The sequence below is a fragment of the Pseudomonas poae genome (genome assembly GCF_001439785.1).
GTDB classification, from domain to species: domain Bacteria; phylum Pseudomonadota; class Gammaproteobacteria; order Pseudomonadales; family Pseudomonadaceae; genus Aquipseudomonas; species Aquipseudomonas poae.
Genome location: NZ_JYLI01000015.1, coordinates 57001 through 149953 on the forward strand (window position 1 = coordinate 57001; position 92953 = coordinate 149953).

Below are 92953 nucleotides of genomic sequence, written 5' to 3' on the forward strand. Positions count from 1 at the left end.
AGTTGAGTGATCGCGTTGATCAGGACAGTGATGTCTTCAGCGCAGGTCACCACCCCCGGCGTCACCCGAATACACGTGCCAAACGCCGTACCTACGCGGGTCGTGGTAAACAGGCCGTGCTCCTTGAGCAGACGCTCCACCATCACCTGTTGATCTCGCCCGATAAACTTGAACGCGGTGATACCGCAATACAGACGCGGATCGTCCGGCGTGAGCACCTCGATTCCGGGCAGCGACCGCACCTGACTCACCCACATGTCCCTCAGGTAATTGACCCGCGCACCTTTGGCCGCCGCGCCACCCAGCCCGTGATGTTCTTCCAGCACCAGCGGCAGGGTCATCAGCGCAGGAAAGTTGGGTGTGCTGTAGGGCGTGCGTGCACGCACGTCAGTGGCGGGGTAGTGACACTCGCCCATGTCCGGGTCGATATCGGCCAGGCGCTCGGGGGCGATATAGAGGAAGCCCAGGGTCAGTGGCGCGCCGATCCACTTGTGCAGGTTGAAGCCGGCAAAGCTGATGCCCAGTTCGGCGAGGTTGAAGTCGATCTGGCCCAGTGCGTGGGCACCGTCCAGGATTACATCCACGCCGTGCGCCTGCGCGGCCCTGGCGATGGTTTCGACGGGCATCACCAGGCCGGTACGGTGGGTGACATGGGTCAACGCCATGAGCTTTACGCGCGGATACTGCACAAATGCCTCGCCATAGGTGTGCACCAAACTGTCGAAACTGGCCGGATGAAAGTGGGTGATTTCGATCACCTCCACGCCCCGGTAGCCCGCCAGCCAGCGCATCGCACCCTTGACCGTGTCGTATTCAAGGTCGCTGATCAGCACCTGATCGCCCGGTTGCAGGCGGTTGTAATTGCGGATCAGAGATTGCAGCGCTTCGGTGGCGTTGCGGGTAAACGCTATCGCCTGCGGGTCGGCGTTGATCGAGTCGGCCAATTGGCGGCGGATGGCGTCGTTGTCACCGCGCTCGAAGCGTTGGCGCACATGCAGCGAGTTGCTGCGGTTGATGAACGCCACATGCTCCAGATACTGCGCCTGCACTGCGCGGCTCATGCGCCCGAAGTAGCCGTTCTCCAGATTGATGGGGCCGGGCTCCTGCTCATAGCGCTGAGCGATGCTGTGCCAGTAGTGTTCGTTGTTTGCATTCCCTGGCATGGCGAAACTCCTAATGGCGAGGGGCGGGTTTGCCGTGTTTGGCGCGTAGCGGTTCCAGCAGGTCGGCCAGGCCGTTGCTGTCGATTTCCTGCATCAATGCCAGCAGGCCGCCCAGCTCGCCATGGGGGAAGCCTTCGCGGGCGAACCAGTTGAGATAGGGGCCAGGGAGGTCGGCGATGATCCGGCCCTTGTATTTGCCGAAGGGCATTTGACGGGTGATCAGCAGTTCGAGTTTTTCCGGGTTCATGGCGATCTTGGACGGTCCAGACAATGACAGTGAAAATACAGGCATTCTGCATGAAGGCCAAAGGACAGATCATGCAAATAACATAGACACAGATGGTTCAATAATTCATAACGCCTTGATTTTAAAGTGAAATATATTTTTCAAAAAGCTGGCACGGACACTGCAATTACCCTTGCATCCTTTTAAACCTGCCATAAGGAATTGAAAAATGACTGACATCAATAAAGAATCCATCTCCGTACTGAACGACCTGATCGAGACCAGCATTGACGGTCAGAAAGGTTTTAAAGAGTGCGCTGAAGACATCAAGCACCCGGAGCTGAAGGCGCTGTTCGCCAAGCGTTCCGCTGATTGCGCCACCTCTGCCGCAGAGCTGAAAACCGCCGTACGTGCTCTGGGCGGTGATCCGGAAGATTCCGGCAGCGTCGCTGGCGCTCTGCACCGTGGCTGGGTCGACGTGAAGTCGATGGTCACTGGTAAAGACGAAGAAGCGGTACTGAACGAAGCCGAGCGCGGTGAAGACCACGCCCTGAAGGCCTACCGCGAAGCGATCGAGAAGATCAACAAGCACAACCTGCTGGGCATTCGTGACCTGGTTGAGCGTCAGTACCACGGCGTGCAACGCAACCACGACCAGGTGAAAGCCCTGCGTAACCAGGCTCGCGCCCAGTCGTAAGCACTGCGCTGTAACCCGATGCGGGAGGGGCTTGCCCCCTCCCGCATTTTTTTGCGTTGGATTTGCACTCAGCCAATGCTGATCGGCGGCAATGGGGTCAGTGTTAATTCAAGCTGCTTGCGGGGCGCGATGATCTCCGCTTCGCCATCCACCACCAGTTCGTCGTGCTGGTTGAATACGCGGGTGGCTATGCGTACGCGAAACTTCGGCAGTTTCTCCAGAATCTCCAGGCGCACCGTCAGCGTGTCGCCGATCTTTACCGGCTTTTGAAAACTCATTTGCTGGCCCACATAGATGGTGCCCGGCCCAGGCAACTCGCAGGCCACGGCCGCGCTGATCAGTGCGCCGCTGAACATGCCGTGGGCGATGCGCTCCTTGAACATGGTGGTCTTGGCGTATTCGGCATCCAGGTGCACCGGGTTGTGGTCACCGGACATGGCGGCGAACAGCTGGATATCGCGCTCTTCGACGGTCTTGCTGTAGCTGGCGGTCTGGCCGACTTCGAGGGCTTCGTAAGGAGTGTTGGTTACCTGGGTCATCTAAAAATGCATCCTGTGGCTGGTCGGTAATTTAATGGCCGGTTCTGCAAGCGTTATTCGCAGTGCGCCGGCCTGCGCAGGGTCAGGGCCTGGTCGAGCCAGTGCAGTAGATCCGCCGTCACATCGTCACGGTTGGTTTCGTTGAACACTTCATGCCGCGCCTGCGGGTAGACAGTCAGTTGAACGTGTTGGCAGCCGGCCTCGCGTATAGCCTGGGCCAGGCTGTTGAGACGCTTGCCGTCGCTTACCGGATCACATTCGCCGCCCACCACCAGAATCGGCAGTCCGGGATCGATCTGCGCGAGATTGGACGCCTTGCTGATGTGCTGCAAGCCGCCCAGCAGGTCGATCCACAGCTGGTTGGTGCAACGAAAACCACACAGCGGGTCGTTGATGTAGCGGTCGACTTCGTCGGGGTCGCGGCTGAGCCAGTCAAACGCCGTGCGCGTCGGTTTGAACGCCTTGTTGAATGAGCCGAACGACAGCCACTCGATCAACGCGCTGAGCCCGCGCAGGCCCTGTCGAGCGCGTTCGACACGCGCTATCACCCGTGCGGCGCGATACAGGGCCACCGGCTGGAAGTTCGAACCGCTGAGAATCGCCCCATGCAGGCTGGCGCTGTGGTGCAGCAGGTAGGCCTGAGCAATGTAGCTGCCCATGCTGTGACCCAGCAGAATGATCGGTAACCCCGGCTGATGCTGGCCGATGTGTTGGTGGAGGCTGGCGAGGTCGCCTACCACCTTGTTCCAGCCGTCTTGCTCGGCGTACAGGCCCAGGGTGCCTGAATCGGCGGTACGGCCGTGGCCACGCTGGTCCAGCGCATACACGCCATAGCCGCCGGCACACAAGGCTGCGGCCAGGCGCCCATAGCGCCCGCTGTGCTCGGCCATGCCATGGGACAGCATCACCACGGCCCTGGCGGGGCCCTCCGGCAGCCATTGATTGACGTACAGGCGGCTGTGGTCGGTCGCGGTCAGCCAGAAGGTGCTGTGGTTCATGGCGCTTCCTTTGCTCGGGATGGGTGCAGTGTATCGCGCACCAGGTATCTGCCGACGCCTCAGCGGCAAGATTCATACAATCAATGACACGATTTAGCGTATTTGCCAGTTTGGCCATAGCTGCTAACGTCCCCCAAGCTCCGCTTTTTACAGCAGCGGCCGGACACACTCAGGTAAGAGGACAAGAATAATGCAACCTGATTTCTGGAATGACAAACGCGCGCCCGGCGTTCCCAACACCATCGACCTCACCACCTACAGCTCGGTGATCGAAGTATTCGAGCGCTCGTGCAAGACTTTCGCCGACCGTCCGGCATTCAGCAACATGGGGATCACCCTGACCTACGCCGAGCTTGAGCGCCAAAGTGCGGCGTTCGCCGGTTACCTGCAGCAGCACACCGACCTCAAGCCCGGCGAGCGCATCGCGGTGCAGATGCCCAATGTGCTGCATTACCCGATCGCCGTGTTCGGCGCCCTGCGCGCCGGGCTCATCGTGGTCAACACCAACCCCCTTTATACCCCGCGCGAAATGCGCCACCAGTTCAAGGATGCCGGCGTGCGTGCGCTGGTCTACCTCAACCTGTTCGGGTCGCGTGTGCAGGAAGTGTGCACCGACACGGCCATCGACTACCTGATCGAAGCCCGAATGGGCGACTTCATGCCCGCCGCCAAGGGCTGGCTGGTCAATACCCTGGTCGACAAGGTGAAGAAAATGGTGCCGGCCTACCATCTGCCACGCGCGGTGCCATTCAAGCGCGCCCTGCGCATGGGGGCAGGGCTGGGGGTGACACGCCATCCCGTGAGCCTGGATGATATCGCTGTGTTGCAATATACCGGCGGCACTACCGGGCTGGCCAAGGGCGCGATGCTCACCCACCGCAACCTGGTGGCGAACATGCAGCAGGTGCGCGCCTGCATGTCGCAGACCGGCGACGACGGCCAGCCGCTGATCAAGGAAGGGCAAGAGGTGATGATCGCGCCGCTGCCGCTGTACCACATCTATGCCTTCACCGCGAACTGCATGTGCATGATGGTCTCGGGCAACCACAACGTGCTGATCACCAACCCACGGGACATTGGCGGCTTCATCAAGGAGCTGAAAAAGTGGCGCTTCACCGGGTTGTTGGGGCTCAACACGCTGTTTGTCGCGCTGATGGATCATCCGGAGTTCAAGCAGCTGGATTTCTCTCACCTCAAAACCACCAACTCGGGCGGCACCGCGCTGATCAAGGCCACCGCGGAACGCTGGCAGCAGCTCACCGGCTGCGCGATCGGCGAGGGGTACGGCCTGACCGAAACCTCTCCGGTTGCCAGTGCAAACCCATACGGCGATAAGTCGCGGCTGGGTACGGTGGGCATTCCCGTGCCAGCCACGGCAATGAAGGTGATCGACGACGAAGGTGTCGAGCTGCCGCTGGGCGAGCGTGGCGAGCTGTGCATCAAGGGCCCGCAGGTGATGAAGGGCTACTGGCAGCAACCGGCAGCCACTGCCGAAGCGCTGGACACCGAAGGCTGGTTCAAGACCGGCGATATCGCCGTGATCGACGAGGACGGTTTCATACGCATTGTCGATCGCAAGAAAGACCTGATCATCGTCTCGGGTTTCAACGTGTACCCCAACGAGATCGAAGACGTGGTGATGGCGCACCCGGCCGTGGCCAATTGCGCAGTCATCGGCGTGCCGGACGAGCGCACGGGGGAGGCGGTGAAGCTGTTCGTGGTGGCGCGTGCCCAGGGCGTGAGCGTTGAGGAACTGAAGGCGTACTGCAAGGCCAACTTCACCGGGTACAAGGTGCCCAAGCAGATCGTGCTGCGCGACTCGTTGCCGATGACGCCGGTAGGGAAAATCCTGCGACGGGAGCTGCGCGACATCGCCTGACCCTTGAATTGCCAGCTACTAAAAGTGTGGGAGGGGGCTTGCTCCCGATGGCAGCGGTTCAGTCACTTATCCGGTGACTGATACACCGCCATCGGGAGCAGGCCCCCTCCCACATTTGTCTCGTGTTGCGCTGGAGAGCCTGTTCCAGAGCGCTTTGCTGGGGTATTCGACAAGCGTTTAAAGTGTGACCAGATATTGTAGGACAGTCGTGATTATGACTGTGGGGCCCTCGTTTGGCTCTAGGCGGCCCTTGGCAAAGCTGCTACTCTCGGCGCGCTTTGTGACGTCTCGGCATGCTTTGAAGCGCCGGATTCACCGTACAAAAGACATACACCAATAATAATCGCATCAAATGCGATGATGAATTCGCGTCGCTGAGGAGTGGGCTTCCATGAATGAAGACTTTTGGAAGGATAAGTACCCCGCCGGGATTGCTGCACAAATCAATCCAGACGAGTATCCGAATATTCAGGCGGTATTGAAGCAGTCCTGCCAGCGCTTCGCCAACAAGCCGGCTTTCAGCAACCTGGGCAAGACCCTCACCTACGGTGAGCTGTACGAATTGTCCGGCGCCTTCGCCGCCTACCTTCAGCAGCACACCGACCTGCAGCCCGGCGACCGCATTGCGGTGCAACTGCCCAACGTCCTGCAATACCCGGTCGCCGTGTTCGGCGCCATCCGTGCCGGGCTGATAGTGGTCAACACCAACCCGCTGTACACCGCGCGGGAAATGGAACACCAATTCAACGACTCCGGGGCCAAGGCCCTGGTGTGCCTGGCCAACATGGCCCATCTGGCGGAAAAGGTCGTGCCCAAGACCGCCATCAAGCACGTGATCGTCACCGAAGTGGCCGACCTGCTGCCGCCGCTCAAGCGTCTGCTGATCAACAGCGTCATCAAGTACGTCAAGAAAATGGTCCCGGCCTACCACCTGCCCAAGGCGATCAAGTTCAACGACGTGCTTGCCAGGGGCCATGGCCGGACCGTCAACGAAGTGAGCCCGGCCAGCGATGATGTGGCGGTGCTGCAATACACCGGCGGCACCACTGGCGTGGCCAAGGGCGCGATGCTCACCCACCGCAACCTCGTCGCCAACATGCTGCAGTGCAAGGCGCTGATGGGCTCCAACCTAAATGAAGGCTGCGAGATCCTCATCACGCCGTTGCCGCTTTACCACATCTACGCGTTCACCTTTCATTGCATGGCGATGATGCTGATCGGCAACCACAACATCCTGATCAGCAACCCGCGCGACTTGCCGGCGATGGTCAAGGAACTGTCGAAGTGGAAGTTCAGCGGTTTTGTCGGCCTCAACACCCTGTTCGTGGCGCTGTGCAATAACGAGGGTTTCCGCAAGCTGGACTTCTCGGCGCTCAAGGTCACCCTGTCCGGTGGCATGGCCCTGCAACTGGCAGCGGCCGAGCGTTGGAAGGCCGTGACCGGTTGTGGCATCTGTGAAGGTTACGGCATGACCGAGACCAGCCCGGTGGCCACGGTCAACCCGATCCAGCACATCCAGATTGGCACCATCGGCATCCCGGTGCCGTCCACGGTGTGCAAGGTCATCGCCGACGACGGCACCGAACTGGCGCTGGGCGAGACCGGCGAGCTGTGCGTGAAAGGCCCGCAAGTAATGAAGGGCTACTGGCAGCGCGAGGACGCCACCGCCGAGATGCTCGACAGCGAAGGCTGGTTGAAGACCGGTGACATCGCGATCATCCAGCCTGACGGCTACCTGCGCATTGTCGACCGCAAGAAGGACATGATTCTGGTGTCCGGCTTCAACGTCTATCCCAACGAACTGGAAGACGTGCTGGCCGGCCTGCCGGGTGTGCTGCAGTGCGCCGCCATCGGCGTACCGGACGAAAAATCCGGGGAAATCATCAAGCTGTTCATCGTGGTCAAGCCAGGCGCAACCCTGACCAAGGATCAGGTGATGGAGCACATGCGCGCCAACGTCACCGCCTACAAAGTGCCCAAGGCGGTGGAGTTCCGCGATGTGTTGCCCACCACCAATGTAGGCAAGATCCTGCGGCGTGAATTGCGCGATGAAGAACTGAAGAAGCTGGGCCTGAAAAAGTAACTCAATAAAAAACCCCGCCAATGCGGGGTTTTTTATGGCCTGCACATTTTTTACAGGGCGAATTGCGCGAAGCTGATCCCAGCACCCGCCGGGCGCACATCCTTGAGGTACGAATCCTTGTCCGCACTCAACTCCAGGGTGATCTCGGGCTTGCGCTTGCCCGCATTGCGCACCACCAGCCCTTCGAGGTTCTCACGCAGGAACAGCGTGGGCACCTTCAGGTGCAGCAACTGGTCGGTCTCGGCGTTGTGCATCAACAAGTGGATCCACTCGTACTGGCCCACGCCAATGCGCACCAGCGGCAGGTCGAACCACCAGATGTTGCGCTTGCGGTCCAGGTCGGTGAAGTGGCAGTTGTTGACGCCGAGTACGGCGCCGCCCAAGGCCTGGTTTCTGCGGGCGATGGCCTGTGTCTTATCGAGTTTCATAAACTTCCTACGGGATCTGTTATTCAGCATTTGAGCCTGAATCTGCCCGGCATTCTCGTGGGTTGGCTGCAAAACATAAAGCCAAACCTTTATAGGGCGATCAAATGCCGGCTGAAAATAATTGAAACTCTACGGAACGGCCCCGGGTCAATCTTTACGTCGTCATTAAAAACCATTTGATTGTTATCAGGAGTAATACCATGGGCAGCACTTCCGATAAGGTAAAAGGCATGGCTAACGAAGCCGTCGGCAACGTCAAGCAAGGCGTCGGCAAAGCCACGGATAACGACAAACTGCGTGCTGAAGGCAAGGCTCAGGAACTGAAGGGTGAAGCCCAGCAAGCGGTTGGCAAAACCAAGGACGCGGTCAAGAATACCGTCGACAAAGCCTGACCCGGCATTGCGTTTGCGCAGACCTGCGGCCATCCACGGATGGCCGTTTTTGTGTCAGCTGTTGCAACTAAACTTTGGAAATTGTTTCAAAGTCGCCAAATGGGCTACTTTGATGTAGAAAACGGCCCCTGAGTCGCCCATGAATATGACCTTATTGCGGCGAAAGGAGACGCTATGATCTTTCCGGTACTACAAGGCCTCAAGCTGCATAAGGTGCTGATGCGCACCGTCACCGAGTTCATCGATGATGAGATGCCCACCTACGCCTCGGCACTGGCCTATCAGATGCTGTTTTCGCTGTTTCCCTTCCTGCTGTTCCTCATTGCCCTGATCGGTTTCCTGCACCTGCCGGACTTCTTCAGCTGGTTGCGCCTGCAATCCGAGCTGGTGTTGCCGCCTCAGGCGCTGGAACAGGTCAACCCGGTGATCGACCAGTTGCAGCAATCCAAGGGCGGGCTGCTTTCGGTCGGTATCGTCATCGCGCTGTGGACGGCCTCGGCCGGCGTGCGTTTGATGATGAGTGCGATGAATGCCGCCTACGACGTGGTGGAAGGCCGGCCGATCTGGAAGCGTTTCCCGCTGTCGATTTTCTACACCATCGGCATCGCCGGCATGCTGCTGGCGGCCGCGGCACTGATGGTGCTGGGCCCGCAAGTGATGGAGTGGCTGGCGGGGCAGATCGGCATGCAGGAATTCGTCGTTACGCTGTGGACCATCGTGCGCTGGCCATTGATCGTCATCCTGCTGATGTTTGCCGTGGCCCTCATGTATTACGTGATGCCGGACGTGGAACAGAAGTTTCGCTTCATCACCCCGGGCTCCGTGCTGGCCGTGGTGGTGTGGATCGTCGCGTCCCTGGGCTTTGGTTACTACGTTAAAACCTTCGCCGACTACAACGCCATGTATGGCAGTATCGGTGCGATCATCGTGCTGCTTCTGTATTTCTATATTTCTGCCGCCGTGCTGCTGCTCGGTGCGGAGATGAACGCCGTGATCGAACACATGTCTGCCGAGGGCAAGGACGCGGGCGCAAAGGAGTTTGATGAGCCCGGCCACACTGATGAGAAACAGCATGTCTCAGGCTTAGGCCGAGACCATTCCAAGCCCACTCCCGTAGAGCCTGATCGATGATCCGTGACATCCTGAAAATGGGCGACGAGCGCCTGCTGCGCATCGCCGCGCCCGTACCGCCGGAAATGTTCGACAGCCCCGAGCTGTGGCAATTGATCGATGACATGTTCCAGACCATGGAACACGTCGGCGGTGTCGGCCTGGCCGCGCCGCAGATAGGCGTCGACCTGCAACTGGTGATCTTCGGTTTCGAGGCCAGCGAACGCTACCCGGACGCACCGCCGGTGCCGCAGACCATCCTGATCAACCCGCTCATCACGCCACTCAGCCCGGTGGTGGAAGAGGACTACGAAGGCTGCCTGTCGGTGCCCGGCCTGCGCGGGGCGGTCAACCGTTACCAGCAGATTCGCTACGAGGGTTTCGACCCCAAGGGCGAACCGATTGTGCGTTTTGCCGACGGCTTCCATGCGCGGGTGGTGCAGCATGAGTGCGATCACCTGATTGGCCGGCTGTACCCATCGCGCATTACCGACTTCAGCAAATTCGGGTTTACCGATGTGCTGTTCCCTGCGCTGGATCCGGCGGTAGAAGAATAGCCCTCTGACAACACACCGCTTGAAACGATGGGAGGGGGCTTGCTCCCTGCCACATAGGCCTGCATTTCAAATTTCCAAGCCCATCGCGATCAGCGGCTTGTTGCGTTTATAGCGCACCAGCCGCTCGCTGAGTGACTGCGGCAAGTGCGTTTCCTGCGTGAAGCCCATCCGTTCATACAAGCCTTGCAGGTCCGGGTGGCAAAACAGCCAAACGGTGCCCTCAACCTGTTGCACTCCACAGGACACCAACCGCGCCGCCAATCCTTGCCCACGATAGGCCGGGTCGACGAACAGCCCCGTCAGCCACTGCCCGCCCAGTACCGGTGTCAAACACAGCCCGGCCACGATCTCGGCGTCACGCGCCACCCACAAACGACCGCCCTTGAGTGCTTTCATCGAGGAACCGTGGGCGCGGTAAAACTTGTTCAGCAGCGGCCAGAGCGGCTCGCTCAGCAATTGGATGGATAATTCGGGCATGGTGTTCAGGTGCATGTGACCAGGGGGCGAGGATTATAAGCACGCTTGGTGACTGATTAATCAGCCGGGGCTTATATATTCTTTTTTATCATATATCGGTTAGTTTTAAATATTATTAAAGAATAAGCCTGCTTGTTAGGATCGCTTCAACGGATCATCAAGAGGCTACCCATGAAACCACTCAAATACCTGCTGGCGGGCTCGTTGCTGGCGCTGACGTTGCTGGCCCGGACGGCGCTGGCTGGCGAACCCGAGACCTTGCGTGTCGGCTATCAAAAAGGCTCGGTGAGCATGGTGCTGGCCCGCGAGCACAGGCTTTTTGAGGCGGCGCTGCCGGGCACCCAGGTGCAATGGGTCGAATTCCTCGGTGGCCCGCCACTGATGGAAGCGCTCAATGCCGGCAGCCTGGATATTGGCAATATCGGCGACATCCCGCCGATCTTCGCCCAGGCCGCCGGCATCGACCTGCAATACATCGCGGTCGAGCCCAATGACGGCAAGACCGAAGCGATTCTGGTGCCCAAGGCCAGCACGCTGCACAGCGTGGCCGAGCTCAAGGGCAAGCGCGTTGCATTGCTCAAGGGCTCCAGTGCCCACAACCTGTTCCTCAAGAGTATCTTGCGGGCCGGGTTGCAATGGCAGGACGTGAACGTTGTGTACCTGTCGCCGTCAGACGGACGTGCGGCGTTTGAACAAGGCAAGGTGGATGCCTGGGTGGTGTGGGACCCGTACTACTCGGCCGCCGTGGTCGACGGTTCTGCCCGAGTACTGGGCGACGGGCAGGGGCTCAACCCGGCGGGCAGTTTCTTCGTGGTCAGCAGCCGGTTCGCCAAACAGCACCCGCACGCCATTGCCACGATCATTCAGACGCTGGGTAAAGCGCAGCGCCTGTCCCTGGACCAGCCCCAGGAGAGTATCGCGCTGATGGCCAAGACTCTGGGCCTGCCGCCTGCCGTGGTGAAAAGTTACTTCGAACACCGCTCACCCACGCCGATCCGTGCGCTGACAGCCGCCGACATTGCCACTCAGCAAGGCACTGCCGATCTGTTTTTCGCCAACCGACTGATTCCGAAAAAGGTCGACGTTCAGCAGGCAGTCTTCAAAGCGCCCTGAGAGCTCCTCCCGGCACTGTCGCCTTGCATAGCGCCGCGCCGTGGCTATGCTCATGCGAATGGAATGCGCGCTCAGCGCCGGGCATCAGGGAGATCCGACCATGTTCAGCCTCCATCACAAAGCCGACCTGCTCGAGATCCAGCGTTTCTCCTGCGCCCTCACCGAATCCAACGCCAAACTCGCCGCTATCGGTCGCTCCATGGCCATGATCGAGTTCGATCCTGCGGGGGTGATCCTCGATGCCAATGACAACTTCTGCAAAGTCATGGGCTACAGCGTGGAAGATATTCGCGGCCAGCATCACCGGCTGTTCTGCGAGGAGGCCTACACCCACACCGAGGCCTATGCCACGCTCTGGCGCGACCTGGCGCGGGGCGAATCCATCAGCGGCACCTTCATGCGCCTGAACAAACGCGGCGAGGAGGTTTGGCTGGAGGCCAGCTACATGCCGGTGCTGGACGAGGAGCAGCGGGTGCTCAGCGTGATCAAAGTGGCGTCGGATATTTCCGCGCGAGTCCACCACGAACACGAAAACCAGAGCCTGATCGATGCGATTGGCCGCTCCATGGCGGTAATCGAGTTCACGCCCCAAGGGCAGATCCTCAACGCCAATGCGAACTTCCTGCGAACGGTGCAGTACTCGCTGGATGAAATCGTCGGCCAGCACCACAGCCTGTTTTGTCACCGCGAGGAGGTCGAGTCGCCGGCCTACAAGGCGTTCTGGGCTTCGCTCAACCGTGGCGAATATCACTCGCACCGTTTTGAGCGCAAAAACAAGTACGGCAAGACGCTGTTTCTGGAGGCCTCCTATAACCCGATCTTCGACACCAGCGGCCGGCTGTACAAAGTGGTGAAATTCGCCAGCGATATTACCGACCAGGTCACCAGCCTGCGCACCGCTGCCGATTCGGCTCACGCCACCTCGGTGCAAAACGACGTCTGCGCGCGCAAGGGCTCGCAGGTGGTGCAGCAAACGGTGCAGATCATCGAAGACATTTCCCACGACCTGAACCAGGCCGCCGTGAGCATCGACGCGGTGAACAAGCAGTCGGAGATCATCGGCACCATCGTGCAGACCATCCGCAGCATCGCCGAGCAAACCAACATGCTGGCGCTCAACGCTGCCATCGAGGCCGCCCGCGCCGGTGAGCATGGACGCGGTTTTGCGGTGGTGGCCGACGAAGTGCGCAGCCTCGCCGCGCGCACCAGCCAGGCGACGCTGGAAATTGTCGAGGTGGTGCGCAAGAACCACGACCTGTCGGCGAGCGCGGTATCGAGCATGCAGTCGAGCTTGAGCCGCACGGGGCTCGGGGTGGAACTGGCCAACGAAGCGGGGCAGGTGATCCTGGAAATCCAGGAAGGCTCACGGCATGTGGTGGACGCAATCAGTCAGTTCAACTCGACGTTGCAACTGCAGTAACTCACTCACACATGAAAACCTGTGTGAACGGCGATCCTGTGTGAAACAGACTCCAATGTGGGAGGGGGCTGCTCCCGGTAGCGGTGTGTCAGTCACCGATCAATTGACTGACACACTGCAATCGGCAGCAAGCCCCCTCCCACAGTTGAATCGCGTCAAGGCCTGGTTAGATGGCCGCCAGCGCCTGTTGTACCGGTTCAGCCTTCGGCGCGGTCGTCGCCGCCACCTGCTGCTGTTCCTTCAACCTTGCAGCCACTTCCCTGGCAATCGCATCCTGTTTTTCCTGCGGCAGCGCCTGCGCCTGCTCCTCGGTCAAACCCTGCTCCTTGAGTAACTGCTCACGAATGCGCTCGCCCGGGGATTTGCTCATGTACTCGGTGAGCTCCGCACGCGTGCCAGAGGCGGGCGCGGAGGCCTGAAGTTGCACGCGGGTCTTGGCGAACGCCTCGTCAATACGCCCGCTCGCCTTGTCCAGATCCTTCTGCGCGGCCGGCAGGGTCAGGGTAGGTTGTGCTGCCGCCAGCACGCCGCTGTAGAGCGTACTGGCGGCAGCATTGGCCGGGTCCATGTCGGGCCGGTTGACCTGTTGGACGTTCGATACGGCCTGGGTGTTGTTGTTAACCAGCATGATCGGTCACCTGCGCAAATGTTCAGTGCAAGCACTGGAGCAAATAGCGTGCCGCGTGCGCCGTGCCCGGTTTTATTGGGCCACGGGTCGCCGTCGCGGCAACCGATGGCCAGTCGACGGCCAACCCTTGCCGTCAATGGGCGATGTTTTCCAGTGCCAGGTTGCGGGTACGCGGCCCGAACCAGCTGATGGTGATCATCACGATCAGCATGCTGCTGGCGATAAATGCCAGCACTCCCGGCGTGCCCAGCTGTTCAAGGATAAAACCGATCAACAGGCTGCTGAACACCGTCGACAAACGGCTGAACGAATAGCAGAAGCCGACCGCCCGCGCGCGAATATTGGTCGGGAACAGTTCGGCCTGATAGGAGTGATAGCTGTAGCTCAGCCAGGCGTTGCAGAAGGTGATCATCACGCCGCAAAAGATCAGCCCCACCGCGGTGGTCTGCAAAGCGAACAGGCTGCCGAAGATCATCGCGCCCATGGCCGATCCGACGATCTGCCACTTGTTTTCAAAGCGGTTGGCCACCTTCACGAACAGCAGCGGCGCCAGCGGGTAGGCGAGGGTGATGACGAACGCGTACAGCAAACTGTGGGTCACACTGACGCCCTGGCCCGACAGCAGCGCCGGCAGCCAGTTGCCAAAACCGAAGAACCCGATGGCCTGGAACACATGAAACACGATCAGCATCAGCGCGCGGCGGCGATAGGGCGGTTGCCAGATATCGGCGAACCGGCCATTGCCCTGCACACTGACCGCCTCCGGTTGCGGTTCATCCAGCGGTTTACCGTGATCCTTGCGGCAGCGTGCTTCAAGGGTGTCCATGATGGCGCCGGCTTCGTCGAAACGACCTTGCTGCGCCAGCCAGCGCGGCGACTCCGGCAAGCGCTTGCGCAGTTGCCAGATAAACAGCGCAAACACCGCACTACTCAGCACCACCCAGCGCCACCCGGCAATGCCGAACGGCGCCTGGGGCACCAGCCACCACGACATCAGCGCCACGGTCGGCACCGACAGGAACTGGATGAAAAACGCAAAGGCAAACGCCGAGCTGCGCATGCGCTTGGGCACCAGCTCCGAGAGGTAGGCGTCGATGGTCACCAGCTCGATTCCCAGGCCGATGCCCACCAGAAAGCGCATGCAGATGATGCCCAGAGCGGAGGTCTGCAGGCCCATCAACACCGTGGCGACGGTGTACCAGACCAGCGCGAAGGTAAAGATCGCGCGGCGCCCGAAGCGGTCGGCGATGGGGCTGAGCAGGCTGGCGCCGAAAAACAGGCCGAGAAAGGTCGCCGCAGCGAAGGCGGCCTGGTCGGAGAAACCGAACACGCCTTCACTGCCGATGTGGAACAGCCCGGCGCTGATCAGGCCCGGGCTGATGTAGGCGGTCTGGAACAGGTCATACAACTCGAAAAAGCCGCCAATCGACAGCAACGCCACCAGGCGCCAGATAGTCGCAACGGGAGGAAGGCGGTCGATGCGCGCACTGATATGGGCGGCCCGGACCGGATCGATGCTATCGGTAGCAGAGGCGGTGAGTGTCGACATGAGAGACCTTCTGGTCAGCAGTAAGGAATAGCGTTCAGCGTCAAGCTAAACACATTTGCTTACAGCTTAACGCGTGCCGCTCTGTTTTTTCAGTTGTGACCTTCCAGAGCAAAGGTGTGGAAGCCCGCGTGCTGGGACAGCCTCTCCCACAGCACGCCGTGGTCGTCGATCATCACCGGTACCTGCGCATTGGAATTCCGGGCTCGCCCCGTCGGTAATTTGTGGCGAGCGGGCTTGCCCCGCGTTGGGGTGCGAAGCGCCCCCACTCCAGCAAAACGCGGTGTACCTGATACGGCTCAGCGCCTGGTTTTGGGGCTGCTGCGCAGCCCAACGCAGGACAAGCCTGCTCGCCACAGGGAGTCTGCGCCTAACTGAACGGCGTTAGGGCTCGCCACAATAAGCATGAGTTGGGGCCGGCTTTTCAAGTGCGGGGCGTGTGTTGGTCCATCGCTTTGCCTACCAGCAAGACGCTCAGCTCACTTAATTGATGAATGGCGAGCGCTACATCGCGGTGTTTGCCGGTGAGGTTATCGGACAGGTCGAGCAGCAGGGTGCTGACGGAGCAAACGGTTTCGTAACTGTTGGTCAGCAGGGATTCAAGGGGAGTATCGGGTACAACGGTGAAGAGGGTGGTTGGCGTTTTTTCTATTGCTTTGATCATTTGAGCATCCTGCAAATGAGCCGCCGTATCGCTAGTAAACAAGGGTGGCAGCTGTACGCAGGTTAGTAGACCGGTGGACACTCAACGCCGGCGCACCCGAAGATGCCCTGCGCACAACCGCCATCGAACACAGATGAGGCTCATGCACTAGGAGTGGCCAGAAGTCAGGCTACTAAACCCGATCACCGAGAAATTCGGCGACCGACAAACCTTAGAGAGACCGACCTTGGCGCACAAGCCGGCGGATTCTGACGTAAGCGTAGGCAACGGAGCAAGACGCTTACCGCAATGTCAGTCTCTTCCTACGGACCTCCTACGTACTCTCCCTCACCTGCAACTCAAACCCCATATCCACCACCGGTTTGGCAATCCGGTTACCCGCCATGATCGTCAACAAATGCTCCGCTGCCCTTCGGCCAATGGCTTCGCGTGGCGTGCTGATGCTGCTCAGGCGCGGCACCATGAACGAGGACGCAGGCAAATCGTTGAACCCCAGCACCGCCACTCGCTCCGGCACCTGGATGCCGTGGCGCATGGCTTCGAGCAGTGCGCCGTGGGCCAGGTCGTCGTTGCCGAAGAACACCGCGTCCACGTCGGGGTGCGCTGCCAGCAACTGCAGGAACAGTTCGCCACCCAGGCCCACGGAAGAGGGGCGCGGTGTCAGCACTTCCAGCGCCGGGTCGTACAGGCCAGCCTGTTGCAGGGCGCGGCGAAAACCTTCGCCGCGCAGCAGGGTGCGCTGGTCCAGCTGTGCGCCGATATAGGCCAGGCGTTTGCGCCCACGAGAGAGCAGGTGTGCGGCAGCCGTCTCGCCCGCCGCCAGTTGCGAGAACCCCACGCAGTTCACCCCCGCGTTGGGGTCCAAGTCCATCATGTATACGCAAGGCACGTTGCTCGACTCGACCATTCTTCGCGCGCTTTCGGTGCGGTCAAAACCTGTCAGCAGCAGGCCACGCGGCTGGTAGGCCATGTAGTTGCGCAGCAGGTTTTCTTCTTCGTCGCGCGAGTAGTGGGAGTTGCCGATCAGCACTTCGAAGCCCTTGGGCCGCAGCACCTGGTGGATAGCCTCGAGGGTTTCGATAAACAGAAGGTTGGACAACGACGGCACCAGCACCACCACTGAGTGGCTCTGGGCCGACGCCAGTGCGCGGGCGGCAGGGTTGACCACGTAGTTGAGCTCGGCGGCGGCCTGCCGCACTTTTTCGGCCAGTTCTGCGGCCACGCTGCTGATGCCGCGCAAGGCACGCGAGGCGGTGATCGGGCTGACGCCGGCCAGGCGGGCGACTTCGTTGAGGGTCGGGCGACCCGTGGTGCGCGTATTCTTATCGTTCTTGGAGGTCATCAGGCGGCTTGCCAAACAAAAATCGAGGCACTAAGGTAGCGCTGTCTCCAAAGGGCTGCAAATGAAGAACTTAGGGTTGCCTGATCCGGTTCAGTTCGTGAAGCAAGCCAGTTGGAACGGATGCACGCGTCACTCCATAAAAGAAGACAAGACGGCGCGGGAAAAGCCTGTTTTTGCACTAACCTTACGGCGTGCAAAGGTAGCGCTATCTGCGTCCTGAGGTGTTTCATGAGTCAACCTGTTACCGCCCTGGTCATCATGGGTGTTTCCGGCTGTGGCAAGTCCAGTGTCAGCGAGGCCCTGTGCCGCCTGAACGGCGCCACCGCCATCGAAGGCGACAGCTTTCACCCTGCCGCGAACATCGAAAAGATGAGCGCCGGCCACCCCCTCAACGACGACGACCGCGCCGGCTGGCTCGACATCCTCTGTGATGAACTGCGCCGTTCGCTCGAGGCCGGCGAGCATCCCGTGCTCACCTGTTCGGCCCTCAAGAAAAAATACCGCGACCACCTGCGCGAAGCCGCGCCGGGCCTGGGTTTCGTGTTTCTGGAGCTGACCCGTGCAGTGGCCGCCGACCGCGTGTCCCATCGCCCCGGTCATTTCATGCCGGCCAGCCTGATCGACAGCCAGTTCGCCACCCTTGAATCGCCCAAAGGCGAGCCGCTGACCCTGGCCCTCAACGCCAGCGAAGACAGCGTCGAGGACTTGGCCGAGCAAACCAATGCCTGGTGGCTCAAGCACGGTTTTGAACCTACTCAGTGATTTTTTGCCGGAAGAGATAGCGCTATCCCCGGCAGAAAATTAAACACCCGCTTCAATAACAACAACAAACAGGAGAGACCCCCCCATGTTTGGCATGTCCCACGAGTCCTACCTGCTGCTCGATGCAGTGGTCACTATCATCGGGTTGATCGTGCTGATCACCCAATTCAAGGTGCACCCGTTCATTGCACTGATCATTGCGGCCGGCTTTCTCGGCCTGACCTCGGGCATGCCCGTGGACAAGATCATCAAGGCCTTCCAGGACGGTTTCGGCGGGGTGCTCGGCTTTGTCGGCATCATCCTTGCGCTGGGCACCATGCTCGGCAAGATGATGGCCGAATCCGGCGGCGCCGATCAGATCGCCCAGACCCTGATCCGCGCCTTCGGCAAGGAGAAGGTGCAATGGGCAATGATGTTCGCCGCGTTCCTGGTGGGCATCCCGCTGTTTTTCGAGATCGGCTTTGTGCTGCTGATCCCGCTGGTCTTCATTGTCGCGCGGCGCACCGGTGTGTCGCTGATCAAGATCGGTATCCCGCTGCTCGCCGGCCTCTCGGCGGTGCACGGCCTGGTGCCTCCGCACCCCGGCCCGCTGCTGGCCATTGGCGTGTTCGGTGCGGACATCGGCAAGACCATCCTGTACGGCCTGATCGTCGCGCTGCCAACGGCCATCATCGCCGGGCCGATCTTCGGTACGTTCATTTCCAAATACATTCCGGGCAACCCGTCCCAGGAACTGGTGGACCAACTGGCCCGCGAGCCGGAAGCGAAAGCCCTGCCGAGCTTTGGCATCACGCTGGTCACTGTACTGCTGCCGGTGTTCCTGATGCTGCTCAAGACCTTCGCCGACATTGGCTTGCCGGACGGCCACGTGGTGCGCAACTGGATGGACATGATCGGTCACCCGATCACCGCGCTGTTGCTGGCGTTGCTGCTGTCGCTGTACACCTTTGGCCATCGCCAGGGCATCCACGCCAAACAGATCCTCAAGCTGCTCGACGCCAGCCTTGCACCGACCGCCGCGATCATCCTGATCATCGGCGCCGGCGGCGGCTTCAAACAGATGCTGGTGACCAGCGGCGTGGGCGATGTGATCGGTCATATGGCGGTGAGCGCGCAGATCAACCCGATCCTGCTGGCGTGGCTAGTGGCGGCGGTGATTCGTGTGGCCACAGGTTCTGCGACCGTGGCGACCATTACTGGCGCGGGCATCGTGGTGCCGGTGGTGGGCATGATCCCCGGGGTCAACCGTGAACTGCTGGTGTTGGCAACGGGGGCGGGTTCGTTGATTTTGTCTCACGTCAACGATGCGGGGTTCTGGCTGGTCAAGCAGTACTTCAACATGACCGTGGTCGAGACGTTCAAGACCTGGACGGCGATGGAGACCATCCTCTCGGTGGTGGCGTTGATCTTCATCATGTTGCTGTCGCTGGTGGTGTAAGCCACACCGCAAAACAACGGTGTGAACCCAATCCAATGTGGGAGGGGGCTTGCTCCCGATGTCAGAGTGTCAGTCACTGCATCTGGTGACTGACCCATCGCCATCGGGAGCAAGCCCCCTTCCACAGTTGTTACAGCATTGAATTCAGGCCTTGGTAACCAACCCCTCCGCCCGGAACATCCCGCGAATCCCGCGCACCGCCTGACGGATCCGGTCCTGGTTCTCGATCAGCGCAAAGCGCACATGGTCATCGCCATACTCGCCAAAGCCGATGCCCGGCGAAACGCACACCTTGGCCTCCAGCAGCAGTTTCTTGGCAAATTCCAGCGAGCCCATGGCGGCGTACGCTTCGGGGATCTTCGCCCACACGTACATCGATGCCTTGGGATTCTCGACCATCCAGCCCAGTTCGTGCAGGCCCTTGACCAGCACATTGCGGCGCTGGCGGTACTGCTCGGCGATGTCCTTCACGCACTGCTGGTCGCCTTCGAGCGCGGCAATCGCCGCCACTTGCAGCGGGGTGAAGGTGCCGTAGTCGTGGTAACTCTTGATCCGCGCCAGGGCGTTGACCAGTTCCGGATTGCCCACCATGAAACCGATGCGCCAGCCGGCCATGTTGTAGCTCTTGGACAGGGTGAAAAACTCCACCGCAATGTCCTTGGCGCCGGGCACCTGCATGATCGACGGGGCTTTCCAGCCGTCGTAGACGATATCGGCGTAGGCCAGGTCATGCACCACCAGCACGTCGTATTGCTTGGCCAGGGCGATCACCCGTTCGAAGAAGTCCAGCTCCACGCATTGCGCGGTCGGGTTGGACGGAAAGCCGAGGATCATCATTTTCGGCTTGGGGATCGAGCCACGGATTGCCCGCTCCAGCTCGTCGAAAAAATCCACGCCCGGAATCAGTGGCACCGAACGCACCTGGGCGCCGGCAATCACGGCACCGTAGATGTGAATCGGGTAGCTCGGGTTGGGCACCAGTACGGTGTCGCCCTGATCCAGGGTGGCCAGCATCAGGTGCGCCAGCCCCTCCTTGGAGCCGATGGTGACGATGGCTTCCGACTCGGGGTCGATGTCCACTTCATAGCGGTCTTTGTACCAGCGCGAAATCGCCCGGCGCAGGCGCGGAATACCTTTGGAAGTGGAGTAGCCGTGGGTGTCTTCACGCTGGGCGACGGTGACCATTTTTTCCACGATGTGCGGTGGAGTGGGGCCGTCGGGATTACCCATGCTCAAGTCGATGATGTCTTCGCCGCGCCGACGCGCAGCCATCTTCAGCTCGGCAGTGATATTGAACACGTAAGGGGGGAGTCGATCGATGCGCGCAAAGCGGCGCGGCAAACCTTGGTCGGCCATTGTTGCCTCGAAGTACGTAAGCGCCCGGAACCGTCCGAGCGACGTTGGCCACTGCGGTGGCCTGCGACAGACGATACGGTCGATGATGGCCAGTTGTCCATACGCGTGGGAAAAAATTCTGCATGGAGTAGGGCGCCGATATGCCCCTATACTCGACGCGGGTTTGTTCCCTCATAAGAAGGAGACTGTTCGTATGGATCAGCAGACAAGACAACCGTTGGAGCCACGCATGGAGGCGGGCAGGGCCATGGTGATTGCAGGCGTCAAGGGCCGTTATTCAAAAGCTACCGTCGGCGATATTCCCCGCCTGTGGGAGTTGTTCGACACCTGCATCAAGGACATCAAACAGCGCGTCGGTGGGGTGACCTATGGGGTTTGCCATAACCCCAAACAGGATGAGTTCGACTACCTGGCGGGCGTCGAAGTCCCGTCCCGAAGCGACGTGCCGGGCAACTTCGAATCCATCGACATCGCCCCGCTCAACTACGCCGTGTTCACCCATCACGGGCCGGTGCAGGCGATGGAGCAGACCTTCGAGCGCATCATGTTCGAATGGCTGCCGCACTCGGGCTACAAGGTTGTGGGGGCCAATTTCGAGCGCTACAGCGCGGACTTTGACGGGCGCAAGGGCACCGGCACGGTGGAGATCTGGTTGCCGGTTGGGCAGAAGGCCTGAGCCAGCAGCCGACGTCACGTAAACATGACATTCGTCTCTGAACGTCATGTTTACGTGACATTTACCGTCATCAATCAAACGCTCGGCGCAACCTGCGCTCATACCCGATCCGCCCTTTGTACGCCTCCCCGCTGTCGACCCAACCCGCCCGCAGGTACAGGCCCATTGCGGCCGCGTTGTCACTGTCCACCGATAATTCAAGCGCCTTTATCTGCGGCCAGGTTTCAATGGCCACGGCGGGCAGCGCCAGCAGGCAAGCCTTGCCAAACCCTCGCCCTTGCTGGCGCCGGTCCACCTGCAACGCGTGCAGGGTCGCGCTGTGCTCGTCAGCCCAGTGGGGCAGGCAGGGCGGGCGCTTGAGCAGCAGGAAGGCGACCGGAATCTCATCGGCCAGCAGGGCAAAGCCCTTCACGCCAGGGCTGGGTTTGGCGAGCAGTGTATTGAGGGCGCAGTACATGTCGCCGGAAAACGGCAGTTGCTCGGGGTGAACTTCGATGGCGCTCAGTTGCTGTTGTTGAACAGCGCTCAGCGCTTCGTAGGAAACAAGGCGGGTTTGCATAGGGAAAACCGAACGGCGCAGTGGAGAAAGCAGTTTAACGCCTTCCCTGATCACCCAGACAACGAAGATCGCTTCAGGCATCCCACGCCCTGTGGCAAGTGGGCTTGTTGTGGCGAGCGGGCTTGCCCCGCGTTGGGGTGCGAAGCACCCCCAACCCAGCAAAACGCGGTATACCTGATACGGCTCAGCGCCTGGTTTTGAGGCTGCTGCGCAGCCCAACGCAGGACAAGCCTGCTCGCCACAGGGAATCTGCGCTTTAACTGAACGGCATTAGGACAAACCTGCTCGCCACAACCACAACAAGCCTGCTGGTCACACGCAAGCGCTCAGTCAAGCATCTGCCCCAGTAACCAGCTCCCCGCCGGCCCCGGTGGTCGTTGTCGCGACCACAACGCATCCATCGCCACCGAACGTGGCCAGCCGCGCGCCTTGAGTTCAATCAGGCTGGCATTGCCGAAGCGCTCCACCAGCCAACGGGGCAGGGGCGCCCAGCCGAAGCTCAGTTGCGCCATTTCCATCAGCATCAGGTAACTGGCGGCCGACCATACGCGCCCGGCCGCGCGGTTGTCGTAGGGTTTGACGATGCTCGCCAGGCGCAATTCGCGGTGTAGTTTCAAGTGCTGTGGGTCTACCTGCGCAAGGCTTGCCAAGGCATGCTGCGGTGATACGAACAACGCGGTTTCGGTGCGCTCCTGCACCGGCGAACTGGTGAGGTCGGGCGGGTAGACGTCCTGCTGCTCGATAAACGCCATGTGCGCCCGGCCGCTTTGCACCAGGTCGACCAGGTCATCGCATTCGGCAATCAGCCATTCCAGCTCCAGGTCCGGGTAACGTTGGGAAAAGGCGAGGATCGCGGTTTCGAAGCGCGGCGACTGGTAGGTGTCCGACATGGCAATTGTCACCCTTGGCTCCAGGCCCTGTGCCAACTGGCTCGCCGCCAGTTCCAGGCGGCTGCTGGCCTCCAGTACCTGTTCTGCCCGTTGCAGCAGCACATGCCCAGCAGGGGTCAGCGTCGGCTTGCGGCTACTGCGGTCGAACAGCACCACATCCAGGTCAATCTCAAGGCTTGCCACCGCCGCACTGATGGTCGACTGGCTTTTGCCCAGCTTGCGCGCCGCCGCCGAGAACGAGCCTTGGGTGGCGGCCTGGACAAATGCCTGCAGCACTTCGTGAGACGCCATAAGTATCGCTCTGGTCGATGGTTATTGATTATGAAGTATCGGTGTGACGGGTGAGCATGGCAACCGTCGCCATCACGGAGCCAGGGCATGAACCCTACCAAGTCGATCTCTGAACGCGTTTGCCAGGCCCTCGGTTTCGAGGGCCTGGCCTTGTTGATCTGCACGCCGTTACTGGTGTGGATCACCGGCAGGCCGGCCCTGGAAATGGGCGCGGTGACCCTGGGCATGAGCCTGCTGGCGCTGACCTGGAACGTCATTTTCAACAGCCTGTTCGACCGTCTCACGGTGCGCCTGCAACTCTGCGGCGGCGCCTGGACACGGGTGCTCCACGCGCTGATGTTCGAAGGCGGGCTGATCATCGTGGCCGTGCCTTTGATTGCCGCGTGGATGCAGATCAGCCTGCTGCAGGCCCTGATGCTCGACATTGGCGTGCTGCTGTTTTTTCTGCCGTATACCTATGTCTATCACTGGGGCTACGACGTGCTGCGCGACAGGTTTCTACAAAAACATGCCGCCCGACGCCTCGATACGTTGCCCGGTGATCCATGCGCTGCCGTCGGCCAGCAGGCTGGCGATGGCGCCGCCGATATCATCCGGTAAGCCGACGCGGCCCAGGGCGGTGTTGCTGGCGACCATGGCGTTGAGGTCGGCGTTGTCGCGCACGGCGCCGCCGCCGAAGTCGGTCTCAATGGCACCGGGGGCAAGGATGTTGACGCTGATGCCACGGGCGCCGAGTTCCTTGGCCTGGTAGCGCGTGAGCACTTCCATCGCGCCTTTCATCGCTGCGTAGGCGGCGTAACCGGGCAGGCTGAAGCGCGCCAGTCCGCTGGACACGTTGAGAATGCGTCCGCCGTCGCGGATCAATTGCAACAGCTTCTGGGTCAGAAAAAATGGCCCCTTGAATTGAATCGCCAGCAACTGATCGAACTGCGCTTCGGTGGTCTCGGTAAAGCTTGCGTGAATGCCGATCCCTGCGTTGTTGACCAGAAAATCGAAGTGATCCTGTGCGAAAACATCCTTGAGCACGCGGGCAACGTCGCTAGCGAACGCGTCGAAGGTGGCGCTCTGGCCCACATCCAGCTGCAGCATCGCCGCGCGGCCGCCCAGTTGCTCAACCTGCGTCACCAAGGCCTGCGCCTCGTCGGCCTTGCTGTGATAGGTGCCGATGATGTCGACGCCCTGCGCAGCCAGGTGCAGGGCGGCGTTTTTGCCCAGGCCACGGCTGGTGCCGGTGATCAATGCGATTTTACGAGTCATGGTGAGTACCTCTGCGTGTGGGTGTGGAATGAGTGTATTTGTCCGACCGTAACGTGATAAACAGCGCTATACCGGAATCACTGGCCGGGTAAGGCGAACAATCCATGAACAAGCTTGAACTGCTGCGCACCTTTGTACGGGTCACTGAGCTGTCGAGTTTTACCCAGGCGGGCGAACGCCTTGGCCTGCCGCGCTCCACCGTGTCCGAGCACGTGCAGGCGCTGGAGGAACTGCTCGGCGCGCATTTGTTGCAGCGCACCACGCGCAAGGTGCAAGCGACCCAGGACGGCCTTGTGCTGTATGAGCGCAGCAAGGATCTGCTGGCGCACATGGAAGAACTCGAAGGGCTGTTTCGTCAGGACGAAGCGCAACTGGCGGGACGCATTCGGGTGGACATGCCCAACGTGATGGCGCGGGACCTGATCCTGCCGCGCCTGCCCGACTTCATGCACGCGCACCCGCTGATCGAGCTGGAAATCAGCACCACCGACCGCCAGGTCGACCTGCTCGCCGAAGGGTTCGACTGCGTGCTGCGTGTGGGCGCGCAGCCGGACCAGAGCGTGGTTGCCCGCTGGCTGTGCAGCCTGCCGATGCTTAACTGCGTGAGCGCCACCTACCTGCAACGCTTTGGCACGCCGCATACACTCGGCGATTTGGCCAACCACCATCTGGTGCATTACGTGCGTCCACTGGGCTCACGCTCGGCGGGCTTCGAATACTTGCAGGGCAACAAGGTGCAGCGCCTGCCCATGGCCGGGCGGGTCACGGTCAACAGCACCGATGCGTACAAGTCGGCATGCCTGGGCGGTTTCGGGATTATCCAGGTGCCGGCCCTGGGCCTCAGCGCTGAACTGGCCAGCGGTGAACTGGTGGCGGTTTTGCCGGACTACCCGGCACCGCCGTTGGACGTGTCGCTGCTGTACGCCGGGCAGCGGCATTTGCCGTTGCGCGTGCGGGTGTTCATGGACTGGCTGGCCGGTGTGCTGCAAGCGCAGCTCTAACGCCGCGCCGACAACTGCTGCGGCGCCAGGAACGCGTCGTGGAAGTAATCCCGGAATGCCTGCATCGCCGGGGTGAACGCGCGCTCGCGGTGCCAGGCCAGGCCCACGCTCATGGGCGTTACCGGGTCGGTGACGGTCAGGGTTTCGATGCGCTTGCCTTCCAGGGACCAGGGCCGGTGCACCAGGTCGGACAGGATCGCCACGCCGCTGCCATTGGCGACCATGCTGCGCACTGCTTCCACCGAACTGGTGCGCAGTCGCACGTTGGGGGTCTGCCCGGCCTGTTCCCAGTAGCGCATTGCGCTGTGTTCGGCCTCGTCGACGGTGAGCAGGATGTACGGCTCCTGCGCCACGTCCGCCAGGCTCACCGCACCCCGTTCGCACAGTGGGTGATGGCTGGGCAGCCACAGGCGGCGTTCGGAATTGAACAGGATTTCCGAGACGATGGCCGGGTGTGTGAGGTTGGCGGTGAGCACCACGGCCATGTCGAAGCCGCCGTCGAGCAGGCCCTGTTCGATGGCTTGGCGCTCCTGTTCGAAGACCTCGATGGTCACGTCCGGGTGCCAGTGCTCCATGCGCTGCAGGTGGTGCGGTAAAAAATAGCCCAGCACGGTGTAGCTGGCGGCCACGCGCAGCACGCCGCTGGCGCGGTGGTCCGGCAAGGGGCTGTTCAGCGCGTCGTCGACACTGCGCACGATCACGTAGGCGCGGTTGAGAAAGTGTCGACCTGCGTCGGTGAGGTTCATGCCCTGAGCCGAGCGCATGAACAACTGCACGCCGAGCATGGCTTCGAGTTCCTTGATCGCGGTGGTGACCGCCGATTGGGAGATGTTCAAGTGAATCGCCGCCTGGGAAATCTGACCGATTTCGGCGGTGGCGACGAAGTAGCGAACCTGGCGCAAGGTAAGGGACATGGCTTTATCTGATTTTCAGAAGATGCCTCATCTGATAATAGATCTTCCCAAGGGGTCAAGGGGCAGCCTACTTTCCCTGCATCCCCTTTGACGGAGCGCACGCGATGCAGGCAGTGGATTTCAATTCAGACATGGGCGAAGGCTTCGGTCCCTGGACCATCGGCGATGGCGTCGACGCGGAGTTGATGGCCTATATCAGCTCGGCCAATATCGCCACCGGCTTTCACGCTGGCGACCCGGGCACCATGCGCCGTACCGTGGCGCGTGCCAAACAGCTGGGCGTCGCCATCGGCGCGCATCCGGGCTTTCGCGACCTGGTCGGTTTCGGCCGCCGCCACATCAACGCGCCGGCCCAGGAACTGGTGGACGACATGCTCTACCAACTCGGCGCCCTGCGCGAAATCGCCCGTGCTCAGGGCGTGACCCTGCAACACATCAAGCCCCATGGCGCGCTGTACATGCACCTGGCCCGCGATGAAGAAGCCGCGCGCCTGCTGGTACAAAACCTGCAAATCATCGAGCCGACACTGTGGCTGTACTGCATGCCCAACTCGGTGATCTGGCACGTCGCCAGGGAGCTGGGGCAGCCCGTGGTGCGCGAGTTTTACGCCGATCGTGAGTACGATCTGAGCGGCTCCATCGTGTTCACCCGCAACGTGCGCGCACTCGACCCGGCCACCGTGGCGGCGCGGGTGCTGCGTGCGTGCCAGAGCGGGTTGGTGCGCACGGTGGAAGGCGAAGACCTGTCCATCGAATTCGATTCCATCTGTCTGCACAGCGACACCCCCGGCGCCCTGGAACTGGTGGAAGCCACCCGTGAAGCCCTGGACCGCGCCGGTATCGACGTCAGGACCCCTCAATAAGATCGACCCCTTACTTTTTTGCCTGCCTTTCTACAATGATTCCAAGAGGAACAGACATGGCTGAAACGTCGCCCATCCGCTACAGCTTCGGCGCTGATGAACACCTGTTCGCCGAGGTCAGCGACAGCATGTCGCTGGAAGCCTTCTTCACAGGCATGGCCGTGACCCGCGCGGTGGAGCGCCTGGCGTTGGACGGCGTGCTGGATATCTGCCTGGCCAACGCCTCGTTCCAGATCCGCTTCGACCCCGATCGTATCGCGCCCCACGTATTGCTCGATGCCGTGCAAAGCGCTGAGGCCCAGGCGGTGGCCGAGCGCACACTGCACACGCGCATCATCGAAATTCCGGTGCTCTACAACGACCCCTGGACCCATGAAACCCTGATGCGTTTTCGCGACCGTCACCAGGACCCCGGCGGCACCGACCTGGAATACGCCGCGCGCATCAACGGCCTGGCCGATGTGGACGCGTTCATCGACGCCCACAGCGGTGCGCCGTGGTTTGTGTCGATGGTCGGCTTTGTGGCGGGCTTGCCGTTCATGTTCCAGATGGTCGAGCGTGCGCGGCAGTTGCAGGTGCCCAAGTACCTGCGCCCGCGCACCGATACGCCCAAACTGACCCTCGGTCATGGCGGCTGCTTCGGCTGCATCTACTCGGTGCGCGGCGCCGGCGGTTACCAGATGTTCGGCGTGACCCCGGCACCGATCTACGACCCGGCGCAGCAGCTGGCCTACCTCAAGGAACACATGGTGTTCTTTCGGCCCGGCGACATCGTGCAGTTCAAGCCGATTGACCGTGACGCCTATGACCTGGCGGTGGCTGAAGTGGACGCCGGGCGCTTCGATCTGCGCATCCGCCCGGTGGAATTTTCCCTCGACGCGTTTCTCGCCGACCCCGTCGGCTATCCGAAAACCCTGCAGGAGGCGCTGGCATGATCAAGGTGCTCAAACCTGGCCTGGCCACCTCTGTGCAGGACCTGGGCCGCGAAGGCTATTACCACCTGGGCATTCCACCGTCGGGTGCGCTGGACCAATACGCGCTGAGCGCGGCCAACCATCTGGTGGGTAACCCGCTGGGGGCGGCGGGGCTGGAATGCACGCTGGTCGGGCCTGAGCTTGAGTTTACGCAGGACGCGTTGGTGGCACTCAGCGGTGCATTGATGTCACCGCGCCTGGACGGCGAAGTGGTGCACCAGGACACCGCCTTCGCGGTGCGTGCCGGGCAGGTGCTGCGCTTCGCGTTTCCGGTGGCCGGCGCGCGCACGTACCTGGCCGTGGCGGGTGGCATTGATGTGCCGGTGGTGCTCGGCAGTCGCTCCACTTACACCCTGGGCGCACTGGGCGGGTTCCAGGGTCGGCGCTTGCAGGAGGGTGATGTGTTGTCGATCGGCGAGCCCAGCGGCGCGGGCCGTGCCGGCAACAGCCTGCCGATGGCCCTGCGCCGTTCGGTGGGCGGCGACGTGACCCTGCGCGTGGTGCCGGGGCTGTATTACGACCGTTTGACCACGGGCGCGAAAAGCAGCTTTTTTGCCGAACCCTGGACGGTAGGCTCCGAGGCCGACCGCATCGGCTATCGCTTCAAGGGCGGCAGCGCGTTGAGCTTTCAACCACGCGAGCAGCCGTTTGGCGCCGGTTCCGATCCGTCGAACATTGTCGACAGCTGCTACCCGATCGGCTCGATCCAGGTACCGGCGGGGCTGGAGCCGATTGTGCTGCACCGCGACGCGGTGTCGGGCGGCGGCTACGCCATGATCGGCACCGTGATCAGTGCCGATCTGGATTTGATCGGGCAGATGCAGCCGAACCAGCGGGCGGGGTTTGTGGCGGTCAGCCTGGAAGAGGCGCTGGAGGCGCGGCGAGTCTACAAGAAGCGCCGCAAAATAATGGCCGCGTTATTCACGTCCTGAAAAAAACAGCAGACCCCTGTGGGAGGGAGCAAGCCCCCTCCCACAGTTTCAACAGTGTCGGGTCAGAACAATTGGGTGAACAGCCAGTACAGGCTGCCCGACAGCAGAATCGCCGCCGGTAATGTCAGCACCCAGGCCATCAGCAGGTTACGGATGGTGCGCATCTGCAACCCGCCGCCGTTGGCCACCATCGTACCGGCCACGCCCGATGACAGCACATGGGTGGTCGACACCGGCAACCCGTACATATCCGCCGCGCCGATGGTCAGCATCGCCACCATTTCGGCCGACGCACCCTGGGCGTAAGTCAGGTGGGTCTTGCCGATCTTCTCGCCCACTGTCACCACGATGCGCTTCCAGCCGACCATGGTGCCCAGCCCCAGCGCGATGGCCACGGCGATTTTCACCCACAGCGGGATAAAGCGCGTGGAGTTATCGAGTTGCTGCTTGAACAGTTGCAGCTTGCCCTGGGTGTCGGCGTCGAAGTGGCCGACCTTGTCCTTGTCCATCAGGCGAATGGTTTCGCTGGTCAGGTACATGTCGTTACGCACGTTGCCGACCGCTTCGGCGGGGACTTTGGCGAGGGAACCGTAACCTTTTACTTCGTCGCCGATGTGGCCGGTGAGGGCGGCCAGTGCCGGCACGAGGTCTGCGGTGGGCTCCTTGGTGCGCACGTAGGTGGAGAGGATCGGGCGCGGGTCGCCGGGCAATGTCTGCGGCGCGCTTTTCATCAGCGCCACCTGGGTCACCTCGGCCACCGCTGCGAACTGCAACGACTGTTCGACGGGCATGGCGCGGTTGAGGGCATAGGCCATCGGCAGGGTACCGACCAGGATCAACATGATCAGGCCCATGCCTTTCTGCCCGTCGTTGGAGCCGTGGGCAAACGACACGCCGGTGCAGGTGACGATCAGCAGGCCGCGAATCCACCACGGCGGCGGGGCGTCGCCCTTGGGCGCCTTGTACAGCGCGCGATTCTTGACGAAGGCGCGCAGGGCCAGCAACAGCAGGGCGGCAAAGCCGAAGCCGATCAGTGGCGAAAGCAGCAGCGCGTAACCGATCTTGATCGCCTGGCCCCAATCCACGCCGCTGCTGCCGTCACGCCCGTGCATCAAGGCATTCGCCACGCCGACGCCGATGATCGAGCCAATCAGGGTGTGGGAAGAGGACGCCGGCAAACCCAGCCACCAAGTGCCGAGGTTCCACAGGATGGCGGCGATCAGCAGGGCGAAGATCATCGCAAAGCCGGCCGAGGAACCCACCTGCAGAATCAGCTCGACCGGCAGCAGGGCAATGATGCCGAACGCTACCGCGCCGCTGGAAAGCAACACGCCGAGAAAGTTGAAGAAACCCGACCACACCACCGCAAAGTGCGGCGGCAGCGAGTTGGTGTAAATCACCGTTGCGACCGCGTTGGCGGTGTCGTGGAAGCCGTTGACGAACTCGAAACCCAGCGCGATCAACAACGCCACGCCCAGCAGCAGGAACGGCGTCCAGGTGGTAACGACGGCGCCCATCTCCTTCATGTCGTGCATCAGGCTGTAGGCAGTGAACAACAGGCCCATGGCAAGGACGGCGAAGAACATGATCACGGTGATCAGGCCGGGTTTCTTGTCCAGTCGGGGTTTGGGGTCGGTGTGTGCGGCGGTGCTAGGGGCTGTCAGTGAAGGGGTGGCCATGCCGGAGCATCCTGTGTGGGGAAGGATGTCGCCCATGATCATTACAAAATGTTACAGAGAGACTGCAACAGCTCAGTGTTCACGCGAATGAAAGTGCCACTTGTCCAGAACTCACCGCCAAACCCATGCGGGAGGGAGCAAGCCCCCTCCCACAGTCGATTGCAGTGCAATCAGTAGTCTTTGCGTTTGCGGAAGGCCCAGCGCCCGGCGATCAAGGTGAAGGTGGCCACCAGCGCCACCAGGATCCAGAAGCCTTCCGGGTCCTGGGAGAGCGGTACGCCGCCCACGTTCATGCCGAAGAAACCGGCGATAATGTTGATCGGCAGCGCCAGCACCGTGACCACGGTGAGGGTGAACAGCGTGCGGTTGCTCTGCTCGTTGAGGTTGGCGGCGATTTCTTCCTGCAACAACTTGATGCGTTCGCCCAGCGCCGTGAGGTCGTTGATGATCAGCGCGAACTCCTCGGTGGATTTGCGCAACTCCTTCACGTCTTCTTTTTGCAGCCATTGCGGTGGGCGGTTGAGCAGGCGCAGCAGCGAGCCCGGTTCCAGCGCCAGCAAGCGTTGCAGGCGTACCAGCACACGGCGCGCGGCACCGAGTTCGGCGCGGTTGGTGGCCAGTTGCGAGGACAGTAGCTGGTCTTCGATATGGTCGACGCTGATGCTGGTCTTGCGCACGATCTGCGTCAGCACTTCGCCCTGGTCGCGCAGCAAATGCACCAGCAGCGCCAGCGGCGAGCGAAAGCCCTCACCGGCCTTTACCGATGAGCGCAACTTGTCCACCGAGTGCAGCGGTTGCAGGCGCGCGCTCACCAGCAGGCGGCTGCGGGCGCACACCCACAAGGTAGAAATGTCCGACGACACCAGGCTGCTGAAGTTGAACACCACGTCGTTGACCACCGCCAGCAAGGCCGAGTCCACATGTTCGATACGCGTGGAGCGCGAGCCTTCGTGCAGGGCTTCGAAAAATTCCTCGGGCAAATCCAGGTGCGTTTGCATCCAGCGTTCGCACGCGGCATGAGCCAGGTTCAGGTGCAGCCACAAGAACTCGTCCGGGTCGGCCGGTTGTTGCAGAGCCTGCAGGGCGGTGGCGGAGTCGATCTGCTCGCCCTTTTCACCGGGGCGAAAACGGAAACCGTAAAGCAGGCCAAACAGATCGGGATCCTGGTGGCTGTGGTCAATGCTGTGGTTCATGGAGTCTCGCAGGGAAAGCGCCTGTAGGACGTTTCACAGGTTCGCATGCGCGAATCATTGCAAGGCGGGATGACGATTTTGTGACACTTTGAACGCTTGCTCAGCGCGTTTTCAGCATAAAGGTAAAGCGCGTCCCCGAATGCTCGCAGGTCGATACCTCCAGATCCCCGCCGTGTGCGTCGGCAATCTGCTTGACGATATACAACCCCAGGCCCAAGCCGGCTTGTGGGGTGTCGGTGACAGGGCGCGCATACGGCTCGAACAGGCGAGGCACTGCCTCCCGACTGATCTGCCCGGGATTTTTCACCGTGAGCATGAAGAGGCCATGCTCGATCTTCGCCGTGACCTCCACCGGGCCATCATGAAGACCATGATGGATGGCGTTGGCCACCAGGTTCGACAGCAACTGCGCCAAACGCTCGCTGTCGCCGTATACGCCCCGCAAATCGCCGATATCGGCGCGAATCACCCGCGTGGGGTTCACGCTCTGCACCTCGGACACCACGTGGTGCAGGGCGCTCTGCAATCCTTCGCAATCGCTCAGGTGCAGCGGAATGCCACTGCCCATGCGGCCACGGGCGAAATCCAGCACGTCTTCGACCAACTGCGCGGCACGCTGGCCGCTGCTGAGAATGTGCCGCACCAGCGGGTCGGTGGCCGGTGCCGAATGCTTGCGCAGCAGGCGTTCGGCACTGAAATTGATGGCGAACAAGGGGTTGCGCAGGTCATGGCCCAGCACGGCGATAAACTGCTCGCGCAATTCTGCTGTGCCGCGTTCTTCGTACAGTTGCGCTTCGGTATGTTGCAGGGTTTCTTCGGCTTCGATCTGCAGCGCCAGCACCCGCGCGAACGACTCCATGGTGGATTGGATCGCGCTGCTGCGCAGGTTGGCGGGGTTGGGGTCGAGGGCGCAGATCGTGCCGAAAAAACGCCCGTCGGTGCGGAACACCGGCACCGAAATATAGCTTTCGAACTGGTAGATACGCGGCGTGTGGTGGTCGTGATAAAGCGGGTCTTCGCTGGCCTTGTCGATCACCACGGACACATGGGAGCCGCGGATCTCATGGCAGATGGTGGTGGTCAGGTCCAGCTCGCCGCCGACCCCGAGGCCGAATTCCAGCTCATCGCGCACCGCGCAGGCGGTCCAGGTGTCATCGGTCACCCTGGCCACGGCAGCGAAGCGCAGGCCGGTGATGTCGCTGATCACCTGAAGCATCGCAGGCACGGCGCTGATCCGGCCAATGGTGGCGATGTCGGCAGCTTTTTGGTCCATGCAGCAGCCTCTGTGCGCAACGTGGTGGGCGAAGTTCGCCGCCCGATGTAGGGAATTTTAACGACCTTAAGTGCTGCAGCGGTAATTTATGTACGAATTTTCCTGCACTCATAAAAAAACCGCGCCACCCGAAGGTGGCGCGGCTTTTTGGGGTTCAACTCAGGTGTCTTGCTTGTTTTCCAGCACTGCGCCGGTCTTGGCATCGAGCTTGACTTCAAAGCGCTTGCCGGCGGTATCGGTCAGGTCGACTTCATAGACATACTGGTCGGCGACGCCGTGTTTGTTGTCCAGCTCCGTGTCGGTAATCGAAGCACCAGGGTGAGTTGCCACGGCCGCTGCGTTGAGTTTGTCGAAAGGCATCACGGCGCCGGACTTGACCAGGCCTTCAATATGATCCGGACGAACATCCGCCTGAGCCAAACCGGCAGTCAGGGTCAGAGCGGTGGCAGCGAACAGGGCAGTCAAAGTTTTCATGGTGTGTCCTCTTGGATGAACTGTTTAAGTGGCGCCAGATTAACCAGCGCAACTTAATTCATCCTTAAGGGCTCACTGACACCAATGCTTCAGTATTTATAGTCGTTGAGCAGGTCCTGCACGCTGGACGACGGCCAGCGCTTGTAGAACTTCAGCAGTTCGGCCGCGCGGTTGGTGAAGATGCCATCGACGCCGGCGTTCATCACTTTTTCGAAATCCACCGGCTCATCGACGGTGTAGACGTGCACCAGCAGGCCTTTGTCGTGGGTCAGCTTGTTCATTTCCGGTTTGACCAGGTCGGTGTAGCTCTGGTCACCGTGATGGGTCAGCTCGGCCGAAGGGCCGGTGCCGATGGCGCCAAGGTCCTTGGCCTGGTCGACCCATTTTTCGAACTCGGCGGCGTCTTTCGGTTCTTGCTTGGCGTAGTAGGCGGCCTTGGTCGACTCGCCGGACTCGGCGAAGGTCTGTTTGGATTTTGGCTCGATACTGCCTTCACCCACCCACAGCAGCAGGATCTTCGGCGTGTTGGGCATCTCCTTTTGCAGCTCTTTCAGGCTGGCCACCTCGAAGGTTTGCAGCACCACGCGGCCCTTGCCCTGGCCGACGCCGGTGTTGCTCTTGCCCAGCTTGGAACCGGCGGAACTCAGCCAGCCCTTGTCCAGCAGTTTGGTTTTGAGGTCGGCTTCGATGCCCGGGAATTGCTTGGGCTCCTTGGTCTCGATGTACAGGCCGGGTTTGTGCTGCGGGTTGCCTTCGGCGATCTTGATGATGTCGTCCAGGCTCTGGATCTTCAGGCCGACGAAGCCCGGGCGGGCGCGGTCCGGGTAGGCGGCGTTGAACCAGCTGCCGGCGTCGAGGGTTTGCAGTTCTTTCCAGGTGAACTCGTTGGCCGGCGCGTCTTTGCGCTCGGGGAACTTGGTAGCCACGTCGGTGGTGCGCTGCAGGTTGTTGTCGTGCAGAGCGAACAGCACACCGTCCTTGCTGCGCTGCAGGTCCATTTCCAGGTAGTCGGCGCCCAGGTCGCGCGCGACCTTGTAGGCTGCGGCGGTGGATTCGGGAGCATCGTAGGACGCACCGCGGTGGGCGATGACGGCCGGGTAGGGGATGCCTTCGTTGGTCGCCAACTCGGCCGGGCTGATCGAGTCGGCTGCCTGCGCCTGGCCAAGACCGAGCATCAGTGCGAGCAGCAGAGCGCTCTTGGTAAACGTGACAGGCATAAGCGAAGTCCTTTCGTGGAGGGAACTTGAGAAGGCTTCCTTTTTAACAAGTGATTGTGAACGGCGCTATAACCAAACCGACATTAACGTGCGCGGGGGGTGTTTTAGGGGCCTTTTCAGTCAGGTGAAGATCAAATTGTGGGAGGGAGCAAGCCCCCTCCCACAAAGATATGCGTTTCAGATTGGAAAGGCGTAGGCCCTTTCGACCTTGCACACGCGGGTATGAAACGCCGAGTACCAGCTGGCGCGTCCTTGCTCGCGTACCTGTGTGTGCTCGGCATTGTGCTTCCACGCCAGAATTGCCGCTTCGCTGCGCCAATATGAAACCGTAATCCCCAGCCCGTCCTCCCGCGCTGATTCCACGCCCAGGAACCCCGGTTGTTCGCGGGCCAGTTCCAGCATGCGCAGGGCTGCCTGGCCGTAACCCAGGTCCCCATCGCTGCGCAGCGAGCTGAAGATCACCGCGTAGTAAGGCGGCGCGGGCGTGTTGGCGATCATGCCGAAAGCGCCTGGCAGGCCTTGAGCAGCGCCAGCGCCAGGGGCGGCGTCGTGCCCTTGAGCGCCGCGCGCTCGGGCTGGAACAGCGTGGCGACGAAGAACGGGTGGTTCAGCAGTTCGACGGCGCGTGGCTCGCCGGCGGCGTCGTGGCCGCTGGCAATCAGGTCGCCTTCCAGCAGAGCGCTTTCGAAGGCGGGGTTGATGCCGTAGCGGCAGCGGTAGCCTTCTTCGAGATCCAGCTGGCCGTAGGCATCGGCGATGCGGGTGCCGGGGACTAAACGTATCGTGTCGATCGCCTCCACCAACGCGCAGCCAAGCGGGGTGATCACCGCACGCTGGGCATCCGGCACCAGTTCGCCGTGTTCGGCATCGGCCCAGCCCATTGCATGGCGGGCATATTCGAGCACGGCGTGCTGAAAACCGCCGCAGGTGCCGAGGAAAGGGCGCCGCTGTTCGCGGGCAAAACGCACCGCGCGCAAGGCGCCCTGAGTGTCGCGGTAGGGGCTGGCCGGGACGCACCAGAACCCGTCGAAACCCTGCAACAGCGTCGTGGAGGTGAGCGTGTCGGTGGCGAGCCATTTGACGTGCACCGTCAGGCCCAGGGTTTGCGCGGCCTGTTGCAGCGCGAGCGGGATCGCCTGGTGCGCGATCACATCCGGGTTGTAGTCGCCGATCAGGGCGATGTGCAGAGCGGTGGTTTTCATCAGAGGCATCCCATGGCTTGTTGTGTCCTGATGCCCACTATAGATTGGCGCTCACGCAATCAATATTGGCATTTGCCCACATGCTCAATGCAGTCACGCACTATCAAATCGATTACACCGACCTGTCTCTGATCCTGGCCCTGGTGCGCGGCGGCAGCCTGGCGCGGGCGGCAGCGTTGTTGCGGGTGGATGTGTCCACGGTGTTCCGCGCGGTGCGGCGGCTGGAGGCGGCCCTGGGGCAGACCCTGTTTGAAAAAAGCCGCGCCGGTTACCTGCCCACCAGCCTGGCGAGCCACCTGGCGCAACAGGCCGAGTGTGCCGAACAGGCCCTGGAAGCCGCGCGCATCGGCGTGGAGCAGGGCGGCGAGGTGATCAGCGGCACGGTGCGCCTGACCTGCACCGACTCCGTGCTGCAAAGCTTGCTGCTGCCGGCGCTGGCGCAGTTCATGCCGGCTTACCCGGCGCTGACGCTGGAGCTGAGCACGTCGAATGATTTTGCCAACCTCAGCCGCCGCGATGCCGACATTGCCCTGCGCCTGACCCGCACGCCGCCGCAGCACCTTGTAGGACGCAACCTGGGCAGCGTGGCGTATCGGGTATGTGCCAGTGTCGATTATGCGCGCCGGCACGCGGGCCGCGCGTTGGCTGAGCTGGACTGGATCGCGCCGGATGATTTCCTGCCCGATCACCCCACCGTGGTTTGGCGTCGTGAGCACCTGCCAGGCGTGCGCCTCAGTTACCGCTGCAACAGCATGCTTTCGGTGACCGAACTGGTGCGGGCTGGGTTGGGGGTGGCGGCCTTGCCAGACTTTTTACTGGACGCGCACCTGCAACCGCTGGGCCCTGCGCTGGCAGGGCACGATACCGCGCTGTGGCTGCTGACGCGCCCGGATTGCCGGGCGTTGCGTTCGGTGGTGACGTTGTTCGAGCAGTTGGGACTGCATGTGCCCGGAGCGAGGCCCAGTTGAGGTATGCAGTGCAGCAATTCCCAATGTGAGAGCAAGCTCAAATGTGGGAGCAAGCCCCCTCCCACATCAGCCACCCTTTGGCAGATGGGGGTCAGTGGCTGACCCGTTCACCGGCAAACGCGCTCACCGCCTGCACCGCCTCGCTGGTGCCCTGGCGAATCTGCAGGATCACCGTGCCGGCCCGGTTGGCCAGGTCCACGCCGACGGCTGCGCGGTCGCGGGTGCCGTCCATGCTGTCGATGGCCTGACGGGTCTCTTCCTGGATCATGGCGATCATGCTGGAAATTTCCGTGGTCGAGCCGCTGGTGCGGGACGCCAGTTGTCGCACTTCATCGGCCACCACCGCAAAGCCGCGACCCTGTTCGCCGGCCCGTGCTGCTTCGATGGCCGCATTGAGCGCCAGCAGATTGGTCTGGTCGGCAATCGCGCGAATGGTGTTGACGATGGCCGTGATCTGCTGCGAACGCTCGCCCAGTTTGGCGATCAATTGCGACGAGCCGTCGATGTTCGCGGCAATTTCGCGCATGCCAGTGGCCGATTGTTGAATCACTTCGGCGCCTTTTTCCGCGATGTCGCGCGTACTCAGGGAGATGTGATACGCCTGCGTCGCACTTGCGGCGTCGGTGGCATGTTGTTGCACGCGGGCGGTGATGTCGGAGGCGAATTTCACCACCTTGCACAGGCGCCCGCCGGCGTCGTACACCGGGTTGTAGTTGGCTTCGAGCCACACGGCCTGGCCGTTCCTGTCGATGCGCTCGAACTGGCCGCTGAACAGTTCGCCCTGGTTCAGGCGCTTCCAGAAGTCGGCATAGGCCGCACTGTTGGCCGATTCCGGCGTGCAGAACAGGCGGTGATGCTTGCCCTGAATCTGCGCCAGGCTGTAGCCCATGCGCGAGAGGAAGTTTTCGTTGGCGGTGATGATGGTGCCGTCGAGGTTGAACTCGATCACTGCCATGGCGCGGCCGATGGCTTCCAGTTTGGCATTGGCCTCGCTTTCAGCCTGCAAGCGCGGGGTCACGTCCAGGGCGTACTTCACCACCTTGATCACCGTGCCCGTGTCGTCGCGCACCGGGTTGTAGCTGGCTTCCAGCCATACCGACTGGCCATTGCTGCCCAGCCGCTCGACGGTGCCAGACTGAAACTGGCCATTGCGCAGTTGGGTCCACAGCTGGCTGTATTGCGCGCTGCGGGCAAATTCGGGGGCGCAAAACAGGCGGTGCGACTGGCCGATGACTTGCTCGGCGCGATAGCCCATGGTGTGCAGAAAATTGTCATTGGCCCGCAGTACGGTGCCTTGCAGGTCGAATTCGATCACGGCCATTGAGCGCTCGATGGCGTCGAGCAGACTGGCTTGCTGGGCGACAGTGTGTTGCAGGGCGTTGATGGTTTTTTTGTAGGCGTTGAATAGCATGTGCAGTGCTCGGACAAGCAACGTCGGGAGTTATCCATGGATTGGCGCTTGCCCCGTTTGGCGCTTGGCCTACGGCGGACGTGCTCATTGTCGACTTCCTGATGCCGACAGAAGGTGGAACGGGTCTATGAGTGATCAGCCTGACAACAAGTTCGCCTCAGGGGCAGGACCTTTTTTGGGCAGGTGACCGGTGGTGGCATTATGCTTTCACTGTGGTGGGGTGGAAGAAAATTCTGACGAGGTGTTGTACGACAACTTCAGGCGAAATGGGCAATCACCTGATCGCTGACCTTGACCCGGTTGCGTCCGGTGTCCTTGGCGTCGTACAGCGCCCGGTCCGCCGCGTTCAGCCATAGGGAGGCGTCGGTGAAGAAGGGCTGAAAAGTCGCCAGGCCGATGCTCAGGCTGACCCTTAATTCGGGGATCTGCGGGTGACGGTAATCGCTGAAGGTCTCGCGCATGTGCTCCATGATCCGCGCGGCTTCGGCCAACGGCATTTGCGGAAGAATCACACAGAACTCATCGCCACCGTAGCGCCCGGCCAGGTCGTTTTCCCGCAGCTTGCGTCGCAGCTCCAGGCTCAGCTCGCGCAGCACCGTATCGCCGACGATATGGCCGTGGGTGTCATTGATCTGCTTGAAGTGGTCGATATCGATCAGCGCAATGGTGGCGTGGCTGCTCTGCTGCTGGCACTCGTGGAACTTGAGGTGCAGCAGATCTTTCCAGGAGCCGTGGTTGAGCAGGCCCGTGAGGCTGTCGGTGCGGCTCAGGGCGCCGAGGGCGCGTTTGTGCTCCGACAGTTTGATCGCCAATTGGTAACAGACCATGCCGATGGCCATGGGGTAAAGCGTCAGCATCGGCAGGCAGGTGTAGACCTGGAGGAGGCTGACATCGGGGTTAAAGCGTATGCCGAACAGTGCCCACGCCACGACGATGCCGACGCCCTGAGCCAGCAGGCCACGCAGGAACAGGCGTGTGCCACCAGCGGCGACGTTGTTCATGGTGACCATCGACAGCAGGGTCGCGGTGGTCAGCGGCGTGAATTGCGCGGCGGCGACCCAGAAGCCAGCGAACACCGAGTCATACAGGAAGTTGCGCTGTTCGGCCTGGTAGGGAAATGGCGAGCGGGTCGACAACAGGTACGCGGCGTGCGCCCAGATGAATCCGTTGAGCAGCAGAAACGCCCACACCCAACCCGGCATAACCAACGGATACAAGGCGCCAGTGACACTGATGCTGCCAACACCCAGGCCGATAATCCTTGGCTGGTAGATACGCCTGGCAAATGAAAGTCCTTTGCCTCGTCTGTTTTCCATAAATTTCTGGCCCAGCTGATTTTTTACAGGTACGGCGATGCGCGGTCACTGGATCAACCGTTGATCGGATAATGCCGGGAATATTGTCAGTTATTCGTAAAGGAATAATCAGTGGCCTTGGAGGCCATTTGCGCAAATCGGGTGCCAAATGCGCCAAAAGCGACTTTCCATGTCGCTTATGCGATAGCGCCTGCGGGGTCAGCGGGGCGGACTTCGTAGCCTGCGAGGAACAGGTCGATGGCCGACTCGATCACGCGGGCCTGTTCGGCCGCGTCCAGGGTGGGCTGGCCGAGGGTGATCTGTGGCCAGAACGCGAAGGCCTTGAGCAGGCTCTGGATCTGGTGCGCGGCGAAGGCCGGGTCGGTGCAACTGAGCCGGCCATCGTCGCGTGCGGCGCGCACCCATTGGGTGAAGCCTTCTTCGCGCTTGCTCAGGCGGTTGACCATGTCCTGCGCGCGCTCCGGCGAATGAATGGTGGCAGCGATGGCCACGCGTGCCAGGTCGAGGAAGTTGGCGTCCGCCATCATCTGCATCTTGGCGGCGAGCAAACCGCGCAATTGCTCACGCAGCGGGCGCTCGCTGGCATAGCTGATGTCGAGTTGCGCGACGCTGCTGGCCCAGAGTTGATGGAGAATCTCGGCGAACAACTCCTCCTTGCTGGGGAAGTGGTTGTACACCGTGCGCTTGGAGACGCCGGCGGTGGCGGCGATCCTGTCCATGCTGGTGACCTCGAACCCATTGGCGCGAAACTCGGCGATGGCCGCCGCCACGATGGCTTCGCGCTTGCGGTCGGTGAGGCGTTGGGGGGCAGTCATGGCGGGCGATCGGCTCCGAGAGAAATTACACTCGGCAGTTTACTTGCTCCGGATTTTGTTGCAATCTTGAAACTACACTGTGCAGTGTAATTTTCCCGCAGTTCGCAGGAGCTTTGTTGTAATGGCCACCACCCCATCCCAAGACACCGCGTCTGCTGCGCTCAAGCCTGCCGAGCAGGCACAGCGGCAATTCAGCAACGGCACTCGGGTGCCGCACGGCGGATTTGGTAAAACCCTGGGCATCTTCTGGAAGATGTTGTTCCACAAACCGCGCAACACCCGGCCGGTGGGGGAGGTTCCGGTACAGTCCCTGACGCGTGAGCAACTGCTGGCCGCACCCGATCACAGCGTGTTTCGTCTGGGGCATTCCACCGTGTTGCTGAAGATGCGCGGCAAGTTCTGGCTCACCGACCCGGTGTTTGCCGAGCGCGCATCACCTTTCAGTTGGGCCGGGCCCAAGCGGTTTCACCAGCCGCCCATCAGCCTTGCAGCGCTGCCGCCGCTGGAGGCGGTGGTTCTGTCCCATAACCATTACGACCATCTGGACCGCAAGGCGGTCATCCAGTTGGCCGGCAAGACCCGCTTCTTTCTGGCCCCGCTGGGTGTGGGCGACACCTTGATTAAATGGGGAGTGGAGGCCAGCAAAGTGCGGCAGTTGGACTGGTGGGAAGATACCGAAGTGGAAGGCATTCGTTTCGTTGCTACGCCCGCCCAGCACTTTTCCGGACGCGGGCTGTTTGATGGCAACCAGACCCTGTGGTGTTCCTGGGTGATGATCGACGCGGCGCGGCGCATTTTCTTCAGCGGCGACACCGGCTATTTCGATAGCTTCAAACGTATCGGCGAGCAGTACGGCCCGTTCGACTTGACGCTGATGGAAACCGGCGCCTACAACGTCGACTGGCCCCATGTGCACATGCAACCGGAGCAAACCCTGCAGGCCCACATCGACCTCAAGGGCCGTTGGCTGCTGCCGATTCACAACGGCACATTCGACCTGGCGTTCCACGCCTGGCACGAACCCTTCGACCGCATCATGGCCCTGGCGTGGGAGCGCAACGTGTTGATTACCACGCCGGCAATGGGACAGGCATTCAATCTGAACCAGCCGGAGCGTGGGCACGCATGGTGGCTGGAGGTGGAGGCTCAAGGTGCACAGGCGCGCGCCTCGAGCTGAGGCAAAGAGCAGCTACGGGAAATGACTTTTCAAGGTGTTTCAGCGCGGCACAAGCGTCGGAAGACAGTGCATGATCGCCCGGAATTTTAGCCTCTGTGGGTCTGCTTCGATGGATGATGGCGGTAGGAAAAACGTTCAACTGGGTATGCATTTTCGTACGGTGCCGGCCTCGTCCTCCGCATCGGCGGAGCCTGTCGATCTGGCGGCGTCCAAGCGCCACTTCCACGCTGACGAAGGTTGCCTGAGCGGTATCATTTTTGGTGACGAACACGCCAAGGGCAAGGTGTTCATACCGGGCTACAACGCCGTGGCTCCGATGATCAGGCCAGTACGCGATCCTTCGTTGTCGTTGATCGCGCTGAGCGGTATCGACCCTTCCGACCCGGTGATGGTGGAGGTGCCCCTGGTGCTGAACAACACCACGTTCACGGCGACTCCGCCGTTGGCCGGCTGGCGCCTTGGCTATGTCGAACACTATGTACGCGGCGAGCATAAAGAACCTGCGCCACACAGCCCAGCCCTGCGTAGAGCGTTCGACACCCTGCGCCAGGCGGGCGCGCAACTGGTGGCGGTGGACGCGCAACGAACGGATGACAGCCTTCACTTCAGCCTGCGCAATCGCAATGAAATTGATCAGTTGCTGGCGGACTCTCGGCTTGATGCCGTGGTGTCGGACGACCGGCGTGCAGCGTTTCATGGCGATAGCCCCAGCGATTACCCCCGTGTCTGCGAAGTGCTGGAAGATGGTTCGCAGCTCTGGTTTTTTGGCTCACGCAGGTCGCGGGCTTCGCTCAGCCTGCTCGTATGGGCCTTTCGGCAGGGGCGTGCGACCTAGTCACAGCGCGGCCATACAAGGTTGGGGTTGTTCGGCTCAGTCTGTAGCTGGGGCCATGGAATGACCCCGCCGTTTAACCATGTGATATTCCTGAGCCTGAGCCCGTAAATCCGACTGCACCACCTGTGCCTGCGGGAAGTGCAGGGCCACGGTGACCAGATACTGGAAGGCGGCAGCCGCCATGCTGACAGGGCGGCATTCCTTGCCAGGACCGCGTGCCACGATGGCGGCAACCACAGCCTGCGCAGTTTGCGTCGGCATGAACGCGTGTTGAAGCCGCAGAAGTGTCCGGATATTCGATTGGATATTACGCACCATTCGTTTGAGGAGTTGATGAGTCAAGTGATACCGCTGTTGAACCCATGAAGCGCGAGAGAATGCCTGGAGCGGCCGGCTCGGTCGCAACGGTATCAAAGCGGCGCACACTCATCCCCCACCCCGGCGCAAACCCCGGGAAGAACACCAGGCCTTCAGCCTCCAAGCGAAACGCCAGTGCCAGGCGGACCTCATCGTTCACCTGCGCGCGGCTTTCAAACTGTTGTACCGACGCCACCGATACACCGGCCTGACGGGCCAGGTCTTCGTGGCTCCAGCCCAGCATGGCACGGGCCTGCACGCTGTGTTGGGCGGTGAATTGGTGCAGGACGATCTGCTGGTCTACGAACGAGCTCATTGCCAGAGAGGACATGAGGTTTCTCCAGGAAGTGACGGGAGCGCAAACTATACTGTTTTTTTGTACAGGTGTTTGTGCCGTTCATCTACTGGGCTTTTAAACAGTGTTTTGGCTTTGTGTTTTTCGCGTGGGGGCCGCGCTGCGACGCAAGGGTTGGAGAACCTGCGCCCCCGTGAATTAATGCCCGCATCGGTTAAACGCAAGCACATCCTGTTGGCCATTCATGTGAAAACACGCTACTGCATGCTGGATGCGGCGAAGGTTCAGCAGTCACGTGAACAGTATCGGCAAATGTGGCGTGCGCCGCACGCTACTGCTTAAAGCGTCTGCAGCCCCGGCGCTTCCCGAATAATCAGATGATCCAGGTTCTCGATATTCGCGCTGAACACCCCGAACGTCTGCTCGGGGTTCTTCTTGCTCGGCACCTGTTTCAGCTCCGGCGTCACACCGTAAAAGAAACAATACAGTTCCCGCTCACTGCTCGCCGCCGCCTTGATCTGCTCCAGAAACGCCGTGCGCTTGCGGTAGTTCTCGATGAGTTTTTTGCTCAGGTACACGTTGACCGAGTAAGGCTTTTTGTCGAGCCATACCTTCTTTTCAAAGTCGATGCGAAAGCTGCTGGTGTAGTCCTTGATGGCCTTGACCTTGCCCCAGTAGATCAGGCCCTTGTTGTCCTGCAGGTATTCGATCTTCTTGAAAAACGTCCAATAGGTCGCGGTGTGTTCGCCGATCTTCAGCGGCATGGCCTTGAGCCGGTCCTTGTCGTCGATGTTCGATACGTAGCATTCCACCGGGTGGGCGAACACGCTGGTTTTGTCCGGGGTGGTGTCACTTGAACTCACCGGCAAGCTGACGCGGTTGGCGGGCGGGTTCGCAGGCGTCGGCAAGGCCTGCCTCTCGCTGCCGGCGGCGGGTGTTTTGCGTGGGTAGCTGCGGCGCGTCAACACAAACTCCGAAGGGAAATTATCCTCGCGCGCGTCGTCACTTTCTCCGCTCGCGGCCTTATGCAGGCTGGCATAGCGGCAGCCCTCGATATGCTGCGTGCCGGTCCTGTTCTTGAAGTGGGGCGTGCGCAGGTAATTGACGTTTTTCGCGTTGAACGTGGCCAGCGTATTGCCCGCCTCGAACGCCGCCCGGCAGGCATCGTTGGGGCACAGGAAGCTGTCCGTGTCGGAGTCGTAAGCGGCGGTTTCGTCGAAATTCAGGTCCCGCACGTCGTAGATCGACAGCTTGTCATCGAGACTCAGGCTATAGGCCGTATCGAATTTCATGGGGCTCGGGTCCGTGAGAGGGATAGCCCGATACTACGCAACTATCAGACTGACGCAGAGCAAAAATGTGGGAGGCTCCGCCAAGTCTTCGACTTAACGCTGTCGCGCAGCAAACTGGAGCCTATGTGGCGAGCGGGCTTGCCCCGCGTTGGGGTGCGCAGCGCCCCCAATGAAGGGAAACACGGTGTACCTGACACTGCCCGGAGCACGGTTTTGGGGCTGCTGCGCAGCCCAACGCAGGACAAGCCTGCTCGCCACAGGAATGTGGCTGACTGGAATTTCAGGTTTTAAATCAAAAAGTTATTTTGTGTTTGATAAAAGCTGTCGAGCCCCGGCGAGGCAGCGATGGGATCGCCTCGCTCCACCGCCAGCCCCCACCTCGCGCATCAACGCTGCAACCGCGGCCGCCGCTTCTTTTTCGCATGAAAATGCCGAAAATGCGCATCCTGCGCCGCCGCCAGCAACTCCCGATCCCCGCGCGTATCGCCCCAGGCTCTGAGCCGATAGGCTCCCAGGTCCCCATACACCGCTTCAAGGCGCAGCACCTTGTTCTCGCAGCGGCAATTATTCCCCGTGAGCTTGCCGGTCAGCACGCCGTCCACCACCTCAAGCTCGGTCCCGATCAAGCGGATCCCCAGCCGATCGGCAAACGGCTGCAACACCAGCGCTGGCGACGCCGAACACAGCGTGACCACCGCCCCCGACCCCAATTCCTGCTCCACCGACAACACGCCCGCCGGACGCATCAACCGCGCCCAATTACGCTGGCAATACTCCTCGGCCTTGCGCTGCACCCACGTCTTCTCCACCCCGGCCATAAAGGTACGGATCAACTGCGCCTTCAACTCATCCCGACTGATCTGCCGCACCAGAAAACGCAGCCCCGGCACCGCCAGCTTCACGATGCGGCCATAGAACGCGCCAGTGCCGAAAGCAAACTTGAGGAAGGGCACGAAACTGTCGTGGTGGGTGAGGGTGCCGTCGAAGTCAAAGACAGAGAGTACTTTGGCGTCAGCGGGGCCGGCTTCGAGCATGTCTGGGTTCACGGGTTGGCCTCGGTCCTATCGAATATGTTTGAACGTGCATCAGGTGTGACCGCAGGAGTTTACTCCCGTGCCAATCTTCCGACGTTGGCGTAAAGCGCTTCATTGAAAGCATCCCGATCGCTCGACCGGTGACAACGCTGATGGCAATTGGGGCACAAGGCTACAGCATTGGCGATGCGATCCGAACCCTTCTGGGCGAGGTGCTTGACGTGATGTACTTCAAGAAATGGCAAACCGTCGACCTCGAAAGGCGCATTTGAACCGCAGCCTTCGCAAATGCCGTCGGCTTCTTTCAGCACCCAAGCGCGTACCTTTGGGTCACGCACGAAGGCGGTGCTGACGGTGGGCACTTTCTGGGGTTGGGCAATGCCATCCGGCAACATCGGGAAGGGCTGTTGCTGAAGTTTGGCTGCGCGGCGGATGAGCGTTTGTTCATCGGCGGTTTGGGCGGCGTCTTCTGACTCAAACACACCTTGTGCTGCGAGGGCATAGCGGATGCGACGCTCCACGCCAGAACCCACGTTTTTGGCGGGCCTATAGCCTTTGATGCGATCCCACCCCATGCGGACGAGAACGGTGGAGATGTTTTGCATCCGAAATTCGATGGAGCTTTCGGTGCGGCCTGCCGCAGCACCTTCGCGCAGAAGACGGTTTTCGAACGCCTTATTGAACATTTGCCCGTTTTTTTCCAAGACCCACATTTTTAGGTAAGCCTCGACCGCCGCTGCCAGCTCCGCATCGCTCCAATCCGTTTTGTCTTTCTTGATATCCATACAGCCGCCGAGGGTAGAAAACCCTCGGACGATACTGAGTAGCCATTATTGCGTCTACGAAATTTCCTACATGTCGGCCGGAATCGACGGTCTTCGATATTAGTAAATTCGCTTTATTCGGAAAGGCTGTATGAGCTTGCGCCACCACGGCGTCTTTGCTGGATCTTTCCTATAGGTCCGATTTACCAACAGGTACGGCATGTCCCGAAGGCGTATCCAGCCTTCATCCTGCCAATGCAGGAGGTTAAGCGACATTTCTGGCCAATCCAACATACTCAACAGCGGACGCTCCACGGTTCTGGGCTGACGCTCATCTCGCAGCGTCGGAACGACTTCGTGGGTCAGCCAGCTCCGTAATGACCGGTTCCCCGGCACGTAGTGGTAGACCAGCAAGGCATAGGCGCCGGATTCGCTGATCATCAGCATTTCTTGCGGTTGACCGTGGAAGAGCAGCGTTACGGTTTTTCGCTGGTCGTCATCGAGTTTTCGAGTCGTTCGCTCATCCAGATACCAACCCATCAAACGTCCAAGATCGCGAGCGCAGAACCAGGGTTGGTTTTCCAGAAGGAGGGTGTGCAGAGGTAGGTTTTGACGTGTGAATACGATAGGAACAAGGGGATCATGCATGGCATACCTCCGAGGCCAGAGGCGCTTGAACGGCGTTTCTTACGCAGTAGTAAGGCTTCGCGCGGAAGGTGAAAATTCTAGGCATTTTCCATTACCTCTGTGTGATTTCAGCTTTCTTAGGGCTGGGTGCCGGGAGTTAAGAAACCCCACACAGAGGGCCGGACATATTCCCCTTTCGGGTCTTGTATTAGCCCACTCCCGGCATAACAAAGATTTTCGATGCCCACGAGAAAACCGTAGGCACAAAAAAGCCGCTACTGTCGGGTGCGGTCAGTCCGCTGTGTGAGGTGTTTCTTAGGCACCAGGCTAGAAGCGTATTGGCTTCCAGAGTTTCGGTCAAGGCTGAGAACACAGCAAAATTTAATTTTGCTGTGAACTGTATTTTACAAGTTTTCAGATTTCGGCATAACTGTAAATATTCTTGATATTCGCATGGAAGTAACCTCCGGGAGAACCGGCATTTACCAAACCATCAAATTCACTTTCCGGAACCTCATAGTACTCGTAGACTTTTCCATTAAGAAACTCAATTTGGAGTGAAGAGGTAGCAGCGTCATACCCGACACTTGCTATATTGCTGGAGTTTACTGGGATTCTTGCCATTTATATTTCTTCCTTTTTAATTACCTGGTTTCGCCAGGCCGATACTAATGGTTCATAATTTTCAACGGTTCTATCTTGTGCCCAATTTTTTGAGACTTCGGGGTCTTTACTGTTGGGGTACTTGTTTGAAGGAAGGATATTTATCCGACATCTCGTCGGTAGTTTTGCGGCTTCGCCCACTATTATCGCTTCGCCTGTTCTTAATATAGGAAGTGAGTCGATAATGCCGGCTAGTCCCTCAGACATCGCAGATTTTACTATGCCGCGATCAGTAGAGTTGTTAATTCTCAAGGCAATAATTGTTCCGCATTGAGATAGAATTGTTTCATCAATTTCTGAAGGTCGCTGACTTACTATCATTGCCCCCACCCCAAATTTTCTGCCTTCTTTTGCTATACGTTGGACCATTTGTTTTGCTAACCCATCTTCCTTTTTTGATAAGTATCTGTGGGCTTCTTCGAGCACTACCAATAAAGGGCGCTTTCTCATGCCTGTATTGAGGTTTTTTCCCCATATCGAAGATTCGAAAAGTATATCTAGGATGGAGCCTAATAATAGACTTAGGCGAGTGGACGGCATTCCTGAAAGATCTAGAATTGTAATGGGCTTATCGTGCCCTAGCCAGTCCATAAGTAACTGATCCAAATCTTTTCTAATAATTCCATCTTTGTCTGGGGACCAGGGCCCCGGATCCAATAGAAACGAATATTGCGAATCTAGCAATCTGGATTTCATCAGCTCCAGCTGTCTCTTCATTGAGCCTGGGCCTCCCTTATAAGGAGCGGCACCTCCCGTTGCAGGTGGTTTAAAGCGTGGAGGGATTAGTTTTTCCGCATCTCCTTCTCCGTTTTCAATCAAGGCGGGGTTTACATGTTCTTTCTCTTGCCAGTTTACGGTGTCGTCATAATATAACTCATGCCAGATTTTCCTGATTCTATAAGGTAAAGGGGAAAGAGTGTTAACTGATTCTTCAAGAGTATTTTTTATATTGTTTATTTTTATAGAGAGTTTTTTTTCATCGATTGTCTTGTCTAAATATTGGGTTTTCTGACTTTCAGTTAAGTTTCCACATAAAAACTCAATGAGGCTCTCTGGCGACACGCACCAGTATGGAATGTAAAGAGGGTTTTTGCTGTCGGGAAGAACAGAGAATACTTTCGCTATATCTCCAAGGGCGGATTCGTACTCTCCATGGATGTCTATCAACAAAACCCTAGAGGATGGCAGGCGTATTTTTTCGTTTTTTGTGACGAGCGATCTGATGATGGACGCTGTGCTGGTTGACTTTCCTGAACCTGTAGACCCAAGGATTGCCGAATGGCGAGAAACCAATTTGTCTAAGTCTAGACTTACGTCAATACCATCAGAGCTTGAAAGCTTACCGATGGTAAATTGACCGGTTGAGGATAATCCAAAAATTTTCTTTAGGTCGCTATCTACTACGACGTGTACGTCATCTCCGATACTTGGATACTCGCTGATTCCTCTATCGAATTCACCACCTATCATTTCGCCTATTAGTTCTACTTTTATCCATCGGCGACCTTTGGATATTATGGTTTCACCTTCATTGCCAGAAGACTCATTGGACTCCGAAGTGACACCAAAAAGCTGGTTGTAACCAATTGGTATCTTAATAAAGCTCCCGACTTGACCAATTCTGTAGTTTTTACCCTCAATTATTATAATTCCTGACTCCATAGATTCCGCAAGTTCTACTATTATAGAGGAGCTGGAAACTGAGCTTATATTGCCCATGTATGTTGGGTTATTAATCATTTTTTGGCTCGTTCGCGACAGAGAGTTGAAAGTCTATATCGGACTGCCCTTCCTCTCTTGGAGCAGTAGCAGGGGGCTCTATCTCAAATCCAAAGTCGCCACCTGCTGTTGCTAGAAAGCGTGTTAAGGCATTAAAGTCGCCAAGTTGAAATTCTTTGTTTTTGAAGTATTCATCTCTAATAGATTGCCAGTTTTTCGCGGGTAAAATTCCTGTTCTCCAAGGGGCCTCAACTCCGTTTATTATTGCGCCATCTCGGCAGAATAAACTAAAGTTAGGGCAGTTAAATGCAATTTCGCGCGCGTGCGGTTCTTTTTCTAAATTATTATATTGAAATGCGAATAATGCGGTTGAAGGGTTTGCTATAAGGCTTTCAGTTATTTTTGAGGATATGTGTGCATCAGCGAAGGAGAAGCCGGAGGCTATTGTAAGTGTGTCACTTTCATTTAAGAAGTTTTTGAATCTTTCAAATAGTGAAGAAAATGGAGCGGCTTGGGTCTGATCATATTTTATATGAGAGGGGTAAACCATATTTGTATTCGTTGAAAATGGTAGCCTAATCACCTCCTGGTTTTCACTGATTTCCCAGCCTATCGAGCCATGTAGTTTCCATAATCTAACCCAGCGTGGTGGTAGATCATTTCGTGAAATACTTGAGGGGTCGAAAAAGGCGTTTCTTGATCCGCTAAAACCATCAAAATAAGGAGTCTTAACCCTTTCAAGTGCCTGTTCAAGCAGTAAGTCATAATTAGTAGTAAAGATTTCAATGCCGTATCGTCTTTTTATCCCATTTACCCAAGATATTAATTCGGAATATGGGTTTTTTCCAGGTGGCAAATCTTTGTTTACCACCTGCTTAATGGCGTTGCAAATGTTTTCGGTTAGCTGTAAGAATTTTTTGCTATCGTAATCGTGTACTGTAGAACTACCAATGACGTCTGCAAGAGTTCTTATTTTTGACAGAACTTTTTCAAAGTTTTTATCTGGTATCGACTCTTCTATTAGATTGAAGACTATTAAATCGCTTTTCTCTAGGTTTTCTTTGATCGTTTTGGTTAGGCCTACTACGTTCGGGATCAGCGGTTGCCAAGGACCGTCCCCTCCGACATTTATACTAAATGGAGCTCCAGCCCCTAAAAGCAATCCGATTTTTTTCTTTCCGTTAGTGATTACCTGGCGGAAGCCGAACATGTATTGATCAGGGTTGTGTACTGATTCGCTCACTGTATGTCCTTATAAAATAGAAAAACCCCGCAATGGCGGGGTCTCTATTTTCGCTACCCCAACATCCATGCTCAGGTAAAGCGCGATCTACAACAAAATCACCGTATCATCAATCCCAGCTCAACGCACCACCCGTCTGATACTCAATTACACGAGTCTCAAAAAAATTCTTCTCTTTCTTCAAGTCCATAATCTCGCTCATCCAAGGAAACGGGTTAGTCGTCCCTGGATACTCTTCCTTCAACCCAATCTGCGACAGACGACGGTTTGCAATGAACTTGAGGTAATCCTCCATCATTGCCGCATTCATGCCGAGAACGCCGCGCGGCATGGTGTCACGTGCATATTCGATCTCCAGCTGCGTCCCCTGCAGAATCATCTGGGTCGCTTCTTCCTTCATCTCCGCATCCCACAAGTGCGGGTTTTCGATTTTGATCTGGTTGATCACGTCGATACCAAAGTTCAGGTGCATCGACTCATCGCGCAGGATGTACTGGAACTGCTCGGCCACGCCGGTCATTTTGTTGCGGCGGCCCATGGACAGGATCTGGGTGAAGCCGCAATAAAAGAAGATGCCTTCCAGTACGCAGTAATAGGCGACGAGGTTGCGCAGCAGCTCTTTATCGGTCTCGACGGTGCCGGTTTCGAACTTCGGATCGGAGATCGAGCGGGTGTACTTCAAGCCCCAGGCGGCCTTTTTGGCGACCGATGGAATCTCGTGGTACATGTTGAAGATCTCGCCTTCATCCATGGCCAGGGATTCGATGCAGTACTGGTAGGCGTGGGTGTGGATCGCTTCTTCGAAGGCCTGGCGCAGGATGTACTGGCGGCATTCCGGGTTGGTGATCAGGCGGTACACGGCCAGCACCAGGTTGTTGGCGACCAGCGAATCGGCGGTGGAGAAGAAGCCCAGGTTGCGCATGACGATGCGGCGTTCGTCGTCGGTGAGGCCTTCGGGGGTCTTCCACAGGGCGATGTCGGCGGTCATGTTGACCTCTTGCGGCATCCAGTGGTTGGCGCAGCCGTCGAGGTACTTCTGCCAGGCCCAGTCGTATTTGAAAGGCACGAGTTGGTTGAGGTCGGCGCGGCAGTTGATCATGCGCTTTTCGTCGACGGCGACGCGGGCGGCTGAGCCTTCGAGTTCGGCGAGGCCTTCGGCGACGTCGAGTTTGTCGAGGGCGGCCTTGGCGCGGATGATCGCCGCAGAGTCGCTGGCGGTTACGTTGCGCGCTTCAAGGGCAGCCGCGGCGCCGGCGCCGTCGAGGCGGTCCATGTTGGCTTCGCTGGCATGGCCGGCATTGGCGCCTTTGATGGCGACTTCGCCGTCTTCTTCTTTATCGAATTCGTCCCAGCTAAGCATGACGTGTCGTCTCCTGCGTGAGGGCGCAAAGGTGCCCGTGTGAAACCGGATGGTTGGGTGTTCACACGGCCCCAGGGCCGCGGTGGATCTTAAGGAATCGTTTGTTGCAGCAGCTCGCGCAGGCAAAAAAACGGAATGGGCTAACGGGTGCTGCGTGAGGCTTGAGGGGCGCAGGTGCAGGTGCTTGCCCTGGCGATGCCTCAGGTCTGGCTCTTCGTCCCTGTGTAAAGGGATATTGCAGGCCCGATTTACCCGCGCATTATAGGGAAAAAATCGGCTTTGTGTTGTGGCGGATGGTCACGGTGTGGGCGCAGCAAGGTGGGTATTTGGGCTAAGGCGAGGATTTACAGGGGGTTAGCGAGGCAGGAAATTTTTGAGGCGTGGTGGGGGTGGTTTGTTGATGCTGGGGGAGGGCATTTGGCGTGATTGCGGTGGGCTCGGGAGCAGGGTGGTGGCTTGGATCGCTATCGCAGGCAAGCCAGCTCCCACAGTTGACTGGTGTTCCAAGTCAAGAGGCTCTTGGCCGCAAGAGCGCTGTCCTGCGGCGAGCAAGAGACCGGTTATCCGTTGGAGCAACCGCCGCCCATCACGTGATAGTTGAGAATATGCCGCTGACCCTGGGAATCGTCATATTCCATTTGCACCGGTACTACGCGGCATACCTCTGGAACATTGCTCATGTGCACAACTTTCGCGACATCCAGGTGGGTGCTGTAGCTGTAGTCTTCAACAATCGGCGCATTGCGGCCGGCCAGTTCGGTGGGGGCCTCGTCGGCCAGGGCGGCGGTGGCGCACAGGCTGCTGAGGGTCATTACCAGTAAAGCTTTCATCGGGTCTGTCTACCTTTTTCAGGGCGAGAGGGGTCACGAGGCCCTTGTGAGGCCACGCGTGTAACGTGGGAGTTGGGAAGTTCGGATTAACGTGGCCTGGGTGGGGGCTGTTGCATTGTTAATCTCGGTGCCTTGTTGGCGGAGTCGATTTTAGGCGTGCGGGCGCTGTTCATATACCCGTGCTTTTGATAAACACTTTTGGTGGTTTTTGTAACAATCGGCCGATCAAGGTTTTTTCAGCGTGTTGCAAAGCGCCATGGGGCGCGGGCCAGAGCGGCAAGCGCTATGGCGGGGCAATTTGTAGGGTCTTGTTACTACCATCGTCGAATGGTTCTATAGGTCTGGCCCGGCTACAACGGGGCCATACAACAACAACTATGTCACCGAGGTAAGAAAGATGAGTGCGGCTTCCCTGTACCCCGTTCGCCCCGAAGTAGCAGCCAACACGCTGACCGACGAGGCGACCTACAAGGCGATGTACCAGCAGTCGGTGGTCAATCCCGATGGCTTCTGGCGCGAGCAAGCCCAGCGTCTGGACTGGATCAAGCCTTTCACCACGGTGAAGCAGACGTCGTTCGATGATCATCATGTGGACATCAAGTGGTTCGCCGATGGCACCTTGAACGTTTCCTACAACTGCCTGGACCGTCACCTCGCCGAGCGGGGCGACCAGATCGCGATCATCTGGGAGGGCGATGACCCTGCCCAGAGCCGCAACATCACCTACCGCGAGCTGCATGAGCAGGTCTGCAAGTTCGCCAACGCCCTGCGTGGCCAGGACGTGCACCGTGGCGACGTGGTAACCATCTACATGCCGATGATCCCCGAAGCCGTGGTCGCCATGCTGGCCTGTACCCGCATCGGCGCGATCCACTCGGTGGTGTTTGGCGGTTTTTCCCCGGAAGCCCTGGCCGGTCGCATCATCGACTGTAAGTCGAAGGTCGTGATCACCGCCGACGAAGGCATCCGTGCCGGTAAGAAGATTCCGCTCAAGGCCAACGTCGACGACGCGCTGACCAACCCGGAAACCAGCAGCATCCAGAAGGTCATCGTGTGCAAGCGCACCAATGGCGCGATCAAGTGGAACCAGCATCGCGACATCTGGTACGAAGACCTGATGAAAGTGGCCGGCACCGTGTGTGCGCCCAAAGAGATGGGCGCTGAAGAAGCGCTGTTCATCCTTTATACCTCCGGTTCCACCGGCAAACCCAAGGGCGTGCAGCACACCACCGGCGGCTACCTGTTGTACGCGGCGCTCACCCACGAGCGCGTGTTCGACTACCGCCCGGGCGAAATCTACTGGTGCACCGCTGACGTGGGCTGGGTCACCGGCCATACCTACATCGTCTACGGCCCGCTGGCCAATGGCGCGACCACCGTGCTGTTCGAAGGCGTGCCCAACTACCCGGACATCACCCGGGTGGCGAAAATCGTCGACAAGCACAAGGTCAACATCCTCTACACCGCACCGACCGCGATCCGCGCAATGATGGCCTCGGGCACCGCCGCCTGCGAAGGCGCCGATGGCAGCAGCCTGCGTCTGCTCGGCTCGGTGGGCGAGCCGATCAACCCCGAAGCGTGGGACTGGTACTACAAGAACGTCGGCCAATCCCGTTGCCCGATTGTCGACACCTGGTGGCAGACCGAAACCGGCGGCAACATGATGAGCCCTCTGCCGGGCGCCCATGCGCTCAAGCCGGGCTCGGCGGCGCGGCCGTTCTTTGGCGTGGTGCCGGCCCTGGTGGACAACCTGGGCAACCTGATCGAAGGCGCGGCCGAAGGCAACCTGGTGATCCTCGATTCCTGGCCGGGCCAGGCGCGTACGCTGTTTGGCGACCATGACCGGTTTGTGGACACCTACTTCAAAACCTTCCGTGGCATGTACTTCACCGGTGACGGTGCGCGGCGTGACGAGGACGGTTACTACTGGATCACCGGGCGGGTGGATGACGTGCTGAACGTGTCCGGCCACCGCATGGGCACGGCCGAAATCGAGAGTGCCATGGTGGCGCACCCGAAAGTCGCGGAAGCGGCGGTGGTGGGCGTGCCGCACGACATCAAGGGGCAGGGCATCTATGTGTACGTCACCCTTAAAAATGGCGAAGAACCGAACGAAGCGCTGCGCCTGGAGCTGAAGAACTGGGTGCGCAAGGAGATCGGCCCGATTGCCTCGCCGGACGTGATCCAGTGGGCGCCGGGCTTGCCGAAGACGCGCTCGGGGAAAATCATGCGGCGCATTCTGCGCAAGATTGCCACGGCTGAATACGACGGGCTGGGGGATATCTCCACCCTGGCTGATCCGGGTGTGGTGGCGCAGTTGATCGAGACGCACAAAACCATGAACGCCGCGTAAAGCGCAGGAAACACAGAAGGTCCAAGGTGGGAGGGGGCTTGCTCCCGATAGCGGTGGTTCAGTTGAAGCCTGTTTGACTGACACGCCGCCATCGGGAGCAAGCCCCCTCCCACATTTTTTGAATCACATTCCCAGGGCCGATCTGTCTTGCCAATAAATATCCGCTTCTGCGGGTTCAGGCTTACAAGCGTTACCGCCCGGCACAAATGTGTAACCCGCCGCCCAACCCTGAGGCATCCGCCTACATCCCGGCGCGCAAAAGCCGCACTTCATCCCCCTCGGAAATAAGATTTAACACCACACTTGCCGTCCCATAAGGGTTTGCGAATAATAGGCCCGCAATTTGCAGCATCAACAGGTTTAATATCTTTTGTCTCTGCATAAAAATCAGAGGCTGTCAACGTGCTGGAACCGCTTTCTCGGTGCTTCTGTAAATTGTTGTCGCATTGAGGAAATATCGGCTTCCGGCCTGTCGTTAGAATGCCGATCACCCGCTCGTCGTCGCAGGCAGTGCCTGGGCATGGACGCAGCGCCGCTATTCGGTTTCAACCTTCGCCGCATCGTGGGCCATGGCTCATACTGCTGTTTTGCCCTATACCGATGGAGTCCCATGATGAAGAAACTCGTGCTGTTGGGCGCCCTGGCGCTGTCCGTGTTGTCGATGCAGGCTTTCGCTGAAGGCAAGCCTCTGAAAATTGGTATCGAAGCGGCTTACCCTCCGTTTGCCTCCAAGGCGCCGGATGGCAGCATCGTCGGTTTTGACTACGACGTCGGCAACGCCCTGTGCGAAGAGATGCAGGTCAAGTGCACCTGGGTCGAGCAGGAGTTCGACGGCCTGATCCCCGCGCTGAAAGTGCGCAAGATCGACGCGATCCTGTCGTCCATGTCCATCACTGACGACCGCAAGAAGTCGGTGGACTTCACCAATCGCTACTACCTGACCCCGGCGCGCCTGGTATTGAAGGAAGGCACCACCGTCAGCGACAGCCTGGACGAACTCAAGGGCAAGAAGATCGGCGTACAGCGTGGCTCGATCCATGACCGTTTCGCCCGTGAAGTGCTGGCGCCAAAAGGTGCTGACATCAAGGGTTACAGCACCCAGAACGAAATCTACCTGGACGTGGCCGCTGGCCGCCTCGACGGCACCGTGGCCGACGCCACCCTGCTCGAAGACGGTTTCCTCAAGACCGACGCCGGCAAAGGCTACGCGTTCGTGGGCCCGGCTTTCACCGACGTCAAATACTTCGGCGACGGCGTAGGCATCGCGGTACGCAAGGGCGACAAGGAAAACCTGGACCGCATCAACGCAGCGATCGCCGCGATTCGTGCCAACGGCAAGTACCAGGCCATCGAGAAAAAGTACTTCAACTTCGACATTTACGGTCCTGAAACCAAGTAAACCGTCTTAGCTGTCAGTCCCCAATGGCGCAAGCAACAGAGCATTCTGAAGTTTGCGCCATTTTTTCATCCCCCCTTTTCGAGGACCTGAATCATGTTGAAAGGCTACGGGGCCGTTATCCTCGATGGCGCATGGTTGACGCTTCAGCTCGCCTTGTCGTCGATGGCCTTGGCCATTGTTCTGGGTCTGATCGGGGTCGCGCTGCGCCTGTCGCCGGTGCGCTGGCTGGCCTGGCTGGGTGACTTGTATTCCACGGTGATCCGCGGGATCCCCGACCTGGTGCTGATCCTGCTGATTTTCTACGGCGGTCAGGACCTGCTCAACCGCGTCGCGCCGATGCTCGGCTTTGACGACTATATCGACTTGAACCCCATGGCCGCCGGCATCGGCACCCTGGGTTTCATCTTTGGCGCCTACCTCTCGGAAACCTTCCGCGGCGCCTTCATGGCCATTCCCAAGGGCCAGGCCGAGGCCGGCCTGGCGTATGGGATGAGCAGCTTCCAGGTGTTTTTCCGGGTGATGGTGCCGCAGATGATTAGGCTGGCGATCCCCGGGTTTACCAACAACTGGCTGGTGCTCACCAAGGCCACCGCGCTGATTTCGGTGGTGGGCCTGCAAGACATGATGTTCAAGGCCAAACAGGCGGCCGACGCCACCCGTGAGCCTTTTACCTTCTTCCTCGCAGTGGCGGCGATGTACCTGGTGATCACCAGCGTGTCGTTGCTGGCCTTGCGTTACCTCGAGAAGCGCTACTCGGTAGGCGTAAGGGCGGCCGATCTATGATCTTCGACTACAACGTCATCTGGGAGGCCATGCCGCTGTACCTCGGCGGCCTGCTGACCACCCTCAAACTGCTCGCCATTTCGCTGTTCTTCGGCCTGCTCGCGGCCTTGCCCCTGGGCCTGATGCGCGTGTCCAAACAGCCGATCGTCAACGGCATCGCCTGGCTCTATACCTACGTGATTCGCGGCACGCCGATGCTGGTGCAGCTGTTTTTGATCTACTACGGCCTGGCCCAGTTCGAGGCGGTGCGCGAAAGCTTCCTGTGGCCGTGGCTGTCGAGCGCCACGTTCTGCGCGTGCCTGGCCTTTGCGATCAACACCAGCGCCTACACCGCCGAGATCATCGCCGGCAGCCTCAAGGCCACGCCCAATGGCGAGATCGAAGCGGCCAAGGCCATGGGCATGTCGCGCTACAAGCTGTACCGCCGCATCCTCTTGCCGTCGGCCCTGCGCCGCGCGCTGCCGCAGTACAGCAACGAAGTGATCATGATGCTGCAGACCACGAGCCTGGCCTCCATCGTCACGCTGATCGACATCACCGGTGCCGCGCGCACGGTGAACGCGCAGTATTACCTGCCGTTCGAAGCCTACATCACCGCCGGCGTGTTCTACCTGTGCCTGACCTTCATCCTGGTGCGCCTGTTCAAGTTGGCCGAGCGCCGCTGGCTGAGCTACCTGGCTCCAAGGAAGCACTGATATGGAACGTATCGACCACCTGTTGCCCTGGGGTCACCTGGGCTGCGAGCGCCAACTGAGCGTGTTTCGCTTTGGCAGCGGCGAGCGCAAGGCCTATATCCAGGCCAGCCTGCACGCCGATGAACTGCCCGGCATGCGCGCCGCCTGGGAGCTGAAAAAACGCCTTGCCGAACTGGAACAGCAAGGTGCCCTCAACGGGGTGATCGAGCTGGTGCCGGTGGCCAATCCGATGGGCCTGGGCCAGCTGTTACAAGGCAGCCACCAGGGCCGTTTTGAAGTGGGCAGCGGCAAGAATTTCAACCGTGATTTCGTCGAACTCAGCGAGCCGGTTGCGCAGTTGCTGCACGGCAAGCTTGGCGACGATCCCCACGCCAATGTGCGCCTGATCCGCCAGGCGATGAACGACGCGCTCAACGCCTTGCCCGAGCCAGCCAGCCAGCTGCAGGGCATGCAGCGCGTGCTGCTGAGCCATGCCTGTACTGCCGACATCGTCCTTGACCTGCATTGCGACGCCGAAGCCGCACTGCACATGTATGCGCTGCCCCAGCACTGGCCGCAGTGGCGTTCGCTGGCGGCGCATTTGAACGTGAAGGTCGGCCTGCTGGCGGAAGACTCCGGTGGCAGCTCGTTTGACGAGGCCTGCTCGTTACCGTGGCTGCGTTTGTCGCGGGCGTTCCCCGAAGCGCAGATCCCGCTGGCGTGCCTGGCGACCACCCTGGAGTTGGGCGGCCAGGCCGATACCGAGCGTGACGAAGCCATCTTCCACGCCGAAGGCATTCTCGCGTTTCTCGCCGAGCAGGGCCTGATCAAGGGTGAATGGCCCGCGCCCCAGTACGAGTCCTGCGAGGGCGTGCCCTTCGAAGGCACCGAATTGCTGTTCGCGCCCCACGCCGGAGTGATCAGTTACCTGCGTAAAGCCGGTGACCGCGTGGACACCGGCGATGAAATTTTTGAAGTGATCGACCCCGTCAACGACCGTGTGAGCACTGTTTGTGCGGGCACCTCGGGGGTGTTGTTCGCCGTTGAACGGCTGCGTTATGCCCAAGCGGGTTTCTGGCTGGCCAAGGTGGCGGGGCGCGACGCGCTGCGTCACGGGCGCCTGCTCAACGACTGACCACCTGTTTTTGTGAGAACCGACCGCATGTACAAGCTTGAAGTCCAAGACCTGCATAAACGCTATGGCAGTCATGAAGTGCTCAAGGGCGTGTCCCTGGCCGCCGCGGCCGGTGATGTGATCAGCATCATCGGCTCCAGCGGTTCAGGCAAAAGCACCTTTTTGCGCTGCATCAACCTGCTGGAGCAGCCCCACGCCGGCAAGATTCTGCTCAACAACGAAGAGCTGAACCTGGTGGCCAACAAGGACGGCGCCCTGCGCGCCGCCGACCCCAAACAGTTGCAGCGCATGCGTTCGCGGCTGTCCATGGTGTTCCAGCATTTCAACCTGTGGTCGCACATGACCGCGCTGGAAAACGTGATGGAAGCCCCGGTGCACGTGCTTGGCGTGTCGAAAAAAGAAGCCCGCGAAAAGGCCGAGCACTACCTGGCCAAGGTCGGCGTGGGTCATCGCAAGGACGCGTTCCCCGGGCACATGTCCGGCGGCGAGCAGCAGCGCGTGGCCATTGCCCGCGCCCTGGCGATGGAGCCGGAGGTGATGCTGTTCGACGAACCCACCTCCGCGCTGGACCCGGAGCTGGTGGGCGAAGTGCTCAAGGTGATGCAGGACTTGGCCCAGGAAGGCCGCACCATGGTGGTGGTGACCCACGAAATGGGCTTTGCCCGTGAAGTGTCGAACCAGTTGGTGTTCCTGCACAAAGGCATCGTCGAAGAGCGCGGCAACCCGCGCGAAGTGCTGGTGAACCCGCAGTCCGAGCGCTTGCAGCAGTTCCTGTCCGGCAGCTTGAAATAATCCTCACCGCTGGGAATTGCCTTTGCTTTATGTGGGAGGGGGCTTGCTCCCCGCAGCAGTGTGTCAGTCAACACGTGTGTAGCTGCCATGCCGGCATCGGCGGCAAGCCACCTCCCAGATGGATCTTCATCAGTTTTTGAGATTTGTGTTGGTTTACGGGCTAGCATTGGCCCTTGTCTTCATTACCGTTCTTCGTTTCGGATAGCCTCAATGACCGCCCACAAAATTGGTTTTCTCATCTGGCCCAGCACCAAGGCACTGACGCTTGCGCTGGCTGAGGAGGCTTTGCGCGTTGCTCAGCGGGTGCATCCGGAAGTGATCTACGAGCTGTCGTTCCTGCTCGCCGAACCGGCCATGGAAGGCGCTTGGCAGCTGCCGGGCGAGCCGTGGGCGGGCAGGCTTGAAGGCTTTCAGAAACTGTTCCTGCTGGCGGACGAGCCGCCCACCGTCATCGCGTCCCAGCTCAGCAGCGCGCTCAAGCAGCTGGTGCGCGCCGGCTGCGTGATCGGTGGCCTGTCGGCCGGTGTGTACCCGCTGGCCCAGCTCGGTTTGCTCGACGGCTACCGCGCCGCCGTGCACTGGCGCTGGCAGGACGACTTTGCCGAGCGCTTCCCCAAGGTCATCGCCACCAGCCACCTGTTCGACTGGGATCGCGACCGCCTGACGGCTTGCGGCGGCATGTCGGTGCTCGACCTGCTGCTGGCGGTGTTGGCCCGCGACCACGGCGCCGAACTGGCTGGTGCGGTCTCCGAAGAACTGGTGGTGGAACGCATCCGCGAAGGCGGTGAGCGCCAGCGTATTCCGCTGCAAAACCGCCTGGGCTCCAGCCATCCGAAGCTGACCCAGGCCGTATTGCTGATGGAAGCCAACATCGAAGAGCCTTTGACCACCGATGAAATCGCCCAGCATGTGTGCGTGTCGCGACGACAGCTTGAAAGGATCTTCAAGCAGTACCTCAACCGCGTTCCCAGCCAGTACTACCTGGAATTGCGCCTGAACAAGGCGCGCCAGATGCTCATGCAGACCAGCAAGTCGATCATCCAGATCGGCCTGTCGTGCGGCTTTTCCTCGGGGCCGCACTTCTCCAGCGCCTACCGCAACTTCTTCGGCGCCACCCCTCGCGAAGACCGCAATCAACGGCGCAGCAGCAGCCCGTTCGAGTTGTCGTCGGTGCCGTCCGAACGCGGTTGATGGGCGGGCGCGCAGGCTATTGCTCCATCGGATCCGGCGTGACAGGTCGCTGCACCGGATTGCCTGCCGCATCCTGATGAACCGCCTCGATATTCAGGTCATTACCGGTTTGCAGGTAGTACTGCCTGAGGTGATTGAGGCTGCGCGCCGACCAGGGGTTGCCGCTCAGGTCGCACGTGGACTCCAGCGGCCCGCGCAGTTCGAACAGCGCCGCTGGCATGTCCTCGATCAGGTTGTCGCTCAGGTCCACCACACGCAGCTCACGCAGGCTGAACATGCCCTCAGGTATCTGGTTGATGCCGGTTTCTTGCAGGTAAAGCGATTCCAGAAGGCCCGCGTGACGGACATCCGGTGTGCGGCCCAGCGGGTTGCCGCTCAGGTCCAGGTACTTCAGATGCTGTAGGCCCGACAACGCGCTGTTGCTGGCGGGCGTCAAGACGATCTGTGAGTCGATCAGGATGAGCGTGTTCAACTCCGGCAGATTGAATGCCTGGGTGGGAATATCGCCCAGCCTGAATTTGGAAAGGATCAACTGCTGCAGTTTGGGAACGCACTTGAGTAGCCCGTTGACCCCGGTTGTAGTGCCCGCACCCTCAAGGTCAATCACCGTCACATGCTCAAGGCGTGCATTCAAGTGCGGCAGCTCGCCGATGATGGGCTGGTTGAATGTCAGGATATGGCTTCGCCCACTGAGGTTGTCGTCGTCCAGCGCGGTTTCGCGGCGCCAGGCTTGCTCGAGCAGTTGCTTGAACGCCTGGCGATTGAGCTGGTCCTGCGCGCGCGTCTGCAGGTCCAGTGGCTCATCCTGCACAGGATGGTGTTCCGGCGTATCGATGGCCCATTCCTGCAGGTCGGTGCGCATTTGCTCGTATTCCTGTTCAAGCGCCTCGATGGCCGGCTCGGCGGCGTCCAGATCGCCGGGCAGCTCGAAGAAAAAGCGATTGGAGCGCGCCTCCGAGAAGGTGGGGTACAGCGCCTTTATGCGGTCGCGCAACGCGGCAGGCGCATCGGCGCCAAAGTCTTCGCCGGTGCGCTGGCAGTAAGCCTTGATCTGCATGAGCGTTGCCCGCGACAGCGGATTGCGAGAGAGATCGAATGCGTCAGTGAGAATTGTGGACAGTTGGAAGGCACTGTCGGGGATCTCCACGATCTGGTTACCACTCAGGTTGACGCTCAGGCGCTCGATGGCCGTCAGCAGGCCGTCGGGAAACTGTTTGAGCTGTGTGTCCGCCAGGTTGATCTCGGTGAGGGTGGGCATCGCGCCAAAGTCGGGGGTCTGACCCAGCGGGTTCTGGCTCAGGTTCAACTGCTTGAGGTCGTTCAAGGTGGCCAGCAACCGGGTGCTTCGGTCGGACAGGGTCAGGCTGCAACGGTGCAGGCTCAAGGAGGATAGTTGCGGCAGTTCGAAGATCGCGTCGGGCATGTCGCCGACGTTGTAGCCTTCGATCGACAGGTCGTTCAGTGCCGGAAAACCTTTGAAGAACAATGACGACTGCAACGGAAAACGTTCGTCCGCCCCCACCAGGCGCAGTTGGCTCACATGATCGAATTGCCCCTCGAGTGGCGGGAATTCGTCACCGATGGGGCTCAGAATTTCCAGGGCATAAGTGGTCAGGATCCGCGAGCTGCTGTGATTCACGTTCACTTCCCGGCGCCAGCAGGCTTTGAGCGACCCGACCAATTGCTGTCGGCGGGTCTGCTGTGCTGCGGTGTCGGCTCGACCGGCCCAGGTGTCGAGCCGGGTGGACAGGTCTGCGTATTCGGCCTCCAGCCGTGCCAGTTCAATCTGACCCATTTCCAGCGTGCCCGGAAGCCCGAAGATATAGCGGTTGACTTGCGCATCGGTGAACGCAGGAAATAGCTGTTTGACTTGACGTACTTCGGTGGCCGGGGCGTCTATCTGCCAGTTCAAGCCCGTACGCTGGTAGAACGCCTTGGCCTGCTCAAGGACGTCGCGCGACAGTGGATTACCCGAGAGGTCGAAGTTTTTCAGGGTGTCTTCAGGGAGGGTAAAGAACTCGGCAGGCAATTGAGTAATCCGGTTATTGGACAGGCCCGCCATTTCCAGTGCCGGGCGCTTGATCAAGCCCGCGGGGAGTTGCGACAGGCGCGTTTGCGATAACTCCAGATACTGCAGATCGACCATGGTTTCGACGCTGGGTGCAAGCTCCAGCGGATTACGGAACAAGTCCAGGGTTCTGAGCCGGTTGAGCGCGGCCAGGGTGTTCAGGCTGTCGGCGTTCAGTGTGATGCTGCAGTTGCTCAAAATCAGAGCATTGAGGTTGGGCATATGGCTGACGGCTGGCGGCAAGTGGCCCAGCGCGGCATCGGTGATGCTGAGGTGGCGAAGCCTGGGAAAGCTGCGCAAAAAGCCATCGGCGTTCAGGGCTGACAGCTCGCCCTTGAGCTCCAGATAGGAGACATGCTCGAAACTCATCCGCAGTGTCGGCAGCTCGCCGCTTTGCGCTGCGTTCACAATGATTTTCAGGCCGTTGCGGGCCGGTGGCTCAAAGTAGCGGTCCGTGGGCGTTTCCTGTCGCCAGCCGCGCACTATCTCCTGCATGAACAGCCGGCGACTTTGCACGGCGTCGGCATAATCCTGGCGGCTCAGCGTGACCTCGCTGTCCGGGTAACGACGCGGCGTGCTGGCGACCCAGCTGTTCAGGTCGTAACCGAGCTGTGCGTACTGATCGCGCATCGCGGCCAATTGAACCCTGGCCCCGCCCGGGCTGCGCTCCAGTTCGGTGAGCAGATTATCTAACTGTTCGTCGCTCTGGGCAGGAAACAGCCGTCGGGCCAGTGAGCGTGCGTGCTCAGGGGCCCCAGTGTCTGCCGGCGGGTAACGTTCCATGCCCAGCAGGCGCAGATGGGTGCGCGTATCGGTGGGTATGGGGGCGGGCTGGGCAGTGATGAGCTTGCGCGCGGACGAACGTTCCAGAGCATGGGTGCGCAAGGTTTGCTTGAGGCGCGAGCCTTGGCCGATGTGCAGGTTCACGGCATTGCGCTCGGCGTCGGGCAGCGCCTGGAGAACGGCGGTATAGAAGTCGGTCTCGCCAAACACCGGGCCTTTTTCGTCGCGCGGGATGTAACGGCCTTCGGGTGAGCGCTCCAGTACTCGCGCAAGACGCGCTCGGGGTTTGCCGATAGCGTCAATCAACGTGGCGTCGGGATGGCGGATCTCCAGGCGCAGCCTTTTGGGCCAGCCGGGCAAGCGTTGCAGCGAGTGCAGGGCCAGTCGGTGCGTGTCCAGATTGTCCGTGGCCTGCAGGTACAAGCCTTCGTAGGCACGGGTGACCCGTGCTTCGTCGCGCAGCGCCTGGGCCAGCTCGCGCAGACGCGCGGGCACGGTGCCCTGGTCGACTTCCTTGAGTTCCAGGCCGCTGGCGCCGTCGAGCAAGGCTTCGCTCGCGCTGCGCGGCAGGCCAACGGTGGTGTCGATCAGCAGCTGTTGACGCGCGTTGCTGGGGTCGCCCACGTTCTGGTAGCGCGAGTTGAAGAGTGCGCGCCGGTGCAGTTCGGCCAGGCCCGCGAGTTTTTTCCTCAGCTTGCCGGCACGGGTGTGCACGGAGGTGACCGGGTCGCCGAAGGCTTCGCCCAGCAGGGTCTTGCGTTGCGGTTCGTCGAGGGCTTCCAGTACGTTGTTGAGCAGGTCGCCGTTCTTGAGCTGGGCTTCATGCAGCTGCGCCACGCTGGCGTTTTCATTGCCGGTCATTTCCCAGACGGTTTTGCCCTCGGCGTCTATCACCCGCAGGGTCTTGGTCTGAGGCCACAGCCCCAGGTTGGTGAGCAGTTGCAGTTGGGTCTGGGCATCGGCCTTGGCGTATACCGCCGCGTCATCGCTGTTCATCTGGTCGATGAAATCCTGCAGTGCCTGGTCGATCTTGAAGCGCTCAAGTGTGTCGGTCAGCAGCGGTGGCGGCTTGTGCTGGTTGAGGTGCATCGAGCGCAATGCGCCTTCGTGGGTGTCGCTGATGTGGCGAATATTGGCCAATTGCTGGTCGTTGAGCGTATGGGTATGGGGCCCCTGGCGTCGCATGAGCGTGGTTTCGTCCCAGTTCCACGGCGTGTCCAGTTCGGTCAGCCAGGCGCCCTTGCCGTTGCTCATCAGCGGCGGGCGATAGGCATTGGGGCGGGTGGGGTGATGCAGGTAGGGCTGCCCGGTGACCGGGTCGGTTTGCACCACATAGGGCTTGTCGGCGAGCATCAGCACCTTGACGCCACTGTGGCTGTGCAGGCCCTCGGCGTCGGGATAGGCCGTTTTGCCAAGCCGGATGTCGTGGGCGTAGGGCTCAAGGTCAGGCTGCCAGAGCCGTGCCTTGCCGTCGGGGAGAGTGACGGGCTTGAGACTGTCAAAAAACTTAACGCTGGTGGCGGGCAGCGCGGTCCGCAGCACGCTCGTTGCGATGTGCCCGCCCACGGCGAACGTGCCCAGTTGCAGCACCTGTTCGACGAACGAGAACAGGTGTTCAAATCCCTCGCGCGTTTGGTCGGCGGTCCAGTCGATGACGCCTTCGATGACCTCGTCGAGCATCTGGTATGCGCTGTAGGCAAGCATCAGCAAACCCACCGGCGGCACGAACGGCGCGGCGATGAAGGCCACTATCTGCAGGACCTGCGAGGCGACTTTTTCGAGGATGTCCCAGCGTTCCCAGCGTGCCTTTTGGTCAACGCGGGCGGTGGGTACGGCGCGACTGCGGCCATCGTTGTAGACCTTGCTGAGTTTTTTCTGGAACAGATGCTTGAACAGGTCGCCCTTGATCGGCGCGGCACCGAACATCAGGCGTGGACGCTCAACCGGCGTTTCGCGCCAGGACGGTCGTGGGTCACCGCGTGTGTGGGGGTGCCAGGTGACCCTGGACAGCCGCTGATTGAGGTGGGCGAAGAAGTCGCCACGCTCGGCATGGTTGACGAAGCGACTGAAGAATTGCTGATACTCGGTGCTGCGCAAGTGGTTGCCCAAGGCAGTCATGAAGGCGACGAGTGTCGGGTATTGTTTAAGCGGCGCGTGAGGATCATCCGGAATGTAGGCGGTGACGCTGACCGGGTGAGGACGCTCCAGGTCTTCGGCGAACAGCACGATGCCGCTCAGGGGGCTGGACATGATCGAGAGCTCATACGCCAGCAGTGGCGCGCAGCTGTCGCGGCGGCCCTGGGCATCAAGCAACGCTTGCAACCGTTGGTAGGTCTGGGCGTCGAGCAGGTCCAGCTTCATGCGCGCCATTTGCAGCGCGACGTTCAAGTCTGCCAGGTGATGTTGCTTGAGGTGCCTTTGCAGCGTGTCTGCGGCCACCGGGTTTTTTTCGTCAAAGTACGCCTGCAGGTAACGCTGGTACTGACCGCCGAGGTCCAGTTCCCGGCATAGCGCGGTGAACTGCGCCACGCTCATCAGCCGATCAAGCGCGGGCAGGCTGTCGAATTGACCGCTGGGCGTGGGCTGGGTAATGAAGCCCGATGACGCTTCGTAACGTTCGTCCTTTTCAAAGTTGTGCAGCGCGGCGTCCAGCAGGGAGACCGTCCGGGTTCTGGCGCCGCCGGTGCGGAGGGGGAACCAGGGGACGCTCTGGGGAATGTAAAGCCTCAGAAAGGTGGTGCGCACGTCGTTCTCAATGCCGAGGCGCTGTTGCAGCAGCGGGGCGCCGAAGTCCTCGGGGGATTTCAGGCTGGCCATGGCGCGGTCCACGGGGATCCTGGCTTTCCAGGCCGCGCTCACGCGGTGTTTCAGGCGTTCGTGTTCCTGGGGGCTGGCAATTTTGTACCAGGGGGGCAGGGCGAGTTGCACCTTGCCAAGCGTGGCGCGGTGGCTGGGCGACAGGTCTGTCAGCCAGGCGGGTATGGCCTGCTTGAGGATGTCCTCGTGCAGGTCGCGGTAGGTGAACGGGGCCGGGAGTTGGATGGGCAGCGTGGAAAGTGTCACGGGATCAGGCCTTTACTGGAGGATGATGCGTACCAGCAGACCAATATTTACAGGCCCCCTCGCGGTAGATACATAACCGGTCCAGCGTTTAAACTGCGCCATTGCGATGCTATATGTCGCATTGGCGTAAACCCGCCTGAAACCGGGGTTTGCGCTATAAGAAGTTGTCGCTTGGCGGCAAGGCCGCGCTTGAAACTGTCCCTACAATCCCTGCATCGTCCGCCAGTTCCAGGCGGGCGTTCCTCTTCAGGAGACTCCGATGTCCGTTGAGCAAGCCCCGGTGCAACGCGCCGATTTCGACCAGGTGATGGTGCCCAATTACGCACCCGCCGCCTTTATCCCGGTGCGCGGCCAAGGATCGCGCGTGTGGGACCAGGCCGGTCGCGAGCTGATCGACTTTGCCGGCGGCATCGCGGTCAACGTGTTGGGCCATGCGCACCCGGCGCTGGTCGGCGCGCTGACCGAGCAGGCCAACAAGCTGTGGCATGTGTCCAACGTATTCACCAACGAACCGGCCCTGCGCCTGGCGCACAAGCTGATCGACGCCACCTTTGCCGAGCGTGTGTTCTTCTGCAACTCCGGCGCCGAAGCCAACGAGGCCGCGTTCAAGCTCGCCCGTCGTGTTGCGTTCGATCGGTTCGGCAGCGAGAAATACGAGATCATCGCCGCGCTGAACAGCTTTCACGGCCGGACCCTGTTCACCGTCAATGTCGGCGGTCAGTCCAAGTACTCCGATGGCTTCGGGCCTAAAATTACCGGCATCACCCACGTTCCTTATAACGACCTGGCCGCGCTGAAGGCTGCCGTGTCGGACAAGACCTGCGCGGTGGTGCTCGAGCCGATCCAGGGCGAGGGCGGCGTGCTGCCGGCCGAGCTGGCTTACCTGCAAGGTGCGCGCGAACTGTGCGATGCGCACGACGCGCTGCTGGTGTTCGACGAAGTGCAAACCGGCATGGGCCGCAGCGGCCACCTGTTCGCCTACCAGCACTACGGCGTGACCCCGGACATCCTCACCAGCGCCAAGAGCCTGGGCGGCGGTTTCCCGATTGCGGCGATGCTCACCACCCAAGCGCTGGCCAAGCACCTGGTGGTCGGCACCCACGGCACCACCTACGGCGGTAACCCGCTGGCGTGCGCGGTGGCCGAAGCGGTGATCGACGTGATCAACACCCCGCAGGTGCTGGCGGGTGTGAGCGCCAAACACGCGCAGTTCAAGGCGCGCCTGCAGCAGATCGGCACGCAATACGGCATTTTCAGCGAGGTGCGTGGCTTGGGTCTGTTGATCGGTTGCGTGCTCAGCGATGCGTTCAAAGGCAAGGCCAAGGACGTGTTCAACGCGGCCGAGCAAGAAAACCTGATGGTCCTGCAAGCCGGCCCGGACGTGGTGCGTTTTGCGCCGAGCCTGGTGGTGGAAGAGGCGGATATCAACGAAGGCCTGGATCGTTTTGAGCGTGCGGTAAAAACGCTGACTCAGGCCTGACAGCTACACCGATCCAATGTGGGAGGGGGCTTGCTCCCGATGGCTGTCTGTCAGTTGATGCATCAGAGACTGATTCACCGCTATCGGGAGCAAGCCCTCTCCCACATTGGAACTGAGTTGTGCCCGGGCTTTCCGGTATTTTCCCTATGAGTTTTCGAGTTAAGGAGTGACACCATGCTGGTGATGCGCCCCGCGCAAATGGCTGACCTGGGCGAGGTACAGCGTCTGGCTGCGGACAGCCCGATTGGTGTCACTTCCCTGCCGGACGATGTGGAACGCTTGAGCGACAAGATTGCCGCCAGCGAAGCATCGTTCGCGGCCGAGGTGAGTTTCAACGGCGAAGAAAGCTATTTCTTCGTGCTCGAAGACACCGCCACCGGCAAGCTCGCCGGCTGCTCGGCCATCGTCGCGTCAGCCGGTTACTCCGAGCCGTTCTACAGCTTTCGCAATGAAACCTTCGTGCACGCCTCCCGCGAGTTGAAGATCCACAACAAGATCCACGTGCTTTCCCAGTGCCACGACCTCACCGGCAACAGCCTGCTCACCAGTTTTTATGTGCAGCCTGCACTGGTGGGTTCGCCGTGGTCGGAACTCAATTCCCGTGGCCGCCTGCTGTTCGTCGCCAGCCACCCCGAGCGTTTTGCCGACTCGGTGGTGACCGAGATTGTCGGCTATAGCGACGAGAACGGTGATTCGCCCTTCTGGGACGCCATAGGCCGCAACTTCTTCGACCTCAACTATGCCGCCGCCGAGCGCCTGTGCGGGCTGAAAAGCCGTACCTTCCTCGCTGAGCTGATGCCCCATTACCCGATCTACGTGCCGCTGCTGCCGGACGCCGCTCAGGAGGCGATGGGCCAGGTGCACCCGCGCGCGCAGATCACCTTCGACATCCTGATGCGCGAAGGTTTCGAGACCGACCATTACATCGACATCTTCGACGGCGGCCCGACGCTGCACGCGCGAGTCTCGGGCATTCGCTCGATCGCTCAAAGCCGCGTGGTGCCGGTGAAAATCGGTGAGATGGTCAAGGGCGCCGGTCGCCAGTACCTGGTGAGCAACGCGCAGTTGCAGGATTACCGCGCGGTGATGCTGGAGCTGGACTACGCGCCCGGCAAGCCGGTGGTCCTGGACTTGGCGGCGGCTGAAGCGTTGGGCGTGGGCGAAGGCGCGAGCGTGCGTCTGGTCGCGGTTTAAGAGAGAGTTTCGCGGGTGGCTGACCACAGCGGCCCGTTCGAGGAGATAGCATGATCGTTCGTCCCGTACGCAGCAGCGATTTACCGGCCCTGATTGATCTGGCGCGCAGCACCGGCACCGGCCTCACCACCTTGCCGGCCAACGAAGAACGCCTGACCCACCGCGTAGGCTGGGCCGAAAAAACCTTTCGCGGCGACGCCGGGCGCGGCGATGCCGACTACCTGTTCGTGCTGGAAAACGATGAGGGCCGGGTGGTGGGCATTTCCGCCATTGCTGGTGCCGTCGGCCTGCGCGAGCCCTGGTACAACTTCCGTGTTGGCCTGACCGTCAGCGCCTCTCAGGAGTTGAACATCTACCGCGAGATCCCGACGCTGTTTCTGGCCAATGACCTCACCGGCAATTCCGAACTGTGCTCGCTGTTTCTGCATGCCGATTACCGCAACGGCCTCAACGGCCGCATGCTGGCCAAGGCACGCCTGCTGTTTATCGCCGAGTTCCCGCAGCTATTTGGCAACAAGATCATCGCCGAGATGCGCGGGGTGTCCAACGACGCTGGGCGTTCGCCGTTCTGGGAGAGCCTGGGCCGCCACTTTTTCAAGATGGAATTCAGCCAGGCCGACTACCTCACCGGTGTGGGCAACAAGGCATTCATTGCCGAGCTGATGCCGAAGTTTCCGCTGTACAGCTGCTTTCTTTCCGAAGACGCGCGCACGGTGATCGGCAAGGTGCATCCCGATACCGAGCCGGCGTTGAGCATGCTCAAGAGCGAGGGTTTCAGCTACCAGGGCTATGTGGATATCTTTGACGCCGGCCCGGCGGTGGAGTGTGAAACCGCGAGGATCCGTGCGGTGCGCGACAGCCAGGCGCTGGTGCTGGCCATCGGCACGCCGGGGGACGACGCCACGCCGTTCCTGATTCATAACCGCAAGCGCGAAGACTGCCGCATCACCGCCGCGCCGGCGCGCCTTGCCGCTGGCACATTGGTGGTCGACCCGCAGACCGCCAAGCGTCTGCAACTGGTGGTGGGTGATCAAGTGCGCGCCGTACCGTTGTCTGCTGCCCGGGAGTCGAAATAATGAATTCGCTGTATATCGCAGGAAGCTGGCTGGCTGGCCAGGGTGAGTTGTTCGAGTCGCGCAACCCGGTGACCCAGCAGGTGCTGTGGGCCGGTCACGGCGCTACCGTCGAACAGGTCGAGTCCGCCGTGCAGGCTGCGCGCCAGGCGTTTCCGGCCTGGGCCCGGCGCCCCCTGGAAGAGCGCATCAGCGTGCTCGAAGCCTTCGCGGCCGCCCTGAAAAAACGTGCCGATGAAATCGCCCGCTGCATCGGTGAGGAAACCGGCAAGCCCCTGTGGGAAGCGGTCACCGAAGTCACCAGCATGGCCAACAAGATTGCCATCTCGGTGCAAAGCTACCGTGAGCGCACCGGTGAGAAAAGCGGCCTCCTGGGCGACGCCACCGCGGTGCTGCGTCACAAGCCTCACGGCGTGGTGGCTGTATTCGGCCCGTACAACTTTCCGGGCCACTTGCCCAACGGGCATATCGTCCCGGCCTTGCTGGCGGGCAATACCGTGCTGTTCAAGCCGAGCGAGCTGACCCCCAAAGTCGCCGAGCAGACCGTGCAATGCTGGATTGAAGCCGGCCTGCCGGCGGGCGTGCTGAACCTGCTGCAGGGCGCGCGCGAGACCGGCATCGCGCTTGCCGCCAACCCTGGCATTGACGGGTTGTTCTTCACCGGCTCCAGCCGCACCGGCAATCACCTGCACCAGCAGTTCTCCGGGCGCCCGGACAAGATCCTGGCCCTGGAAATGGGTGGCAATAACCCGCTGGTGGTCGATGAAGTGGCTGATGTGGACGCGGCGGTGTACACCATCATCCAGTCGGCATTCATCTCGGCCGGCCAGCGCTGCACCTGCGCGCGCCGCCTGCTGGTGCCGCAAGGCGCCTGGGGCGATGCGTTGCTGACGCGTCTGGTGGCGGTTTGCGCGACCATCGAAGTGGGCGCGTTCGACCAGCAACCGCCACCGTTCATGGGCTCGGTGATTTCCCTCGCGGCGGCCAAGGCGTTGATGGACGCGCAGCAATCGCTATTGGCCAATGGCGCGGTCGCGCTGCTGGAGATGACGCAACCGAAGGACCAGGCCGCGTTGCTCACCCCGGGGATTATCGACGTGACGCACGTGAGCGAGCGCGAGGACGAGGAACTGTTCGGTCCGCTGTTGCAGGTGATTCGCTACGCCGATTTCGAGGCGGCGATCGTCGAGGCCAACAACACTCAATACGGGCTGGCCGCGGGCTTGTTGTCGGACTCAGAAGCGCGCTACCAGCAGTTCTGGCTGGAGAGCCGCGCAGGCATCGTCAATTGGAACAAACAACTCACCGGCGCCGCCAGCACCGCGCCGTTCGGCGGGGTAGGGGCCTCGGGCAATCATCGCGCCAGTGCGTATTACGCGGCGGATTATTGCGCGTACCCGGTGGCGTCGTTGGAGACCGCGAGCCTGGTTGTGCCAGCCACACTCACCCCAGGCATAACACTGATCTGACCGTGTGTGAGATCCCTTGTGGGGTGTGCTGAAGACTTTTGAAGCCTATAAAAACAGATGTTCGTGGAGCCTCGCCGATGAAATCCTGTGAAGTCAATTTTGACGGTCTAGTGGGGCCGACCCATAACTACGGCGGCTTGTCCTTCGGCAACGTCGCGTCCCAGAGCAACAGCCAGCAGCATTCCAATCCCAGGGAAGCGGCGTTGCAGGGCCTGCAGAAAATGAAGGCGTTGATGGACATGGGCTTTGTGCAAGGCGTGCTTGCGCCCCAGGAGCGCCCCGACGTGGCCGCCTTGCGCAGCCTCGGTTTCAGCGGCAGCGACGCCCAGGTCATCGAGCAGGCCGGCAAACAGGCCATGCCGTTGCTGGTCGCCAGTTGCTCCGCCTCGAGCATGTGGGTGGCCAATGCCGCCACCGTCAGCCCGAGTGCCGACACGGCGGACGGTCGCGTGCACTTCACCGCCGCCAACCTCAATTGCAAATACCACCGCAGCATCGAACACCCCACCACCAGCCGCGTGCTGGGGGCGATGTTCGCCGACGCGCAACGCTTCGCCCACCACGCTGCCTTGCCGGCGGTGGCGCAGTTCGGCGATGAGGGCGCGGCCAACCACACGCGTTTTTGCCGCAGCTATGGCGAGGCCGGCGTGGAGTTTTTCGTGTTCGGCCGCAGCGCCTTCGACCCGCGCTACCCGGCGCCGCAGAAGTACCCGGCGCGCCAGACGCTGGAAGCGTCCCAGGCCGTCGCGCGCCTGCACGGCCTGGCGGATGACGGCGTGGTATTCGCTCAGCAGAACCCGGCGGTGATCGATGCCGGTGTGTTCCACAACGATGTGATCGCGGTGGGCAATGGCGAGGTGCTGTTCTATCACGAGGATGCGTTCCTCAACACCGAGCAGATGCTCGCCGAACTGCACGCCAAGCTGGCCAGGCAGGGCGGCAATTTCCAGGCGGTGTGTGTGCCGCGTGCCGAGGTGAGCGTCGAGGACGCGGTGCGTTCCTACCTGTTCAACAGCCAGTTGCTGACCCGACCGGACGGCTCCATGCTGCTGATCGTGCCGCAGGAATGCCGGGCCAACGAGCGTGTGTGGCGCTACCTGCAAACGCTCACCACTTCCGGTGGAGTGATCCGCGAAGTCAAGGTGTTCGACCTCAAGCAAAGCATGCAGAACGGCGGTGGCCCGGCGTGCCTGCGCTTGCGCGTGGCGTTGAACGAGACTGAACTGGCGGCGGTGAACCCGGGCGTTATCCTGACTGCGCCGCTGTATGAGACGCTCACCCAATGGGTGGGCAGGCACTACCGCGACAGCCTGCGCGAAAGCGACCTGGCCGACCCGCAATTGCTGCTTGAGTGCCGGACGGCACTGGATGAACTGACGCAAATCCTTAAACTGGGCTCGGTTTATCCGTTCCAGATCAATTAATGCCTGACGGCTGAGATATTTTATTTATGACCGACACCCTGAAACTGATCCTCGAAGACACCGACGGCACCCAGCTGGAAACCTCCTGCACACGCGTTGCCGTGGTCTGGCAGGGCAAGGAGATCTGGATCCAGCACGATGGCCGTGGCCAGTTGCTGATCGGTGTGGACGTGGAAGAGGGCGACGCCGAGTACGCCAACCTGCTGATGCGCCCGCTGGCCACCAACCTGATGAGCCTGCAACTGGAAATGGAACCGGCCGACGTCGAAGGCGATGACGACGATCACGTCCACGGCCCAGGCTGCAACCACTAAGGAAGCTGCGTATGCTCGCCCTCGGCAAACTGCTTGAACTGACCCTCGCCGGTCGTGAACCGGCGCAAAAAATTCAACTGACTGTCGACGGCGTGCAGATGCGCTGGCTCAGCGAGGGCGCGCTCGAAGTGCGCCCGCCGCAGGCCCTGGACGCTGGCGGCGACCTGCTGCTGTCGTCCGGCATCCATGGCAACGAAACCGCGCCGATCGAACTGCTTGACCGCCTGTTGCATGGCATCGCCCGGGGCCAGATCAAACCGCGTAACCGTATTCTTTTTCTGTTCGGTAACCCCGAGGCCATGCGTCGCGGCGAGCGTTACCTGGAACTGGACGTCAACCGGCTGTTCAATGGCCGGCATGAACAAAACATCGGCCCGGAGGCCATCCGCGCCGCCGAGCTCGAGCAACTGGCCCGCAGCTTTTTCAGCCCGCCGGGCCGCTGGCGCCTGCATTACGACCTGCACACCGCCATTCGCGGTTCGAAGATCGAGCAGTTCGCCCTGTACCCGTGGAAGGAAGGCCGCGCGCATTCGCGCCACGAGCTGGCGCGCTTGAGCGCCGCCGGCATGCAAGCGGTGCTGTTGCAGAATAAAGCCTCGATCACCTTCACCGCGTTCACCTATGAGCAGCTCGATGCCGAGGCGTTTACCCTTGAACTAGGCAAGGCGCGGCCGTTCGGGCACAACCAGGGGGTGGATGTATCACGCCTGGAGACGCGCTTGACGCAGATCATCGAGGGCACGGAGCCTGCGAGCGAGACCCTGGATGGCCTGCAACTCTTCTCGGTCGCTCGTGAAGTCATCAAGCACAGCGACGCCTTCCTGATGCATCTGCCGGCAGACGTGGAAAACTTTTCGCAGTTGGAGAAGGGCTACCTGCTGGCCGAAGACGTGGCCAAGACCCGCTGGGTGATCGAGGAGGAGGGGGCGCGCATTATCTTTCCCAATCCGAAGGTGAAGAATGGTTTGCGCGCCGGGATCCTGATCGTGCCGACTACGGATGCCGGCCTGGTCTGAGCTGACGGTCAACCCCAATCAACTGTGGGAGGGTGCTTGCCTCAAGGTCGTTCAGTTAAGCGCATATTCCCTGTGGCAAGCCTAATGCCGTTCAGGTAAGCGTAAATCCCCTGTGGCGAGCAGGCTTGTCCTGCGTTGGGCTGCGCAGCAGCCCCAAAACCAGGCGCTGAGCCGTATCAGGTACACCGCGTGTTGCTGGATTGGGGGCGCTTCGCACCCCAACGCGGGGCAAGCCCGCTCGCCACAGAGGCTCCGGTTTGCTGCAGGGCAGCGCTAAGTCTGCCCCCCCCCATGTTGATCGTGCAGTGTTGCTTAGACCGCTACCGCGCGCGGTTCGCTGCGACGGATCGCACGCACCTTGTGCAGCGTGTCGGCGCAGGTGCGCGCGGCTTCCTGGCCCTTGTGCACGAAGTGCTCGTAGAAGAACGTGTGGTGCTCGCTGCCGGCGTGGAAGTGGTGCGGCGTGAGGGACACCGAGAACACCGGCACTTCGGTTTCCAGTTGCACCTGCATCAGGCCGCTGACCACCGATTGGGCGACGAATTCGTGACGGTAAATGCCGCCGTCCACCACCAGCGCGGCGGCGACGATGCCGGCGTAGCGGCCGGTCTTGGCCAGCAGCTTGGCGTGCAGGGGCATTTCAAAGGCGCCGCCGACTTCGAAGAAATCGATGTCCGATTCCTGATAGCCCTGGGCGATCATTTCGGCGAGGAAGCCTTTGCGGGATTGGTCGACAATATCCTTGTGCCAGCAGGCCTGGATAAACGCGACGCGCTCGCCGTGATGGTTTTTGCTTTTGCTGTCGATAGCGGTGGGTTGCATGTTCTGACTCCTGTTTAAGAAAAAACAGGGCGTTATGAATCGAATGGGATTTCAAGGGTACGCACAGCGGCGTCATGCAGGCATGAGGTCGACGCGCGGCGCTTGGGTGCCAATCCCGTTCTCTCTTCATCCGGACTATGACCGTCGGCCCCGGGATCACACCGGGTCTGCTGACCTTGTCGCCGTCCTGCGTGAGCAGTTCGAGGCGCCAAGCGCTCGCGGGCTATGCACATTGCGTGCAATTACCGCCGGTGGGGAATTACACCCCGCCCTGAGAACGTTGCCGCCAGAACCCTGACGGCGAAGGGTTTTTAACATGGTTTTTGCAAAACTGCACGGTTGCCGTGTTGATCACCTAGATCGGTTTGTTTGATGGATATTCGATTCAAACCACACAGGACTTGATATTACGCGGCGTTGCCCGCAGTAATCGTCACTACGCCCCCCCCCATCGTCAGAGGCCTGCTTGATGACCGTCATAGACTTGCGCAGCGACACCGTGACCCAACCCACGCCCGGTATGCTCGATGCCATGGCCACTGCCGCCACCGGCGATGATGTCTACGGCGAAGACCCCAGCGTCAACCGCCTGGAGGCCGAGCTGGCAAGGCGCCTGGGGTTTGCCGCCGCGTTGTTCGTGCCCACCGGCACCATGAGCAACCTGCTGGGGTTGATGGCCCACTGCGGGCGCGGCGAGGAGTACATCGTCGGCCAGCAGGCGCACACCTACAAATACGAAGGCGGCGGTGCGGCGGTGCTTGGCTCGATCCAGCCTCAGCCGCTGGAGGCGCAGGCCGACGGTTCGCTGGACCTGGATCAGGTGCGGGAAGCGATCAAACCCGACGACTTTCACTTCGCGCCCACCCGCCTGCTGGCGTTGGAAAACACCATGCAGGGCAAGGTCCTTTCGCTGGATTACCTGGCCCGCGCCCGCGCGTTTACCCACGAACATGGCCTGGCACTGCACCTGGACGGCGCGCGGCTCTATAACGCGGCAGTCAAGCTGGGCGTGGAGGCGCGGGAAATTGCCCAGCATTTCGATTCTGTGTCGGTGTGCCTGTCCAAGGGCCTGGGCGCGCCGGTGGGCTCTGTGCTGTGTGGCTCCACGGCGTTGATCGCCAAGGCGCGACGTCTGCGCAAGATGGTCGGCGGCGGCATGCGCCAAGCGGGGTCGCTGGCGGCGGCGGGGCTGTATGCGTTGGATCACCAGGTGCAGCGCCTGGCCGACGACCACGCCAACGCCCAGTGGCTGGGCGAGGCGCTGCGCGAGGCCGGCTACCCCGTGGAGCCGGTGCAGACCAACATGGTCTACGTGCAAATGGGTGATCGGCATCAGGCGTTCAAGGACTTTGCCGGCGAACGGGGGATCGCCTTGAGCACGGCGCCACGCCTGCGGATGGTCACTCACATGGATGTGAACCGCGCGCAGCTCGAACAGGTGGTGCAGGCATTTGTCGAGTTTTCACGCAAATGACAGGTGCAGGCCGTCTAATTGAACGTTTCTATCGTATAAACACGCTGTACCACCGGCAAAGGGCCGATATAATGCGGCCCTTTGCCGTCGCTCCGTCTGATGATGTTGCGCACTGGCCTTTGGCCGCAGCCTCCGTGGAAGAACCTAATGAAAAGCGCAGAAATCCGTGAAGCCTTCCTTCGCTTCTTCGAAGAGCAAGGTCACACCCGTGTCTCCTCCAGCTCCTTGATCCCCGGCAACGATCCGACCCTGCTGTTCACCAACGCGGGGATGAACCAGTTCAAGGACTGCTTCCTGGGCCAGGAAAAACGTGCCTACACCCGCGCCACCAGCAGCCAGAAGTGCGTGCGTGCCGGCGGCAAGAACAGCGACCTGGAAAACGTCGGCTATACCGCTCGTCACCACACCTTCTTCGAAATGCTGGGCAACTTCAGCTTCGGCGACTATTTCAAGAAAGATGCGATCACCTTCGCCTGGACCTTCCTCACTGGCGTGTTGAAGCTGCCCAAGGAAAAACTGTGGGTCACCGTCTATGCGACAGACGACGAAGCCTATGACATCTGGACCCAACAGATCGGCGTGCCCGCCGAGCGCATGATTCGCATCGGCGACAACAAGGGCGCGCCTTACGCGTCCGATAACTTCTGGACCATGGGCGACACCGGCCCGTGCGGCCCTTGCACCGAGATTTTCTACGATCATGGCGCCGACATCTGGGGCGGCCCGCCGGGCTCGCCGGAAGAAGACGGCGACCGCTACATCGAAATCTGGAACAACGTGTTCATGCAGTTCAACCGCACCGCCGATGGCGTGTTGCATCCGCTGCCGGCACCGTCGGTGGACACCGGCATGGGCCTGGAGCGGATCAGTGCGGTGATGCAGCACGTTCACTCCAACTATGAAATCGACCTGTTCACCAATCTGCTGAGCGCCTCGGCGGCGGCCATTGGTTGCGCCAACGAAAGCCAGTCTTCGCTCAAGGTGGTGTCCGACCACATCCGTTCCTGCGGCTTCCTGATCGCCGACGGCGTGCTGCCGTCCAACGAAGGCCGCGGCTACGTGCTGCGCCGCATCATCCGTCGCGCCTGCCGCCACGGTAACAAGCTGGGCGCGACCGGCAGCTTCTTCTACAAGATCGTTGCCGCGCTGGTGGCTGAGATGGGCGAGGCATTCCCGGAACTCAAGCAGCAGCAGGCCAACATCGAGCGCGTGCTCAAGGCCGAGGAGGAGCAGTTCTCCAAGACTCTGGAACACGGTCTGAAAATTCTCGAACAGGACCTGGCTGAGCTTAAAGGCACGGTCGTGCCGGGCGACGTGGTGTTCAAGCTGTACGACACCTATGGCTTCCCGATGGACCTGACCGCCGACATCGCCCGTGAGCGCGAGCTGACCATCGATGAAGCCGGCTTTGAGCGGGAGATGGAGGCCCAGCGCGTGCGCGCCCGGTCCGCCAGCTCTTTCGGCCTGGACTACAACACGCTGGTCAAGGTCGATGTGCCGACCGAGTTCGTCGGTTACAAGGCGACCGCTGGCGCCGCCAAAATTGTTGCGATTTACAAGGACGGCAAGTCGGTCGACGTGTTGAGCGAAGGCGAAGAGGCGGTCGTGGTGCTCGACCAGACGCCGTTCTACGCTGAGTCCGGTGGCCAGATTGGTGACTGTGGTTTCCTCAGCTCCACGTCCGGGCGTTTTGACGTGCGTGACACCACCAAGACCGGCGGTGCGTTTCTGCATCACGGTGTGCTGGTGCTGGGCAACCTGACGGTCGGCGCGCCGGTCGACACTCAGGTGGATGCGGACGTGCGCCATGCCACCGCGCTGAACCACTCGGCTACCCACTTGTTGCACGCGGCCTTGCGTCAGGTGCTGGGCGAGCATGTCCAGCAAAAAGGTTCGTTGGTGGACAGCCAGCGCCTGCGCTTCGACTTCAGCCACTTTGAAGCGATCAAGCCTGCGCAGATCAAGGCCCTTGAAGATATCGTCAACGCCGAGATTCGCCGCAACACTCCGGTCGAGACCGAAGAGACCGATATCGACACCGCCAAGGCCAAGGGCGCGATGGCGCTGTTCGGCGAGAAGTACGGCGACAGCGTGCGCGTGCTGAGCATGGGCGGCGCCTTTTCGGTGGAGCTGTGTGGCGGTATCCACGCCAACCGCACCGGCGACATCGCTCTGCTGAAAATCGTCAGCGAAGGCGGTGTGGCTTCCGGCGTGCGGCGTATCGAGGCGGTCACCGCTGCTGCGGCCCTGGCCTACCTCAATGCGGCCGAAGAACAACTCAAGGAAGCGGCCAGCCTGGTCAAGGGCAGCCGCGACAATCTGATCGACAAGCTGTCCGCCGTGCTCGAGCGCAACCGTGCGCTGGAGAAGCAGTTGGAGCAGTTGCAGGCCAAGGCGGCCAGTGCAGCGGGCGACGATCTGTCGGCCGCTGCGGTAGACGTCAAGGATGTGAAAGTGCTGGCGGCACGTCTGGACGGTCAGGACGGCAAGGCGTTGCTGGCCCTGGTCGATCAGTTGAAGAACAAGCTCGGCCGCGCAGTGATCCTGCTCGGCGGGGTGCATGAGGATAAGGTCGTGCTGGTTGCCGGTGTAACCAAGGACCTGACTGGCCAACTCAAAGCCGGTGATTTGATGAAACAGGCCGCTGCGGCAGTGGGCGGGAAGGGCGGTGGTCGCCCGGACATGGCGCAAGGCGGTGGTGTGGACGCCGGTGCCCTGGATGCGGCCCTGGCCCTGACCGTGCCATTTGTCGAAGCGGCTATTTAAGGCGCTCTTAAACAGCCCGCGACCCGGTCGCGGGCGGTTGAGCGCTGGTTGAATTGGAAATCAGGCGCCCCTTTACGGGCTGAGGCGGCTTAGAAATGGCTTTGATCGTACAGAAATTTGGAGGCACGTCGGTCGGCTCTGTCGAAAGAATCGAGCAGGTCGCCGACAAGGTTAAGAAGTTCCGCGACGCTGGCGATGACCTGGTGGTGGTGCTGTCGGCCATGAGCGGTGAAACCAATCGCCTGATCGAACTGGCCAAGGCCATCAGTGGCGACCAGCAACCGTTGCCGCGCGAGCTGGATGTGATCGTGTCCACGGGCGAGCAGGTGACCATCGGCTTGCTGGCGATGGCGCTGAACAGGCGCGGCGTGCCGGCGGTGTCCTACACCGGTAGCCAGGTGCGCATCCTGACTGACAGCGCGCATACCAAGGCGCGAATCCTGCAGATTGATGATCAGAAAATTCGTACTGATCTGAAAGCCGGTCGCGTGGTAGTTGTAGCAGGGTTCCAGGGCGTGGATGAGCACGGCAACATCACCACCCTCGGACGTGGCGGTTCGGATACCACGGGCGTTGCGCTGGCGGCGGCTCTCAAGGCGGATGAATGCCAGATCTACACCGATGTGGATGGTGTCTACACCACCGACCCGCGTGTCGTGTCCGTGGCCCAGCGCCTGGACAAGATCACCTTTGAAGAGATGCTGGAGATGGCCAGCCTCGGCTCCAAGGTGTTGCAGATTCGCGCGGTGGAGTTCGCCGGCAAGTACAACGTTCCGCTGCGCGTATTGCACAGCTTCAAGGAGGGTCCGGGCACCCTCATTACTATTGATGAAGAGGAATCCATGGAACAGCCGATCATTTCCGGCATCGCTTTCAACCGCGATGAAGCCAAGCTGACGATCCGTGGCGTGCCGGATACTCCGGGCGTGGCGTTCAAGATCCTCGGCCCGATCAGTGGCGCGAATATTGAAGTCGATATGATCGTGCAGAACGTTTCGCACGATAACACCACCGATTTCACCTTCACCGTGCACCGCAACGAGTACGATGCGGCCGAACGTATCCTGCAGAACACCGCGAGCGAAATTGGCGCCCGTGAAGTGGTCGGCGATACCAAGATTGCCAAGGTGTCGATCGTGGGTGTGGGCATGCGCTCCCATGCCGGTGTTGCCAGCCGCATGTTCGAGGCCCTGGCCAAGGAAAGCATCAACATCCAGATGATTTCCACCTCGGAAATCAAGGTGTCGGTGGTGATTGAAGAGAAGTACCTGGAGCTTGCGGTGCGCGCGTTGCATACCGCTTTCGAGCTCGATGCACCAGCCCGACAGGGCGAGTAAGGCAGTGCCGAAAGGGCGCGGTTTTCCGCGCCCTTCATTTTTTATGGCACGCGTGGTCTTTTGCGTGGGCTCGACAATACTCAGGTGGTAGGGCTGCGGCCTTCGGGGTGCAGGTCGACAACCTTGTTTTTTGCAGACTGTTGTTCCTGAAATGAAATGCGTGAGGTGAAAGGTATGCTGATTCTGACTCGTCGTTGCGCAGAAAGCCTGATTATCGGTGATGGCGAAATCACCGTGACGGTGCTTGGCGTCAAAGGCAATCAAGTGCGTATCGGGGTTAACGCTCCGAAAGAAGTGGCGGTCCATCGCGAGGAAATTTTCCTGCGGATCAAGAAAGAGAAGGACGAAGAACCAAGCCTTTAATTTTTATCGCTTTTTAAGTTTGCAAACGGGGATGAACGTGGTTAATATACGCCCCGTGTTGCGGAGAGCTGGCCGAGTGGCCGAAGGCGCTCCCCTGCTAAGGGAGTACACCTCAAAAGGGTGTCGGGGGTTCGAATCCCCCGTTCTCCGCCATTATTTGCTTAGTACGTTGCAGTCTGGATTTATCGGTAAGTTGTTGAAATTACTCGAAAAAATCGCTTTACATAGAGATTGAACGGCCTATAATGCGCGGCAACAAATGCACTCGTAGCTCAGCTGGATAGAGTACTCGGCTACGAACCGAGCGGTCACAGGTTCGAATCCTGTCGAGTGCACCATTTAAGAGACAGTTGCAGCAATGCAGTTGCTCGGCTTCAACCAGTTGTGATCTGGTCTAAAAACACAATCTGCACTCGTAGCTCAGCTGGATAGAGTACTCGGCTACGAACCGAGCGGTCACAGGTTCGAATCCTGTCGAGTGCACCATACAAACAAAAAGCCCGCCAAGTGCGGGCTTTTTGCCGTCTGGAGTTTGTGTAGGATTTTCCTCTGATCCATCGCCCCGATGTGTTTTATGGCCTGGTTGCGGCGTCGCAGTTCCCAGGTGTGGCTCAGGCTCAACTTTGTCTCGCAAGCACTTGTTCTCTCCAGTTTTTTAAGATTAAAAGCCGCCGAGCGGTGTATCATTGCGCCCGTCAGCCCCGCCGGGGCTTGTGGAATACCTCCATGGACTTACCCAGTAGTAACTCAGTACCCCGTTTTACCAATCATGAATTGACTGATTGATCCTTCCGGCGTGCCCCGCTGCTGGGAGTGGAGTTCGCCTATGACCGAAGTAGAAGTTAAGAAAACACAAGACAGCCTGCAGGATCGCCTGGCTCAAGTCATTGAGCTGCTGCAGCGCCAGCGCGTGGTCGAAGACCTTACGCATCGCCAGGAAGGCCCGAATCACGACCGCGTTGAAAACCTGGTCCACCGGCAAAACCTCGTCGAGCTGCAGCGCAAGCTCGACGATCTGCACTCCGCCGACGTCGCCTATATCCTTGAAGCCTTGCCGTTGGATGATCGACTGACCCTGTGGCAGTTGGTCAAGGCTGACCGCGACGGCGACATCCTGCTCGAAGTATCCGACTCGGTACGTGAGACCCTGATCGCCGACATGGACGATCACGAGCTGCTGGCCGCCGCCAAGGAAATGGATGCCGACGAACTGGCTGACCTTGCGCCCGAGTTGCCGCGCGATGTTGTCCACGAGCTGATGGAGGCGCTGGACACCCAGCAGCGTGAGCGCGTGCGTTCTGCGCTGTCGTACGACGAGGACCAGGTCGGCGCCTTGATGGACTTCGAGATGGTCACCATCCGCGAAGACGTCAGCCTCGAAGTGGTCTTGCGCTACCTGCGCCGCCTCAAAGAACTGCCAGGCCATACCGACAAGCTGTTCGTGGTCGACTACGAAGGCATCCTCAAGGGCGTGCTGCCAATCAAGCGCCTGCTGGTGAACGATCCGGAAAAGAAAGTCGCGGACTTGATGGCCAGCGATACCGTGAGCTTTCACCCGGATGAGGACGCGTATGACGCGGCCCAGGCCTTTGAGCGTTATGACTTGATCTCGGCGCCGGTGGTCGACAAGAACGGCAAGCTGATCGGCCGTTTGACCATCGACGAAATTGTCGATCTGATTCGTGAAGAAAGTGAAACCGAAGTCCTCAACATGGCGGGTTTGCGTGAAGAGGAAGATATTTTTGCCTCGGTCTGGCGCTCGCTGCATAACCGCTGGGCGTGGCTGGCGGTTAACCTGATCACCGCGTTTATCGCCTCCCGCGTGATCGGGCTGTTTGAAGGCTCCATCGAAAAACTCGTGGCACTGGCGGCGTTGATGCCGATTGTGGCGGGCATTGGCGGCAACTCCGGTAACCAGACCATCACCATGATCGTGCGCGCGATGGCGCTGGATCAGGTGAGCACCGCCAATTCTTCCCGCTTGCTGCGCAAGGAGCTGGCCGTCGGGCTTATCAATGGTCTGGTGTGGGGTGGGGTGATCGGCGTGGTGGCCTACTTGCTGTATGGCAGTTGGTCGCTGGGTGTGGTGATGACTGCCGCCATGACGCTCAACCTGCTGTTGGCTGCGTTTATGGGTGTGTTGATTCCCATGACCCTTGCACGCCTTGGGCGCGACCCCGCAATGGGAGCCAGCGTCATGATTACCGCGATGACGGACAGTGGCGGCTTTTTTATCTTCCTGGGCTTGGCGACGATCTTCCTGCTTTGACCTTTGTGGGAGGGGACAGCCCCTCCCGCACAAGCCACTCACCAAAAATCCCACCTGTTGCTCGATCAAATTTCGCGCAAAAAAAAGCCAGCGTTCAGCTGGCTTCGGCTTTCAAGCGCAAATCAATTGGCTTCTGCGGCCGCCTCAACGTCGTGCGCGATAAGCGAAACGAGGGCATTTTGCTGACGGTGGGAGAGCTGCCGAAAACGCTGCAGCAGTTCGCGTTCGTGAAGTGAAAGCTCCGGACTGTCCAGACGCATGCTCAGCTCTTCGCCCAACGCGCCTTCCTGAATAAGGCTCTGCTCCAGGCGCGCGATGATTTCAGAGTTCATGCTGCGGTGATGATTGCGAGCCACCTCGGCAATGCGTTCCCGCATACCGTCTGGCAGACGTACGACGAATTTGTCAGCCGTACGGCTGGAATAAATTGCCTGTTTCAATGGGCGCATATATTTAACCGGTTAGTTCAGGGGAGCGGTTTTTGGAATTGGCCGCAAGGATGAGTGTTAAGACAAGACTCACGACCAAAGTTCAACCCGAATTGCAAAGAGGTCGCATCATGCCTGAGATTCGACATTTCCTTGGCGTCAATTCTGTGACAAATATTGAACCGCCTAAAGGCTTTATGCCAGCACTGATTTGCATTTTTGCGGACTGGTTTGAATATTTTTTACCTGGGGGCGCTTAAAAGGCCGTACATCAAGCAAATCGAGGTCGCGAATGCCTGGAGGGCGCACATCGTAAAGCAAGATGGCCCTTTGCCCCTAGCTTTAAGACTAGTGGCAATCTGCCAATTTGCTAGGTCTATACGACGTAAGGTAGGTGAGGCGGGGAGGAGGGTTGCGGCGGGCTTTAGCGCAGTACGGGATCGAACTTGATACGGCGGCCCACGATGAGCGTAATAACCAGCAGTAGAGCAAACACCGCGCTGGCGACATAGGCTGTAATTCGTCCTTCCTGCGCAGAAGCTTGCAGGCCAAAAGCTGTGCTGATCAGAGTCAGGCAGAGAAACAGCCAAGAAGACTTGGACATGAAAGCTTCCTTAGAAAATCCAGTGTTCAGATGCGGGCGCTGACTGTGCATCCTGTGTGACACGCAGAGGCGTTTGCGCATTTGCGGTCATCACTGCCAGCTGTGGACGCTGTTGCAGGTGGTGTGGAACGGGCTGGCGAAGCTGCGCAACATCATCACTTGTACCCGACTGAAAATGAAACATCACCAAAGCGGCGAGTGCCACGGTATTGAGGGCTAACAGAAGGGCACTGTTCATGGTCATGTTCTCCGCCGGTTGCTCTGCCAGTTGGTGATGGGGTGTCCATGTAGGACTTTTCTTAGAGAAGATATTGCAGATGCCGTGCCAATGTTTATTTTCAATAAAATCAATAGCTTAAGCTTGTTTTGCGGAGCCTTTTGATTGCAATTTGCAATACTGGCATTTTGGGGGAGTGCATTTTGCACGATACCGCGCATGTCCGGTTTTACTGGTCGAAGTAGCCGTCTGCCGGCCGAGGAATCGCCTACACGCAAAAAGCCAACGGACGACATGACAAAACCGACCTTGGCCGTTAACATGCTCGCCGTCCGTCGCCATGCCTTTGGCCGGGCGACTGTCATTTGTCCCAGTAGCTCAATTGGATAGAGCATCCCCCTCCTAAGGGGAAGGTTGGCCGTTCTTATCTGGGCTACTCACCAGACTCCTATTGGGGGGGGCGTGTTGATAAGGAGTGGTCAGATCCGATAGATCTGTTCGAGGACATGCGCGGAATTATCGCTAAATCGCACATTGCTCAAGGTTTAACGCGTTGTTTTTACAGTAATTCGCTTGAATCTTAGGATGAAAGCAACCAAGATATCCCCGTAGAGTCCTCTTAGTTCAACGGATAGAACGAGCCCCTCCTAAGGGCTAGATGCAGGTTCGATTCCTGCAGGGGACACATCCTACTCAGTTGCTCCCCTTCATGGCCTTAGGCCTATCTCCACTCTCCTTGCTTCAACCCTAAACCTCCTTACGCGTCCATCGCCCTTGCTCGTCACTAACGCTGCGAGATTCGTGGCAATTAGGACGTGACCTCGGAAGACGTTGAGCTTTAGGCGGGACACGAAGTGTTTGTGATTCGTGGTGGGGCGTTGTCGTAACACTCCTGAGCAGCATGCCTCGCGCCACCTCAGCTAGTCGAAAGCAATGCGCGCTTGGCCACTGTTTTCCAAAGCTGTTGCTGCTTGTCTACGGCTTCGATACTGGTGACGTCACCATCAGCGGATCGCGCTTTGGTGCCAAAGCCTACGCAGAGTGCTCTCCGGTATTCCCAACTCCTTTACTGCCTGAGCCTGGGTAAATCCTCTTTTCTTCAAGTCATGAACCGCTTCCAACTTCTTTCTAGCGCTATCCGTCCCATGGCGTGGCAATTCCGCTGGCTTCGTTGGAAGGCTCGCGTCAGCCAGTTCCAAGGCATCCAGCTCTGCAAGCGCAGCCAGCAGCATCTCCCGAGCTGTTACGTGTTTGTGAGAGGCAACGGTTAGCGCGAGGAGGGTGATCGGCTCCACATTTAGCGCGGCTGCTAGCTGATAGCTCGAGTCTAGGGTCACCGCACTTTTTCCGAGCTCTAGGTTGCTTACATGAGGTTGGGACACCGAACCGCCAACATTGGCGATGTCCTCTTGGAACAGCCCTTTACGAGTGCGTAGCAACTGAAGGGATGCTGCAAAGGAATAACGCAGCGACATCGCAAATTTCCCAAAAACCAGTGGTATGCCGCGTTTGCCTGACGCCAAGCAAAGAGATATAGTTATATGGGTGGCGGTTTTGGTTTAGATCGTCAATTTATGTGAAATTATTGGCGGGGACGCAGCGGATGGAAAGAGGGCTTGAAGATGGGCTGCTGGGCGAAAGTGGGGTTGCCTTGGTTGGTTCTGAACTGCCCCTTGAAGATGTGCTCCTCGCTGCTCGAAAACACTACAAATGGCTCCCCCTGTGCGCCGTAGAAGACTGGGTGATCCTAGACGCCATAGTCACTGACGCGGAGCGAGCCAAAGTAATCGCTGCCGGTTGCCAGCCAATGTTTATGTTTGCCCACAAAGTTGTGGACGACGAGCAGAGGCGTTTCGAGCCGGGACATTGGGTGCGCTCAAGCATGGGCACCGCTTTCAAAGAAGGCTACCTATTCGAAACACGTAACTCCGTCTACGTTTTGCTCGGGCCAGGCCATCGTAAGTCTGCTTCTATCGAAGCGATATTTTCCCTTTTCTGATTACCCACCGGTTCTGCTGGGCAACTGACGTGCTCCAGCAGCTTGAGGCGACACATGTTCAGAACCATAGACCGCGACCTGATAGGCATCCCAGGAATGTTTGGCGAGGGTGTATCCAACTGGCGTGGAGTGGCAAGGCTGCTCCGAACTCCTTGGTACCACTTGACCCTCAGCGTCGAAAACGAAGGTCGGCTCAGCGAGTGTGCTGTGATGATTGACGACACGCGTCAGCTTCAAGAAATTCTGGTGAGCCAAGGCCCCGACTTAAGTATCACCGAAGTCATGGCTGTGACGCCGTCCTGGATGAATAAGACCACTGGCTGGCAAATGGGGCGATTGACCAGGTTGAGCGTAGGTGAGGACAGAATTGGCGCTGAGGTTTGCGTCCTAGAGATGGGTGAGGGCGAGGTTTATCACACCTCGCACCAACCAGATTTCCAGATCGAAGTGTTGGCGAACGTAAGGCCCGTCTTTCTCTCAAGCATGATTCGATCTGCCTGAAATTTACCAACTATTCCGCACGATACCAGCACCTCTGGTTGCGTGTGCAACTCTTGATAACTCCATACAGACCTCAACCGGAGCCCAACGATGCTGGACACACTAGATGTGAACTTTCACGGCAAACGCCATACAGATTTTGATCTGAAGCGAATTATAAGGGCTCAAGAGCAAGGCTTTGACATACCGGTCACTGCGTACCTTTGCGGAGTATCCATCAGGGCGCGCGCAGGTATCGGTGTTGTTTTTGGCCACAAGCGTAAAGACCAATATGGGCGGTTTGGAGATGGCCATTTGATCCGCACTTCTGACGTTCTGAAAGTTGAGCGTGAGGGACGGTTCTGGGTTATGACGACCGAGAACTCGCGGTATGTGCTTGCGACGTTCCAGAGGGGCAATGGGCGAGCCTCCCTGCGTGATTATCTGAGAGTCTCAAAGGGGCAGTACCATTTCACTCCGCGCCTGTTGCAGTAATATTCTGGAGTCAAATGCGATGCCATAGGTGTGAATTTCTGAGCCGCTGCCACTGGCTATTTTCCACTTAAAGCCTAGAGCTTAAGTCAGGTTTTGCGGTCGAAGAGGTTATCGACGAACGTGGTGCTCAGTGGCACCGTCCAATCTATCGGCATGAGATCGACCCAACTTAGTGCCTGAAGAAGGATCACTAACGCCAAACCGTACGCATTTGCATGGGCTGACTCCACGCACAGCGGCGCACCGAACTTAGTGTCGTAAAAGAGGGGCGATTGGATACCGTCCGCCCCCATGTATACAGTAGGAGTCGCGATGTGATCATTACCCAGAATCATCAAATCAGGCGCGTGCTCACCCTGGACGTTGCGAACAGAAATGTCCGGTGAGTATTTGCGTGCAAAGACTGCACAAAAGGGCTGGTTCTTGAGTGGAGGGTATGTGCGGGGCCAATCTCTGACCCTTCCGTTGTAGATCGGCCCATCCACCTGATACTCAGGGTTGGTACCCTCAAGCTCGCCCAGTTTATTTCTAATCACTACGAGCCAGTACGTCGGGCCGTGGGAAATCTGCCATACGGTGCAATGAAAAAGAATAAATCCATCATGGCGTTTACAGCGCTATTGCTTTTTCTCAGCAACTGGGATTTGAGCCAAGCCGCATCACTACTTGCGCGCATAGCTGGTTTTCGTGGTCAAATTAACCCGAGTCTTGGAAACGTGATGGGCCTCAATCCATTCCACGACTATGAGGCTTGGTCAGCCCTCAAGGCTCTCCAAGAAATTCCTTCGGGTGAGCTTGAACCGTACAACCTTTCTCTTGGAGTAAAAGATTGGATTGAGGAGGCGGCTGACGCTTTAAGGAGCGGTCGAAGCTTCTAGAAGTAGCATAAGAGATGCTAAGTGCATTTTTCTGTCGGGATTGCAATTGGAGTGGGAATGGGTCAGGTAGGAGTTATTAATATATTTAGCTCGCCTTATGAGTACGGTGTTACGAGGCGGCCAACATTTACTGAAGAGAGAGAGTATCTTGAGCTGCACGGTTCAAGAATGCCCGCGCAGAGGGACGTGGTAAGCGTAGTTTATAATCATTTTCAGGCGGCGAAACATATTGCACAAACACCTATGGATGGTGCATTTGAGTGGTTCGTGGATGCCGCACTTTCCAAAGATTTGGCGTATTCAGATCTTACGAGTATGATGCCGGCTGAAACTCCGCCTGCGCTTCTGGATTATCAAGAAAGACATACTACTTACAATCGTCGCCGTTTCGAATCTGAGGTTGATGAGTTTGGTGTTTATCTGTCAAGGGGGCAGATTCTATACCATGGCGGTCTATGGCCTATGAATGTTGAGAGGTTGGTGACCGATAGGCCGCTTTCTACAACATTCAATCCGCAGAAGGCATGGCATGTTGCCGTTCATAATGGTAAGGCGTATAGGGCTGGTCGTCTTGATATTTTCTTAATTACGGTGTCGGCTCCTAGCACGAAGTCATATCACTATACGCCTGATAGTCAGCATGGGCACGAAAGAGAGGTAGTGTTTGCCTCTGGTGCCACATTGAATTGCATTCGAGATATATATATTTGTGACGGGGTTGTACATAGTGGCGAGGCATTTTCGAACAAAAAAAAGACGGTGCCTGTTCATGTGATTGAGGTTGAACTATCATAGGCTAATTCGATGTGGGTTGCTGTCGCGCAATTTAAGTTGTGCGGCAGGCTGTTTAGGGTCGTTTGGCCATGTATGGCAGACCTTGGCAGAGAACAGAGAGTGGAATGATTGACTGCGGATTTGTGCGGAATTCGGATGGATTTCTTTCTATCATGTTTCGCAATTTCTTAGCTTCTTTTGGGCTTTTCACCAATACTGCGATGGGCCCCTTAGGTAGTTCAAAGCTTCCTTCACATCGCCATTCGCGCTCATGGATCCAGTTGACACCAAATCCATCGACATCGCTTAGTTTAACTACTCGCCAAAGCTCGTGTTCGGATATTCCTATTTTTTTCTCCTCTTTTGGAGATAGATACATTACGGGTCTGCATCCTTTTTTAAATGCAAATTTCTTTGTGATCACGACTCCGTAGGGCTCATATCTCGGGTTTTCTATTTGTGTGTCACGTTCGTTTAGCACATATTTTAGCGAGCTGAGAGGCGTGTCCATAAAGCAAGTGGCACGCTTGTATCCCCTTATAAATCCATCTGGCCCGCTAGAATTTATTTTTCCGCTTTTGAGTATGGATATTAAGTTCTTGAATGCGGATTTTTTATTGGGTTTTTGGGAGCGTCTTGTCAAATGCACGAGGAATGGTGATAAATCGGGGCGTTCAAAGAACGGGAGATTATTTTTTTGCTTCTTGCTTGCTTTTTCCACGAATCATTCCTTTGAAAGGATTGGATGTACGTTATTCGTTCTCTCTGGTTCACGGCATATTGAGATGTGCCGTATCTGGGAGATCGCAGGTCACTGCAGTAGACTTAAAGTACACCAAGGACTCTAGTTTACTCAATCTGAGGATGTCCCGTGCCGTCGACTGGCCGCACTCCCTCACAGCGCGATCCAGAACAAGACTTCGCCACCATCACCGAGCTGTTCGCAGCAATGATCGGAGCTCAGGAGGGGCAGGCCCTGGCTACTGATGACGCCTGGATCAACCATGCCCAGATCTTGGCGGTGAAGCTGTTCAAGCAGGCGTGCTCGGTCAGGGTGGTTGTTAACGCAACTCAGCTGGATTTCCAAGACGGAAAACAGATCGTTTTCGTAGATCATTCCTCCGCTACGATCCTCGCCCGCGCCTGTCTAGAGACCTTCATCGTGTTTCATTGGATCTTCCAGAGCAAAGATACCGCGCTCAGGAGGTTCAGGCATGGGGTTTGGCGGCTGGGTGGATTGATGGATCGGCTCAAGCTACATCCGTCAACCGAGCAAGCCAGAGAAGCCATAGGGAGGACTCGCCTGCAGGCTGCTGAGCAAATCGCGGACATAGAGGCGTCACCGTATCTTGGGGACTACAAGCCGGAGCAAGCAAAGCGGCTGCTCAAGGGGGATTGGAGGGTAGGGTGGTCATGGACGGATGAAGCGGTGAGGGCAGGGCTCCACAAGAAATACTTCCAGAACGTCTATTCGATTTCTGCGGGTATGCTCATAGCTCTTACATCAGCTCCATGCAGATGGGGGAAGCGCAGTCGGTGGAGGATCAGCGAATACTGGCTCTGGTGGCGTTGCAAACCGCTATGCATGTGATGGCGAGAGCGGTGGCATTCTATGCGGAACTGTTCCCCAGGGGCCGCTCTGTGCTAGAAGCGGCGTCTGAGGAGGCTCAGAAGGTCGCTTACTTCTGGGGGTTCACGGGTGATGATATGGATCACCTTTTTGAAGAGAATTAGGGGCGTGCCGCTTCGCAGCCAGGCTGTCGTAAACCGAGCCTTGGCGTTTCGCCCAGTCTCGGCCCTGGCGGGCTTCCATCCTTTCACGCCTTCGGCCTTCTTGGCCTGCGCGCTCCGCTTGCCTAGTGAGCTGCGAGCGGGTCTAGATGGGTTCGCGTGCCCTATAACTGGTCATGCTGGGGGCAAAGCATTTTGTGGTCTGTTGCTTGTCGAATGGCAGTTTTCAGTCGTCCAGGCCCAAGCCTATGTGGCGCATCAATTCTCGAGGGCTCTTGCTATCGGCAATGTCGTACATGATGCTGCGCTTGCTACGAGGGAGCTTCTTGGCGACGTTTTTCGCTGAATTTCGTATGGCCGCGTCAGTGCCATGAATTTTTTCGGCGAGAAGTATCACAATTATTGCGTCTGTAAGTGTCATGATCGTGCCTAGATAAGCGGGGGCAAGGCTTGGATTATTACATTTCTCTCTTCTGCCTTCTGATGTGTCAACCATCCGGTGGGTGAACCCAGTCGGCCTGCAGGCATTCCCGTAAATACAGCGCGCTGTGACCTGTTAGCGCGGTAGTGTGGTCGATCCTCAAACCTATTCAGGGCATACGTTAAGCTGAGCTGGACTTGCCCCTACAAAACCGGACACCAACTCCCCGTCAAATTGATGCTGCTGCCAAGCGCCTGAACTCCCTCGGTGAGCGATAGTTCAAGGCGCTGTGCGGATGCTGCTCGTTGTAATGCTCGAAGGCAATTGCCAGGTTGCGCAGCGCCGTTTCTCGATCCGGCTTGGGCATGTGCGCAACGTAGTCACGTTTGATCGTCTTCACGAAGCTCTCGGCCATGCCGTTGCTCTGCGGGCTGCGCACCGGGGTGGTCACCGGCTGCAAACCGATCTGTCGAGCAAACAGGCGTGTCTGTTCGGCGGTGTACGCCGAGCCGTTGTCGCTTAGCCATTGAACCGGCGTTGCAGGCAGTTGATCACCGAAGCGTTTCTCTACGCTCTCCAGCATCAAGTCGCGGATGTCATCGCCGCTGTACCCGGTCGGACTCGCGACCCAGCCGATGGCTTCGCGGTCACAGCAATCCAGGGCGAAGGTCACGCTCAGTTTGGCGCCGTCCTCACAGCGGAACTCAAAGCCGTCCGAGCACCAACGCGTATCACTGGTTTGCACCGCAATACGACCCTCGTGCC

At 59.6% G+C, this 92953-nt stretch carries 90 protein-coding genes, 5 tRNA genes, 3 pseudogenes and 1 riboswitch (1 of these 99 cut by a window edge); of the genes and pseudogenes, 51 read left to right on the forward strand and 47 right to left on the reverse strand.

All coding sequences use genetic code 11. The features are described 5' to 3' along the window. Both TU75_RS18050 and TU75_RS18055 read right to left on the reverse strand, forming a co-directional pair. A protein-coding gene (locus TU75_RS18050; RefSeq protein ID WP_060549672.1) for an aminotransferase class V-fold PLP-dependent enzyme crosses the window boundary here: on the reverse strand, positions 1-1163 show its 5' portion. The gene continues 13 nt to the left of window position 1, outside the view; only the first 1163 of its 1176 coding nucleotides appear in the window; it begins with the start codon at positions 1161-1163; its stop codon lies off the left edge, out of view. A gap of 10 nt (positions 1164-1173) precedes the next feature. Continuing rightward, positions 1174-1410 (reverse strand): DUF3820 family protein, encoded by a 237-nt coding sequence (locus TU75_RS18055; RefSeq protein ID WP_003237810.1) that lies wholly within the window; start codon positions 1408-1410, stop codon positions 1174-1176. Positions 1411-1618: 208 nt separating this feature from the next. On the opposite strand from TU75_RS18055, the gene TU75_RS18060 reads away from it, so the two are divergent. Further along, entirely contained in the window at positions 1619-2086 is a 468-nt protein-coding gene (locus TU75_RS18060; RefSeq protein WP_003237812.1) for a ferritin-like domain-containing protein, read from the forward strand. A 68-nt stretch (positions 2087-2154) separates the two neighbouring features. Here TU75_RS18060 and TU75_RS18065 read toward each other — a convergent pair whose 3' ends face one another. Then, positions 2155-2625 carry a MaoC family dehydratase gene (locus TU75_RS18065; protein ID WP_003237814.1) on the reverse strand — a complete coding sequence of 157 codons (471 nt, stop codon included), beginning with the start codon at positions 2623-2625 and terminating at the stop codon, positions 2155-2157. A gap of 53 nt (positions 2626-2678) precedes the next feature. Next, entirely contained in the window at positions 2679-3623 is a 945-nt protein-coding gene (locus TU75_RS18070) for an alpha/beta hydrolase (RefSeq protein WP_060549673.1), read from the reverse strand. Between the two features lie 190 nt (positions 3624-3813). On the opposite strand from TU75_RS18070, the gene fadD2 reads away from it, so the two are divergent. Next, positions 3814-5502, forward strand: coding sequence for a long-chain-fatty-acid--CoA ligase FadD2 (fadD2, locus tag TU75_RS18075; protein WP_003237817.1), 1689 nt, complete (start codon positions 3814-3816; stop codon positions 5500-5502). Positions 5503-5893: 391 nt separating this feature from the next. Then, the gene (gene fadD1 / locus TU75_RS18080) at positions 5894-7585 is read left to right on the forward strand and encodes a long-chain-fatty-acid--CoA ligase FadD1 (RefSeq protein WP_015372808.1); all 1692 of its coding nucleotides are present in this window, start codon (positions 5894-5896) and stop codon (positions 7583-7585) included. A 50-nt stretch (positions 7586-7635) separates the two neighbouring features. On the opposite strand, the gene TU75_RS18085 is transcribed toward fadD1, so the two are convergent. Continuing rightward, positions 7636-8013, reverse strand: a complete 378-nt coding sequence (locus TU75_RS18085) for a hypothetical protein (protein ID WP_057007112.1) — start codon at positions 8011-8013, stop codon at positions 7636-7638. Positions 8014-8213: 200 nt separating this feature from the next. Between TU75_RS18085 and TU75_RS18090 the strand changes: the two genes are divergently transcribed. The 3 genes from TU75_RS18090 to def all read left to right on the forward strand — a co-directional run bounded on the left by TU75_RS18090 (position 8214) and on the right by def (position 10072). Beyond that, on the forward strand, positions 8214-8405 hold the full coding sequence (locus TU75_RS18090) for a CsbD family protein (protein WP_003237824.1): 192 nt from the start codon (positions 8214-8216) through the stop codon (positions 8403-8405). 174 nt (positions 8406-8579) lie between these two features. Next, positions 8580-9536, forward strand: a complete 957-nt coding sequence (locus tag TU75_RS18095; protein WP_003237827.1) for a YihY/virulence factor BrkB family protein — start codon at positions 8580-8582, stop codon at positions 9534-9536. Then, positions 9533-10072 (forward strand): peptide deformylase, encoded by a 540-nt coding sequence (gene def / locus TU75_RS18100; protein ID WP_060549674.1) that lies wholly within the window; start codon positions 9533-9535, stop codon positions 10070-10072. The genes TU75_RS18095 and def overlap by 4 nt, the downstream gene beginning before the upstream one ends. Positions 10073-10138: 66 nt before the next feature. Here the strand turns inward: def and TU75_RS18105 are convergent, their stop codons facing one another. Next, complete coding sequence (locus TU75_RS18105) at positions 10139-10549, reverse strand: GNAT family N-acetyltransferase (RefSeq protein ID WP_041931642.1); 411 nt, start codon at positions 10547-10549, stop codon at positions 10139-10141. A gap of 171 nt (positions 10550-10720) precedes the next feature. Here TU75_RS18105 and TU75_RS18110 point away from each other — a divergent pair, with 171 nt between their 5' ends. The 3 genes and pseudogenes from TU75_RS18110 to TU75_RS28625 form a co-directional block, all read left to right on the forward strand. Then, positions 10721-11662, forward strand: a complete 942-nt coding sequence (locus TU75_RS18110) for an aliphatic sulfonate ABC transporter substrate-binding protein (protein WP_015372806.1) — start codon at positions 10721-10723, stop codon at positions 11660-11662. Positions 11663-11762: 100 nt separating this feature from the next. Then, a pseudogene (locus tag TU75_RS28620) lies at positions 11763-12536 on the forward strand (PAS domain-containing protein); the annotation flags it as partial. A gap of 123 nt (positions 12537-12659) precedes the next feature. Then, positions 12660-13082: pseudogene (locus TU75_RS28625) on the forward strand (methyl-accepting chemotaxis protein); the annotation flags it as partial. A 166-nt stretch (positions 13083-13248) separates the two neighbouring features. Here the strand turns inward: TU75_RS28625 and TU75_RS18120 are convergent. From TU75_RS18120 to gntR, 4 genes are all read right to left on the reverse strand, one after another. After that, a complete protein-coding gene (locus TU75_RS18120) occupies positions 13249-13710 on the reverse strand; it encodes a hypothetical protein (RefSeq protein ID WP_015372804.1) in 462 nt (153 codons plus the stop codon). A gap of 133 nt (positions 13711-13843) precedes the next feature. Continuing rightward, the gene (locus TU75_RS18125; protein ID WP_060549676.1) at positions 13844-15259 is read right to left on the reverse strand and encodes an MFS transporter; all 1416 of its coding nucleotides are present in this window, start codon (positions 15257-15259) and stop codon (positions 13844-13846) included. A 421-nt stretch (positions 15260-15680) separates the two neighbouring features. Next, complete coding sequence (locus TU75_RS18130) at positions 15681-15920, reverse strand: DUF6124 family protein (RefSeq protein ID WP_003237843.1); 240 nt, start codon at positions 15918-15920, stop codon at positions 15681-15683. Positions 15921-16233: 313 nt separating this feature from the next. After that, complete coding sequence (gntR, locus tag TU75_RS18135) at positions 16234-17265, reverse strand: HTH-type transcriptional regulator GntR (RefSeq protein ID WP_162276130.1); 1032 nt, start codon at positions 17263-17265, stop codon at positions 16234-16236. A 225-nt stretch (positions 17266-17490) separates the two neighbouring features. Here gntR and TU75_RS18140 point away from each other — a divergent pair, with 225 nt between their 5' ends. Both TU75_RS18140 and TU75_RS18145 read left to right on the forward strand, forming a co-directional pair. Next, complete coding sequence (locus tag TU75_RS18140) at positions 17491-18024, forward strand: gluconokinase (RefSeq protein ID WP_060549677.1); 534 nt, start codon at positions 17491-17493, stop codon at positions 18022-18024. An 85-nt stretch (positions 18025-18109) separates the two neighbouring features. After that, positions 18110-19462, forward strand: a complete 1353-nt coding sequence (locus TU75_RS18145) for a GntP family permease (RefSeq protein ID WP_015372802.1) — start codon at positions 18110-18112, stop codon at positions 19460-19462. Positions 19463-19606: 144 nt separating this feature from the next. Here the strand turns inward: TU75_RS18145 and alaC are convergent, their stop codons facing one another. Then, complete coding sequence (alaC, locus tag TU75_RS18150; RefSeq protein ID WP_060549678.1) at positions 19607-20818, reverse strand: alanine transaminase; 1212 nt, start codon at positions 20816-20818, stop codon at positions 19607-19609. A 193-nt stretch (positions 20819-21011) separates the two neighbouring features. On the opposite strand from alaC, the gene TU75_RS18155 reads away from it, so the two are divergent. After that, positions 21012-21494 carry a GyrI-like domain-containing protein gene (locus TU75_RS18155; protein ID WP_060549679.1) on the forward strand — a complete coding sequence of 161 codons (483 nt, stop codon included), beginning with the start codon at positions 21012-21014 and terminating at the stop codon, positions 21492-21494. Between the two features lie 70 nt (positions 21495-21564). Here the strand turns inward: TU75_RS18155 and TU75_RS18160 are convergent, their stop codons facing one another. Then, the gene (locus TU75_RS18160) at positions 21565-22053 is read right to left on the reverse strand and encodes a GNAT family N-acetyltransferase (protein ID WP_003237854.1); all 489 of its coding nucleotides are present in this window, start codon (positions 22051-22053) and stop codon (positions 21565-21567) included. 326 nt (positions 22054-22379) lie between these two features. Continuing rightward, complete coding sequence (locus tag TU75_RS18165) at positions 22380-23234, reverse strand: LysR family transcriptional regulator (RefSeq protein WP_060549680.1); 855 nt, start codon at positions 23232-23234, stop codon at positions 22380-22382. An 87-nt stretch (positions 23235-23321) separates the two neighbouring features. Here TU75_RS18165 and TU75_RS18170 point away from each other — a divergent pair, with 87 nt between their 5' ends. Beyond that, the gene (locus tag TU75_RS18170; RefSeq protein WP_041931520.1) at positions 23322-23834 is read left to right on the forward strand and encodes a multidrug/biocide efflux PACE transporter; all 513 of its coding nucleotides are present in this window, start codon (positions 23322-23324) and stop codon (positions 23832-23834) included. On the opposite strand, the gene TU75_RS18175 is transcribed toward TU75_RS18170, so the two are convergent. Beyond that, on the reverse strand, positions 23733-24491 hold the full coding sequence (locus tag TU75_RS18175) for an SDR family NAD(P)-dependent oxidoreductase (protein ID WP_060549681.1): 759 nt from the start codon (positions 24489-24491) through the stop codon (positions 23733-23735). The genes TU75_RS18170 and TU75_RS18175 overlap by 102 nt on opposite strands. 104 nt (positions 24492-24595) lie before the next feature. Here TU75_RS18175 and TU75_RS18180 point away from each other — a divergent pair, with 104 nt between their 5' ends. Further along, complete coding sequence (locus TU75_RS18180) at positions 24596-25492, forward strand: LysR family transcriptional regulator (RefSeq protein WP_060549682.1); 897 nt, start codon at positions 24596-24598, stop codon at positions 25490-25492. Here TU75_RS18180 and TU75_RS18185 read toward each other — a convergent pair. Further along, positions 25489-26406: a LysR family transcriptional regulator gene (locus tag TU75_RS18185; protein ID WP_003237864.1), complete on the reverse strand. Its 918-nt coding sequence runs from the start codon at positions 26404-26406 to the stop codon at positions 25489-25491. The genes TU75_RS18180 and TU75_RS18185 overlap by 4 nt on opposite strands. A gap of 104 nt (positions 26407-26510) precedes the next feature. On the opposite strand from TU75_RS18185, the gene TU75_RS18190 reads away from it, so the two are divergent. The 3 genes from TU75_RS18190 to TU75_RS18200 are packed head-to-tail and all read left to right on the forward strand — an operon-like array spanning position 26511 to position 29175. After that, complete coding sequence (locus TU75_RS18190; RefSeq protein WP_003237867.1) at positions 26511-27269, forward strand: 5-oxoprolinase subunit PxpA; 759 nt, start codon at positions 26511-26513, stop codon at positions 27267-27269. A 56-nt stretch (positions 27270-27325) separates the two neighbouring features. Beyond that, the gene (locus TU75_RS18195) at positions 27326-28204 is read left to right on the forward strand and encodes a 5-oxoprolinase subunit B family protein (protein ID WP_015372795.1); all 879 of its coding nucleotides are present in this window, start codon (positions 27326-27328) and stop codon (positions 28202-28204) included. After that, entirely contained in the window at positions 28201-29175 is a 975-nt protein-coding gene (locus TU75_RS18200; protein ID WP_003237871.1) for a 5-oxoprolinase subunit C family protein, read from the forward strand. Before TU75_RS18195 ends, TU75_RS18200 begins: the two co-directional genes overlap by 4 nt. A 62-nt stretch (positions 29176-29237) precedes the next feature. On the opposite strand, the gene TU75_RS18205 is transcribed toward TU75_RS18200, so the two are convergent. The 7 genes from TU75_RS18205 to TU75_RS18235 all read right to left on the reverse strand — a co-directional run bounded on the left by TU75_RS18205 (position 29238) and on the right by TU75_RS18235 (position 36213). Next, positions 29238-30854, reverse strand: coding sequence for an inorganic phosphate transporter (locus TU75_RS18205; protein WP_003237874.1), 1617 nt, complete (start codon positions 30852-30854; stop codon positions 29238-29240). 170 nt (positions 30855-31024) lie between these two features. After that, positions 31025-32047, reverse strand: coding sequence for a transporter (locus tag TU75_RS18210; protein ID WP_003237876.1), 1023 nt, complete (start codon positions 32045-32047; stop codon positions 31025-31027). Positions 32048-32147: 100 nt separating this feature from the next. Next, positions 32148-33320, reverse strand: coding sequence for a GAF domain-containing sensor histidine kinase (locus TU75_RS18215; protein WP_060549683.1), 1173 nt, complete (start codon positions 33318-33320; stop codon positions 32148-32150). Positions 33321-33479: 159 nt separating this feature from the next. Beyond that, on the reverse strand, positions 33480-33794 hold the full coding sequence (locus TU75_RS18220; protein ID WP_003237880.1) for a PepSY domain-containing protein: 315 nt from the start codon (positions 33792-33794) through the stop codon (positions 33480-33482). An 89-nt stretch (positions 33795-33883) separates the two neighbouring features. Further along, the gene (locus TU75_RS18225) at positions 33884-35011 is read right to left on the reverse strand and encodes a glycerophosphodiester phosphodiesterase family protein (RefSeq protein ID WP_003237882.1); all 1128 of its coding nucleotides are present in this window, start codon (positions 35009-35011) and stop codon (positions 33884-33886) included. Between the two features lie 177 nt (positions 35012-35188). After that, the gene (locus TU75_RS18230; RefSeq protein ID WP_003237883.1) at positions 35189-35509 is read right to left on the reverse strand and encodes an antibiotic biosynthesis monooxygenase family protein; all 321 of its coding nucleotides are present in this window, start codon (positions 35507-35509) and stop codon (positions 35189-35191) included. Then, positions 35506-36213, reverse strand: coding sequence for a CTP synthase C-terminal region-related (seleno)protein (locus tag TU75_RS18235; protein ID WP_015372791.1), 708 nt, complete (start codon positions 36211-36213; stop codon positions 35506-35508). Before TU75_RS18235 ends, TU75_RS18230 begins: the two co-directional genes overlap by 4 nt. A gap of 80 nt (positions 36214-36293) precedes the next feature. Here TU75_RS18235 and TU75_RS18240 point away from each other — a divergent pair, with 80 nt between their 5' ends. Then, positions 36294-37181, forward strand: coding sequence for a LysR family transcriptional regulator (locus TU75_RS18240; RefSeq protein WP_003237887.1), 888 nt, complete (start codon positions 36294-36296; stop codon positions 37179-37181). A gap of 91 nt (positions 37182-37272) precedes the next feature. On the opposite strand, the gene TU75_RS28630 is transcribed toward TU75_RS18240, so the two are convergent. From TU75_RS28630 to TU75_RS18255, 4 genes and pseudogenes are all read right to left on the reverse strand, one after another. Continuing rightward, entirely contained in the window at positions 37273-37707 is a 435-nt protein-coding gene (locus TU75_RS28630) for a methyl-accepting chemotaxis protein (RefSeq protein ID WP_370671342.1), read from the reverse strand. Between the two features lie 165 nt (positions 37708-37872). Next, positions 37873-38592, reverse strand: a pseudogene (locus tag TU75_RS28635) (PAS domain-containing protein); the annotation flags it as partial. Between the two features lie 257 nt (positions 38593-38849). Then, a complete protein-coding gene (locus TU75_RS18250) occupies positions 38850-39908 on the reverse strand; it encodes a diguanylate cyclase (RefSeq protein ID WP_003237891.1) in 1059 nt (352 codons plus the stop codon). Positions 39909-40084: 176 nt separating this feature from the next. Further along, positions 40085-40723, reverse strand: coding sequence for a TetR/AcrR family transcriptional regulator (locus TU75_RS18255; protein WP_060549684.1), 639 nt, complete (start codon positions 40721-40723; stop codon positions 40085-40087). Positions 40724-40844: 121 nt separating this feature from the next. Here TU75_RS18255 and TU75_RS18260 point away from each other — a divergent pair, with 121 nt between their 5' ends. Together TU75_RS18260 and TU75_RS18265 are read left to right on the forward strand one after the other, a co-directional pair. Beyond that, positions 40845-41900 carry an MBL fold metallo-hydrolase gene (locus tag TU75_RS18260; RefSeq protein WP_060549685.1) on the forward strand — a complete coding sequence of 352 codons (1056 nt, stop codon included), beginning with the start codon at positions 40845-40847 and terminating at the stop codon, positions 41898-41900. Positions 41901-42045: 145 nt separating this feature from the next. Then, positions 42046-42735 (forward strand): hypothetical protein, encoded by a 690-nt coding sequence (locus TU75_RS18265; RefSeq protein WP_082630458.1) that lies wholly within the window; start codon positions 42046-42048, stop codon positions 42733-42735. A gap of 36 nt (positions 42736-42771) precedes the next feature. On the opposite strand, the gene TU75_RS18270 is transcribed toward TU75_RS18265, so the two are convergent. The 11 genes from TU75_RS18270 to TU75_RS18305 all read right to left on the reverse strand — a co-directional run bounded on the left by TU75_RS18270 (position 42772) and on the right by TU75_RS18305 (position 52919). After that, a complete protein-coding gene (locus tag TU75_RS18270; RefSeq protein ID WP_169794355.1) occupies positions 42772-43077 on the reverse strand; it encodes a hypothetical protein in 306 nt (101 codons plus the stop codon). Further along, positions 43043-43423, reverse strand: a complete 381-nt coding sequence (locus TU75_RS18275) for a helix-turn-helix domain-containing protein (RefSeq protein ID WP_060549686.1) — start codon at positions 43421-43423, stop codon at positions 43043-43045. The genes TU75_RS18270 and TU75_RS18275 overlap by 35 nt, the downstream gene beginning before the upstream one ends. 302 nt (positions 43424-43725) lie before the next feature. After that, positions 43726-44679, reverse strand: a complete 954-nt coding sequence (locus TU75_RS18280; protein ID WP_060549687.1) for a hypothetical protein — start codon at positions 44677-44679, stop codon at positions 43726-43728. Between the two features lie 386 nt (positions 44680-45065). Beyond that, the gene (locus tag TU75_RS18285) at positions 45066-45713 is read right to left on the reverse strand and encodes an HAD-IB family hydrolase (RefSeq protein WP_003237904.1); all 648 of its coding nucleotides are present in this window, start codon (positions 45711-45713) and stop codon (positions 45066-45068) included. A gap of 71 nt (positions 45714-45784) precedes the next feature. After that, positions 45785-46498: an HNH endonuclease gene (locus TU75_RS18290; RefSeq protein ID WP_060549688.1), complete on the reverse strand. Its 714-nt coding sequence runs from the start codon at positions 46496-46498 to the stop codon at positions 45785-45787. 99 nt (positions 46499-46597) lie between these two features. After that, a complete protein-coding gene (locus TU75_RS18295) occupies positions 46598-47125 on the reverse strand; it encodes a BRO-N domain-containing protein (RefSeq protein ID WP_060549689.1) in 528 nt (175 codons plus the stop codon). Positions 47126-47518: 393 nt separating this feature from the next. Continuing rightward, entirely contained in the window at positions 47519-47728 is a 210-nt protein-coding gene (locus tag TU75_RS27885; RefSeq protein ID WP_141719172.1) for a KTSC domain-containing protein, read from the reverse strand. After that, positions 47729-49507 carry an ATP-binding protein gene (locus TU75_RS26780; protein WP_169895605.1) on the reverse strand — a complete coding sequence of 593 codons (1779 nt, stop codon included), beginning with the start codon at positions 49505-49507 and terminating at the stop codon, positions 47729-47731. Beyond that, the gene (locus TU75_RS26785) at positions 49500-50729 is read right to left on the reverse strand and encodes an SIR2 family protein (protein WP_082630460.1); all 1230 of its coding nucleotides are present in this window, start codon (positions 50727-50729) and stop codon (positions 49500-49502) included. Before TU75_RS26785 ends, TU75_RS26780 begins: the two co-directional genes overlap by 8 nt. A 109-nt stretch (positions 50730-50838) precedes the next feature. Further along, a complete protein-coding gene (locus tag TU75_RS18300; protein ID WP_060549690.1) occupies positions 50839-52089 on the reverse strand; it encodes a ribonucleotide-diphosphate reductase subunit beta in 1251 nt (416 codons plus the stop codon). Between the two features lie 560 nt (positions 52090-52649). Further along, positions 52650-52919 carry a DUF2790 domain-containing protein gene (locus TU75_RS18305; protein ID WP_003233536.1) on the reverse strand — a complete coding sequence of 90 codons (270 nt, stop codon included), beginning with the start codon at positions 52917-52919 and terminating at the stop codon, positions 52650-52652. A 397-nt stretch (positions 52920-53316) separates the two neighbouring features. On the opposite strand from TU75_RS18305, the gene acs reads away from it, so the two are divergent. The 7 genes from acs (at position 53317) to argR (ending at position 61246) form a co-directional block, all read left to right on the forward strand. Continuing rightward, positions 53317-55272: an acetate--CoA ligase gene (gene acs / locus TU75_RS18310; protein ID WP_060549691.1), complete on the forward strand. Its 1956-nt coding sequence runs from the start codon at positions 53317-53319 to the stop codon at positions 55270-55272. A 613-nt stretch (positions 55273-55885) separates the two neighbouring features. Beyond that, positions 55886-56671, forward strand: coding sequence for an ABC transporter substrate-binding protein (locus TU75_RS18315; RefSeq protein ID WP_060549692.1), 786 nt, complete (start codon positions 55886-55888; stop codon positions 56669-56671). 93 nt (positions 56672-56764) lie between these two features. Next, a complete protein-coding gene (locus tag TU75_RS18320; RefSeq protein WP_003233531.1) occupies positions 56765-57454 on the forward strand; it encodes an ABC transporter permease in 690 nt (229 codons plus the stop codon). Then, positions 57451-58149, forward strand: a complete 699-nt coding sequence (locus TU75_RS18325) for an ABC transporter permease (protein WP_060549693.1) — start codon at positions 57451-57453, stop codon at positions 58147-58149. The genes TU75_RS18320 and TU75_RS18325 overlap by 4 nt, the downstream gene beginning before the upstream one ends. A 1-nt stretch (position 58150) precedes the next feature. Next, a complete protein-coding gene (locus TU75_RS18330; protein WP_060549694.1) occupies positions 58151-59263 on the forward strand; it encodes a succinylglutamate desuccinylase/aspartoacylase family protein in 1113 nt (370 codons plus the stop codon). 27 nt (positions 59264-59290) lie between these two features. Next, positions 59291-60055 carry an ABC transporter ATP-binding protein gene (locus TU75_RS18335; RefSeq protein ID WP_003233525.1) on the forward strand — a complete coding sequence of 255 codons (765 nt, stop codon included), beginning with the start codon at positions 59291-59293 and terminating at the stop codon, positions 60053-60055. Between the two features lie 210 nt (positions 60056-60265). Beyond that, positions 60266-61246 (forward strand): transcriptional regulator ArgR, encoded by a 981-nt coding sequence (argR, locus tag TU75_RS18340; protein WP_003233524.1) that lies wholly within the window; start codon positions 60266-60268, stop codon positions 61244-61246. A gap of 16 nt (positions 61247-61262) precedes the next feature. Here the strand turns inward: argR and TU75_RS18345 are convergent, their stop codons facing one another. Next, positions 61263-67160 carry a leucine-rich repeat domain-containing protein gene (locus TU75_RS18345; protein ID WP_060549695.1) on the reverse strand — a complete coding sequence of 1966 codons (5898 nt, stop codon included), beginning with the start codon at positions 67158-67160 and terminating at the stop codon, positions 61263-61265. Between the two features lie 259 nt (positions 67161-67419). On the opposite strand from TU75_RS18345, the gene TU75_RS18350 reads away from it, so the two are divergent. From TU75_RS18350 to astE, 7 genes are all read left to right on the forward strand, one after another. Continuing rightward, positions 67420-68640, forward strand: coding sequence for an aspartate aminotransferase family protein (locus tag TU75_RS18350; protein ID WP_015372778.1), 1221 nt, complete (start codon positions 67420-67422; stop codon positions 68638-68640). A gap of 174 nt (positions 68641-68814) precedes the next feature. Continuing rightward, the gene (gene aruF, locus TU75_RS18355; protein WP_003233521.1) at positions 68815-69834 is read left to right on the forward strand and encodes an arginine/ornithine succinyltransferase subunit alpha; all 1020 of its coding nucleotides are present in this window, start codon (positions 68815-68817) and stop codon (positions 69832-69834) included. A gap of 50 nt (positions 69835-69884) precedes the next feature. Beyond that, positions 69885-70910 carry an arginine N-succinyltransferase gene (gene astA, locus TU75_RS18360; RefSeq protein ID WP_003233520.1) on the forward strand — a complete coding sequence of 342 codons (1026 nt, stop codon included), beginning with the start codon at positions 69885-69887 and terminating at the stop codon, positions 70908-70910. Then, the gene (gene astD, locus TU75_RS18365) at positions 70907-72376 is read left to right on the forward strand and encodes a succinylglutamate-semialdehyde dehydrogenase (RefSeq protein ID WP_162276131.1); all 1470 of its coding nucleotides are present in this window, start codon (positions 70907-70909) and stop codon (positions 72374-72376) included. The genes astA and astD overlap by 4 nt, the downstream gene beginning before the upstream one ends. Before the next feature lie 77 nt (positions 72377-72453). Further along, a complete protein-coding gene (gene astB / locus TU75_RS18370) occupies positions 72454-73800 on the forward strand; it encodes an N-succinylarginine dihydrolase (RefSeq protein WP_060549697.1) in 1347 nt (448 codons plus the stop codon). Between the two features lie 26 nt (positions 73801-73826). Further along, a complete protein-coding gene (locus tag TU75_RS18375) occupies positions 73827-74114 on the forward strand; it encodes a hypothetical protein (protein WP_003175651.1) in 288 nt (95 codons plus the stop codon). Positions 74115-74125: 11 nt separating this feature from the next. Further along, the gene (gene astE / locus TU75_RS18380; RefSeq protein WP_060549698.1) at positions 74126-75130 is read left to right on the forward strand and encodes a succinylglutamate desuccinylase; all 1005 of its coding nucleotides are present in this window, start codon (positions 74126-74128) and stop codon (positions 75128-75130) included. Between the two features lie 312 nt (positions 75131-75442). On the opposite strand, the gene TU75_RS18385 is transcribed toward astE, so the two are convergent. Beyond that, positions 75443-75952, reverse strand: a complete 510-nt coding sequence (locus TU75_RS18385; RefSeq protein WP_003233516.1) for a 6,7-dimethyl-8-ribityllumazine synthase — start codon at positions 75950-75952, stop codon at positions 75443-75445. Between the two features lie 113 nt (positions 75953-76065). Further along, positions 76066-76235, reverse strand: a riboswitch (FMN riboswitch). A 186-nt stretch (positions 76236-76421) separates the two neighbouring features. On the opposite strand from TU75_RS18385, the gene ltaE reads away from it, so the two are divergent. From ltaE to mgtE, 8 genes are all read left to right on the forward strand, one after another. Beyond that, positions 76422-77426 carry a low-specificity L-threonine aldolase gene (gene ltaE / locus TU75_RS18390; protein ID WP_060549699.1) on the forward strand — a complete coding sequence of 335 codons (1005 nt, stop codon included), beginning with the start codon at positions 76422-76424 and terminating at the stop codon, positions 77424-77426. A gap of 147 nt (positions 77427-77573) precedes the next feature. Then, entirely contained in the window at positions 77574-80192 is a 2619-nt protein-coding gene (gene alaS, locus TU75_RS18395; RefSeq protein WP_060549700.1) for an alanine--tRNA ligase, read from the forward strand. Positions 80193-80287: 95 nt separating this feature from the next. Further along, positions 80288-81529 carry an aspartate kinase gene (locus TU75_RS18400; RefSeq protein WP_003233513.1) on the forward strand — a complete coding sequence of 414 codons (1242 nt, stop codon included), beginning with the start codon at positions 80288-80290 and terminating at the stop codon, positions 81527-81529. Between the two features lie 174 nt (positions 81530-81703). Continuing rightward, positions 81704-81892, forward strand: coding sequence for a carbon storage regulator CsrA (gene csrA, locus TU75_RS18405; protein ID WP_003233512.1), 189 nt, complete (start codon positions 81704-81706; stop codon positions 81890-81892). A gap of 62 nt (positions 81893-81954) precedes the next feature. Next, positions 81955-82045: transfer RNA gene (locus tag TU75_RS18410), tRNA-Ser, on the forward strand. A gap of 108 nt (positions 82046-82153) precedes the next feature. Next, positions 82154-82230 (forward strand) — tRNA-Arg (locus TU75_RS18415). 71 nt (positions 82231-82301) lie between these two features. Beyond that, positions 82302-82378: transfer RNA gene (locus TU75_RS18420), tRNA-Arg, on the forward strand. A 340-nt stretch (positions 82379-82718) separates the two neighbouring features. Then, complete coding sequence (gene mgtE, locus TU75_RS18425; protein WP_003233511.1) at positions 82719-84161, forward strand: magnesium transporter; 1443 nt, start codon at positions 82719-82721, stop codon at positions 84159-84161. A gap of 122 nt (positions 84162-84283) precedes the next feature. Here the strand turns inward: mgtE and TU75_RS18430 are convergent, their stop codons facing one another. Next, a complete protein-coding gene (locus TU75_RS18430) occupies positions 84284-84610 on the reverse strand; it encodes an Arc family DNA-binding protein (RefSeq protein ID WP_003193592.1) in 327 nt (108 codons plus the stop codon). 110 nt (positions 84611-84720) lie between these two features. Here TU75_RS18430 and TU75_RS28325 point away from each other — a divergent pair, with 110 nt between their 5' ends. Beyond that, positions 84721-84849, forward strand: a complete 129-nt coding sequence (locus TU75_RS28325) for a hypothetical protein (protein ID WP_256094233.1) — start codon at positions 84721-84723, stop codon at positions 84847-84849. Between the two features lie 164 nt (positions 84850-85013). On the opposite strand, the gene TU75_RS18435 is transcribed toward TU75_RS28325, so the two are convergent. From TU75_RS18435 to TU75_RS27375, 3 genes are read right to left on the reverse strand one after another with little or no spacing between them, the layout of a single operon-like run. Continuing rightward, complete coding sequence (locus TU75_RS18435; RefSeq protein WP_003233510.1) at positions 85014-85193, reverse strand: PA3371 family protein; 180 nt, start codon at positions 85191-85193, stop codon at positions 85014-85016. A 10-nt stretch (positions 85194-85203) separates the two neighbouring features. Then, positions 85204-85431 carry a hypothetical protein gene (locus TU75_RS26790; RefSeq protein WP_015372774.1) on the reverse strand — a complete coding sequence of 76 codons (228 nt, stop codon included), beginning with the start codon at positions 85429-85431 and terminating at the stop codon, positions 85204-85206. Between the two features lie 2 nt (positions 85432-85433). Further along, on the reverse strand, positions 85434-85733 hold the full coding sequence (locus tag TU75_RS27375) for a hypothetical protein (RefSeq protein WP_141687578.1): 300 nt from the start codon (positions 85731-85733) through the stop codon (positions 85434-85436). A 44-nt stretch (positions 85734-85777) separates the two neighbouring features. Here TU75_RS27375 and TU75_RS18440 point away from each other — a divergent pair. After that, positions 85778-85846 (forward strand) — tRNA-Arg (locus TU75_RS18440). Between the two features lie 177 nt (positions 85847-86023). Continuing rightward, positions 86024-86095, forward strand: a tRNA-Arg gene (locus tag TU75_RS18445). A 319-nt stretch (positions 86096-86414) separates the two neighbouring features. Here TU75_RS18445 and TU75_RS18450 read toward each other — a convergent pair. Further along, on the reverse strand, positions 86415-86885 hold the full coding sequence (locus tag TU75_RS18450; RefSeq protein WP_060549701.1) for a helix-turn-helix domain-containing protein: 471 nt from the start codon (positions 86883-86885) through the stop codon (positions 86415-86417). A 128-nt stretch (positions 86886-87013) separates the two neighbouring features. Here TU75_RS18450 and TU75_RS18455 point away from each other — a divergent pair, with 128 nt between their 5' ends. The 5 genes from TU75_RS18455 to TU75_RS27380 all read left to right on the forward strand — a co-directional run bounded on the left by TU75_RS18455 (position 87014) and on the right by TU75_RS27380 (position 90057). Then, positions 87014-87409, forward strand: coding sequence for a DUF6957 family protein (locus tag TU75_RS18455; protein WP_060549702.1), 396 nt, complete (start codon positions 87014-87016; stop codon positions 87407-87409). A gap of 54 nt (positions 87410-87463) precedes the next feature. Continuing rightward, positions 87464-87910, forward strand: coding sequence for a hypothetical protein (locus TU75_RS18460; RefSeq protein WP_060549703.1), 447 nt, complete (start codon positions 87464-87466; stop codon positions 87908-87910). A gap of 90 nt (positions 87911-88000) precedes the next feature. Beyond that, positions 88001-88384 carry a hypothetical protein gene (locus TU75_RS18465; RefSeq protein ID WP_060549704.1) on the forward strand — a complete coding sequence of 128 codons (384 nt, stop codon included), beginning with the start codon at positions 88001-88003 and terminating at the stop codon, positions 88382-88384. A gap of 581 nt (positions 88385-88965) precedes the next feature. Then, a complete protein-coding gene (locus TU75_RS18475) occupies positions 88966-89262 on the forward strand; it encodes a hypothetical protein (protein ID WP_141719121.1) in 297 nt (98 codons plus the stop codon). Positions 89263-89283: 21 nt separating this feature from the next. Continuing rightward, entirely contained in the window at positions 89284-90057 is a 774-nt protein-coding gene (locus TU75_RS27380) for a hypothetical protein (RefSeq protein ID WP_141719122.1), read from the forward strand. A 52-nt stretch (positions 90058-90109) separates the two neighbouring features. Here the strand turns inward: TU75_RS27380 and TU75_RS27385 are convergent, their stop codons facing one another. Beyond that, positions 90110-90757, reverse strand: a complete 648-nt coding sequence (locus TU75_RS27385) for a hypothetical protein (protein ID WP_141719123.1) — start codon at positions 90755-90757, stop codon at positions 90110-90112. 150 nt (positions 90758-90907) lie between these two features. Here TU75_RS27385 and TU75_RS18480 point away from each other — a divergent pair, with 150 nt between their 5' ends. Continuing rightward, positions 90908-91627, forward strand: coding sequence for a hypothetical protein (locus TU75_RS18480; RefSeq protein WP_060549706.1), 720 nt, complete (start codon positions 90908-90910; stop codon positions 91625-91627). Between the two features lie 366 nt (positions 91628-91993). Here TU75_RS18480 and TU75_RS28795 read toward each other — a convergent pair whose 3' ends face one another. Further along, positions 91994-92263, reverse strand: a complete 270-nt coding sequence (locus TU75_RS28795; protein WP_439709883.1) for a DUF7740 domain-containing protein — start codon at positions 92261-92263, stop codon at positions 91994-91996. A 154-nt stretch (positions 92264-92417) separates the two neighbouring features. Next, a partial coding sequence (locus TU75_RS18490; protein ID WP_156422780.1) for an integrase core domain-containing protein occupies positions 92418-92953 on the reverse strand: 536 nt, incomplete at its 5' end.

What these genes read in the sequence shown, in the direction of transcription:
- TU75_RS18290 (WP_060549688.1), bottom strand. Translation starts at nt 46,498, where the DNA reads ATGGATATCAAGAAAGACAAAACGGATTGGAGCGATGCGGAGCTGGCA.
- TU75_RS18190 (WP_003237867.1), top strand. Translation starts at nt 26,511, where the DNA reads ATGCAGGCAGTGGATTTCAATTCAGACATGGGCGAAGGCTTCGGTCCC.
- TU75_RS18235 (WP_015372791.1), bottom strand. Translation starts at nt 36,213, where the DNA reads ATGAAAACCACCGCTCTGCACATCGCCCTGATCGGCGACTACAACCCG.
- TU75_RS28325 (WP_256094233.1), top strand. Translation starts at nt 84,721, where the DNA reads ATGCCTGAGATTCGACATTTCCTTGGCGTCAATTCTGTGACAAATATT.
- TU75_RS18255 (WP_060549684.1), bottom strand. Translation starts at nt 40,723, where the DNA reads ATGACTGCCCCCCAACGCCTCACCGACCGCAAGCGCGAAGCCATCGTG.
- TU75_RS18455 (WP_060549702.1), top strand. Translation starts at nt 87,014, where the DNA reads ATGGAAAGAGGGCTTGAAGATGGGCTGCTGGGCGAAAGTGGGGTTGCC.
- TU75_RS18315 (WP_060549692.1), top strand. Translation starts at nt 55,886, where the DNA reads ATGAAGAAACTCGTGCTGTTGGGCGCCCTGGCGCTGTCCGTGTTGTCG.
- TU75_RS18085 (WP_057007112.1), bottom strand. Translation starts at nt 8,013, where the DNA reads ATGAAACTCGATAAGACACAGGCCATCGCCCGCAGAAACCAGGCCTTG.
- ltaE (WP_060549699.1), top strand. Translation starts at nt 76,422, where the DNA reads ATGACCGTCATAGACTTGCGCAGCGACACCGTGACCCAACCCACGCCC.
- TU75_RS18460 (WP_060549703.1), top strand. Translation starts at nt 87,464, where the DNA reads ATGTTCAGAACCATAGACCGCGACCTGATAGGCATCCCAGGAATGTTT.
- TU75_RS18105 (WP_041931642.1), bottom strand. Translation starts at nt 10,549, where the DNA reads ATGCCCGAATTATCCATCCAATTGCTGAGCGAGCCGCTCTGGCCGCTG.
- TU75_RS26780 (WP_169895605.1), bottom strand. Translation starts at nt 49,507, where the DNA reads ATGATTAATAACCCAACATACATGGGCAATATAAGCTCAGTTTCCAGC.
- TU75_RS18450 (WP_060549701.1), bottom strand. Translation starts at nt 86,885, where the DNA reads ATGTCGCTGCGTTATTCCTTTGCAGCATCCCTTCAGTTGCTACGCACT.
- TU75_RS18130 (WP_003237843.1), bottom strand. Translation starts at nt 15,920, where the DNA reads ATGATCAAAGCAATAGAAAAAACGCCAACCACCCTCTTCACCGTTGTA.
- TU75_RS18400 (WP_003233513.1), top strand. Translation starts at nt 80,288, where the DNA reads ATGGCTTTGATCGTACAGAAATTTGGAGGCACGTCGGTCGGCTCTGTC.
- astB (WP_060549697.1), top strand. Translation starts at nt 72,454, where the DNA reads ATGAAATCCTGTGAAGTCAATTTTGACGGTCTAGTGGGGCCGACCCAT.
- alaS (WP_060549700.1), top strand. Translation starts at nt 77,574, where the DNA reads ATGAAAAGCGCAGAAATCCGTGAAGCCTTCCTTCGCTTCTTCGAAGAG.
- TU75_RS18195 (WP_015372795.1), top strand. Translation starts at nt 27,326, where the DNA reads ATGGCTGAAACGTCGCCCATCCGCTACAGCTTCGGCGCTGATGAACAC.
- TU75_RS18300 (WP_060549690.1), bottom strand. Translation starts at nt 52,089, where the DNA reads ATGCTTAGCTGGGACGAATTCGATAAAGAAGAAGACGGCGAAGTCGCC.
- TU75_RS18060 (WP_003237812.1), top strand. Translation starts at nt 1,619, where the DNA reads ATGACTGACATCAATAAAGAATCCATCTCCGTACTGAACGACCTGATC.
- TU75_RS18280 (WP_060549687.1), bottom strand. Translation starts at nt 44,679, where the DNA reads ATGAAATTCGATACGGCCTATAGCCTGAGTCTCGATGACAAGCTGTCG.
- TU75_RS18350 (WP_015372778.1), top strand. Translation starts at nt 67,420, where the DNA reads ATGTCCGTTGAGCAAGCCCCGGTGCAACGCGCCGATTTCGACCAGGTG.
- fadD1 (WP_015372808.1), top strand. Translation starts at nt 5,894, where the DNA reads ATGAATGAAGACTTTTGGAAGGATAAGTACCCCGCCGGGATTGCTGCA.
- csrA (WP_003233512.1), top strand. Translation starts at nt 81,704, where the DNA reads ATGCTGATTCTGACTCGTCGTTGCGCAGAAAGCCTGATTATCGGTGAT.
- TU75_RS18185 (WP_003237864.1), bottom strand. Translation starts at nt 26,406, where the DNA reads ATGTCCCTTACCTTGCGCCAGGTTCGCTACTTCGTCGCCACCGCCGAA.
- TU75_RS18200 (WP_003237871.1), top strand. Translation starts at nt 28,201, where the DNA reads ATGATCAAGGTGCTCAAACCTGGCCTGGCCACCTCTGTGCAGGACCTG.
- TU75_RS18065 (WP_003237814.1), bottom strand. Translation starts at nt 2,625, where the DNA reads ATGACCCAGGTAACCAACACTCCTTACGAAGCCCTCGAAGTCGGCCAG.
- TU75_RS18475 (WP_141719121.1), top strand. Translation starts at nt 88,966, where the DNA reads ATGAAAAAGAATAAATCCATCATGGCGTTTACAGCGCTATTGCTTTTT.
- TU75_RS18070 (WP_060549673.1), bottom strand. Translation starts at nt 3,623, where the DNA reads ATGAACCACAGCACCTTCTGGCTGACCGCGACCGACCACAGCCGCCTG.
- astE (WP_060549698.1), top strand. Translation starts at nt 74,126, where the DNA reads ATGCTCGCCCTCGGCAAACTGCTTGAACTGACCCTCGCCGGTCGTGAA.
- TU75_RS18295 (WP_060549689.1), bottom strand. Translation starts at nt 47,125, where the DNA reads ATGCATGATCCCCTTGTTCCTATCGTATTCACACGTCAAAACCTACCT.
- TU75_RS18430 (WP_003193592.1), bottom strand. Translation starts at nt 84,610, where the DNA reads ATGCGCCCATTGAAACAGGCAATTTATTCCAGCCGTACGGCTGACAAA.
- argR (WP_003233524.1), top strand. Translation starts at nt 60,266, where the DNA reads ATGACCGCCCACAAAATTGGTTTTCTCATCTGGCCCAGCACCAAGGCA.
- TU75_RS18140 (WP_060549677.1), top strand. Translation starts at nt 17,491, where the DNA reads ATGAGTCAACCTGTTACCGCCCTGGTCATCATGGGTGTTTCCGGCTGT.
- TU75_RS18325 (WP_060549693.1), top strand. Translation starts at nt 57,451, where the DNA reads ATGATCTTCGACTACAACGTCATCTGGGAGGCCATGCCGCTGTACCTC.
- TU75_RS18090 (WP_003237824.1), top strand. Translation starts at nt 8,214, where the DNA reads ATGGGCAGCACTTCCGATAAGGTAAAAGGCATGGCTAACGAAGCCGTC.
- TU75_RS26790 (WP_015372774.1), bottom strand. Translation starts at nt 85,431, where the DNA reads ATGAACAGTGCCCTTCTGTTAGCCCTCAATACCGTGGCACTCGCCGCT.
- TU75_RS18240 (WP_003237887.1), top strand. Translation starts at nt 36,294, where the DNA reads ATGCTCAATGCAGTCACGCACTATCAAATCGATTACACCGACCTGTCT.
- TU75_RS18335 (WP_003233525.1), top strand. Translation starts at nt 59,291, where the DNA reads ATGTACAAGCTTGAAGTCCAAGACCTGCATAAACGCTATGGCAGTCAT.
- TU75_RS18205 (WP_003237874.1), bottom strand. Translation starts at nt 30,854, where the DNA reads ATGGCCACCCCTTCACTGACAGCCCCTAGCACCGCCGCACACACCGAC.
- TU75_RS18210 (WP_003237876.1), bottom strand. Translation starts at nt 32,047, where the DNA reads ATGAACCACAGCATTGACCACAGCCACCAGGATCCCGATCTGTTTGGC.
- TU75_RS18465 (WP_060549704.1), top strand. Translation starts at nt 88,001, where the DNA reads ATGCTGGACACACTAGATGTGAACTTTCACGGCAAACGCCATACAGAT.
- TU75_RS18170 (WP_041931520.1), top strand. Translation starts at nt 23,322, where the DNA reads ATGAACCCTACCAAGTCGATCTCTGAACGCGTTTGCCAGGCCCTCGGT.
- TU75_RS18160 (WP_003237854.1), bottom strand. Translation starts at nt 22,053, where the DNA reads ATGCAAACCCGCCTTGTTTCCTACGAAGCGCTGAGCGCTGTTCAACAA.
- TU75_RS28795 (WP_439709883.1), bottom strand. Translation starts at nt 92,263, where the DNA reads ATGGTTGACACATCAGAAGGCAGAAGAGAGAAATGTAATAATCCAAGC.
- TU75_RS18110 (WP_015372806.1), top strand. Translation starts at nt 10,721, where the DNA reads ATGAAACCACTCAAATACCTGCTGGCGGGCTCGTTGCTGGCGCTGACG.
- TU75_RS18120 (WP_015372804.1), bottom strand. Translation starts at nt 13,710, where the DNA reads ATGCTGGTTAACAACAACACCCAGGCCGTATCGAACGTCCAACAGGTC.
- TU75_RS18175 (WP_060549681.1), bottom strand. Translation starts at nt 24,491, where the DNA reads ATGACTCGTAAAATCGCATTGATCACCGGCACCAGCCGTGGCCTGGGC.
- acs (WP_060549691.1), top strand. Translation starts at nt 53,317, where the DNA reads ATGAGTGCGGCTTCCCTGTACCCCGTTCGCCCCGAAGTAGCAGCCAAC.
- TU75_RS18220 (WP_003237880.1), bottom strand. Translation starts at nt 33,794, where the DNA reads ATGAAAACTTTGACTGCCCTGTTCGCTGCCACCGCTCTGACCCTGACT.
- TU75_RS18145 (WP_015372802.1), top strand. Translation starts at nt 18,110, where the DNA reads ATGTTTGGCATGTCCCACGAGTCCTACCTGCTGCTCGATGCAGTGGTC.
- TU75_RS18260 (WP_060549685.1), top strand. Translation starts at nt 40,845, where the DNA reads ATGGCCACCACCCCATCCCAAGACACCGCGTCTGCTGCGCTCAAGCCT.
- TU75_RS18180 (WP_060549682.1), top strand. Translation starts at nt 24,596, where the DNA reads ATGAACAAGCTTGAACTGCTGCGCACCTTTGTACGGGTCACTGAGCTG.
- TU75_RS18435 (WP_003233510.1), bottom strand. Translation starts at nt 85,193, where the DNA reads ATGTCCAAGTCTTCTTGGCTGTTTCTCTGCCTGACTCTGATCAGCACA.
- TU75_RS18320 (WP_003233531.1), top strand. Translation starts at nt 56,765, where the DNA reads ATGTTGAAAGGCTACGGGGCCGTTATCCTCGATGGCGCATGGTTGACG.
- mgtE (WP_003233511.1), top strand. Translation starts at nt 82,719, where the DNA reads ATGACCGAAGTAGAAGTTAAGAAAACACAAGACAGCCTGCAGGATCGC.
- TU75_RS18285 (WP_003237904.1), bottom strand. Translation starts at nt 45,713, where the DNA reads ATGCTCGAAGCCGGCCCCGCTGACGCCAAAGTACTCTCTGTCTTTGAC.
- TU75_RS18125 (WP_060549676.1), bottom strand. Translation starts at nt 15,259, where the DNA reads ATGTCGACACTCACCGCCTCTGCTACCGATAGCATCGATCCGGTCCGG.
- TU75_RS18165 (WP_060549680.1), bottom strand. Translation starts at nt 23,234, where the DNA reads ATGGCGTCTCACGAAGTGCTGCAGGCATTTGTCCAGGCCGCCACCCAA.
- TU75_RS28630 (WP_370671342.1), bottom strand. Translation starts at nt 37,707, where the DNA reads ATGCGCGAAATTGCCGCGAACATCGACGGCTCGTCGCAATTGATCGCC.
- def (WP_060549674.1), top strand. Translation starts at nt 9,533, where the DNA reads ATGATCCGTGACATCCTGAAAATGGGCGACGAGCGCCTGCTGCGCATC.
- TU75_RS18095 (WP_003237827.1), top strand. Translation starts at nt 8,580, where the DNA reads ATGATCTTTCCGGTACTACAAGGCCTCAAGCTGCATAAGGTGCTGATG.
- TU75_RS18330 (WP_060549694.1), top strand. Translation starts at nt 58,151, where the DNA reads ATGGAACGTATCGACCACCTGTTGCCCTGGGGTCACCTGGGCTGCGAG.
- TU75_RS27375 (WP_141687578.1), bottom strand. Translation starts at nt 85,733, where the DNA reads ATGTTAACGGCCAAGGTCGGTTTTGTCATGTCGTCCGTTGGCTTTTTG.
- alaC (WP_060549678.1), bottom strand. Translation starts at nt 20,818, where the DNA reads ATGGCCGACCAAGGTTTGCCGCGCCGCTTTGCGCGCATCGATCGACTC.
- TU75_RS18250 (WP_003237891.1), bottom strand. Translation starts at nt 39,908, where the DNA reads ATGGAAAACAGACGAGGCAAAGGACTTTCATTTGCCAGGCGTATCTAC.
- TU75_RS18265 (WP_082630458.1), top strand. Translation starts at nt 42,046, where the DNA reads ATGCATTTTCGTACGGTGCCGGCCTCGTCCTCCGCATCGGCGGAGCCT.
- TU75_RS27885 (WP_141719172.1), bottom strand. Translation starts at nt 47,728, where the DNA reads ATGGCAAGAATCCCAGTAAACTCCAGCAATATAGCAAGTGTCGGGTAT.
- aruF (WP_003233521.1), top strand. Translation starts at nt 68,815, where the DNA reads ATGCTGGTGATGCGCCCCGCGCAAATGGCTGACCTGGGCGAGGTACAG.
- TU75_RS18155 (WP_060549679.1), top strand. Translation starts at nt 21,012, where the DNA reads ATGGATCAGCAGACAAGACAACCGTTGGAGCCACGCATGGAGGCGGGC.
- TU75_RS18305 (WP_003233536.1), bottom strand. Translation starts at nt 52,919, where the DNA reads ATGAAAGCTTTACTGGTAATGACCCTCAGCAGCCTGTGCGCCACCGCC.
- TU75_RS18275 (WP_060549686.1), bottom strand. Translation starts at nt 43,423, where the DNA reads ATGTCCTCTCTGGCAATGAGCTCGTTCGTAGACCAGCAGATCGTCCTG.
- TU75_RS18225 (WP_003237882.1), bottom strand. Translation starts at nt 35,011, where the DNA reads ATGCCTGTCACGTTTACCAAGAGCGCTCTGCTGCTCGCACTGATGCTC.
- TU75_RS18215 (WP_060549683.1), bottom strand. Translation starts at nt 33,320, where the DNA reads ATGGACCAAAAAGCTGCCGACATCGCCACCATTGGCCGGATCAGCGCC.
- astA (WP_003233520.1), top strand. Translation starts at nt 69,885, where the DNA reads ATGATCGTTCGTCCCGTACGCAGCAGCGATTTACCGGCCCTGATTGAT.
- TU75_RS18055 (WP_003237810.1), bottom strand. Translation starts at nt 1,410, where the DNA reads ATGAACCCGGAAAAACTCGAACTGCTGATCACCCGTCAAATGCCCTTC.
- TU75_RS18385 (WP_003233516.1), bottom strand. Translation starts at nt 75,952, where the DNA reads ATGCAACCCACCGCTATCGACAGCAAAAGCAAAAACCATCACGGCGAG.
- fadD2 (WP_003237817.1), top strand. Translation starts at nt 3,814, where the DNA reads ATGCAACCTGATTTCTGGAATGACAAACGCGCGCCCGGCGTTCCCAAC.
- TU75_RS18230 (WP_003237883.1), bottom strand. Translation starts at nt 35,509, where the DNA reads ATGATCGCCAACACGCCCGCGCCGCCTTACTACGCGGTGATCTTCAGC.
- TU75_RS18375 (WP_003175651.1), top strand. Translation starts at nt 73,827, where the DNA reads ATGACCGACACCCTGAAACTGATCCTCGAAGACACCGACGGCACCCAG.